Source organism: Mesorhizobium sp. M0659 (assembly GCF_040320605.1).
Classification (GTDB): domain Bacteria; phylum Pseudomonadota; class Alphaproteobacteria; order Rhizobiales; family Rhizobiaceae; genus Mesorhizobium.
Genome location: NZ_JAMYPY010000021.1, coordinates 1 through 94,529, shown reverse-complemented (window position 1 = coordinate 94,529; position 94,529 = coordinate 1). Strand labels below are relative to the sequence as shown.

At 63.5% G+C, this 94,529-nt stretch carries 84 protein-coding genes and 1 pseudogene; 27 read left to right on the top strand and 58 right to left on the bottom strand.

Going from position 1 to position 94,529, the window contains the following annotated elements; genetic code table 11:
- Positions 1-148 precede the first annotated feature (148 nt).
- The 3 genes from NKI31_RS26240 to NKI31_RS26230 all read left to right on the top strand — a co-directional run bounded on the left by NKI31_RS26240 (position 149) and on the right by NKI31_RS26230 (position 3,118).
- On the top strand, positions 149-1,237 hold the full coding sequence (locus NKI31_RS26240) for a methionine ABC transporter ATP-binding protein (RefSeq protein WP_352652915.1): 1,089 nt from the start codon (positions 149-151) through the stop codon (positions 1,235-1,237).
- A complete protein-coding gene (locus NKI31_RS26235; RefSeq protein ID WP_023668578.1) occupies positions 1,218-1,874 on the top strand; it encodes a methionine ABC transporter permease in 657 nt (218 codons plus the stop codon). Before NKI31_RS26240 ends, NKI31_RS26235 begins: the two co-directional genes overlap by 20 nt.
- A gap of 137 nt (positions 1,875-2,011) precedes the next feature.
- The gene (locus tag NKI31_RS26230; RefSeq protein ID WP_352652914.1) at positions 2,012-3,118 is read left to right on the top strand and encodes an isopenicillin N synthase family dioxygenase; all 1,107 of its coding nucleotides are present in this window, start codon (positions 2,012-2,014) and stop codon (positions 3,116-3,118) included.
- A 161-nt stretch (positions 3,119-3,279) separates the two neighbouring features.
- Here the strand turns inward: NKI31_RS26230 and fba are convergent, their stop codons facing one another.
- From fba to mtnK, 3 genes are all read right to left on the bottom strand, one after another.
- Positions 3,280-4,344, bottom strand: coding sequence for a class II fructose-bisphosphate aldolase (gene fba, locus NKI31_RS26225; RefSeq protein WP_352652913.1), 1,065 nt, complete (start codon positions 4,342-4,344; stop codon positions 3,280-3,282).
- Between the two features lie 316 nt (positions 4,345-4,660).
- On the bottom strand, positions 4,661-5,755 hold the full coding sequence (mtnA, locus tag NKI31_RS26220) for an S-methyl-5-thioribose-1-phosphate isomerase (RefSeq protein WP_023668575.1): 1,095 nt from the start codon (positions 5,753-5,755) through the stop codon (positions 4,661-4,663).
- Positions 5,752-7,020 carry an S-methyl-5-thioribose kinase gene (gene mtnK / locus NKI31_RS26215; RefSeq protein ID WP_352652912.1) on the bottom strand — a complete coding sequence of 423 codons (1,269 nt, stop codon included), beginning with the start codon at positions 7,018-7,020 and terminating at the stop codon, positions 5,752-5,754. The genes mtnA and mtnK overlap by 4 nt, the downstream gene beginning before the upstream one ends.
- A 137-nt stretch (positions 7,021-7,157) precedes the next feature.
- Between mtnK and NKI31_RS26210 the strand changes: the two genes are divergently transcribed.
- From NKI31_RS26210 to NKI31_RS26200, 3 genes are all read left to right on the top strand, one after another.
- Positions 7,158-8,669, top strand: coding sequence for a sugar ABC transporter ATP-binding protein (locus NKI31_RS26210; RefSeq protein WP_352652911.1), 1,512 nt, complete (start codon positions 7,158-7,160; stop codon positions 8,667-8,669).
- 74 nt (positions 8,670-8,743) lie between these two features.
- Positions 8,744-9,739 (top strand): ABC transporter permease, encoded by a 996-nt coding sequence (locus NKI31_RS26205; RefSeq protein WP_023684450.1) that lies wholly within the window; start codon positions 8,744-8,746, stop codon positions 9,737-9,739.
- 46 nt (positions 9,740-9,785) lie between these two features.
- A complete protein-coding gene (locus tag NKI31_RS26200) occupies positions 9,786-10,838 on the top strand; it encodes a substrate-binding domain-containing protein (RefSeq protein ID WP_023687049.1) in 1,053 nt (350 codons plus the stop codon).
- Between the two features lie 71 nt (positions 10,839-10,909).
- Here the strand turns inward: NKI31_RS26200 and NKI31_RS26195 are convergent, their stop codons facing one another.
- The 5 genes and pseudogenes from NKI31_RS26195 to NKI31_RS26175 form a co-directional block, all read right to left on the bottom strand.
- The gene (locus NKI31_RS26195; protein ID WP_023704831.1) at positions 10,910-11,197 is read right to left on the bottom strand and encodes a type II toxin-antitoxin system RelE/ParE family toxin; all 288 of its coding nucleotides are present in this window, start codon (positions 11,195-11,197) and stop codon (positions 10,910-10,912) included.
- A complete protein-coding gene (locus tag NKI31_RS26190; protein WP_023704832.1) occupies positions 11,190-11,450 on the bottom strand; it encodes a ribbon-helix-helix domain-containing protein in 261 nt (86 codons plus the stop codon). Before NKI31_RS26190 ends, NKI31_RS26195 begins: the two co-directional genes overlap by 8 nt.
- A gap of 94 nt (positions 11,451-11,544) precedes the next feature.
- Positions 11,545-11,879: pseudogene (locus NKI31_RS26185) on the bottom strand (D-alanine--D-alanine ligase A); the annotation flags it as partial.
- 214 nt (positions 11,880-12,093) lie between these two features.
- On the bottom strand, positions 12,094-14,148 hold the full coding sequence (locus NKI31_RS26180) for a bifunctional aldolase/short-chain dehydrogenase (protein WP_023709180.1): 2,055 nt from the start codon (positions 14,146-14,148) through the stop codon (positions 12,094-12,096).
- A 94-nt stretch (positions 14,149-14,242) separates the two neighbouring features.
- A complete protein-coding gene (locus NKI31_RS26175; protein ID WP_023684445.1) occupies positions 14,243-15,214 on the bottom strand; it encodes a sugar-binding transcriptional regulator in 972 nt (323 codons plus the stop codon).
- A gap of 190 nt (positions 15,215-15,404) precedes the next feature.
- Between NKI31_RS26175 and NKI31_RS26170 the strand changes: the two genes are divergently transcribed.
- The 5 genes from NKI31_RS26170 (at position 15,405) to NKI31_RS26150 (ending at position 24,019) form a co-directional block, all read left to right on the top strand.
- A complete protein-coding gene (locus tag NKI31_RS26170; RefSeq protein WP_023687054.1) occupies positions 15,405-17,045 on the top strand; it encodes an acyl-CoA synthetase in 1,641 nt (546 codons plus the stop codon).
- Between the two features lie 153 nt (positions 17,046-17,198).
- Positions 17,199-17,804, top strand: coding sequence for a TetR/AcrR family transcriptional regulator (locus NKI31_RS26165; protein ID WP_023729263.1), 606 nt, complete (start codon positions 17,199-17,201; stop codon positions 17,802-17,804).
- Between the two features lie 58 nt (positions 17,805-17,862).
- On the top strand, positions 17,863-19,002 hold the full coding sequence (locus NKI31_RS26160) for an efflux RND transporter periplasmic adaptor subunit (protein ID WP_023729264.1): 1,140 nt from the start codon (positions 17,863-17,865) through the stop codon (positions 19,000-19,002).
- Positions 19,003-19,250: 248 nt separating this feature from the next.
- Positions 19,251-22,388, top strand: coding sequence for an efflux RND transporter permease subunit (locus NKI31_RS26155; protein WP_023696637.1), 3,138 nt, complete (start codon positions 19,251-19,253; stop codon positions 22,386-22,388).
- Between the two features lie 275 nt (positions 22,389-22,663).
- Positions 22,664-24,019: an LLM class flavin-dependent oxidoreductase gene (locus NKI31_RS26150; protein WP_352511544.1), complete on the top strand. Its 1,356-nt coding sequence runs from the start codon at positions 22,664-22,666 to the stop codon at positions 24,017-24,019.
- 61 nt (positions 24,020-24,080) lie between these two features.
- On the opposite strand, the gene NKI31_RS26145 is transcribed toward NKI31_RS26150, so the two are convergent.
- From NKI31_RS26145 to NKI31_RS26070, 16 genes are all read right to left on the bottom strand, one after another.
- The gene (locus NKI31_RS26145; RefSeq protein ID WP_023668560.1) at positions 24,081-25,790 is read right to left on the bottom strand and encodes a trimethylamine N-oxide permease; all 1,710 of its coding nucleotides are present in this window, start codon (positions 25,788-25,790) and stop codon (positions 24,081-24,083) included.
- 306 nt (positions 25,791-26,096) lie between these two features.
- The gene (locus NKI31_RS26140; protein ID WP_352652910.1) at positions 26,097-28,466 is read right to left on the bottom strand and encodes a trimethylamine N-oxide demethylase; all 2,370 of its coding nucleotides are present in this window, start codon (positions 28,464-28,466) and stop codon (positions 26,097-26,099) included.
- 352 nt (positions 28,467-28,818) lie between these two features.
- A complete protein-coding gene (locus NKI31_RS26135) occupies positions 28,819-29,436 on the bottom strand; it encodes a sarcosine oxidase subunit gamma (protein ID WP_352652909.1) in 618 nt (205 codons plus the stop codon).
- Entirely contained in the window at positions 29,429-32,410 is a 2,982-nt protein-coding gene (locus NKI31_RS26130) for a sarcosine oxidase subunit alpha (protein WP_352652907.1), read from the bottom strand. The genes NKI31_RS26135 and NKI31_RS26130 overlap by 8 nt, the downstream gene beginning before the upstream one ends.
- Before the next feature lie 270 nt (positions 32,411-32,680).
- Positions 32,681-32,956, bottom strand: a complete 276-nt coding sequence (locus NKI31_RS26125) for a sarcosine oxidase subunit delta (protein ID WP_352652906.1) — start codon at positions 32,954-32,956, stop codon at positions 32,681-32,683.
- A gap of 15 nt (positions 32,957-32,971) precedes the next feature.
- Positions 32,972-34,225: a sarcosine oxidase subunit beta family protein gene (locus NKI31_RS26120; protein WP_023668554.1), complete on the bottom strand. Its 1,254-nt coding sequence runs from the start codon at positions 34,223-34,225 to the stop codon at positions 32,972-32,974.
- 36 nt (positions 34,226-34,261) lie between these two features.
- The gene (gene glnT, locus NKI31_RS26115) at positions 34,262-35,569 is read right to left on the bottom strand and encodes a type III glutamate--ammonia ligase (protein ID WP_023752574.1); all 1,308 of its coding nucleotides are present in this window, start codon (positions 35,567-35,569) and stop codon (positions 34,262-34,264) included.
- Between the two features lie 30 nt (positions 35,570-35,599).
- Positions 35,600-36,928, bottom strand: coding sequence for an FMN-binding glutamate synthase family protein (locus NKI31_RS26110; RefSeq protein ID WP_023729272.1), 1,329 nt, complete (start codon positions 36,926-36,928; stop codon positions 35,600-35,602).
- Between the two features lie 6 nt (positions 36,929-36,934).
- Entirely contained in the window at positions 36,935-37,663 is a 729-nt protein-coding gene (locus NKI31_RS26105) for a GltB/FmdC/FwdC-like GXGXG domain-containing protein (RefSeq protein WP_023668551.1), read from the bottom strand.
- A 4-nt stretch (positions 37,664-37,667) separates the two neighbouring features.
- On the bottom strand, positions 37,668-38,564 hold the full coding sequence (locus tag NKI31_RS26100) for a class II glutamine amidotransferase (RefSeq protein ID WP_352652905.1): 897 nt from the start codon (positions 38,562-38,564) through the stop codon (positions 37,668-37,670).
- Between the two features lie 84 nt (positions 38,565-38,648).
- Entirely contained in the window at positions 38,649-38,972 is a 324-nt protein-coding gene (locus tag NKI31_RS26095) for a hypothetical protein (RefSeq protein ID WP_352652904.1), read from the bottom strand.
- A complete protein-coding gene (locus NKI31_RS26090) occupies positions 38,969-39,658 on the bottom strand; it encodes a hypothetical protein (RefSeq protein ID WP_023709931.1) in 690 nt (229 codons plus the stop codon). Before NKI31_RS26090 ends, NKI31_RS26095 begins: the two co-directional genes overlap by 4 nt.
- A gap of 42 nt (positions 39,659-39,700) precedes the next feature.
- Positions 39,701-41,095, bottom strand: coding sequence for an APC family permease (locus NKI31_RS26085; RefSeq protein WP_023668547.1), 1,395 nt, complete (start codon positions 41,093-41,095; stop codon positions 39,701-39,703).
- 14 nt (positions 41,096-41,109) lie between these two features.
- The gene (locus NKI31_RS26080) at positions 41,110-41,271 is read right to left on the bottom strand and encodes a hypothetical protein (RefSeq protein ID WP_023668546.1); all 162 of its coding nucleotides are present in this window, start codon (positions 41,269-41,271) and stop codon (positions 41,110-41,112) included.
- Positions 41,272-41,298: 27 nt separating this feature from the next.
- A complete protein-coding gene (locus NKI31_RS26075; RefSeq protein ID WP_023668545.1) occupies positions 41,299-41,676 on the bottom strand; it encodes a hypothetical protein in 378 nt (125 codons plus the stop codon).
- Between the two features lie 28 nt (positions 41,677-41,704).
- Complete coding sequence (locus NKI31_RS26070; protein ID WP_023684429.1) at positions 41,705-41,992, bottom strand: hypothetical protein; 288 nt, start codon at positions 41,990-41,992, stop codon at positions 41,705-41,707.
- Positions 41,993-42,273: 281 nt separating this feature from the next.
- On the opposite strand from NKI31_RS26070, the gene NKI31_RS26065 reads away from it, so the two are divergent.
- The 4 genes from NKI31_RS26065 to NKI31_RS26050 are packed head-to-tail and all read left to right on the top strand — an operon-like array spanning position 42,274 to position 46,058.
- The gene (locus NKI31_RS26065) at positions 42,274-43,407 is read left to right on the top strand and encodes an aminomethyl transferase family protein (RefSeq protein ID WP_023692153.1); all 1,134 of its coding nucleotides are present in this window, start codon (positions 42,274-42,276) and stop codon (positions 43,405-43,407) included.
- A 42-nt stretch (positions 43,408-43,449) separates the two neighbouring features.
- On the top strand, positions 43,450-44,046 hold the full coding sequence (locus NKI31_RS26060) for a dimethylamine monooxygenase subunit DmmA family protein (RefSeq protein WP_023668542.1): 597 nt from the start codon (positions 43,450-43,452) through the stop codon (positions 44,044-44,046).
- Entirely contained in the window at positions 44,043-45,008 is a 966-nt protein-coding gene (locus NKI31_RS26055) for a PDR/VanB family oxidoreductase (RefSeq protein WP_023745543.1), read from the top strand. Before NKI31_RS26060 ends, NKI31_RS26055 begins: the two co-directional genes overlap by 4 nt.
- 9 nt (positions 45,009-45,017) lie before the next feature.
- Complete coding sequence (locus NKI31_RS26050) at positions 45,018-46,058, top strand: heme-dependent oxidative N-demethylase family protein (protein ID WP_352652903.1); 1,041 nt, start codon at positions 45,018-45,020, stop codon at positions 46,056-46,058.
- Between the two features lie 154 nt (positions 46,059-46,212).
- Here NKI31_RS26050 and NKI31_RS26045 read toward each other — a convergent pair whose 3' ends face one another.
- Positions 46,213-46,545, bottom strand: a complete 333-nt coding sequence (locus NKI31_RS26045; RefSeq protein WP_352652902.1) for an endonuclease domain-containing protein — start codon at positions 46,543-46,545, stop codon at positions 46,213-46,215.
- A gap of 152 nt (positions 46,546-46,697) precedes the next feature.
- Positions 46,698-47,408, bottom strand: coding sequence for a helix-turn-helix domain-containing protein (locus NKI31_RS26040; RefSeq protein ID WP_352652901.1), 711 nt, complete (start codon positions 47,406-47,408; stop codon positions 46,698-46,700).
- A gap of 268 nt (positions 47,409-47,676) precedes the next feature.
- Between NKI31_RS26040 and NKI31_RS26035 the strand changes: the two genes are divergently transcribed.
- On the top strand, positions 47,677-49,035 hold the full coding sequence (locus NKI31_RS26035) for a trimethylamine monooxygenase (protein ID WP_352652900.1): 1,359 nt from the start codon (positions 47,677-47,679) through the stop codon (positions 49,033-49,035).
- 41 nt (positions 49,036-49,076) lie between these two features.
- Here NKI31_RS26035 and NKI31_RS26030 read toward each other — a convergent pair whose 3' ends face one another.
- The 11 genes from NKI31_RS26030 to NKI31_RS25980 all read right to left on the bottom strand — a co-directional run bounded on the left by NKI31_RS26030 (position 49,077) and on the right by NKI31_RS25980 (position 60,758).
- Positions 49,077-49,871: a hypothetical protein gene (locus tag NKI31_RS26030; protein ID WP_352652899.1), complete on the bottom strand. Its 795-nt coding sequence runs from the start codon at positions 49,869-49,871 to the stop codon at positions 49,077-49,079.
- A gap of 155 nt (positions 49,872-50,026) precedes the next feature.
- On the bottom strand, positions 50,027-50,164 hold the full coding sequence (locus tag NKI31_RS26025) for a hypothetical protein (protein WP_352652898.1): 138 nt from the start codon (positions 50,162-50,164) through the stop codon (positions 50,027-50,029).
- A gap of 4 nt (positions 50,165-50,168) precedes the next feature.
- Entirely contained in the window at positions 50,169-50,969 is an 801-nt protein-coding gene (locus tag NKI31_RS26020) for a hypothetical protein (RefSeq protein ID WP_352652897.1), read from the bottom strand.
- Positions 50,970-50,976: 7 nt separating this feature from the next.
- On the bottom strand, positions 50,977-52,956 hold the full coding sequence (locus tag NKI31_RS26015; protein WP_352652896.1) for an ABC transporter permease: 1,980 nt from the start codon (positions 52,954-52,956) through the stop codon (positions 50,977-50,979).
- Positions 52,953-54,032, bottom strand: coding sequence for a quaternary amine ABC transporter ATP-binding protein (locus tag NKI31_RS26010; protein ID WP_023830327.1), 1,080 nt, complete (start codon positions 54,030-54,032; stop codon positions 52,953-52,955). The genes NKI31_RS26015 and NKI31_RS26010 overlap by 4 nt, the downstream gene beginning before the upstream one ends.
- 69 nt (positions 54,033-54,101) lie before the next feature.
- Entirely contained in the window at positions 54,102-55,076 is a 975-nt protein-coding gene (locus tag NKI31_RS26005; protein ID WP_023738441.1) for an ABC transporter substrate-binding protein, read from the bottom strand.
- A gap of 425 nt (positions 55,077-55,501) precedes the next feature.
- Positions 55,502-56,320: an SDR family oxidoreductase gene (locus NKI31_RS26000; protein ID WP_050593112.1), complete on the bottom strand. Its 819-nt coding sequence runs from the start codon at positions 56,318-56,320 to the stop codon at positions 55,502-55,504.
- Complete coding sequence (locus NKI31_RS25995) at positions 56,298-57,062, bottom strand: SDR family oxidoreductase (RefSeq protein ID WP_023684416.1); 765 nt, start codon at positions 57,060-57,062, stop codon at positions 56,298-56,300. The genes NKI31_RS26000 and NKI31_RS25995 overlap by 23 nt, the downstream gene beginning before the upstream one ends.
- A gap of 106 nt (positions 57,063-57,168) precedes the next feature.
- Entirely contained in the window at positions 57,169-58,677 is a 1,509-nt protein-coding gene (locus NKI31_RS25990; protein ID WP_352652894.1) for a sugar ABC transporter ATP-binding protein, read from the bottom strand.
- Positions 58,678-58,706: 29 nt separating this feature from the next.
- The gene (locus NKI31_RS25985) at positions 58,707-59,645 is read right to left on the bottom strand and encodes a sugar ABC transporter substrate-binding protein (RefSeq protein ID WP_023668529.1); all 939 of its coding nucleotides are present in this window, start codon (positions 59,643-59,645) and stop codon (positions 58,707-58,709) included.
- 129 nt (positions 59,646-59,774) lie between these two features.
- Positions 59,775-60,758, bottom strand: a complete 984-nt coding sequence (locus NKI31_RS25980; RefSeq protein WP_502899200.1) for an ABC transporter permease — start codon at positions 60,756-60,758, stop codon at positions 59,775-59,777.
- A 284-nt stretch (positions 60,759-61,042) separates the two neighbouring features.
- Here NKI31_RS25980 and NKI31_RS25975 point away from each other — a divergent pair, with 284 nt between their 5' ends.
- Positions 61,043-62,005, top strand: a complete 963-nt coding sequence (locus tag NKI31_RS25975; protein ID WP_023668527.1) for a sugar-binding transcriptional regulator — start codon at positions 61,043-61,045, stop codon at positions 62,003-62,005.
- 16 nt (positions 62,006-62,021) lie between these two features.
- On the opposite strand, the gene NKI31_RS25970 is transcribed toward NKI31_RS25975, so the two are convergent.
- The 8 genes from NKI31_RS25970 to NKI31_RS25935 form a co-directional block, all read right to left on the bottom strand.
- Positions 62,022-62,615 carry a hypothetical protein gene (locus NKI31_RS25970; protein WP_156929750.1) on the bottom strand — a complete coding sequence of 198 codons (594 nt, stop codon included), beginning with the start codon at positions 62,613-62,615 and terminating at the stop codon, positions 62,022-62,024.
- 96 nt (positions 62,616-62,711) lie between these two features.
- Positions 62,712-64,199 (bottom strand): xylulokinase, encoded by a 1,488-nt coding sequence (locus NKI31_RS25965; RefSeq protein ID WP_352652893.1) that lies wholly within the window; start codon positions 64,197-64,199, stop codon positions 62,712-62,714.
- Between the two features lie 20 nt (positions 64,200-64,219).
- The gene (locus NKI31_RS25960; RefSeq protein WP_023668524.1) at positions 64,220-65,542 is read right to left on the bottom strand and encodes an NAD(P)H-dependent oxidoreductase; all 1,323 of its coding nucleotides are present in this window, start codon (positions 65,540-65,542) and stop codon (positions 64,220-64,222) included.
- 160 nt (positions 65,543-65,702) lie between these two features.
- Complete coding sequence (locus NKI31_RS25955; RefSeq protein WP_023754063.1) at positions 65,703-66,806, bottom strand: mandelate racemase/muconate lactonizing enzyme family protein; 1,104 nt, start codon at positions 66,804-66,806, stop codon at positions 65,703-65,705.
- 17 nt (positions 66,807-66,823) lie between these two features.
- Entirely contained in the window at positions 66,824-67,531 is a 708-nt protein-coding gene (locus NKI31_RS25950) for a GntR family transcriptional regulator (RefSeq protein ID WP_352652892.1), read from the bottom strand.
- A 181-nt stretch (positions 67,532-67,712) separates the two neighbouring features.
- Entirely contained in the window at positions 67,713-68,867 is a 1,155-nt protein-coding gene (locus NKI31_RS25945; protein WP_023804343.1) for an efflux RND transporter periplasmic adaptor subunit, read from the bottom strand.
- 14 nt (positions 68,868-68,881) lie between these two features.
- Positions 68,882-72,070, bottom strand: coding sequence for an efflux RND transporter permease subunit (locus NKI31_RS25940; protein ID WP_023735605.1), 3,189 nt, complete (start codon positions 72,068-72,070; stop codon positions 68,882-68,884).
- Positions 72,064-72,324 carry a hypothetical protein gene (locus tag NKI31_RS25935; protein WP_023692134.1) on the bottom strand — a complete coding sequence of 87 codons (261 nt, stop codon included), beginning with the start codon at positions 72,322-72,324 and terminating at the stop codon, positions 72,064-72,066. Before NKI31_RS25935 ends, NKI31_RS25940 begins: the two co-directional genes overlap by 7 nt.
- Before the next feature lie 242 nt (positions 72,325-72,566).
- Here NKI31_RS25935 and NKI31_RS25930 point away from each other — a divergent pair, with 242 nt between their 5' ends.
- Positions 72,567-73,148, top strand: a complete 582-nt coding sequence (locus NKI31_RS25930; RefSeq protein WP_023668517.1) for a TetR/AcrR family transcriptional regulator — start codon at positions 72,567-72,569, stop codon at positions 73,146-73,148.
- Positions 73,149-73,483: 335 nt separating this feature from the next.
- Here NKI31_RS25930 and NKI31_RS25925 read toward each other — a convergent pair whose 3' ends face one another.
- From NKI31_RS25925 to NKI31_RS25895, 7 genes are all read right to left on the bottom strand, one after another.
- Positions 73,484-74,506 (bottom strand): LacI family DNA-binding transcriptional regulator, encoded by a 1,023-nt coding sequence (locus NKI31_RS25925; RefSeq protein ID WP_023668516.1) that lies wholly within the window; start codon positions 74,504-74,506, stop codon positions 73,484-73,486.
- 136 nt (positions 74,507-74,642) lie between these two features.
- The gene (locus NKI31_RS25920) at positions 74,643-75,437 is read right to left on the bottom strand and encodes an ATP-binding cassette domain-containing protein (RefSeq protein ID WP_352652890.1); all 795 of its coding nucleotides are present in this window, start codon (positions 75,435-75,437) and stop codon (positions 74,643-74,645) included.
- A 4-nt stretch (positions 75,438-75,441) separates the two neighbouring features.
- Entirely contained in the window at positions 75,442-76,428 is a 987-nt protein-coding gene (locus tag NKI31_RS25915) for an ABC transporter permease (RefSeq protein ID WP_023668514.1), read from the bottom strand.
- A gap of 118 nt (positions 76,429-76,546) precedes the next feature.
- Positions 76,547-77,479: a substrate-binding domain-containing protein gene (locus NKI31_RS25910; RefSeq protein WP_023687083.1), complete on the bottom strand. Its 933-nt coding sequence runs from the start codon at positions 77,477-77,479 to the stop codon at positions 76,547-76,549.
- 296 nt (positions 77,480-77,775) lie between these two features.
- Entirely contained in the window at positions 77,776-78,804 is a 1,029-nt protein-coding gene (locus NKI31_RS25905) for an ABC transporter permease (protein WP_352652889.1), read from the bottom strand.
- Entirely contained in the window at positions 78,801-80,345 is a 1,545-nt protein-coding gene (locus NKI31_RS25900; RefSeq protein WP_050594076.1) for a sugar ABC transporter ATP-binding protein, read from the bottom strand. The genes NKI31_RS25905 and NKI31_RS25900 overlap by 4 nt, the downstream gene beginning before the upstream one ends.
- Positions 80,346-80,483: 138 nt before the next feature.
- Positions 80,484-81,641 carry a fumarylacetoacetate hydrolase family protein gene (locus tag NKI31_RS25895; RefSeq protein WP_023815219.1) on the bottom strand — a complete coding sequence of 386 codons (1,158 nt, stop codon included), beginning with the start codon at positions 81,639-81,641 and terminating at the stop codon, positions 80,484-80,486.
- Positions 81,642-81,817: 176 nt separating this feature from the next.
- Here NKI31_RS25895 and NKI31_RS25890 point away from each other — a divergent pair, with 176 nt between their 5' ends.
- The 6 genes from NKI31_RS25890 to NKI31_RS25865 all read left to right on the top strand — a co-directional run bounded on the left by NKI31_RS25890 (position 81,818) and on the right by NKI31_RS25865 (position 87,985).
- A complete protein-coding gene (locus tag NKI31_RS25890; RefSeq protein WP_023747935.1) occupies positions 81,818-83,095 on the top strand; it encodes an NAD(P)/FAD-dependent oxidoreductase in 1,278 nt (425 codons plus the stop codon).
- A 96-nt stretch (positions 83,096-83,191) separates the two neighbouring features.
- A complete protein-coding gene (locus NKI31_RS25885) occupies positions 83,192-84,073 on the top strand; it encodes an ABC transporter permease (protein ID WP_023747934.1) in 882 nt (293 codons plus the stop codon).
- Complete coding sequence (locus NKI31_RS25880; protein ID WP_023709184.1) at positions 84,070-84,897, top strand: ABC transporter permease; 828 nt, start codon at positions 84,070-84,072, stop codon at positions 84,895-84,897. Before NKI31_RS25885 ends, NKI31_RS25880 begins: the two co-directional genes overlap by 4 nt.
- 25 nt (positions 84,898-84,922) lie before the next feature.
- The gene (locus NKI31_RS25875) at positions 84,923-86,029 is read left to right on the top strand and encodes an ABC transporter substrate-binding protein (protein ID WP_023668506.1); all 1,107 of its coding nucleotides are present in this window, start codon (positions 84,923-84,925) and stop codon (positions 86,027-86,029) included.
- A 281-nt stretch (positions 86,030-86,310) separates the two neighbouring features.
- Positions 86,311-86,910 (top strand): helix-turn-helix domain-containing protein, encoded by a 600-nt coding sequence (locus NKI31_RS25870; protein WP_023684396.1) that lies wholly within the window; start codon positions 86,311-86,313, stop codon positions 86,908-86,910.
- Complete coding sequence (locus tag NKI31_RS25865; protein WP_023684395.1) at positions 86,900-87,985, top strand: ABC transporter ATP-binding protein; 1,086 nt, start codon at positions 86,900-86,902, stop codon at positions 87,983-87,985. The genes NKI31_RS25870 and NKI31_RS25865 overlap by 11 nt, the downstream gene beginning before the upstream one ends.
- 440 nt (positions 87,986-88,425) lie before the next feature.
- On the opposite strand, the gene NKI31_RS25860 is transcribed toward NKI31_RS25865, so the two are convergent.
- Positions 88,426-89,130, bottom strand: coding sequence for an SOS response-associated peptidase (locus NKI31_RS25860; protein WP_023684394.1), 705 nt, complete (start codon positions 89,128-89,130; stop codon positions 88,426-88,428).
- Positions 89,131-89,316: 186 nt separating this feature from the next.
- On the opposite strand from NKI31_RS25860, the gene NKI31_RS25855 reads away from it, so the two are divergent.
- Positions 89,317-89,670 (top strand): nuclear transport factor 2 family protein, encoded by a 354-nt coding sequence (locus tag NKI31_RS25855; RefSeq protein ID WP_023684393.1) that lies wholly within the window; start codon positions 89,317-89,319, stop codon positions 89,668-89,670.
- Positions 89,671-89,759: 89 nt separating this feature from the next.
- On the opposite strand, the gene NKI31_RS25850 is transcribed toward NKI31_RS25855, so the two are convergent.
- Entirely contained in the window at positions 89,760-90,239 is a 480-nt protein-coding gene (locus tag NKI31_RS25850; RefSeq protein ID WP_023668501.1) for an SRPBCC family protein, read from the bottom strand.
- Complete coding sequence (locus NKI31_RS25845) at positions 90,236-90,592, bottom strand: ArsR/SmtB family transcription factor (protein WP_023687094.1); 357 nt, start codon at positions 90,590-90,592, stop codon at positions 90,236-90,238. The genes NKI31_RS25850 and NKI31_RS25845 overlap by 4 nt, the downstream gene beginning before the upstream one ends.
- Positions 90,593-90,757: 165 nt before the next feature.
- Between NKI31_RS25845 and NKI31_RS25840 the strand changes: the two genes are divergently transcribed.
- On the top strand, positions 90,758-91,105 hold the full coding sequence (locus NKI31_RS25840; protein WP_023709906.1) for an ArsC family reductase: 348 nt from the start codon (positions 90,758-90,760) through the stop codon (positions 91,103-91,105).
- A gap of 211 nt (positions 91,106-91,316) precedes the next feature.
- On the opposite strand, the gene NKI31_RS25835 is transcribed toward NKI31_RS25840, so the two are convergent.
- From NKI31_RS25835 to NKI31_RS25825, 3 genes are all read right to left on the bottom strand, one after another.
- On the bottom strand, positions 91,317-91,673 hold the full coding sequence (locus tag NKI31_RS25835; protein WP_023834820.1) for a DUF488 domain-containing protein: 357 nt from the start codon (positions 91,671-91,673) through the stop codon (positions 91,317-91,319).
- Positions 91,674-91,688: 15 nt separating this feature from the next.
- Positions 91,689-92,933 carry an aminopeptidase gene (locus NKI31_RS25830; protein WP_352652888.1) on the bottom strand — a complete coding sequence of 415 codons (1,245 nt, stop codon included), beginning with the start codon at positions 92,931-92,933 and terminating at the stop codon, positions 91,689-91,691.
- Positions 92,934-93,019: 86 nt separating this feature from the next.
- Positions 93,020-93,934 carry a LysR substrate-binding domain-containing protein gene (locus NKI31_RS25825; protein ID WP_023687096.1) on the bottom strand — a complete coding sequence of 305 codons (915 nt, stop codon included), beginning with the start codon at positions 93,932-93,934 and terminating at the stop codon, positions 93,020-93,022.
- 95 nt (positions 93,935-94,029) lie between these two features.
- Here NKI31_RS25825 and NKI31_RS25820 point away from each other — a divergent pair, with 95 nt between their 5' ends.
- The gene (locus tag NKI31_RS25820; RefSeq protein ID WP_023747932.1) at positions 94,030-94,233 is read left to right on the top strand and encodes a hypothetical protein; all 204 of its coding nucleotides are present in this window, start codon (positions 94,030-94,032) and stop codon (positions 94,231-94,233) included.
- The last annotated feature ends 296 nt before the right edge of the window (positions 94,234-94,529 follow it).

Here is a 94,529-nt window from a genome sequence, read left to right as displayed (position 1 = left end):
GCGCGGCCGCGTCTTAGGTGATTACCACCCCGGCCAACCCGGGCCCGGTGTCCCCCGCCTTTGGCGCGGCGCGGGTTGGCCCGGCGCCGGCGCCCGGGTGTTGCGGGGGCCGCCGTCGCATTTGTCGAGCGTCGAAACGGACAGTGAGATGAACCAGCACGTCACGGCCGAAGCATCCGGTCCGGTCAATATATCGGCCGGGCAGGAAGATGTCGTACGCCTGGTCGACCTCAAGCGCCGCTTTGGCGCGACGCCTGCGCTCGACGGCGTCTCGCTGACGGTGAAGAAGGGCGAGATCCTCGGCATCATCGGCCGCAGCGGAGCCGGCAAGTCGACGCTGATCCGCTGCCTCAACGGGCTGGAGCGGCCGGACTCCGGCGACGTCTTCATCGAGGGCCGCGAGATCGGCCGGCTCGGCGAGCGTGAATTGCAGCCGCTGCGGCGTCGCATCGGCATGATCTTCCAGCACTTCAATCTGCTGTCGTCCAAGACCGTGGAGGACAATGTCGCGCTGCCGCTGAAGATCGAGGGCCGCCCAAAGGCCGAACGGCTGGCGCGCGCCGCCGAATTGCTCCACCTCGTCGGCCTGTCGGAGAAGGCGAAGGCCTATCCGTCCTCGCTGTCGGGCGGCCAGAAGCAGCGCGTCGGCATCGCCAGGGCGCTGGCCGCGCGGCCAGCGCTGCTGCTGTCCGACGAGGCGACCTCAGCGCTCGATCCGGAGACGACGCGCTCCATCCTGGCCTTGCTGAAAGACATCAACCGGCAGCTCGGCCTGACCATCCTGCTCATCACCCACGAGATGGAGGTGATCCGCTCGATCGCCGACCGCGTCGCGGTGATCGATGCCGGGCGCATCGTCGAGCAAGGCCCGGTGTGGTCGGTCTTTGCCGAGCCGCGTTCCGAAATCACCAGGAGCCTGCTCGGCGGCATCCGCCCGCAACTGCCGGCCGAGATTGCCGGCCGGCTTGCTCCCGGAGGCGGCGCCGAGCTCATCCTCAGGGTCGACGTCGCAGGTGAGGCCGCGCGCGGTCCGCTGCTGTCCGATCTTGCGGTGGCGGTGCCGGGGCCTTTCCGCCTCGTCCATGGTGGCATCGACCATGTCCAACAGCAGCCGGTCGGCACGCTGTTCCTTGCGGTCGCGGGCAACGATCCGAAACATCTGTCGAAAGTAATCGCATTCCTGAAGGCCCGCGACGCGCGGGTGGAGGTGCTTGGCCATGTCGCCGGTTCTGTTTGAACTTCTGCTGCGTTCGATCTGGGAGACGGTCCTGATGACGGCGGCATCGGGCCTCATCTCGCTCGTCTTCGGGCTGCCGCTCGGCCTGGCATTGATTGCCACCGAGCGCGGCGGCATTGCCGAAAGCCTGTGGGTGAACCGCGCGCTCGGCGCCGTCATCAACGGCTTCCGCTCGGTGCCTTTCATCATCCTTCTGGTGGCGCTGATCCCGGTGACGCGGCTGATCGTCGGCACCTCGATCGGCACCTGGGCGGCGATCGTGCCGTTGTCGATTGCGGCGACGCCCTACTATGCCCGCATCGCCGAAGTGTCGCTGCGCGAGGTCGATCGCGGCCTGATCGAGGCGGCACGCGCCATGGGCGGCAATCGCTGGACGATCATCCGCGAGGTGCTGGTGCCCGAAGCTTTGCCCGGCATCGTTGCTGGTTTCACGGTGACGCTGGTAACGCTGATCGGCGCCTCGGCCATGGCCGGCGCCATCGGTGCCGGCGGGCTTGGCGACCTCGCCATCCGCTACGGCTACCAGCGTTTTGAGACCAGCGTCATGGTCGCCGTGGTCATTGTGCTGATCATCCTCGTTTGCGGCATCCAGTGGGTCGGCGACCGGCTGGTCGCCAGGCTGGACCGGCGCGGATAAGCGGCCACGAACGTTATTTGCCGGCAGGCTGCCAAACGCAGCGCCGGCTTTCTCCATCGGCGCCGAGATTGGATTGCGCGTTGCTTTGATCGGACCGGCCTGCGTGCCACCGTGACAGCGGAACAAGGAGCTTGACCATGCCCAGGATCGTACCCGTGCTTGATCTCGGCCGCCTCGAACAGGGCGCTTCGGAACGGCGAACGTTTCTCTTCGACCTGCGCACGGCCGCGCGCGATGTCGGCTTCTTCTATTTGACCGGCCACGGCATATCGGCTGCGGATACCGCAGAAGTGCTCGACGCCTCGCGCCGGTTCTTTGCCTTGCCGGAAGCCGACAAACTGGCGATCGAAATGGTGAAGTCCTCGCAGTTCCGCGGCTACACGCGCGCCGGCGGCGAGCTGACCAAAGGCAAGGCCGACTGGCGCGAACAGCTCGACATCGGCGTCGAACGCCCGGCCATCGAACAAGGCCCCGGCGTGCCCGCCTGGACGCGGCTGCAAGGGCCGAACCAGTGGCCGGGGGCACTGCCCGAGCTGAAGCCGGCTCTGCTGGCATGGCAGACCAAGGCGACAGCGGTAGCGATCCGGCTGCTCAGGGCCTTCGCTTTGTCGCTCGACCAGACCGAGGATGCCTTCGATCCGATCTACCGGGCCGAGCCCAACCACCGCATGAAGATCGTGCGCTACCCCGGTCGCGACGCCACCGGCGATGACCAGGGCGTCGGCGCGCACAAGGATGGCGGTTTCCTGACGCTTCTGCTGCAGGACGAGAGCAAGGGCCTGCAGGTCGAATATGACGGTGCTTGGGTCGACGTCGATCCGCTGCCCGACACGCTGGTGGTCAACATCGGCGAACTGCTCGAGCTGGCCTCCAACGGGTATCTGAGAGCAACGGTCCACCGCGTGGTAACGCCACCGGCCGGTGTCGAGCGGATTTCGGTGCCCTTCTTCTTCAGCGCCCGGCTCGACGCCACGATCCCGCTGCTCAACCTGCCCGAGGAACTGGCGGCCGAGGCGCGGGGTCCGGCCAGCGATCCCGACAATCCGCTGTTTCGCAATGTCGGTACCAATGTGCTGAAGAGCCGCCTGCGCTCGCATCCCGACGTGGCGCGCCGGCACTATGCCGATCTTCTGGAAACCGACGCCTCACCGGCTGAAATCTTTCAAAACGAGAACGAAATTTCCGAATCTCGCGTTGTTTTAGAAAGCCGTTCGTCGCCATCTGCCGCGAATACGCGCATATAGGAATTATCGTTCGGCGGTTTCCTCCCATTCCACCGAGCGGTGTTCCCCTCTGAAGGTTCTTGACCTTCTTTTGGCCGGGCCGCTTTCGCGCCCGGCCTTTTTTATGTCAATAGCTCTTCTTTCTTCCCCACAAGGGGAGAAGGAAGAGGCGCCAGGGGACTTCACCCAAACTTCGGATCAAGGCTCCCCGACTTGTAGCGCTTGGCCATCTCGGCCACCGGCAGCGGCTTGATCTTCTGGGCATTGCCGGCGGTGCCGAACTGCTCGAAGCGCTCCTTGCACAGCTTGCGCATCGCGGCCATGGCCGGCGTCAGGTATTTGCGCGGATCGAACTCGCTCGGGTTTTCGCTCAGCACCTTGCGGATGGCGCCGGTCAGCGCCATGCGGTTGTCGGTGTCGATGTTGATCTTGCGCACGCCGTGCTTGATGCCGCGCTGGATCTCTTCCACCGGCACGCCCCAGGTCGGCTTCATCTGGCCGCCATATCTATTGATGATTTCCTGCAGGTCCTCGGGCACCGAGGACGAGCCGTGCATGACCAGATGCATGTTGGGCAGGCGGCGGTGGATTTCCTCGATGACGTTCATCGCCAGCACCGCGCCGTCCGGCTTGCGTGAGAATTTGTAGGCGCCGTGGCTGGTGCCCATGGCGACAGCCAGCGCATCGACATGGGTGTCCTTGACGAACTCGACCGCCTGTTCCGGATCGGTCAAGAGCTGGTCGTGGCTGATGGCGCCTTCGACGCCGTGGCCGTCCTCCTGCTCGCCGCCGCCGCTCTCAAGCGAACCGAGCACACCGATCTCGCCTTCCACCGACACGCCGCCCCAATGCGCCATGTCGACGACGCGCCGGGTGATGCCGGAATTGTAGGCATAGTCGGCCGGCGTCTTGCCGTCCTCTTTCAGCGAGCCGTCCATCATGACAGAGGTGAAGCCGTACTGGATGGCGGTGACGCAGGTGGCTTCGTTGTTGCCGTGGTCGAGATGCATGCAGACCGGAATGTCGGGGTGGATTTCGACCAGCGCGTCGATCAGCTTGGCCAGCACCACATCATTGGCGTAGGCGCGGGCGCCGCGGCTGGCCTGCAGGATGACCGGCGACTTGGTCTCCTCGGCCGCCTCCATGATGGCGAGGCCCTGTTCCATATTGTTCATGTTGAAGGCGGGTACGCCGTAGCCGTATTCGGCGGCGTGGTCGAGCAATTGTCTCAGTGTTATGCGAGCCACCCAATAGTCTCCCGTATCTGGTTTCAAGCGCAACGTCGCGGGCCGGCCGATTGCCGGCCTAGATGCTTCTGGCCGGATTTCGCCAGAACCGCAACCGTCAGCGGCCATCGAGGCCGCAATTCTTGTTGCAGGGCTGAAATCCGGTAGCCAGCCGGTGAGGCGCTAATCTCCCCCATTGAGGGGGAGATGGCCGGCAGGCCAGAGGGGGTCGGTTCGACTGGAGCGCTAGCATCATCTGTCGGTGCTGGGAGGTCGCGTCAGGACGCGCCGACCCCCTCTGTCGCCTTTGGCGACATCTCCCCCTCAAGGGGGGAGATTATCCGCGTTCGGGGAACATCGCCTTCAACCCTTCGCGCGAAGCCTTGGCCACACCGCGCTCGGTGATCAGCCCCGTCACCAGCCGTGCCGGCGTCACATCGAACGCCGGATTGGCCGCCGGCGTCGCTTCGGGCGAAACCCGAACCTGCGCGATCTTGCCGTCCGCCGTCTTGCCCCAGACCAGCGACACCTCGTCACCGGAGCGTTCCTCGATCGGGATTTCGGTCAGGCCATCACCCACCGTCCAGTCGATGGTCGGCGAGGGCAGAGCGACGTAGAAGGGCACCTCATTATCGGAGGCGGCGAGCGCCTTGAGATAGGTGCCGATCTTGTTGCAGACGTCGCCATTGGCCGTGGTGCGGTCGGTGCCCACGATCACCATGTCGACCGCGCCACGCTGCATCAGATGGCCGCCGGCATTGTCGACGATCAGCGTGTGCGGCACGCCGTGGCCGGCCATCTCCCAGGCGGTCAGCTGGGCGCCCTGGTTGCGCGGGCGCGTCTCGTCGACATAGACATGGACCGGAATGCCGGCCTCGACGGCGAGATAGATCGGCGACGTGGCGGTGCCGTAATCGACCGTCGCCAGCCAACCGGCGTTGCAGTGGGTGAGGATGTTGACCGGCTCGCCCGGCTTCTTGCGTGCCGCGATCTCCTTGATGATGGCAAGCCCGTTCTCGCCGATGGCGCGATTGAGATCGACATCCTCGTCGGCGATTTCGGCAGCGCGCTTATAGGCCGCCTCCGCGCGCTGTCCCAATACGATCGGCCTGAGGAACCGCCGCATCTCGTCCAGCGCCCATCGTAGATTGATCGCAGTCGGCCGCGTCTTGTGCAGCGTCTCCCAGACCGCGTCGAGCGCTTCGTCAGACGGATCGTCCGCCATCTGGATGGCGACGCCGTAGGCCGCGGTGACGCCGATCAGCGGCGCGCCACGAACCCACATGTCACGGATCGCGGTGGCGATGCCGGCAACGCTCCCGATCGTCTCGACCCGGAACTCGTGCGGCAGCCAGCGCTGGTCGATGATCTCGACCGAACGCTGGTCGTCGCTCAGCCAGATGGTGCGGTAGTGGCGCTCGCCGACGTTCAAATCCTGCTCTCCCGTTCGATCAAAGCGGCCAGATTATTGACCTCGTCCATGCCGTGAATCTGGCGCCGGTTGACGGCGATGTGACGGCCGAATTTCAGCGCCTTGGCCTCGCAGTAGGCTCGCAGATCCTCGTCCTCGATGGTCTCGAAATCGGCATTGTGGGCGAGGCCGAGGATGCGCCGGTGCACCTCGATGCCGGCAAAGCCCAAGAGGTCGGTCCAGATCTGGTGCAGCACATGGTCGAGCGCCTGCTCCGAGGCGAGAATGTCGCCCTGATCCTCGAACAGGCTCTTCTGGTAAAGCATGCCGGTGCGCTCGGTGCGCCATAGATGCGAGAACTCGGCGCGGAACACCGTCCAGGTGTCGTTGGTCACCCCGAGCAGATAGGCACGCATGGCGTCACGCTTGCCCTTCTGTTCATGGCCACGCTGCGAGAAGTAGGACATCCAGAAATTGGCGAGCAGCATGCCTACATCGAAGGCCATCGGACCGTAGAAGGCGAACTCCGGATCGATCATCCGCGTCTCGGTGTCGGTGACCATGATCGAGCCCGAATGCAGGTCGCCATGCAGCAGCGTCTCGGCGTTGGCGGCGAAGATATGCTTCAGCCGCTGCGCTTCGACCTTGAGGTCGCGGTCGGCACGCAGTTCGGCGACCAGACCGTCGAGCTGCGGCGAGGTGTGCCGGTTCAGCTTGGCGTCGAAATAGGGATCGGAAAACACCAGGTCTTCGGTGATGCCGCAGAGTTCGACATTGTCGGCAAACAGCGCCAGGTCGGCCTTGCGGTCCTTGGTCGGCATGGAGAGATCAGAGCCGCGGAACAAAGTGCGGGCCATGAACAGGCCGGTGTCGCGGGCGATATTTGGCAACTCGCGGCCGTCGATCAGGGCACGGCGCAGGATGATGTGCGGCGGCGCCAGATATTCCATGATGATCAGCGCCTGGGCTTCGTCGAAATGGAGGATCGCCGGCACCGAGCCCGGCGCGCGCGCCTCTTGCCGCGTCAGCGCGTGATACTCGAAGAAGGAGCGTTTGAGCGGCAACGGCCAGCTGTCGCCGACGAGGCGAACATAGGGCAGGGCCTGCTTGACCACGGCCGCACTTGAGCCGCCTTCGACGATGAAGACGAGGTTCAGATTGCCGTCGCCGACCTCGCGCACCTTCCAAGGGCCCTTGCCGATTTTGGCGCACAGCGCTTCGTTCGTACCGAGGCGCGTTGCAAGCGTCTCCACCGACAGTGCTTCAAACGGCAATTTCGCAGTCATTCCTCACCCTCCCGCTTGCTCGCTCCAATCATAGTGGAGCGATGGCGGTGAGGCCAAGCTAGGAAGCTGACTGGCAATTGTCAATCGAGTTGACAATTGATGACGTAGCCCATAGCGTCATCTTCAGGGAGGAACGAATGGGCAATGATGCCGTGTTCCGCGTGGACGGGCTGAGGAAATCCTTCGGCCATATCGAGGTGCTTGGCGGCGTCTCGCTCGAATTGCATGCCGGTGAGATCACTGTGCTGATGGGCGCCAACGGCGCCGGCAAGTCCACCCTCGTCAAGATCATCAGCGGCGTCTACGACCATGACGGCGGCATCATGCACCTCGCTGGCGGCAACTTTGCGCCGAACACGCCGGCAGAGGCGATCCGCGCCGGTGTCGTTACCGTGCACCAAAACATCAATGACGGCGTCGTCGCCGATCTCGATGTCGCCACCAATCTGACGCTCGACCGGCTGAGCGGCAAGGGCGCGCCGCTGCTGTTCAACCCCGGCCGGGTGCGCCGCGAAGCCAAAGCGGTGGCCGACCGCATGGGGCTCGCCATCGACCTCAAGGCCCGCATCAGCGACCTGTCGCTGGCCGATCGCCAGATGGTGGCCATCGCGCGCGCCATGGCGCACCAGCCGAAAGTGCTGATCCTCGACGAGCCGACCTCGTCGCTGTCCAGCGCCGAGGCCGACCGGCTGTTTGCGCTGCTCGACCGCTTGCGCGAGCAGGGCGTCGCCATCCTCTACATCTCGCATCGCATGTCGGATATCAGGCGGCTGGCCGACCGCATCGTCTCGATGCGCGATGGCGTCATCTCAGGCGTCTTCGACAGCAAACCTCTCGACTATGAGGGTGCCGTTAACGCCATGCTCGGCCGCAAGATCCATCTTGACCGCATCGATGCCAGGAGTTCTGCCAAGCCGATCCTGACCGTCGATGCCTTGCGCATCGCCCCTGGTGCCCGGCCATTCTCGCTGACGCTCGGCGACGGCGAGGTCGTTGCCATCACCGGCCTCGTTGGCGTCGGCAAGACCGCGCTCGCCGAGACGCTGTTCGGCTTGCGCAAACCGCTGTCCGGCACGATGACTTTATATGGCAAGCCCTATGCGCCCGCGTCGACCGGCGAAGCCATCGCCGCCGGCGTGTTTCTGGTCGCCAAGGACCGTGGCGAAAACGGCATCGTCGGCGGCTTCAACATCCAGGAAAACATCAGCCTGCCCTTCCACAAGCGCATGTCGCGTTTTTCAGTTCTCAAACGCGGCCTTGAACGCACTATTGCCCGCCGGCAGATCGAGGATCTCGGCATCGTCTGCCGCTCGGAGAAGGACGAGATGACCACTCTGTCGGGCGGCAACCAGCAGAAGGTGATGGTGGCCCGCTGGATGGCGCAGGACGCCCGATTGTTCATTCTCGACGAACCGTTCCAGGGCGTCGATATCTCCGCCAGGCGCGACATCGCCGCCAAGCTGAGGGCCAGCGCCAATGGCCGCGCCACGCTGCTGTTCGTCACCGAACTCGACGAGGCACTGGAGACGGCCGATCGCATATTAGTGATGTCCGAGCAGACCATCGTCGGCGAACACCGCAACGCCGATGTCGATCTCGACCGTCTGCTGGCCGAAGTCGCGGGCGGGCCGTTGCACAGTGCGGCCTGAGCCACGATGATTGAAGAACTGAGGGTTGGAATGGAGTGCACGGGTTTGAGTTGGGTATTGACGGCGGGCGCTGAATGACGCTGCGCGACCACGCCATCCGCTATGGGTTCATCGTGCTTCTGTTCGGGCTGATCGCGTATTTCGCCATCGCCGCCGACGGGTTCGTCTCGCCGCAAAGTGCCGTCTTCATTTTCCAGTCGGTCGCCATCACCGGCGTGCTGGCGCTGGGCGTCACCGCCACACTGGTTGTCGGCGGCTTCGATCTCTCGATCGGCTCGGTCGCGACCTCGGCCATGATGGCGGCGGCCTATGTCATGGTGGTGCTGGAGCAGAACGTGGTCGTCGCTGTCCTCATCTGCCTGCTCATCGGCGCCCTTGTCGGCCTCATCAATGGCTGGCTGATCGTCTATATGCGCGTGCCCGATCTGCTGGCGACGCTCGGCATGATGTTCCTGCTCGTCGGCCTCCAGCGCATCCCGACTGAAGGACGCTCCATCGCCACCGGTATGACAATGCCGGACGGCTCGGTCGCCAACGGCAAATTCTCCGACGCCTTCCTGGCGCTCGGCCGCCACCGCTTCGACTTCTTCATCCCGAACCTCATTCCGGTCTCGGTGGTCGTGCTGATCGTGCTCGCCGTGCTGATCTGGTTCTTCCTCGAATACACACGCTTCGGCCGCATGATGTATGCGGTGGGCAGCAATGAACGGGCCGCCGAACTCGCCGGCGCGCCTGTCAAGGCATACAAAATCTGGGCCTACGTCATTTCAGGAGTTTTTGCCTCGATCGGCGGGATTTTGCTGGCCGCACGGCTTGGACGCGGTGACATCGCGTCGGGTAATAATCTGCTGCTCGATGCGGTTGCCGCGGCGCTGATCGGCTACGCGGTGCTCGGCGCCGCCAAGCCGAACGCCTTCGGCACCGCCATCGGCGCGCTGTTCGTCGGCATCCTGCTGCAAGGCCTGACGATGATGAACGCGCCTTACTACACGCAGGATTTCGTCAAGGGCGTGGTTCTCGTCGTCGCCCTTGTCTTTACCTTCGCCCTTTCCGGCCGGGGCAGGAGATAGAATGGCTGCCGGGACAGTTTTGGGTTCAACAAACGGAGGAAAGAACGTGAACATCACAAGACGACTTTTGGGGAAGGTCGCGCTCGGATTGGCCGGCGCAACAATGCTGATGCAGGTCCCGGCCTTTGCCGCCGACAAGCCGGCGCCGTTCGACAAGCCCGGCGTCAAGATCGCGCTGGTGCGCTATCTCTCGACCGGCGATTTCTTCCAGGCCTATCTCTCGGGCGTCGAGTCCCAGTCCAAGGCGCTCGGCATCGATCTGCGCGTGCTCGACAGCCGCCAGGACGCCGCCCTTCAATCCGACATGGTCGACCAGGCCATCGCACTCGGCGTGCAGGGCATCATCATCCAGCACGGCCTGACGGAATCGATGAAGGACGCCGCCCAGCGCGCGGTCGATGCCGGCATCAAGGTCGTCGCCTTCGACGTCAATGTCGAAAACCCCAAGATCCCGCAGATCGAACAGTCCGACAAGGACCTTGCGCGCCTGGCGCTCGAGCAGGCGGTCAAGGACAATGGCGAGAGCTGGAACGCCGGCTATGTCTATGTCGCTGGCATCGCGCCGCTCGACCGCCGCAACGAGACCTGGGTCGACGTGAAGAAGAAACATGCCGGCATCAAGGAAGTCGCGATGTTCGGCACGCTCGACAACCCGATCGCCAACTCGGTCGCCAACCAGGCGCGCTCGGTGCTGCAGGCGCATCCCGACATCAATGTGATGTTCGCGCCCTATGACGAGTTCGCCAAGGGTGTGAAGATCGCCGTCGACGAGGCGGGGCTGAACAAGAAGATCAAGATCTACTCCGCCGACATCTCTACCTCGGACATTGCGGCCATGCGCGAGACCGACAGCGCCTGGGCCGCCACCGCCGCCACCAACCCTGCCGTCGTCGGCCAGGTCTCGGTGCGCGCGCTGGCGCAGCTGCTCGCCGGTGAAGATCCCGGCCACAACGTCGTCGTGCCGCCGACGCTGATCACCCAGAAGGACCTGATCGACAAGGACATCAAGAACATGGAGGACCTGTCGGCCAAGCTGCCGCAATTCGCCCATGCCGATGTCGCCATGCCGGCCTGGATGCCGAACCCGAACGCGAAGTAGGATCGGTCGTCTGATAGATGCGAAGGGCGGCTATGGGCCGCTCTTTTCATATTGATGGTAAGCCTGCCGGCCTACAACCAATGGTCTGGATCGCGCATCCCGGGGACAATCGCCACAGCGATAACACCATCGGGCTGCGGCTCGTAGATGATGATATAGCGGTCTTCGACGAGCACGCGGGCCGTTGCGCTTAACTCGGGCCGTGCGCTGCCCATCTTGGGGTGCTGCGCCGCCAGCTCCAGTCTTTCGAAAATGCGCATCAACAGTCTGTCTGCTGCCTTTTCATTGTCGGCGGCGATGGTGTGCCAGATGTCTCGCAAATCCTGCGAAGCGCGCGGTGTGAGCCGATGGCTAGCCACGGGCGCGGCGTTCTGCCTTCAGGCTGCGAATGAACTCGGTGTGGTCGACAGCCACTGGCTTGCCGCTGCCCATCCCGTCGGCATAGGCCCGCTTCAAGTGCTGGAGTTCGAGCGTGCGCAATTCCTCGCGCTGCTCCCATAAGCGCAGGGCGTCGCGGACAATCTCGCTGTTGGAAGCATAACCGCCACCTTCGATAGCGCTTTGCAGGCGAGCTATCTGCTGCGCGGTAAGGGATATGGTGAGGGTGCGCATAGGTTCGTTTTTCATACCCACATTATAATGCAGCCAACAAGATCTAACAATATCTGTTAGGAATCTGCCCCTGCATCATGACCGCCCGACGCGCACCAGCCACCGCGCCGTCCTCGCCATGCAGGCGTGCAGCACCGGAACACCATATTCGATGGCAGGCAGGTCATGCGGCGCCCTTGGCGGGATCGCCAGCATCCGCCATGCCCGCCCGGCGGCAGGCAAAGCTGCGTCCCATCAGACGGTGTCGCCAGCGCGCCGTCCTTGAAATCGCTCAGCAGCCATTGGCCTTCGCGGGTGACGAAGGTGGGAACGGAGTCGTATTTCGCCGATCCAGAGTACGCATGACATGGTTGCCGAAAGCAGCGAAACCTCATGCTCGGCGGAGCGCCCGCTGACCAGCACGCCGACACGAAGTCTCTTCGCAGCCATCGACAACTCCACCAAGGATCAGGGTCGGAGCTCGCATGCGAAACACAAGGCGCGCCCTAAAGTGGTCGAGCAATAGGCCAAGGATTGGAGTGGATTTTGACCAGTTCGAGCAGTTTTTCAGCACGACCTGCAAAAGCAGTTCTCCGCCTGGAGTCCTTCAGGTGGGAGAGCGGTTCGTCGTTTTGGTGAACGATGAACCGCTCCAGGTCTATGTCTAGCGCAGCGCTGCGGCGATGTTGCCACCGTCGACCGTCGTCACATCGGCGGTGGTGCGTTCGGCCAATGCTTGGTGCAGGAAGGCCTGCGCCACGTCTTCTGCCGTCACCTCCTGTCCGAGCAGATTGCCCGACATGTATTCCTTCTCCGACACGCCGCGCGCGCCGGAACGGCTGGCGATCATGGCGTCGGTCAACAGGCCGGAGCGGATGCGGTCGGCGTTGACCGCATTGGAGCGGATGCCGTGCGCGCCGTAGTCGAGCGCATATTGCCGGGACAGGAATAGCGTCGCCGCCTTCGGCACACCATAGGCGCCGAATTTCGGACCCGGGTTGACCGCCTGCTTGGAGGTGTTGAACAACAACACACCGCCGGTGCCCTGTTCCAGCATGATGCGCACCGCGTTCTGCGCCGCCGACTGGTGGGCGAAGAAGTTGAGCTCGAAACTCTTGCGCAGCAGGGCATCGTCGAGCTCGCCGATGCGGCCTTCCCAGGCGGCACCGGCGTTGGAGACCAGAATGTCGACGCCGCCATAGACAGCGACAGCTTTGTCGAAGGCGGCGCGCAGCTCGGCCGGGTTGGTGATGTCGGCGCCGACGCCGATCGAATTGTTGCCGGCTGCCTTTGCCGCCTCGGCCGCCCTGGCCGCATCGAGATCGACGACGACGGCATGCGCGCCATTGGCGGCGAACAGTTTTGCCGTCGCAGCACCGATCGCGCCGGCGCCGCCAGTGATCAGCACCACCTGGCCGGTCAGCGGCTTCGGCTTGTTGGAGGCGAGCTTGGCCTGCTCAAGCGACCAGTACTCCAGCGGGAAGAGGTCGGCCTTCGATAGAGGATGGAAGCTGCCGACGGCCTCGGCGCCGCGCACCGCCTCGATCCACATCTCGCCGACATCAGATGCGATCTTCGCATCCTTCAGCGTGCGGCCATGGCCGAACATGCCGAGGCCCGGCACCAGCGTCAGCCGCGGCATCGGGTCGAGCATGGTGCGCTGGACGTCGTCCAGCGCATCGTTGGTTTCGAAATAGGCGCGATAGTCGTTGGCGAAGGCGTCGACATGGCTCTTGATGACGGCCTTGTAGTCGCCAATCTTGTCGGCGTCTGGCGCCGGAACCGCCATCGGTCCGGTCTTGATGCGGATCGACAGGTCGGGCGTCGACACGCCGCGTCCGGCATAGTCTGCAATGCCGGCTGAGTTGATGAAATCGACGATGGCGTCCGAAGTGCGGAAATCGCTGATCATGCGGTCGAAGCGGCCTTCGCCACGCGCCACCGCCACCGCGCCACGCAGCATCGGCGCGATCGCTGCCGGCGTTGCGAGCTTGGCCGGCAGTGCGGCTTTCGCTGCCTTCGGCTTGCCGTTCTTCGCCACATAGTCTTCGGCCACGTTCACATAATGGATCATGCGGTCATAGGCCTGCTTCGCAGCGTCGCCGAAGGTGAAGATGCCATGCTTGTCGAGGATCAGGCCTTCGACGCTGGGGTCGGCGTCGTAGACATCGGCGGCCACCTTGGCGAGGTCGAAGCCCGGCTTGATGTAGGGCACGTACCCCATCTTGTCGCCGAACACGGTCTTGATCAGCGGCTTGCTGTCCGCCTGGTCGACGATGGCGAGGATCGCGGTCGAATGCGTGTGGTCGACGAATTTATGCGGCAGGAAGGCGTGCAGCAGCGTCTCGACCGATGGATTGGGGGAGGCGGGGTCGATGAGGTTCGCCCGCTGCAGCGCCACCATGTCCTCGTCGGCGAGGCTGGCCAGCGCACGCGCCTTCAGCAGCGCGCCGAGCTTGACCGCCGGCAGGCCTTGCGGCTCGATCACACCCATGTCCCAGCCGCTGCCCTTGACGCACAGCACATCCCATTCGTCGCCGACGAGATCGGTGGCCTTGGTCTTGCAGGAGGTGTTGCCGCCGCCATGCAGCACCAGCCGCGGCTCGCCGCCGAGCAGCCGGGTCGTGTAGACGCGCAGCGCGAGGTCGCGGGCAACGCCCTTTTTCGCATAGTCGGCAACCAGTCTTTCCGCGTCGCCGTCATTCCAAAGGTTCTTCATGTCGCTATGTCCGCTTTGCTGTCTTTGATGTTGCTGTGAACAGGAGTGCCGCGACGCCTTGATGACAATGCGCCTGCTGCTGGGATTTCGTTGGTCAGGAAGCCTTTTTTGCCCCCGCACTGGCTCCGGCATGGTCGAGCAGCCGCCGCGCCATGCTGGCGCCGACGACGAGATGCGTGCAGAGTCCGCCGGCGAGCGCGGCGAGCAGCGGTTCGAACTTGCTGTCTTCCTGCACCACCATCAGCCGCTTTTCGATCTGGCGCAGTGACGACAGCGAGGCCGAGATGACGCGGCGGTTGTAGCTGCAGTCGAGCGCCTTGCCGGTGGCATCGATGATCTGGCCGGCAACGACGCCGGCGGCGCCCGCTTCGCGCAACAGCCCCATCTCGCCGGGGCTGAGCGCGCCGCATTTGACGACATGGCTGTCGCCATCGACGGTGCCGACCGAATAGAGCGCCAGATCGCAGTTGGCAATATCGGCCAGTTGTTCGCGGATCACCGGTTCGGCGCGCAGCCCATGCGCCAGCAATTCCGTCGTCAGCACCAGCGGCGCGTAGAAATTGAGGCCCTTGGCGTTGAGCCGCCGGGCGATCTCCATCGTGCACTGGTCGGGACGGTAGGAGTAGGGCGCGCCGAGATTGCCGCAGAGCTGCACAACGGTGACGTCCTGCAGGTCGGCATAGGACATGACGTCGGCGATGGTGTAGACGGTGCGGCCCCAGGCGACGCCGATCCGGTCGCCCTTCTTGACCAGTTCGAGAAAGACGCCCGCCGCCAGCACCGCAACGTCCGTCGAAGGGTCGACGACATAGGCATTCTCCGGCGCGATCCACACCGCATCAAGCTTGAGCGCGTCCTCGAGCTGGCGCGCAAGCACGTCGTCGGTGAACAGCTGCGTCGAGGTCGAGATGTTGACGATGCCGGTCTCGCGCGCCTTGCGCAAATACATGGCGACCGAGGCGCGGGAGATGTTAAGCTGGCTGGCGACCTGGTCCTGGCGCAGGCCATGGGCATAATAGAGCCATGCGGCCTTGTGGATAAGCTGTTCTGCCGGTCGGATCGCCATGCCGTCTCCTCGGCTGACATTATTCACGGCTCTCGACAAAAGTCAAACTGGCGTGGGTACACGATACCTCTTTGCCCATCGAATCTGGACGATCATTGCGCCAAACGTGCCCGGTCGGGAATCGCCGATGGTGACGTGGCGGGAACCTGTGGTTAGAAGTTCTCAACAATGAAAATTCGGGGAGCACGGGATGGGCAGTCCCTACGAGCAGGATCTCGGCAAGAACGCCGCCAACCATCAGCCGCTGACGCCGCTCACTTATCTGGAGCGGGCGGCAAGCACCTATCCCGATCATGTCGCCATCATCCATGGCAGCCAGCGCATCACCTATCGCACCTTCTGGCGGCGCTCGCTGAAGCTGGCCTCGGCGCTGTCGAAGCGCGGCATCGGCAAGGGTGATACGGTGACCGTCATGCTGTCCAACACGCCCCCCATGCTGGAGGCGCATTTCGGCGTGCCGATGGCCAAAGCGGTGCTGCATTCGCTCAACACAAGGCTCGATGCCGCCGTCATCGCGTTCCAGCTCGACCATGCCGAGACCAAGGTGCTCATCGTCGACCGCGAATTCGCTGCTGTCGTCAAACAGGCACTGGCACTGGCCAAGGTGAAGCCGCTGGTCATCGACTATGACGATCCCGACTATGCCGCCGATGCACCCTATCCCAAGGGCGAGCGCATCGGCGCGATCGACTATGAGGCGTTCGTCGCCGGCGGTGACCAGGGCTACGCTTGGTCGATGCCCGACGACGAATGGGACGCCATCTCGCTCAACTACACCTCCGGCACGACAGGCAATCCGAAGGGCGTCGTCTACCACCATCGCGGCGCTGCCCTGATGGCTTACACCAACACCATCCATGCCGGCATGGCCAAGCACGCCGTCTATCTGTGGACGCTGCCGATGTTCCACTGCAATGGTTGGTGCTTCCCATGGACAATGGCCGTCCAGGCCGGCACCCATGTCTGCCTGCGCTGGGTGCGGCCGAAGCCGATCTACGATGCCATCGCCGACCACGGCGTCACACATCTTTGCGGTGCGCCGGTCGTCATGTCGGTGCTCATCAACGCCAGCGATGAGGACAAGCGCCACTTCCCGCAGACCGTTACCTTCAACACCGCTGCCGCGCCGCCGCCGGAAGCCGTGCTGTCAGGCATGGCCGATGCCGGCTTTGCCGTCACCCATCTCTACGGCCTGACCGAGACCTATGGCCCGGCGGTCGTCAACGAATGGCACACCGCCTGGGACGGTCTCGACAAGGGCGAACGCAGCGCCAGAAAGGCCAGGCAGGGCGTGCGCTATGCCGCACTCGAAGGCCTGACGGTGATGGACGCGGAGACGATGCAGAAGACGCCGGCCGACGGCGAGACCATCGGCGAGGTCATGTTCCGCGGCAACATTGTCATGAAGGGCTATCTGAAGAACAGGAAGGCGACCGACGAGGCTTTCGCCGGCGGCTGGTTCCACTCCGGCGACCTCGGCGTCATGCATCCCGACGGCTACATCCAGCTCAAGGACCGCTCCAAGGACATCATCATCTCCGGCGGCGAGAACATTTCATCGATCGAGGTCGAGGAAGCCCTCTACAAACACCCGTCCGTGGCGTCCTGCGGCGTCGTCGCCAAGGCAGACGACAAATGGGGCGAGGTGCCGGTCGCCTATGTCGAGCTGAAGCCCGGCAAGGTGGCAAGCGAGGCCGAGATCATCGAACACTGCCGCGCGCTGCTCGCCCGCTTCAAGGTGCCGAAGGCGGTGATTTTTGCCGAGATCCCGAAGACATCGACGGGGAAGATCCAGAAGTTTCAGCTGCGGGAAATGGCGAAGGGATCTTAGTTCCAGAGCGCAACGGCACGCGCAAGGTCGAGTTCGCGCACACCCTCTGTCACCAAATTATACGCGTACGTCGAATTCGCATTGACACTTCCCTCTTTTCGATTTACGACTGACGAAAGTTGAAATTCGTCACTCATAAATCGACAGAGAGCCATGTCCGAAGCCGCCAGCATAATGGCCGACTCCACCCGCCAGGAGAATGTCACCCGCATTCTCGACTGTGCCGAACGCCTGTTCCGGCACTATGGTTACGGCAAGACCAATGTCGCCGACATCGCCCGCGAACTCGGCATGTCGCCGGCCAATATCTACCGTTTCTTCGCCTCCAAGGTCGAAATCCACCAGGCCGTCTGCGGCCGCATGCTCCTCGCCAGCTACAACATGGCCTACGAGATTTCCCGGTTGCCGATCAGCGCCGAGGAGCGGCTGCGCCGCTACGTGCATGCGCAGTACAAGATGACGCTGGAAGTCATGCTCGACGACCAGAAGGTCCACGAAATGGTCATCGTCGCGCTCGAGCGCGACTGGGGCGTCATCGACAAGCATATCGACAGCATTCACGACCTGTTTGCCGAGGTCATCCGCGAGGGCATCGAGGCCGGCGAGTTTGCCGACCAGGATCCGGTCACCGCATCGCGCTGCTTCGGCGCCGCCACCGTCATTCTGTGCCACCCGCAAATGGTGGCGCAGTGCCTTGCCAAGACCAATCGGGCGATGCCCGACGATCTCATCGATTACGCGATCAAGGCTCTGAAGTAATAGCCGCCGCCCGCCGGGCGCCGGTGTCGACCGTTCATCTCCAGTCGGGAGTACGAAAGTGTCTTTGTCCAGTTCCATCATCCGCAAGCTGCCGGTCGCCGGCCTGATCGTCGCCACGCTCGGGCTCGCCGCCTGCAGCCAGGAGAAGACCGAGGTCCAGGACATCATCCGTCCGGTCAAGGTGGTCGAGATCGGCCAGGCCGAAAAGAGTCGCGAACTCACCTATTCCGGCTCGGTGCGAGCCCGTACCGAAATGAACCTCGGCTTTCGCATCTCGGGCAAGGTCACTGAGCGCCTGGTCGACATCGGCCAGCATGTGACGACAGGCGATGTGCTAGCCCGTATCGATCCCACGGACTATGAGTTGTCGGTCAAGAGCGCCAAGGCTAGCCTCGACGCCGCCGAGCGGCAGGTCGAGACGGTCGATCTGTCCCGCAAGCGCGCCGAACAGCTTTTTGCCAAGAACTTCACCTCCAAGTCGCAGCTCGAACAGGCGACGCTGAGCTACAACCAGGCGGTAGCGACGCGCGATGCCGCCCGCTCTACACTTGCCCAGGCGCAGAACCAGGTCGTCTACACCGATCTCAAGGCGAGCGAGAACGGCATCGTCACGGCGGTCTCGGCCGATGTCGGCCAGGTGGTCGGCGCCGGAACGCCTGTGATGACCGTTGCCGTCGACGGCGAAAAGGAAGTGCTGATCGCGGTTCCCGAAATGGACATCGCCGCCTTCAAGCCGGGAAAGGACGTCAAGGCCAGCTTCTGGTCCGATGACGCGCTGGCGCTCTCCGGCAAAGTGCGTGAAGTCGCCGGCAGCGCCGACCAGCAGTCGCGCACCTTTGCCGTCCGCGTCTCGCTGCCCGACGACCCGCGCGTGCTGCTTGGCATGACCGCCAAGATCGAGGCCTCGGTGGCCAAGAAGCAGGAGATGGTGTCGATCCCGCTCAGCGCGCTTGCGGAAAAGGATGGTCGCAAGATTGTCTGGACCGTCGACCGCGCCGGCGAGACGGTGCACGAGCGCCTGGTCAAGGTTGCGGAGTTCACCTCCGACGGCGTCAGCGTCGCCGACGGGCTCAAGCCGGGGGATGTCGTCGTTGCCGCCGGCACCCAGTTCATGACCGAGAATCTCAAGGTCAAGCTGACCGGCGATGCGGTCCAGGCCGCCTCTGCGGAAGGCGATGCCGCAAAGGCCCTGCGCTGACCGCAGGCATGAAGCCGGCTTGATCGTCGCTTCGGCGAAAGGGCTGGGCAAGCGAATTCAGGGTTTCCGGGCGGCGAGCGCCCGATGGTCGAGACGCCAAGATCGAGTTCCCCCGCATCGATCCGCGCGTCCCACCGCGATGAGTGTCTCTCCGCTCGGAAAGCCTCGCCGCCCGGAAGCCAGCATCGGAATATTTTAGCTGCATGCAAAGCGCATGCGCGCACGATCAACGAATTGGACTGACGCCGATGACCACCACCGACAGCACTGAAAAGCAGCCTTTCAATCTTTCGCGCTGGGCCATCGGCCATCCCTCGATCGCGCGCTTCCTGTTCGGTCTGATCATCATTGCCGGCGCGCTCGGCCTGATGCGCATGGGCCAGAAGGAAGACCCCGATTTCACTTTCCGCGTCATGGTCGTCCAGGCGATCTGGCCGGGCTCCTCGATCCAGGAGATGGAAGACCAGGTCGTCAACAAGATCGAGCGCAAGCTGCAGGAAACGCCGCACCTCGACTTCGTCCGTTCCTACACCCGCGCCGGCAGCGCCATCATCACCGTCCAGATCAAGGGCGACACCAATGCAGAGGAGGTGAAGGACGCCTTCTACCAGGTGCGCAAGAAGGTTGGCGACATCTCCGGCGACCTGCCGCAAGGCCTGCTCGGGCCCTATTTCAACGACGAGTTCGGCGACACCTTCATCACCCTGCACTCGATCGGCGGCGATGGCTACAGCTATCCGGAGCTGAAGAAATTCGCCACCCAGGCTCGCGACATGCTGCTGACGACGCCGGGCGTCGAGAAGGCCGTCATCATCGGCGACCAGCCGGAGAAGCTTTATATCGACGTCTCGTCCAAGGCCTTGGCCGAACGCGGCCTGACGCTGACCGACCTGCAGAACGCCATCAAGGGCCAGAACAATGTCGATCCGGCGGGCTCCGTCGACACCGGCCTGCGCTCGGTGCGCATCTCGGTCGAAGGCGATGTCACCAGGGCTGCCGACATCAGGGAATTGCGCCTGCGCGCCGGTGGTCAGGTGACACGTCTTGGCGATATTGCCACCGTGAGTTCCGGTCTCGAAGATCCCTATCAGCGCAAGTACCGCTTCAACGGCCACGAAAGCGTCCAGGTCGGCGTCGTCATGGCCAAGGGTTTCAACGTCAGGGACGTCGGCACGGATGTCGAGGCGACCTACAAGCGCTTCGAGGAAGCGCTGCCCTACGGCGTTGCGGTTGACCAGATCTCCAACCAGCCCGAGGTTGTCAAGGACGCCGTCAACGAGTTCATGGAGGCGCTCGGCGAGGCGCTGCTGATCGTGCTTGCTGTCTCGCTGCTGTCGATCGGCTGGCGTTCCGGCCTGGTCATCGCCATCGCCATTCCGCTGGTGCTGGCCGCCACCTTCGCCATCATGTACGAGCTCGGCATCGATCTGCAGCGCATTTCGCTCGGCGCCCTGATCATCGCGCTCGGGCTGTTGGTCGACGACGCCATGATCGTCGTCGAGATGATGGAGCGCAAGCTGGAGGAGGGGCTGGTCAAGATCGAGGCGGCGAGCTTCGCCTATTCCTCGACCGCCTTCCCGATGCTGAGCGGCACGCTGATCACCATCGCCGGCTTCATCCCGGTCGGCTTCGCCGCCTCGACCGCAGGCGAATATGTGCGCACGCTGTTCTATGTCGTCGGCATCGCGCTCGTCGTGTCGTGGTTCGTCGCCGTCTATTTCACGCCGTGGCTGGGCTACATGATCCTCAAGCAGCGCAAGCATGCCGGCAACCATCATGACGCCTTCGACACCGGCTTCTACCGGCGGCTGCGCGCCACGGTCGGCTGGGCGGTGCGCCACCGCATCATCGTTCTGGTGATGACGCTGGTCACCTTCGCCACCAGCCTGTGGGCGTTCCAGTTCATCCCACAAAACTTCTTCCCGCAATCCTCGCGGCCGGAAATCCTCGTCGATCTCTGGTTGCCTGAGGGAACCTCGATCAAGGAAGTCGAGACGCAGGCCAAGGCGTTGGAAGCACGGATGATGGACGACAAGGACAAGCGCTTCATCGCCACCTATATCGGCGAAGGCGCGCCGCGCTTCTTCCTGCCGCTCGACCAGCAATTGCGCAATCCGAACTATGCGCAGCTTCTGGTGATGGCCAATGACGAGCCGGCACGTGAGCGGCTGATCCTCAAGCTGCGCTCAGTCCTGGCGCAGGATTTCCCTTCGATCCGCTCCAAGGTCGACCGTCTGTTCCTCGGCCCGCCGACCGGCTGGCCGGTGCAGATGCGCATCATGGGTCCGGACCGCCAGGAGGTGCGCCGCATCGCCGACCAGGTGAAGGCGAAATTCGCCGAAAATCCGCTCCTCGGCGCCGTCCATGACGACTGGCTGGAGCCGGTACCGGCGATGAAGCTGGTCATCGACCAGGACCGCGCCCGTGCGCTTGGCGTCACCTCGCAGCGCATCCGCCAGATGCTGCAGGCAGCGATGTCCGGCGCGCCGCTCGATGACTTCCGTGATGGTGAGGAGACGGTTTCCATCGTCGCCCGCGAACCGGACGCCAGCCGCAGCCTGCTGTCCTCGGTCGACTCGGTCTATATCCCGACCGATTTCGGCGGCTTCGTGCCGCTGTCGCAGGTGGCCAAGGTGGTGCCGGTGCTCGAGCAGGGCGTCGAATGGCGGCGCGACCGCCTGCCGACCATCTCGGTGCGCGCCACGCTGCCGGATGGCGTGCAGTCGAACGACGTCGTCACCAAGCTCTACAATGATATGCAGGGCATGCGCGCCGGCCTGGCGCCCGGCTACAAGATCGAGATCCAGGGCGGTGCGGAAGATTCCGCCGAAAGCCAGGCCTCGATTGCCGCCAAGGCGCCGATCATGCTGGCCGTCATCGTCGTGCTCCTGATGATCCAGCTGCAGCATTTCGGCAAGGCGATGCTCGTGCTCGCCACCGGTCCGCTCGGCATCATCGGTGCGGCGGCGGCTCTGTTGATCAGCGGCGCGCCGTTCGGCTTCGTCGCCATCCTCGGTGTCATCGCGCTGCTCGGCATCATCATGCGCAACTCGATTATCCTGGTCGACCAGATCGATCAGGACATCGCCAGGGGGATGGACCGATCGGAGGCCATCATCGGCTCGGCCGTGCGCCGTTTCCGGCCAATCGTGCTGACGGCGATGACGGCTGTGCTGGCGCTGATCCCAATCTCGCGTGCGGTGTTCTGGGGACCGCTCGCCTACGCCATGATGGGCGGCATCCTCGTCGCCACCGTACTCACCATCCTGGTGCTGCCGGCAGGCTACGCGCTGTTCTTCGGCCGCGAGCCGAAGAAAGGCAGGAAGCCGGCTGATGAGGCGGTGCAGGACAATGACAGGCCGCCACTGGCGCTGGCCGCCGAGTAGGCGCTGCTGGGGCACAGGATCTTCCTTGGAAAATGCTGGAACGCCGTACGCTTGACGTGCGGCGTTCTGGCTTTCGCCTTGCCGGTGGCACCGAGCACCCAGGCAAGTATCTCAACACCAGGCGGGTTCATCAAAATAGGTTGAACGGCCACCTGTATGAAAATGCTTCGCGGCGCCGGTTTTGCAAAACAGAATTCCTTTCCAGGACGGCAAAGCCGTCCGATCCTGCTTACATATCGGAGCGGCAACGCTCATTCGCATCAGGTGATCATCCCATGGTAGACAATAAGCAATTGCGGCTCGGCGCCTTCATGCGTCCGGTCAGTCTTCACACCGGGGCCTGGCGCTATCCCGGCTCATATCCCGATGCCAACTTCAACTTCGCCCATCTGAAGCGCTTCGCGCAGACGCTTGAGGCGGCGAAGTTCGACGCCTTCTTCATGGCCGACCATCTGGCCGTTCTCAACATGCCGATCGAGGCGCTACGGCGCAGCCACACGGTGACCTCGTTCGAGCCGTTCACGCTGCTGTCGGCGCTCGCCGCCGTCACTGATCATATCGGCCTTGTCGCCACCGCATCGACGACCTTCGACGCGCCCTATCACATTGCCCGCCGCTTCGCCTCGCTCGACCATATCAGCGGCGGCCGCGCCGGCTGGAACATCGTCACCACATCCAATCCCGACGCCGCGCTGAACTTCGGCCTCGACGAGCATGTCGAGCACGACGAGCGCTATCACAATGCGCGGGAATTCTACGATGTGGTGACCGGCCTCTGGGACAGCTTTGCCGACGACGCCTTCATCCGCGACGCCGAGAGCGGGCTCTATTTCGATCCCGCGAAGCTGCATGTGCTCGACCATAAGGGTGAGCATCTCTCGGTGCGCGGCCCGCTCAACATTGCGCGGCCGGTGCAGGGCTGGCCGGTCATCGTCCAGGCCGGCGCATCTGAGGCCGGGCGGCAGCTGGCAGCCGAAACGGCGGAGGTGATCTTCGCCGCCCATTCCGATCTGGCGTCCGGGCAGCGCTTCTTTGCCGATGTCAAAAGCCGGGCCGAGAAGCTCGGCCGTTCGCGCGACGACATCAAGATCCTGCCCGGCGCCTTCGTCATCGTCGGCGACAGTGTCGAGGAAGCACAGGCCAAACGCGCCAAGCTCGACAGCCTGGTCTATTACGAGAGCGGCATTGCCTCGCTGTCGATCGCGCTCGGCCATGACGCGTCGGCCTTCGACCCCGACGCGCCCTTGCCCGAAATCCCCGAAACCAATGCCTCGAAGAGCGGCCGCGAGCGCGTCATCGAGCTGGCGCGCCGGGAGAATTTGACCGTCCGCCAGCTGGCGCAGCGGCTCGGCGGCTATTCCGGCCTTGCCTTCGTCGGCACGCCTAAAACCATCGCCGACGCGATGGAGGAATGGTTGCTTGCCGAGGGGTCAGACGGCTTCAACGTCATGTTCCCCTATCTGCCAGCCGGGTTGGACGACTTCGCCGAGAAGGTGGTGCCCGAGCTGCAGCGGCGAAAGCTCTTCCGGCGCGAGTATGAGGGCACGACCTTGCGCGAGAATCTCGGCCTGAAGCGTCCGCCGAACCGGTTCTTCGAAGGCTCCGAAGCGGTCATCCGCAAGGCCGGCTGACGTCTGCCACAAAAAGAAACGGGCGCGCCGAAGCGCGCCCATTCTTTTCAAGCCATCACTTTCAGATGACGAAGTACCAGTTGGCGAGCAGCATCACCACCAGGCCGGCGACCAGCGTCAGGTAGGGCAGCATGCCTGCCTTTTTGACCGAGAGGTCTGCGCCCGCCATGCCGAGGTCGGCCAGCATGTGGTCGGGGAACTTGCCCTTGTCTTGGACGTAGTGCCGGTAGCAGAACACCGGGATGATCAAGGCGGCTGTGATCAGGCCGGCCCAGAGCGCCATCGGGTTCCACACCTTGGCGCCGGCGCCCATGAAGATGGCGTTTACATAGGCGAAGATGGCGCCGAGACCGAGCAGCCAGCTCGGCGCCTTCCAAGGCCGGTTGATGTGGCCGTTGTCGATGCGGTGGATCCAGCCGGCATTGAGGTTGAGGAAGTTGAAGATGATGTAGCCGCAGTTCGACACGGCGAGGATGAAGAAGAAGCTCGTCGCGTCGGCCGAGGCGATGGCCAGCACGATCAGGTTGAAGACGAGATCGGTCCACATGGCGCGCGTCGGCGCGCCATGCTCGTTGACGTGGCTGAGATAGCGCGGCAGCCAGCCATCGACCGAGCCCTGGTAGAGCGTGCGCGACGAGCCGGCCATTGCCGTCATGATGCACAGCACCAGCGCCAGGATCATCAGCATCACCAAGAGGCTGTGGATCAATGCGCCACCCCCGACCATGCCGGCCAGTGCATCGGCGACACCCGAGCCGTCGACGATCGGCGTCGCCAGCATGCCGTTGAGGCCCAGCACGCCCTGGAAGGTGAAGGGCACCAGGATGAACAGAAGCATGCAGAGCAGGCCGGAATAGAAAATCGCCTTGAACGTGTCGGTGCCCGGGTTCTTGAACTCCGATGTGTAGCAGACGGCGGTCTCAAAACCATAGGTCGACCATGCGGCGATGAACATGCCGCCCAGCACCAGCGTCCAGCCGGCAATGTTCCACGAGCCGGGCTCCGGCGCGTAAGCCGCCGCCAGCGGCACCAGCGGCGAAAAGTTCGCCCAGTTGATCTGGCCGGTGACGATCGGCACGACACCGACGATCAGCATCGGGATGATGACCAGGAGGCCGATATACTTCTGCACATTGGCGGTGCCGAGAATGCCGCGATGCTGGATCGAGAAGATGATCAGCATCAGCACCGCGCCGATGAAGAAAGTGGCATTGAGGGTGAAGGAGACAGGACCTAGCGTGTGGCTGAACAGCGTCCAGTTGCGGATCGCCGGCGTGGCCGCCGCGGTCACCGCGGCGATGGCGTCGGCAGGCACCGTTCCGGCATGCGCCGCGATATAGGCGACGACGTCCGGCGACGCCTCGGTGAACAGCGGCACCGGCGCCAGCGCGTTGAGAATATAGGCGGCGGCGATCGAGCAGCCCAGCGACAGCACCGGCGACCAGGCGAACCAGTTGCACCACACCGACAGCGGCGCGATGAACTTGGAATAACGCAGCCAGGCGGTGGCGCCGTAGATCGAGGCGCCGCCCGACTTGTTCGGGAACAGGCCGGCGATCTCGGCATAGGTGAAGGATTGCAGGAAGCCCATGATCATGGAAGCGATCCAGATCCCGAAGGCCAGCGTTCCCGTCGTTCCGGCAATGCCGCCGATCGAAAACAGGACAAGGGCAGGAACGCCGCTCGCCACCCAGAAGGCGCCGCGCCAGTCGATGTTGCGGAGCAGCTTGCCTTCAGCGGGCTGCTCCAGGGCAGTGGTAATCGTGCTCATCTGTCTGAATTCCCCATTTTGTGTTCCCGGCCGGTGATGCCTCGGCTTCGCGAAGCTTGTTCCCCGGTACATGACCGCACGACTCCAGTGTTTCCACTCAGTCGTATTTTTTTCTTAACAGTGAAGATTGATCCGGCGCGCTTTCACGTCAAGTGATTTGTGGCGTCGTGCACATCACGGTTGCGAAACGCTCGCTTTGTCCTTCTCCCCTTGTGGGGTGAGAAGCGGTCCGCGGTAGCGGACGGAAAGCCAATTGCTTTCGAGCTTCGAACGCCCTGAGCCTGCGAAGGGCCGGGGGTACAACCCTCAGGATCGCGGCCTGGTCTTTTGCGGATCGTAGTGGGCGAAGGCCACGACGCGCGCCGGCAGCCGTTTGGCGTGGCCGTCGAGTTTGCCGATCTCGACCTCTGTGCCGGTGGCCGCATGGGTGACGTCAAGCCTCGCCAGAGCGATGTTCTTGTTCAGCACCGGCGAGCGCATGCCCGAGGTGACGACGCCGATCTGGGCGCGGCCGATATGGACACAGTCGCCATGGCCGACCGCGACATTGCTGTCGATGTCGAGGCCGACGAGCTTGTGCTGCGGATGTTCCTTGCGCCTTATCAGCGCCTCGCGGCCTATAAAATCGTCGGTCTTGGTCTTCAACGGCACGGTGAGACCAATGCCCGCCTCGAACGGGTCGGTCTGGTCGGAGAATTCGTAACCGGCGAAGATCAGCCCGGCTTCGATGCGCACCATGTCGAGCGCCTGAAGGCCCATCGGCTTCAGCCCGTGCGGCTGGCCGGCCTCCCAGATGGCATCGAACACTTTTTCGGCGTTGCGTGGGTGGCACCAGATTTCGTAGCCGAGCTCGCCGGTATAACCGGTGCGCGACACCACGACCGGAATGCCATTGCCGCCGCCGATGCGCGCGACAGCGAAGCGGAACCATTCGAGTTCGTCGATCGACGGTTGCAGCGGCGAGGTCCAGACCACCTCTCGCAAAATGTCACGGCTCTTCGGCCCTTGGACAGCGACATTGTGCATCTGGTCGGTGGACGAGCGCACCAGCACGTTGAGGCCGAGTTTTCTGGCGGTGTCGCGCAGCCATTCGCCGGACAGGTCATCGCCGCCGACCCAGCGGAAATTGTCCTTGCCGAGCCGCAGCAGCGTGCCGTCGTCGACCATTCCGCCATGCTCGTAGCACATGGCGGAATAGACGACCTGGCCGACGCCGAGCTTCTTGACGTCGCGGGTCAGCGTGTATTGCAGCAGCGCTTCGGAATCGGGACCGGTGACCTCGAACTTGCGCAGCGGCGACAGGTCCATGATCACCGCGTCCTGCCGGCAGGCCCAGTACTCGGCGATCGGCCCCTCTTTGGCGAAAGAATTGGCCAGCCAATAACCCCGGTATTCCACGAAGTTGCGGGTGTGCTTGGCGAAGCTTGAATGGAAGGCGGTCTCGCGGGTCATTTTCGGTTCCGAATCGGGCGTCATGCGTCTGGCGATCGCTCGCGAGAATTTGTGCTGGCCGGAATAGGTTCGCACATGGATGTCGGTCGGGTTCCAGCCATTGGCCGGTGTCGTGTCGTCGGGACAGGCGGAGGAGACGCAGACAACGTCGGTGAGCGCCCTGAGCAGCACATAGTCACCCGCCCGCGACCACGGCTCGTCCGACACCATCACGCCATGGGCGTCGATCGCCGTGTTGAAGAAGAAGTTGATCGCCATCCAGCCGGCACGGGGCGTCACACCCTTGTCGGCCAACGCGCGATTGAAATTCTCCGAGCAGTTGGTGTGGCCGGGATAGCCGATGTCGTCATAATATTTGGCCGCACACGCGAGCGCGAAGGCGTCATGCCGGCCGCACGTGTCCTGGATAACCTCGACCAATGGCTCCATGTCCTGGTCGTAATATTTCGAGTGAAGGCCGGGCATCGGGTAGCTCGACCCCATCAGCGTGCGCGTGGTCGTAACGTCGAGCGGATGGTCCAGCCCCTTGTCCAGCTTGCGCGCCGAGAAGCACTGGAAATCGGTGCACTGGCGGCCGTCGACATCGATGATCTGCAGGTAGTCGCCGGCCTTGACGAAATAGGATTCGGCTGTCGCCGAATGGACGCGCAGATCGAGCACCAGATCGGCAAGCGGATCGGCCAGCTGCGACTTTGTCTTCAGGCGCACGGTGGCGCGGCGCACCATGACGGTGAGCGGCGTTGCCGTATAATGGCCGTCGACGAGCATCGGCCCGCCGGGTGCGGCAATCAGCATCGCGCCGTCGCGCGTGACCGTGAATGCCTGCTCGGTGCCGGCAGGCGTTGCGCCGCCGAACACACGCACCGCCTTGGGCTCGTCGAGCTGCACCTGGCGGCGCTCAAGGCCACGACGGACGGAAGCCAGGCTGTCATCGCCCTCGGCCAGAAGCGCCTTGATCCCGGCGGCATTGCTGTTGGACTTTTCGCCGAGGATGGAAGGATCGGTGGCGCCGGTCCTGTCCCAGGCCAGCAACTCGCAAGCCTGCCCGCCCTCGACATTGCGCACGGTGAACGTATCGCCGGCCTCGACCTCGATCAGCACCGCGCCATTCCCCAGGATTGTATACCGCTCCATGCCCGGCGGCAGCGCGATCTGTCCGGGCCTCACGACGAGGCTCGGCCGCGGCGGCCCAGCTGTCACTGAAGGGTAGGGCGACTGGCTCATCTCAGCCTTGCGGTTACAGAAACATGTTTGCCTGTGTGTAAAATTATTTTAGCAGCAAGAATAGCAGCGCGGTTGGGTTTGGCAAGGTGGAGGTGGCGTTCTCGACGCGGTCGCTGCAGGTTAGACCCTTCCAATCAAACCCATCTTCCGAACGCCAGCGCCGCCCCTCATCTGGCTGCCCATCTTCTCCTCGTAAACGGGGCGAAGGATGCTGTCGTCGCCGGTTTCGCCAATCGCCAGCGTTGCAGGAAGAGCGCCGAGGCTGCGACCAGCTTCTTTCTCCCCGTCACTATACGGGGAGAAATGCCCGGCAGGGCAATGAGGGGCGGCGCCAACATCTGAAACTATCGAGCTAAAGCTCCTCGGAATGCCCGATAGCCACACCATACTCCGCAGCCGATTCCAACATCGTGTGCCACAGACTTTCGGCAAACGTCGCAAACACCAGGAGGTTGAACACCGCCTGCCCATCCGCCTTGTCACCACCACGCCAGAGCGTGACGCTGGTGTGATCCATCGAGGTCGCAGCAGCAGCGCCAACCGGAAACGCATCGGGATGCAAATCAATCGACGACAGTTTCGCCAGCATGGCGCGCGCCTTGAGGCCGCAGATGCTGATCAGCACGCGTGCATGCGATTGGTCGGATAGCGAAGCGGAAGATGCAAAGGTCTGAGCGAGCACCTCAGTCCTGCCACCCTTCGACAGGACAAAAAACTGATCCGGTCCCGACCAGATCAGCGTCGCATCCGCGGTGCCAACCGCCTTCGGCGTTTCCGGAGCCGCGACGCCGAAACGAGCGTTCGCGGCCTCGGTCAAATCACCCGCCTTGCCGCGCCGTGCCATCACCTGGACGAGGTCGAAATTGCGGATCTCGGTCAGCGACACACCGGCATCGCCTTGCACGCCGTAAGCGCCAGGAGCGAGCGCGCGCTCGAGCGGGCTGCGAACATCCCAGGAAAAATCAGCCACGCTGGCGCCCTCCATCGGGATCGTAGAAGACGGGATTGCAGAGTTCGACATCATAGTCTTCACCGCGCAGCGGATCATGCGCGTGGACGATCTCGCCGATGCGTTCGCGGCCGCGCTCGACAAGGCCGAGACCGATCCACTGGTCGAGTGTCGGCGAGAAGCAGACCGAGGTGACGTAGCCCTGGTCGTTATCAGGCCCGGGCGTCTGGCCCTTCGGGATGATGTGCGCGCCGGAGCGCAGGCGGCGCGCCTTGTCGACCGGCTTGATGCCGACCACGACCTGCCGGTCCGGCGCCACCAGCGCCTCGCGGCCGGCCATGACGCGACCGATGAAATCCTTCTTGGTCGACATCATCTTGCCGAGGCCGAGATCGGCGGCGGTCGTCGTGCCGCTCAGTTCCGGTCCGGCGACATGGCCCTTTTCAACGCGCATGACGCCGAGGGCTTCTGTGCCATACGGCGTCACGCCGAACGGTTTTCCCGCCAGCATCAAATTGCGTGCCATCGCTTCACCGTAACGCGCCGGCACCGAAATCTCGAACGCCATCTCGCCGGAGAAGGAGATGCGGAACAGCCGCGCCTTGATGCCGCCGCGCAAAGCGACTTCGCGCACGCCCATGAAGGGAAAACCTTCGTTCGAAAGGTCCTCGGCAGGGTCGACGATTTCCTTCAACAGGTCTCGCGTCCTTGGCCCGGCAATCGAGAATTGCGCCCACTGGTCGGAGACCGAGGTCAGTTGCACGTCGAGTTCGGGGAATAGCACCTGGCGGCAGAATTCGAGATGCTGCATCACCAGCCCGGCCTTCGCCGTGGTCGTGGTGAGGAAATAATGGTCATCGGCCAGCCGCGAGGTCGTGCCGTCATCATAGACGAGGCCGTCCTCGCGCAGCATCAGCCCGTAGCGGGCTTTTCCCACGGCAAGGTTTGAGAAGGTGTTGATGTAGACGCGGTCGAGGAAGGCGCCGGCATCGTGGCCGTGCACATCGATCTTGCCCAGCGTCGAGACATCGCAGAAGCCGACGCCGCCGCGCACCGCCTTGACTTCGCGGGTCACGGATTCCAGCCAGTCCTTCTCGCCCGCGCGCGGATACCATTGCGCGCGCTTCCACAGGCCGGTGTCGACAAAGATCGCGCCCTGTTCGGCCGCCCAGTGATGCGACGGCGTCAGCCGTGTGGCATGGAAAGTCTCGTCGCGATGATGGCCGGCAAAGGCGCCGATGGCGACAGGCACGTAAGGCGGCCGATAGATGGTCGTGCCGGTCTCGGGAATGGATTTGCCCGACACCGCCGCCATGATGGCGAGGCCGGCGACATTGGACGTCTTGCCCTGGTCGGTCGCCATGCCGAGCGTGGTGTAGCGCTTCAGATGCTCGACCGATTCAAAACCTTCGCGCTGCGCCAGCTCGATGTCGGATGCGGTGACATCATGCTGCTGGTCGACGAAAGCCTTGCCTTTGCCGGCGACGTGCCAGAGAGGCGTCAGCGAGAAGGCCTCGTCGCTGGCGGTCGGCGGTGATCCAGCGCTGCCCGACCGCCCCGCTTCGCGTGCGGCCGCCGCACCAGCTTCAAAACCTTCACGCAGGCAGGCGCCGAGGCAAAAGGCACCGTTGGCGGCACCTGCCGCGACCATGCCGGGCGGCGCGCCGTCCGGCACGAAGGCGGCGATGTCCTCGCGCCATTTCGGCCGGCCCCGATGGTATGAGGTCAGCCCGACCGCCGGGTTCCAGCCGCCGGAAACGGCAAGCCCGTCGGCCTCGACCTCGGCGCGCGCGCCGCCGGTCAGCGACACCGCTATTTTTCTTACGCCGTCCTTGCCGCCGCCGACGCCGCTGACCGAACCATGCAGCACGGTGAAGCCGTTCCTGGAAGCGAGAGAACGATGGGCAGGCGAGACGTCAGGCCGCGCGTCGATCACCGCCGCGATCTGCAGCCCGGCGCCGAGTGCCGTCTCGACCGTGCGCCAGCCATCCTCATTGTTGGTGAACAGCGCGATCCGCTTTGCCGGCGTCGCCGCATAACGTGTGACGTAGGTGCGGATGGCGGACGCCATCATCACGCCGGGCGTGTCATTGCCGGCAAAGACGATGGGACGCTCAATCGCGCCGGCGGCGACGACGCAGCGCTTGGCCACGATGCGCCACAGGCGCTGGCGCACCTGATGCTCGGGCGGCACCGGCAGATGATCGTTGACCCGCTCGATCGCGCCATAGGTACCGCCGTCATAGACGCCGAACAGGGTCGTGCGGGTCATGATGCGGACATCCGGCATCGAGCTGAGCTCGGCCAGTGTGCGCGACAGCCACTCCGCGGCCGGCAGACCGTCGATCGTGCCGCCATCCGACAACAGACGGCCGCCGGGCGCAAAATCTTCTTCGCACAGGATGACGCGCGCACCGCTGCGGCCTGCAGCGAGTGCGGCGGCGAGACCGGCCGGACCGGAGCCGGCGATCACCACATCGCAATGCGCCCAGGCCTTGTCGTAGTGATCCGGATCGGGGGTGACCGCCGCGCGACCCAGACCCGCGGCGCGTCGGATCGCCGGCTCGTAGACCATTTCCCAGAATTTTGCCGGCCACATGAAGGTCTTGTAGTAGAAGCCGGCGACGAAGATCGGCGAGAACAGCTGGTTCACCGACATCACATCGTGGCGCAGCGAGGGCCAGCGGTTCTGGCTTGCCGCTTCGAGGCCTTCATACAGTTCGGCCGTCGTGGCCTTGGTGTTGGCCTCGCGCCGTGCGCCGGTGCGCAGTTCGACCAGCGCGTTGGGTTCTTCCGAGCCCGCAGTCAGAATGCCGCGCGGACGATGGTATTTGAACGAGCGGCCGACCAGCTTGACGCCATTGGCGACCAGCGCCGACGCCAGCGTGTCGCCTTGGAAGCCGGAGAGGCTCTTGCCATCGAAGCGGAAGTTGAGCGGCGCCGAGCGGTCGATGAGACCGCCGGATGTGAGACGATGGGATTGACTGGAACTCACGATGGCCGGCCTCTCATCGATCCAATGCCAGGCGGGACCGTCGCGCTCTTCACCCTCCCCCTTGTGGGGAGGGTCGCTGCGCAGCAGCGGGGTGGGGGTGCGGCACCGACCCCCCCCCCGCCCGGCGGGGCGACCACCCCCCAGTGGGGCGGCTGGGGGGGGGGGGGGGCGCGGCACCGACCCCCACCCGGACCTGCGGTCCGACCTCCCCACAAGGGGGAGGTAGGGGGCTGGCGCTTTTCGCGACGGCTGTGGTCTCGACAGAATAGCTCATGTCTCCACCTGCCTCGCACCAGCCCCCGCCGCCGGTTCCACCGCCGAGATCTCGTGCGTCAGTGTGTTGCGGGTGACCTTCAGCCAGGCCCGGCAGCCACCGCCGTGATACCAGTTCTCTGCCATCACGCCGGCGATGTTGTCGCGCAGATAGACATAGTCGTAGACGGCATCTTCGCCGGCATCCGCCGCCGGCCGTACAGGCTTGGCATCGCCGAGATAGCTGAACTCGCCGAGTTCGCGTTCGCCGCAGAAAGGACAGGTGATACGCATCTTGTTCCGGCCGCCTCAATGCAGGTTCGGTTGGGCGCCTTGGCCCTTTTCGTCGATCATGGCGCCGCGCTGGAAGCGGTCGAGCCGAAACAGCGCCGCCTCCTTGTGCGTTTCGTCACGCGCCAGAAGATGGGCAAAGACGAAGCCGGAACCGGGCGTCGCCTTGAAGCCGCCATAACACCAGCCGGCGTTGAGGTAGAGCCCGTCGACCGGTGTCTTGTCGATGATCGGCGAGCCATCCATCGACATGTCCATGATGCCGCCCCACTGGCGCAGAAGCCGCACGCGGCCGATCATCGGGATCAGCGCCATGCCGCCTTCGCAGACATCTTCCATGACAGGCAGATTGCCGCGCTGGGCGTAGGAATTGTAGCCATCGATGTCGCCGCCGAAGACCAGCCCGCCCTTGTCCGACTGGCTGACATAGAAATGCCCGGCGCCGAAGGTCATGACGCCAGGAATGAGCGGCTTGATCGCCTCCGAGACGAAAGCTTGCAGCACATGGCTTTCGATCGGCAGGCGCATGCCCGCCATCGCTGCGACACGCGACGATGACCCGGCGACTGCCATGCCGACCTTGCCGGCGCCGATCTTGCCGCGCGACGTCTCGACGCCAGTCACCTTGCCGTTGCCGTCCCGGACAAAGCCGGTGACCTCGCAGTTCTGGATGATGTCGACGCCGAGTTCGCTCGCCGCATGGGCATAGCCCCAGACCACCGCGTCATGCCGCGCGGTGCCGCCGCGGCGCTGCAGGAGGCCGCCCTGCACGGGAAAGCGCGCATGGTCGAAATTCAGGAACGGCAGCATCTTCTTCAGCGCCGCCTGGTCGAGCAGTTCGGCATCGATGCCATTGATGCGCATGGTGTTGCCGCGCCGCGCATAAGCGTCGCGCTGCGCATCGGAATGATAGAGGTTGAGGACGCCGCGCTGGCTGACCATGGCGTTATAGTTGAGGTCCTGCTCCATCCGCTCCCAAAGCTTCATCGAAAGCTCGTAGAAGCCGGTATTGCCGGGCAGGCCGTAATTGGAACGGATGATGGTGGTGTTGCGGCCGGCATTGCCGGAGCCGATCCAGCCCTTTTCCAGCACGGCGACGTTTCTGATGCCGAACTCGCTGGCGAGGAACCAGGCGGTGGCGAGCCCATGGCCACCGCCGCCGATGATCACCACATCGTAGTGGTCCTTGGGCGCCGCATCGCGCCAGGTGCGCTGCCAATTCTTGTGGCCGGAAAGGGCAGCACGGGCGAGCGAGAAGATCGAATATTTCATCAGGTCATTCCGAGGTCGCTCGCACAGCGGGGACGATTATATGTCCAGCGTGTGGTCGCGCTCCCATTGCGTGAAGTGCGAAGCATAGGAATTCCATTCCTGGTGCTTCAGCTTTAGATAAGCCGACGAGAATTCCTCACCCAGCGCCGCCTTGAGCGATTTGTCCTTGTCGTATTCGCGAAGCGCGTCGAGCAGATTGAGCGGCAGCTTCGGCGCGCCTTTCACCGTGTGGCCGTTCTGGTACATGTCGATGTCGTAGCGCTTGCCGGGATCGGCCTTGGAGCGGATGCCGTCGAGACCGGCGGCAATGATGACGGCCTGCAGCAGATAAGGGTTTGCGGCGCCGTCCGGCAGCCGCAGCTCGAAGCGGCCGGGGCCGGGCACGCGCACCATGTGGGTGCGGTTGTTTCCGGTCCAGGTCACCGTGTTCGGAGCCCAGGTGGCGCCCGAAATGGTGCGCGGCGCGTTGATGCGTTTGTAGGAGTTCACCGTCGGGTTGGTGATGGCGGCCAGCGCCGAGGCATGTTTCATGATGCCGCCGAGGAAATTCTTGCCCTTGGCCGACAGGCCGAGCTCCATCGCATTGTCGGCAAAGACGTTGACCTTGCCGGCCTTGTCCCACACCGAAATATGGGCGTGGCAGCCATTGCCGGTCAGGCCCTGGAAGGGCTTAGGCATGAAGGTCGCGCGCAGGCCGTGCTTTTCCGCCACCGACTTGACCATGAACTTGAAGAACGAGTGCTTGTCGGCGGTCGCCAGCACATCGTCGAAGGCCCAGTTCATCTCGAACTGGCCGTTGGCGTCCTCATGGTCGTTCTGGTAGGGGCTCCAGCCCAGCGCCAGCATGTGATCGCAGATCTCGGCGATGACATCGTAGCGGCGCATCACCGCTTGTTGGTCGTAGCAGGGTTTTGAAGCCGTGTCGTATTTGTCGGAGATTACGCTGCCGTCCGGCGAGATCAGGAAGAACTCAGCCTCGACGCCGGTCTTGACATGCATACCGTCAGTGGCGGCTTCCGCAATCAGCCGGCGCAGCGTGTTGCGTGGCGCCTGCTCGACTTCCTTGTCGTCCATGATGCAGTTGGCGGCGACCCACGCGACATCGCGCTTCCACGGCAGCTGGATCACCGAATCCGAATCCGGCACCGCCAGCATATCAGGATGCGCCGGCGTCAGGTCGAGCCAAGTGGCGAAACCGGCGAAGCCGGCGCCGTCCTTCTGCATGTCGGCGATCGCCTGCGCCGGCACCAGCTTGGCGCGCTGGCCGCCGAACAGGTCGGTGTAGGAAATCATGAAATATTTGACGCCGTTCTCTTTGGCGAATGCGGCGAGATCGTTCCCCATTATAGTTCCTCGCTTATTTTGATGTGTTTTTTAGAAGCCGTTTTTCCCCGGTATCCAGTTGGTGCCGGCCAGCGGCACGCCGGCCATGGCGGCGGCTTCGATGGTGAGGGCTACGAGATCCTCGGGCTCGAGATTGTGCAGGCTGTTCTTGCCGCAGGCACGCGCAATGGTCTGCGCCTCCAGCGTCATCACCTTGAGGTAGTTCGCCAGCCGCCGTCCGGCGGCGATCGGATCGACCCGCTTCATCAGTTCCGGGTCCTGCGTGGTGATGCCCGCGGGGTCGCGACCCTCGTGCCAGTCGTCATAGGCGCCGGCGGTGGTGCCGAGCGCATTGTACTCCGCCTCCCAGCGCGGATCGTTGTCGCCGAGTGCGACCAGCGCTGCCGTGCCGATCGACACCGCGTCGACGCCGAGCGCCAGCGCCTTGGCGACGTCGGCGCCGTTGCGGATGCCTCCGGAGACGATCAGCTGCACCTTGCGGTGCATGCCGAGATCCTGCAGCGCCTGCACTGCCGGCCTGATGCAGGCAAGCGTCGGCTGGCCGACATTTTCGATGAATACTTCCTGGGTGGCCGCCGTGCCGCCCTGCATGCCGTCGACCACGACGACATCGGCGCCGGCCTTCACCGCAAGTGCTGTGTCATAATAGGGGCGGGCGCCGCCGACTTTGACGTAGATCGGCTTTTCCCAGTCGGTGATCTCGCGCAGTTCGAGGATCTTGATCTCGAGATCGTCCGGCCCGGTCCAGTCGGGATGGCGCGAGGCCGAACGCTGGTCGATGCCTTTCGGCAGCGTGCGCATTTCGGCAACGCGGTCGGAGATTTTCTGGCCAAGCAGCATGCCGCCACCGCCCGGCTTGGCGCCCTGGCCAACGACCACTTCGATGGCGTCGGCGCGGCGCAAATCCCTGGGGTTCATGCCGTAGCGCGACGGCAGGTACTGGTAGACCAGTTGCTTGGAATGGCCGCGCTCTTCCTCGGTCATGCCGCCGTCGCCGGTGGTGGTCGACGTGCCTGAGAGTGTGGCGCCACGGCCGAGCGCTTCCTTGGCCGGGCCGGACAGCGACCCGAAGCTCATGCCGGCAACGGTGATCGGGATTTTCAGCTCGATCGGCTTCTTGGCATAGCGCGAGCCCAGCACCACCGACGTGTCGCACCGCTCGCGATAGCCTTCCAGCGGATAGCGCGAGATCGAGGCGCCGAGGAACAGCAGATCGTCGAAATGCGGCAGCTTGCGCTTGGCCCCGGCGCCCCTGATGTCATAGATGCCGGTCGCCGCGGCGCGGCGGATTTCGGAAAGCGTGTAGTCGTCGAAGGTCGCGGATTTGCGCGGCGTCGTCGGCGGGTTCTTGTAGGTCATGCTGCCTCAATACGCGTCGGCGTTGTCGATATTGAAATTGTAGAGCGTGCGCGCCGAGCCGTAGCGCTTGAATTCCGACGGCTTGACGCCGGTGACGCCGGCGCGGTCGAGCAGTCCCTGCAGCAGTTCGATATGCTCGGGCCGCATCTCCTTGGCGATGCAGTCGGCGCCCAGGCTTTCGACCTTGCCGCGCACGAACAGCCGCGCTTCGTAGATGGAATCGCCAAGTGCGTCGCCGGCATCGCCCAGCACCACCAGATTGCCGGACTGCGCCATGAAGGCCGACATGTGGCCGATATTGCCGTGCACGACGATGTCGATGCCCTTCATCGAGATGCCGCAGCGCGACGAGGCATTGCCCTCGATGACGAGCAGCCCGCCCTTGCCGGTGGCGCCGGCATACTGGCTGGCGTCGCCCTTGATGACGATCGAGCCCGACATCATGTTTTCGCCGACACCGGGGCCGGCCGAGCCGTGCACTGTGATCGCAGCGCCGTCATTCATCCCGGCGCAGTAGTAGCCGACGCTGCCGCGCACATCGATGCTGACCGGCTGGTCGACGCCGACGGCAACAGAATGACTGCCCTTGGGGTGCAGCACCTCCCATGCGGTTTCATTGGAGCCGGGCGTCAGATTGTGCAGCGCCTGGTTCAGTTCACGCAGCGACGACACGTCGAGATCGAAGACCCGGGACGCCTGGTCTTGCGCCGCCTTCGAAAGTTTGGTTGCCGGCATGGGCTCAATGCTCCCAGAAATAGACGGTTGCGGGTTCCGGTTCCCAGACCCTCGCATTGTCTATGCCGGGCAGTTTGGTCAGCGCGCGATATTCCGAGCCGAAGGCGACATACTGATCGGTCTCGGCCATGACGGCGGGCTTGCAGGCGATCGGATCGCGCACCACGCCGAAACCGTTCTTGGTGCCGACGACGAAGGTGAAGAAGCCGTCGAGGTCGGACAGCGTGCCTTCCAGCGCCTCGCCGAGGTTCTTGCCATGCGCCATCTGCGACGAGAGATAGGCGGCGGCGACCTCGGTGTCGTTCTCGGTCTCGAATTTCATGCCCTCCCGCACCAGCTCGCGCCGCACATTGTTGTGGTTGGAAAGCGAGCCATTGTGCACCAGGCACTGGTCGGCGCCGGTCGAGAACGGATGCGCGCCCATAGTGGTGACGGCCGATTCCGTCGCCATGCGGGTATGGCCGACGCCATGCGTGCCGGTCATCGAGCGGACGTCGAAACGGTCGACGACCGCTTCCGGCAGACCTACTTCCTTGTAGATTTCCACCGCTTCGCCGGCGCCCATGATGCGCACGTCGGGGCGGATTGACTGCAGCGCTTCGCGCGCGGCATCGACCTTGTCGGGCGCGGTTCTCAACACTGCATGGGTGGACTTCACCGCTATGCTCACCGGCGCGCCGATGGCCTTCGCGAGTTCGGCGTCGATGCCGCGGAAATCGCGCTCGGGCTTCGCGGACTGGATGGTGATCTTGGCTTCATTCCTGGAAGGCGCGCCATAGATGGCAATGCCGGCGCTGTCGGGGCCGCGATCGCTGAGCGATATCAGCATCTGCGACAGCATCGAGCCGAGCTGCGGCTCAAGCGACTTGTCTTTCAGAAAAAGTCCGACGATTCCACACATGTCAGCCTCCCGGCGTTACCACTAGACGATGATGTATCGAATGCGTCGTGCGAATTCAATCATATGAAAAAAATATTCCTGTAGTTACGTATGCGGTTCGATGCCGCTTGGTGTACTATCGCTGCCGTCGCGGGCGCTGTGAACCCATGTAGCGGTGCGGATGCGGGCGATTTTGTAGGCGTCGAGGATCGACAGCGCATAGATCAGGAAGCCGCCGGCGTGGCGGCCGACGAAGCTGGCGTCGGCCGGCGCGATCTTGGCTGTCACCCAGGCGAGGATCACCATGAAGAACAGGAATTGCAGGCCGCGCACAGGCACGCCCAGAATGACGTGGCCGCTGGCCGGCAAGACGATTGCGGCGCCGAGCACGAGATAGGGGTTTGCCGGTGGGGGTAGGGGGGCGTTCATGCCACCTGCCTTTCCTGTCTGTTGATGGCGTCGCGCAGCCCCGAGGCTGAGGTGAGCAACCTCTCGACCAGCGCCGGATCCAGCCTTGTGCCGCCGAATGCAGCCTGCCGGAACACGCCGTAGCGCGCCCGTTCGGCCTCGGCCAGCAGCCAGACGATGCGCACGCCGTTCGGGGTGATCAAGAGTTCCTTGGCGCGGCCTTCGGCAAAGATGTCGAGATGGCTGGCGATCAGGTTCTGCGGAAAGCGCGCCGCCCTGAGGTCGGTTCGCAGCACGGCTTCAGCCGGAAATCCCGGAGCCTTCGGCAGCGTATGCTGAAGATGATCGAAATTGGAGAAGGTCGTCGGCGAGCCCGGCCGCATCATCATGTCGAAGGTCGCCGGCACCGCAACCGGCTCTGTGATCGTGACACTCAACCATCGCGCCGGCAGCTTTCGCGTCGCCAGCGTGTCGACGATGGTGCGCAGCTGCACGCGCTGTCCGTTCCACGAACCCGCCCAGGTGACAACGCCGGCTGTGCCATCGGAGACATCAACGGCATGTGTGATGACGGTCCGGATACTGGCTGCCTCGGCTGCAAGATCAGCCTTGGCCTTTTTGCGGCTGGCGCGCGCATGCCAGGCGAGGTGCAGGACGAGAGCCACGGCGACCGCCCCGGCCAGCAATGCTGTCGTCACGTCAGACACCTCGTCACGCCATGCCCGCCCAAACCGGCAGGCCCTCTCCTGTCAATAGCCCTGCGGCTTCGGCCACGGCATGGTGAACTGGTCGCCGCGACGCACATAGCGGTAACGGTAGAAGTGGAACCACAGCGAGATCAGGAAGTAGAAGGCGACCATGGCGATCAGCTGCGTGCCGTAGCCGAGGAAGATCGCAAAGAAGGTCACCACGCAGAGGCAAAACAACACGATGGCCGGGATCGGGTGGAACGGGTGCGTATAGCCGCGGCGGATCGTGCCCAGCGGCCACTTTTTGCGGAACATCATGATGTTGATGCTCATGAAGGTGTATTGCAGCACGCCCGACAGGATCGAGAAGGTGATCGCCTGGTTGAGGTCGGCAATGAAGGCGAAGGCGAGCGCGATCGGCAGCAGGAACAGGATCGAGCGATAGGGCGTGCGGTATTTCGGGTGCACGGCCGAGAACCATGTCGGCAAATAGCGGTCGCGTCCAAGCGAGAACCACGCGCGGGCCGCATCGTTGATACAGCCATTGGCCGACGCCAGTGCCGCGAGCAGCGTGGCGACGAACAACAGGTTTTCCAGCAGCGGGCTGCCGGTCAGCTTGCCGGCGTCCCACAAGGGATAATAGGTGATACCGAGGTACTCCCAGGGCATCAGCGAGGCGCAGACATACCAGGTCATGGCGGCGGCGATCAAAAGCGTGATCATGCCGGCCATGGTGCCGTAAGGCAGCGAACGCGCCGGCGAGCGCACTTCCTCGGCGGCCTGCGTGGTGCCTTCGATGCCGAGATAGTACCAGATGCCGAACTGGAAGGCCGCGATGACGCCGATCCAGCCATAGGGCAGCGCATTGCCGGGGGTGACCAGCTCGTTGAGCTTCAGCACAGCACCCTGCGTCCAGGGGCTGACCGAGAAGAACAGGATAACGATCGAGACATAGGCTATCGCCGTGATGACGAAGTTGACGTTGAGCGTCATCAGCACGCCGCGATAGTTCAGCCATGCCAGCACGACGATGGTGGCGGCAATGAAGGAGTTGTGGGTGAGCCCTTCGACGCCGGCCTTGGCGACGATGGTGTCGCCGAGCAGGATGGCGTCCGAAACCTCCAGCATGGTGTAGGCAAAGACCAGGAACAGCGCGACGTTGAAGGCCATCAGGGGCCCGACAATGTGCTTAGCCTGCGCGTATTGGCCGCCGGCGGCGGCAACCGTCGATGTCACCTCGGAGTCGATCATGGCGACCGAAGTGTACAAGAGCCCGACCACCCAGCAGACGATCAGCGCCGCCAGTGCGCCGCCCTTGTCCGCCGAGAAATTCCAGCCGGTGAATTCGCCGACCAGCACGATGCCGACGCCAAGCGCCCAGACATGGGCCGGGCCGAGCACGCGTAGCAGTGAAACTCTGTCGCCGTGTATTGCCGGTTCAAGCGTGATCGTCATTGTTCAATCCCCACTCAGATCCGGTGTTTTTCGGAAGCGGCTTCAAGCTCGCCTTCGCGCGAGGAAGTCAGCACCTCCTCGGAATAGGTCGTGTCGATCTTGAACCAGTCGTAGAGCATCCACAGCGCAAGCACGACCGAGATGCCCCACGATGCGTAAGAGAGTGCGACCCACATGAGCGTGCTTCCCCAAAATCTCTGGCGTTACTTGTCGTCGAACTTTTCGTTGATGACGTCGCGATATTCGCGGTCGGAGGCGCGGAACAGGAAGACGAAATAGCCGATCAGCACCGCCGCCATGATGATCAGCGTCGGCCAGTCGATGATGTAGTGGAAGCGGTTCTGGATGATGTCGTGCGCGGTCTCCGGCGTATAGCCGAGCTTTTCCCAGATCGAGGCCATGGTCGGGTTCTGTCCCAACGCTTCCCAGGTCTTGGCATCGAGCGCGTCGATGGATTTCGCCGCACCCGCCAGGCCGAGTTTCAATGGCAGCCACAGCGCCACGAAAATGGCGACCACGACGACCACGATATCGAAAATCTGCCCGGCCTTGCCTTGTTCCGGCGGCGTGTAGCGCGACATGTCTTCTACCCCTCAGGACGTTCTATTTTCAGGACTTGCGGCTGCGGGCCGCGTCGGCGTTCTTGATGTCGAGACCGTAGATGAAGTCCTTGTCTTCCTTGTAGTGATTGACCATCGCCAGGATCGCGGCCGTGTTGAAGATCAGCACGGCGGCCGCCGCGATCGCGACGACGATCTTGATCCCGGTGTCCGGGATGTAGGGCCATGTCATGACGAGCACGAAGAGGATCGTCGCCCAAAGGCAGATGATCAGGAGCGCGGATCCGCGCAGGTCGGAACGGTACAGCGCTTCGATGCGCTGCTGCAGGTCTGACATCGGTTTTCCCCTTTTTCCAGCGCCCGACCCCGAATTGGCCGCCAGCTGCCCTCTTTCAACAGAGTGAAATTTTTTTCATAAATTCGGGCCGAATCCAGCAATTGTCAAGCCGATTTTACGTTGGGTTAACCGTTTGTCCCCAGCCGCGAATTTTGCCTGACAATGAAATTATTTGCTTGCGGGTATTGCGGCATCAGGACGTTTGCGATCAATATTCGACCAAATGCTCTCCGCGCAGGGAGCCGGGAACACAATAGAATTTTCGAACGGAGGATTTGCGGATGACGGCATCCTGGAGATTTTCGACCCTGGCGGATCGCCATCGCGCGTTAGGCTCGAAGCTCGAAGACTGGAGCGGCATGGGCACCGCCTGGACCTACGACAAGGACGCCGACGAGGAATACACCGCCATCCGCACCAGGGCCGGGCTGATGGATGTGTCGGGCCTGAAGAAGGTTCACATCACCGGGCCGCACGCCTCACACCTCATAGACCTGGCAACGACGCGCGACGTGGAGAAGATCTATCCCGGCAAGTCGGCCTATGCCTGCATGCTGAACGAGGCCGGCAAATTCACCGACGACTGCATCCTCTACCGCACCGGGCCGAACGCCTGGATGGTGGTGCACGGCTCCGGCACCGGCCATGAGGAATTGCAGCGCGCTTCCGTCGGCCGCGACGTATCGCTGCGCTTCGACGACAATCTGCACGATCTGTCGCTGCAGGGCCCGACCGCGGTCGACTATCTCTCAAAGCATGTGCCGGGCATTCGCGACCTCAACTATTTCCATCATATGCAGACGCAGCTGTTCGGCCTTCCCGTCATGATCTCGCGCACCGGCTATACCGGCGAGCGCGGCTACGAGATATTCTGCCGCGGTCAGGACGCCGGCACGATCTGGGACAGGATCCTCGACGAGGGCAAGAGCGCCGGCATCATTCCGTGCCGCTTCACCACGCTCGATATGCTGCGCGTCGAAAGTTATTTGCTGTTTTATCCCTATGACAACTCGCAGAAATATCCGTTCGAGAACGAAGGCCCCGGCGACACGCTGTGGGAGCTCGGCCTCGACTTCACTGTCAGCCCCGGCAAGACCGGCTTTCGTGGCGCCGAAGAGCATTACCGCCTCAAGGGCAAGGAGCGCTTCAAGATCTACGGCGTGCTGCTCGACGGCAAGCAACCCGCGGATGAGGGCGCGCCGGTCTATCGCGACGGCAAAAAGGTGGGCGTGGTCACCTGCGCCATGTATTCGCCGCTGGTCGAGAAATCGATGGGCATCGCCCGCCTCGACGTCGACTGCGCGGTCAAGGACACCAGGCTCGAGATCCGCAACAAGAGCGGTTCGATCAGGGCGACGGCGCAGCCTCTGCCCTTCGACGATCCCAAAAAGACCAAGCGCACGGCGAAAGGCTGAGGCACAATCGACAGCGAGGGGTTTCGAGGTACGAAGTAGAGAATGGCAGCCAAAACGATCATCAGCCGGCCCATTTACGGAACCCTGTCCCCGCAGCCCGGCAAGCATCATCTTTTCGTGGCGGATGCGGAAGGCGCGCTGGCGATCGTCGATATGGCAAGGACGGCGCCCCCCGGCTTCTTCGACGGCGCCGAAATCGTCTTCATTCCCGGGGCCGACGGCAAGCACGTTGCCGCTCTTGAGGCACTGAAGTCCGCGCAATTTCATGTCGCGCCAACCTTCGCCAGCCTGCTGCCCCGGCTGAAGCAGACGCTTGCCAACGCGCATATGGGCCTGCGCCTCTATCTCGCCGGCACCGAAGGGCTGATCGGCCAGGCCATGCAGGTGGCGCTCGAAGCCGGCATCGATCATACCTCCATGCAGACCGAGCATCGCGGCTCATTGGCGCGGCGCATGCAGTGCGTGCATTGCAAAGGCATCACCGAAAATGTGACGACGCAGCCGGCCACCTGCGCGCATTGCGGCCTGCTGCTTCTGGTGCGCGATCATTATTCGCGACGGCTGGCAGCATTCCAGGGCGTCTGCATAAATGCCGAGGATCGCTCGGAGATTCCTCCCATCGAGGAGGTCTTCCCATGAGCACCGGCACCACCAAGCTCGATGTCGTCGTCAGCGACGTCGTCCCGGTCAACGAACTGGTGACGCGCTTCCATTTCCGCCGCCGTGACGGTGAGCTTTTGCCGACTTTTTCCGGCGGCGCCCATGTCGTGGTCGAGATGCGCGATGGCGACCGCACAAGGCTCAATCCCTATTCGCTGATGGGATCGCCGCTCGACACCCGCGAATACACCATCTCGGTGCGCCGCGACGATGTCGGCCGCGGCGGCTCGTTGTTCATGCACCGGAGCGTCAACCCCGGCCTGGAGATGGTGGTCAGCTACCCCGTCAATCTGTTCTCGCTCGACCTCAGGGCCAAGAAGCATCTGATGCTTGCCGGCGGCATCGGTATCACGCCGTTCATGGCGCAGACCGCGCAGCTCGCCGGGTCCGGCGGCAATTTCGAGCTGCACTACACCTGCCGCACCGCCTCGCTCGGCACCTATGCCGATGTGCTGCAGGAGCGCTATGGCCGTCGCGTCCGGCTCTATCACGACGACCGCGACGAGCGCATCGAACTCGACCGTCTCTTGTCCTCGCAGCCGCTCGGCACCCACCTCTATGTCTGCGGCCCGACCGGCATGATCAACTGGGTGCGCGAGCGCGCTGCGGCTCTCGGCTGGCCGGCGGAGACCGTGCACTACGAGCATTTCGCGGCACCCCAGCCCGGCCTGCCGTTCGACGTCACACTTGCCGTCAGCGGCAAGACCATCCGGGTCGGCGAGCAGCAGAGCCTGCTCGAAGCGATCGAGGCCGCCGGCGTCGATCCGCCCTATCTCTGCCGCGGCGGTGTCTGCGGCCAGTGCGAGACCAACGTCATCTCGCATGACGGCAAGTTCATCCACAACGACCACTGGCTGAGTGAGGAAGACCACCGTTCCGGCTGCAAGATCATGCCGTGCGTGTCGCGCTTCGAAGGCAAGTCGCTGGTCCTGGAAAGATAGGAGGCGAGCTTGGGCATCACCTTTCGCAAGGAAACGTTTCGCGACGATTTCACCTTCAGGAACAGCCCGGAACACATCAGGCGGTTTCCGTTTCCGTTCCACGAAGACAGCTACATGTATGCGGTCAACATCGAGCCGCATGTCGTCGGTCCCAAGGGCAGCGTGCTGGAAAACCTGATCGACGTCGACGAGCACTATGTCGCCGAGATGCAGGACCGCGCTTTGGTGCTGGCCGAGGATCCGCTGCGCTGCCAGTCGCTGCCGCACATGACGCTGGCCGGCTGGGACCTGCTCGAACTTTTGATGGAGCAACAGGCACTTGGCTATCCCGAGCATTTCACCCTGACCCGCGACGGCGACCGCTGGCGCTGGATCAACCGGCCGCTCGGTATCGACGACACCTTCACCTTCGGCGACACCTCGACACTGCCTTACGGGCCGATGGAGTACATCACCCGCCAGAGCCAGGGCGATTTCTGCATCCTCGATCAGCGCGACGGAAATCTGTGGATGGACGCCGGCATGGTCACCACCCAGGCCGACTGGTCGCTCGATTTCGACATCGGCATGAATTTCTTCGAATGGCACGCGCCGGTGCCGCTGGCGCATCAGAAGGGGATTTTCGTCAGGGCGCTGAAGTTCCTCACCAACATCCAGCAGGGCAAGCCGGCGCGGCGTCTCAACTGGACGATGACCATCAACCCGCGCCTCGACACCAGCCCGGAGAATTACCACAAATGGGGCCCGGACCGCGCGACGGTGACGCCCGAAAATGTCGGCGACAAGGTGCATCTGCGCGTCGAACTGCAAAGCTTCTGGCGGCTGCCGCGCTCGAACGGCATCGTCTTCCCGATCCGCTGCTATCTCATCAAGATGGACGAACTGGTGACACAGCCGAAATGGGCAAGGCGACTGCATCGTGTGATCCGTGATTTGCCCGAAGAGTTGGCCACCTACAAGGGCCTGACGCGGTATCGGCCGACGCTGCTCGAATGGCTGTCGAAGCTGGATGATGGCAGTGCTACGTCACCGGGGTTCGGGCCGGACTAAAGATGCCCACAAAGCTGCTGATCTCCCCCAAGAGGGGAGATGCCCGGCAGGGCAGAGGGGGGCGCCGTAGAGTGCCGGCCCTTGCCCAATGTCCATCCCAGCGCTTCGGCGAAGCTCACGGCGCGCCGCTCAGCCCAGCCACAATCACGACATGCTAGCAGACATTGTCGATATCGCGAATGACATCGTCGTTCCAGAAGCGCAGGACCGTGCAGCCCAGAGCTTCAAACTTGGCGGTTCTTGCGGCGTCCGATTCCGACGTTTCGGCTTGGCCATGCCGGGAGCCATCAAGTTCGATGATCAGCTTTTTGTCCGGGCACGCAAAATCGACGATATGGCCATCGATAGGCATCTGGCGCCGAAACTTCAGTCCCATCAGCCTGTGTGCCCTGATCTCGTTCCAAAGCTTGAGTTCGGCATCGGTCATCACCTTGCGCATCCTGCGCGCATTGCGGCGGTTGTTGGCGGAAACCAGATTATGCGTCATCGCGGTTCGCCCCCTCTGTCCTGCCGGACATTTCCCCCTCAAGTGGGGAGATCGGATGTCACGTCGGCTTTCGCCAATCGCCGATGTTGCAAAGGGGGGCCGTCGCGAAACTACTGATCTCCGCACGAGAGGATCAAGGGAAGATCGAACTCCTACCCCGCGCTCTGCGGATAGCAAATAATCGACAAATACCGCATCGGCAGCTGCGTCAGTTTTTCCGGCCCATGCGGCGCGTCGGCGTCGAAGAACAGGCTGTCGCCCGGCTTCATCGGATAGAGGTTGCTGCCGTGCCGGTACACCACCTCGCCCTCCAGCATGTAGAGGAATTCCATGCCCTCATGCTGGAAGGTCGGGAACACATCCGAATCCTCGGTCAGCGTAATCAGATAGGGCTCGACGACGACGCCGCTGGTGTTGGAGCCGATATGGCCGAGCAGATTGTATTGATGGCCGGCGCGGGTGCCGCGGCGTTCGACATCTAGCCCTTCGCCGGCCTTGACGAAGACGGCGCTGCGCTCTTCCTCGAATCGGCGGAAGAAGGCGGTGACGGGAACGCCGAGCGCCCTCGACAGCGCCTGCAGTGTGGTCAGCGACGGCGAGGTGATGCCGTTCTCGATCTTCGACAGCATGCCCAGCGAAATATCGGTGGCGACGGCGAGATCGGCAACGGTGATGCCGAGCTTCTTGCGGAAGGCGCGCACCTCGCGCCCGATCGCCACCTCCAGCACTTTTTCGCGCGTGTCGCGAATGGCGTGCGGATTCTGCGTCAGCGGCGCGCGAATGGTTTTTCCGTCCACGGAGGCCTTTGCCGGTGGCTTTGCCCTTGTCGAAGCAGTCTTGGAGTCGGAACTTGTCTTCGCCATCTCGCCTCCGAATCCCCATGATTATTTCACTCCAGGTGAACATATTCGGTGCCGATACAGAAACGCAACCGCGCAGCAAGCCCCTTAAGTCGAATGGTGTCCGAACAGGATTTACGCCGTCATCCGTTTTTCCGGAAATCCGCTGGGGCGAAACGCGGTTTCTCCACAAGGCCTGTTGACAGCATCCAAGAGGCAATTACTGTCCTGTGAGTGAAATTTGTTTCGTAAGAGCAATTCCAAAAAATCGAATGACACCGGGAGGCCTGCCATGAAAACGCGCGTTGCCGTCATTGGAGCGGGGCCATCCGGTCTGGCCCAGCTCAGGGCCTTCAAGTCGGCTGCCGACAAGGGCGCCGAGATCCCCGAAATCGTCTGCTTCGAAAAGCAGTCGGACTGGGGCGGCCTGTGGAACTACACCTGGCGCACCGGCCTCGACGAGCATGGCGACCCCGTCCACGGCTCGATGTACCGCTACCTCTGGTCGAACGGACCGAAGGAATGCCTGGAATTCGCCGACTATACGTTCGAGGAGCATTTCGGCCGCCCGATCGGATCCTACCCGCCGCGCGCCGTTTTGTGGGATTACATCAAGGGTCGCGTCGAGAAATCAGGCCTGCGCAAATGGGTGCGCTTCAACAGCCCGGTGCGCATGGTCACCTTCTCGGACGAGAGCAGGAAATTCACTGTCACCGCGCATGACCGCACCAACGACGTCACCTACTCCGAAGAGTTCGACAATGTCGTCGTCGCTTCCGGGCATTTCTCGGTTCCCAACGTTCCCTATTTCGAAGGCTTTTCGACCTTCAACGGCCGTATCCTGCACAGCCATGATTTTCGCGACGCCATGGAGTTCAAGGGCAAGGACATACTGATCATCGGCCGCTCCTATTCTGCCGAGGACATCGGCTCGCAATGCTACAAATACGGCGCCAGATCGATCACCTCCAGCTACCGCTCCAAGCCGATGGGGTTCAAATGGCCGGAGAACTGGAAGGAAGTGCCGCTGCTGCAGAAGGTCGTCGGCAAGACGGCTCACTTCAAGGATGGCACCACCAAGGACGTCGACGCCATCGTCCTGTGCACCGGCTATCTGCATTCCTTCCCGTTCCTCACGGAAGAGCTGAAGCTGAAGACCGCCAACCGCATGTGGCCGGACGGGCTCTATGAGGGCGTCGTGTGGGAGAAGAACCCGAAACTGTCCTACATCGGCATGCAGGACCAGTTCTACACTTTCAACATGTTCGACGCCCAGGCCTGGTTCGCCCGTGACGTCATCATGGGCCGCATCAAGCTGCCGTCGGTACAGGCGATGGCCGAGCACGGCGCCAAGTGGCGGGCACGCGAAGAGACGCTGGAAGACGCCGAGCAGATGATCTGGTTCCAGGGCGACTACACCAAGGAATTGATGGACCAGACCGACTATCCCGGCTTCGACGTCGAGGCGGTCAACCAGACCTTCATGGAGTGGGAGCACCACAAGGCGGAAGACATTATGAGCTTCCGCGACCACGCCTACCGCTCGCTGATGACCGGCACCATGGCGCCATTGCACCATACGCCCTGGCTGCAGGCGCTGGACGACTCGATGGAAAGCTATCTCCAGGTGAAGGGCGTGGCGGCGGAATAGGTCGGCGTGATGCAAAACAATGCGCCGGCACCGGCCCAGTTTCAATTCAGAGGGTAGTCGGGAGCCGCATCGGTCTCCGTCACCTTGACCCACACCAATTCGCTATAATAGGCACCCTCCGGGCCGGTGCCGTACATAGACAGCCTGTCAGCCATCAGCAGATGTGTCATATCGTTGAGTGCCCGGCCGGTCGGCTCCTCGGGCCAGGCGAAGACGCCGTCGGTTTTGGCGCCGAACCTCACATCGGTGCAGCCGAAATCGATCTCGACCTTCCAGGATAGCAACGGCCTGATATCGCTGGGCGGCGGGCGCGGCGGATCGGGCTGCTCGAAGTGATGGTCGACCGAGACTGTCGTCGGCACTGCCGGCGTGATACCTTTGGCTTTGAAGGAGGCGATGGCGTCGTCGCCAAATCGTGCGAGCAGGCCAGCGTGCCATAACCGGTAGGTCGCGCGGAAAAAGCCGCTGACCCGGATAGATTTGCCGTCGTTGTTGAAGACGTTCACAGCGGCGTAGAAACGGCGCAGTCGTGGCGCCAGCGCCCGCCAGTCGCATTCGGCCGGTGTCCCCGGCGTCGCGATGAAATCGTCAAGCAGATCGCTGCCGCGCACATTGGCGTTCAGCACCGTGCAATCCTCACCATGGATATGCCAGTGCCGCCGGAGCTCGGCTGCTGCGATGCCGGGCTTGCGCAGCTCTTCCACCGAGGCGCGAACCCGAGCAATCGCGTAGGACGTAGCCGCGTCCAACGTCTCAAACCCCGAAACCACATGCTCGCCGGTCTTGGTCATGTCGAAGACGACGACAGTAAAAGGCGGTTCGCGCTGATCGGGCATTCGGCAGCAAGCTCAGGCTGGTCGAGGATGAAGCAGCTTCCCGCGCGAAAATGCGTCAAAGTCAAGAGCTGGAGCGCGGCCTGCCATTTCCAGAAGAGGCGAACTCCAGAAGAGGCGAAACCGTTCTATCCGAGCCGTGCTTGAGCTTTCGCGGCTCAGGGGTCGACGACCGACCGCGATGATGTCGATGGCAGGTTGTTGCCAGCCCGCGACAATGCCGCGACTTTGGACAGTGCGATGAACACTTTCTGGCCGAGATCGCGTGTGCCGGCCACGGGGCAGGTGATGATCATCACTTCAATCCAGCGGATAGTCGGGAGGCGCCTCCGTCTCGGTCACCTTGGCGGTTAGTATCTCGCAGTCGTTGGCCCAGTCGGGGCCATCGCCGCGCATGGCCATCATGTCGGCCATCAGCAGGAACTGCATGGTTCTGAGCGCCCAGTCGGTCGGCTCTTGCGGCCAGGCGAAGATTCCGGCGGCGTCGCCACCGAACTTCACGTCGTGGCAGACAAAACCGACCTCGACCTTCCAGGATCGGAGTGCCGCGCCCGGCGGCGGGTAGGGCGGGTCGGGAAGCTCCAAGTAATTGGCGACCATGAGCTTCGTCGGCTCCGCCGGCTCGATCCCCTTGGCTTTGAAGGCGGCAATGGCGTCGTCGCCAAAGCGCTCAAGGAGGCCGTCTCGCGTCAGCCTGTAGGTCGAACGAAAGAAGCCGCCCGCCCAGACGGATTCGTTGTTGCCGTTGGAGATCAGCAGCGAGGCGCGGAAGCGGCGCAGCCTGGGCGCCAGCGCCTGCCAGTTGCACTCGGCTGGCGTCGCCGGCGTCGCAATGAAATCGTCGAGTAGATCGCTGCCGCGCACTCCGGCGTTCAGCACCGAACAGTCTTCGCCATAGAGCTGCCAGAGCTGGCGAAGCTCAGCAGTGGCGATGCCGGGCTTGCGCAACTCCTCCACCGAGGCGCGAACCCGCGCAATGGCGTAGGACGTCGCCGCCTCCAGCGTCTCAAACCCCGAAACTACGTGCTCCCCGTCCGGCTCGCCGGTCTTGGCCATGTCGAAGACGAGTACGGCAAAAGGCGGTTCGCCGGGATTGGGCATTCAACAATTATCCTAGTCTTGCCCGCGCCTTCGCCGTCCAGGCATTGAACAGCCGGTCTGCGACGATGCCGATGAAAGCGATGGCGAGACCCGCGACAATGCCGCGTCCGGAATCGGCCTTGGACAGCGCGATGAAGACTTCCTGGCCGAGGTCGCGTGTGCCGACCATGGCGCAGATGATGATCATCGCCAGCGCCATCAGGATCGTCTGGTTGACGCCCAGCATGATTTCGGGAAACGCCAGTGGCAATTGTACCCGAAAGAAGGTCTGGCGCGGCGTGCAGCCGGAAACCTTCGCCGCCTCGATCAGCGCCGGCGGCACTTGCCGGATGCCGTGATTGGTGTAGCGGATCGCCGGCACCACGGCGAAGGCGACCGTGGCGATCATGGCGGTGACGTCGCCGACCCGGAACAGCATCACCACAGGAATGATGAAGCAGAAGGACGGCAGCACCTGCAGCGTGTCGATGATGGGCGTGACGATCTTTTCGAAGCGGTCGCTGCGCGCGGCCATCAGGCCAATCGGGATGCCGATCAGGCAAGCGATGAAGGCCGAGATGCCGCAGAGATAAACCGTCGCCATGGTCTTTTCCCACAGGCCGGTGACGGCGCAGAAGGCGGTCAGCGCGGCGACGAGGGCGGCGAGACGCAGGCCACCGAACTGGTAGCCGGCGAGGCCGAGCAGGGCCACCGCGCCGAGCCACGGAAAGCCTTCGCAGAAGGCGCGCAGCGGGTTCAGTACATTGAGGATGAGCGCCACGCGAAACGCTTCGATCACGTCGAAGAAGTTGATCGTCACCCAGCTCACCGCCGCCTTCCACAGTGGCGCGGTGGTGAAGGTGATCTCCTTGGGCATCGCTGCGAACGCCGGTACGAACAGGCCGAGCAGCGTCGTCACGACCAGGATGGCGATGGCCAGCGACAGATTGGGATAGCGCCGCCAAACGCTCTGGTTCGCCTGCCGTTGAACGTGGCCTTTTGCCTGCTTATGCGCGATCGCCTGGCTCAGCCGGTCGAGCGCGATTGCGAGCGCCACAATGGCGAGCCCGGCTTCCATCGCTTCGCCGACCTTCAGCGCACGCAGCGCCAGCAGCACATCATAGCCGAGGCCGCCGGCGCCGATCATCGAGGCGATGATCACCATGTTCAGCGCCAGCATGATCACCTGGTTGACGCCGATCATCAGTGTCGGCCGCGCCGACGGCAGCAGCACGCGCCACAATTTCTGCCGCGCCGTGCAGCCGGCCATCTCTGAGAAATCGTCGATCTCGGAGGGCACCCGCGACAGACCCAGCATCGTTGCTCGCACCATGGGCGGCGTGGCGAAGATGGCGGTGGCGATCATCGCCGAGACCGGGCTGTTGCCGAACAGGAGCAGCATCGGGATGAGATAGGCGAAGGTCGGGATGGTCTGCATCAAATCGAGGGCAGGGGAGATGATCAGCCGCTCGGCCCATGGCTTGCGCCACGCCCAGATGCCGGCGAACAGGCCGGTGACGATGCAGAACGGCACCGCGATGGAAATCAGTGCCAGTGTCAGCATGGCGCTGGTCCATTGGCCGAACAGCGCGGTGTAGAGGAAGCAGCCGCCGACCAGCATGCCGAGTTTTCTACCGCCCACCGCGTGCCCGGCGATGAAGGCGGCTACGCAGACGCCGATCCAGGACAGGCGCGGCAGGACATAGGCATCGGCACCGTGACCAATCTTGAAATTCTTGGCCAGCAGGTCGAGCGCGAAATCGAGGGGAACGCCGAGCACCGCGGTGATCGAGCGGGTCAGCCAGGACAAGTTCGACTTGATCCAGCGCATCAGCGCACTGACCCAGTCAGCGACGGGAACGACCGCATCGGCCGGATAGTCGACCGCCCATGGCAGCCTCTCCTGCAGCAGGAATACCACCAGCACGGCGGCCAGCGCCAGCGCCCAGATCAGCAGCCAGCGCTGAACCGGCGGCCTCGTTTCGCTGGCGCTTGCCGTGACCGTCATGCGCCAGCTCTCGTATGCTCGATACCGGCCAGCAACTCGATCACCGATTGCGGCGTCACCTCGCCGATCGGCCTGCCGGTGCCGTTGACCACGGCGAAGGGCTTACCCGACGCGACAATGCTGGCCGAGAAGCTGGCGATCTTGGCGTCGGGCAAAACCGTGCCGCCGTGCTCGGCGCCATCGCAGGCACGCATCAGGCTGCGCGCCGAAATCACCTTGGCGCGGTCGACATCGCGGGTGAATTCGGCGACATAGTCGGTCGCCGGGTTGACAACCAGCTGTTCCGGCGTGCCGGTCTGGATGACCTCTCCATCCTTCATGATGGCGATGCGGTCGGCAAGCCTTATCGCCTCGTCGAAATCATGGGTGATGAAGACGATGGTCTTGTGCAGCATGGTCTGCAGCCGCATCAGTTCGTCCTGCATCTCGCGGCGGATCAGCGGGTCGAGCGCCGAGAACGGCTCGTCGAGGAACCAGATCTCCGGCTTGGTCGCGAGGCTGCGGGCAATGCCGACGCGCTGCTGCTGGCCGCCGGAGAGTTCGCGCGGATAGAAATGCTCGCGGCCGCGTAAGCCCACGAGATCGATCACCTCCCGCGCTCTCGTTTCGCGCGTCGGTCGGTCCTGGCCCTGGATGCTCAGGGGAAAGGCAATGTTGTCGAGCACGTTAAGATGCGGCAGCAGCGCAAAATTCTGGAACACCATACCCATGCGATGACGCCGCAGTTCGATCAGCGCCGCATCGGAAATCTTGAGCAGGTCGTTGCCTTCGAATTCGACCTTGCCGTGGGTCGGCTCGACCAGCCGCGACATGCAGCGCACCAGCGTCGACTTGCCGGAGCCGGATAGCCCCATGATGATGAAGATCTCGCCCTGGCGTATTTCGAGATCGACGGCGCGCACCGCACCCACCAGTCCTGCGGCAGCGACATCGGCCATGCTGGCCTTGCCGTCACGCTCGCGGATGAAGCTGGCCGCGTTCGATCCGAACAGTTTCCAGACGTTGCGGCAGGCAAGCTTTATCGGCCGCGCATCCTTTGGCGTGCCAACTGCCTGCGGTTCAGTCGCTTCCGTCATCCAATGGTCCTTCTGGAAAATGGAGATAAGACCCGGCCGCTAGGCCGGGTCCGGCTTCCAGTCAGGCGATCACTGCGCCCAGGCTTTCCAGTCGGCTTCGTGGGCAGCGATCCAGGCGGCGGCGACGTCTTCCGGCGTCTTGCCGCCAAGATCGATCTCGCCGCTCATCTTGTTGAGCTCATCGGTGTCGATCGTGTAGGCCTTGGTCACCTTGTAGGCGATCGGCCATTTGTCCTTCATGCCGGACCAGGAGTATTTCCAGATCTCGCCATGCGGCTTGCCGCAATCATATTTGGCATCCGGGTTGGTGCCCCATTTCGGATCGGTGTAGCACTCGGGCGTATACTCCGGGAATTCAACCCACTCGCCCTTGTACTTGGCCGGCGCCCAGTGCGGCGAATAGATCCACAGCATGATCGGCGCCTTGCGCTGATAGGCCGAGTCCAGTTCGGCGAACATCGCCGCGTCGGTGCCGGCATGGATGACGGTGAAGGGCAGCTTCAGCGCCTCGACGCGCTCGTCGTCAAAACCCTCCCAGGTTACCGGGCCGCCGAGATAGCGGCCCTTCGGCGCCGTCTCCGCTGTCGAGAACGCCTCGGCGCATTTCGGGTCCTTCAGCGCTTCCCAATTGGGCAGGCCGGGGCATTTCTCCTTCATATATTCGGGAAACCACCATTCCTCCTTGGCCTTCGGCCCGAGCTTGCCGAGCCGCTCGGTCTGGCCGGTGGCGTCTGAAGCCTTCATCGCTTCGCCGGCCGTCGTGTCCCAGAACTCCAGGCCGACATCAAGGTCGCCATTGGTGAGGCCGGTGGTCAGGCTGGAGAGGTAGTCGGCTGTCGGATATTCGACGGTATAGCCGAGCTTTTCGAGGATACCGCCAAGAATCTTGGCGTTGAGGTTGACGCTGGTCCAGTCGAAGAGCGCGATCTTGATCGGGTCGTTGGATTCGGGTGCTGCTGCGTGGACCGGTGATGTAAGCGCACTTGCGGCGGCAAGTGCAAGGGCTCCTATTGATAGGTTCGAAATCACACTGCGAAATGACATGCTTGTTCTCCTGTCAAACCATGTGGAAATTTCTTGACCGTTCCCTTCTTGCGTCTTTTCTTGATTGTGTTGGAAAGGCGGGTCGTTGCGCAAGTTCGTTCGCACCATGCCATTGCCGCGGCCGCAACTTGCGCAGGCGAAATGGTTGCTCGACTTGGTGTTTATGTGATGCCGGGCGGGCCCGCGTCATGGCATCGGATGGATTGCTGCGTGAGCAATCGTCAACAGATCGATCGCCGCTCCAGCGGCGCTCTCAGACGTGCGAGCCATCAAGGTCCCATGGTCTCGGCCGGCGAGCCCCATCCCCGCCAAGGCCGTTTCATGAGATGAAATTATATATACCAACGTTCATGCGGCGCAACGGCTGATGCCCTGTGCACTGCGGAATTTCAGACTGGTCGATTGCCAACCGCCAGAGCTGACGTTCACGACATGATCAGGCCGCCATCGACATTGATGGTTTGGCCGGTGATGTAGGTGGCGTCGTCGCTGGCGAGAAAGCTGACCAGGCCGGACACGTCCTCGCCGCTGCCGGCGCGCCCCATCGGGATGTTCTTCACCCATTCGGCCATCAGCTCGCCGGGCTTGTAGTCACCCATCAGCTTGCCCCAGGCGGCGTCATTATAGGCCCACATGTCCGTGTCGATGATGCCGGGGCAGATGGCGTTGACGGTGATCTTTTCCTTGGCCACTTCCTTGGCCAGGCTCTGGGTAATGCCGACGACGCCGAACTTCGACGCCGCATAGTGCGGCGTGTAGATGAAACCCTGCCGCGCCTGGCCCGATGCCGTGTTGATCAGCCGGCCGCCATCGCCATGCTTGCGAATGCGCGCGATCGCTTCCTGGCAGCACAGGAACACGCCCTTGGTGTTGACGGCCATCACCTTGTCCCACTCGGCCTCGGTCATCGCCTCGATCCGGGCGATGGTGATGACGCCGGCATTCTGCACCGAAATGTCGACACGGCCGAATTCCTTCTCGGCGAGATCGTAAAGCGCTGTAACCTCATCCTTCTTGGTCACGTCCATGCGCATCGACGCGACCTTGGCGCCCCCCGCTTTAAGGCCGGCGGCGACGTCCTCGACGCGGGTATCGATGGCGCTGACCACGATCGCGGCACCTTCCTCGGCGAAGCGCTTCGCCATCGCCGCGCCGATGCCGCCGCTCGCGCCGGTGATGACCGCAGTCTTGCCTTCAAAACGCTTCTGCACTTTTCTTCTCCTACCAGCAGACAAAGCCGCCATCGACGATCAGGTCGATGCCGGTGACGTAACTCGCGGCGCGGCTGGCCAGGAACACGGTCGGGCCGACCATTTCTTCCGGCGTCGCCATGCGCCCCATGGGCGTGTCGCGTTCGAAGATCTTGATCTGTTCGGCGACCTCCGGCCGCTTGTTCATCGGCGTCAGCGTGTAGCCTGGGCTCACCACATTGACGCGCAGGCCGCGATCGGCCCATTCCATTGCGAGGCTTTTCGACATGTGGATGACCGCCGCCTTCGACGAATTGTAATGCGCCTGGGTCAGGCCGCGATTGACGATCGAGCCCGACATCGAGGCGATGTTGATGATCGAGCCCTTGCGCCGCGTCAGCATGGCGCGCGCTTCGGCCTGGCAGGACAGGAACACGCCGCTGACATTGACGTCGTAGATTTTCTGCCACTTCTCCAGCGACAGCGTCTCGGCGGCCTCGGCTCCTGCAATGCCGGCATTGTTGACGGCGATGGTCAGCGCGCCGAGCTCCTTTTCCGTGCGCTCGACTGCGGTCGCCAGGTCGGCCTCCGACGTCACCGTCCCGGTCAGCACCACCGCCTTGCGGCCAAGCGCGGCGATCCTGTGCGCGGTCTCATCCAGCCCGCCTTTCGAGGCATGGCCGAAACAGGCTATGTCGGCGCCGGCTTCGGCGAGTCCGATGGCAATGGCCTGGCCAATGCCGCTGCCGGCGCCTGTTACCAGCGCTACGTCGCCGCTGAGATCGAATAGTTTCATGTTGTTCCCCCTCCTGAAATGAAGGGGCGCCAGTCTTTGCTGGCGCCCCGCGCGGTCCGGTCCTTGGGAGGATACCACCTGCTGCGCTTTGTTCCGACTCCTGTCCTCAGCTCGTGGCGAGTTCCATCACCGCGACATTGCTCGCCTCGCTGCGGTCGAGAATGCCGCGCTGGCGGCCGCGGCTCAGCACCAGCACCCGGTGTGACAGGCCCAGCACCTCCTCGAGGTCGGAGCTGACCACCACCACCGCCATGCCGGAGCGGGCGAGGTCGGCGATCACGTCGTAGATCGCCGCACGCGCACCGACATCGATGCCGCGCGTCGGCTCATCGAGGATGAACACCTTCGGCGGTCGCGACACCCATTTGGCGATGATCACCTTCTGCTGGTTGCCGCCGGAAAGCTTGCTGACCGCCTGGCCAGGTTTGCCCTTGACCCCGAGCCTTGCGATGCCGGCTTCGGCGAATTTCTGCACCGCTTTCGGAAACACCCAGCCTTTCGGCGCGACATGGTCGAAATTGCCGAACGCCAAATTCTCGCCGATGGTCTGGTCGAGAACGACGCCTTGCGCCTTTCGGTCTTCCGGCACCAGCACGACGCCGGCCTTGATGGCTGCCGCTGGCCCGCTGAGATGCACCGGTTTGCCGGCAACGCGCACCGAGCCCGACGAGATCGGATCGGCGCCGGCGATCGCCCGCACCAGTTCGGTGCGGCCGGCGCCGATCAACCCGGCAATGCCGAGGATCTCGCCTGCTTTGACCGAGAAGGAAACGTTGTTGAAGCTCTTCTCCGGCGAGGACAGGTTGTCGACCTCGAGCAGCGTCTCCTCGCGAGGTGGCGACAGATGCGGGAACATCCGCTCGACCGAGCGGCCGACCATCTGCTCCACCACTGTGCGCACGGGAATATCGGCGCGCTCGTGGCGGGCGACGATGCGTCCGTCGCGCATCACCACCACGCGGTCGGCAATCTGCGCGATCTCGTCGAGACGATGGCTGATATAGATGAAGGACATGCCTTCCGCCTTGAGCTTGCGGATCTGCTGGAACAAAAGCTCCGTTTCCTCGCCGCCAAGCGCTGCGGTCGGTTCGTCGAAGATCAGCAATTCGGCATTCAGCGTCAGCGCCTTGGCGATCTCGACCTGCTGCTGGGCGGCGATGCGCAGCGTGCCCACCTTGCGCTCGGGCGAGACGTCGAGGCCAAGCCGCTTCAACTGCGCCGAGGCATTGGCGTTCATTGCTGCGCGGTCGATGCGGGCGCCGCGCATCGGCAGGCGCCCGACATAGACGTTTTCCGCCACCGACAGATCCGGCAGCAGCTTCAGTTCCTGATGGATCATGCCCACACCGGCATCGATTGCCGCGGCAGGCGAGGCGGGGGAATAAGGTTTCCCCCGCCAGATGATGGTGCCCGCGTCGGGCCGGGTCGAGCCGGCGATGATATTGGACACCGTCGACTTGCCGGCGCCGTTTTCGCCGAGCAGCGCCACAACCTCGCCCGGCCGCACCTCAAAGCTTGCATCGGCCAGGACCTGGACCGGTCCGTAGCTCTTGCAAAGGCCGTTGACGAAGAGCCCGTTGTGCGGGCTTTCGCTGTGGCGAGGATCAGGAGACATCGTGGCGCTCTCTTAAGCGGTGCCGGTCGTTACGGATGCTTGGCGATGAACTGCTCGACATTGTCCTTGGTGGTCAGCGTCGCATCCTGCAGCTGTTCGGCCGGAACGCTCTCGCCCGCCACCAGCTTGATCGCCGCATCGACGGCGAGCCGGCCCATGCCTTGCGTCTGCTGCGTCGCGGTGACGTCGAACACGCCGTCCTTCAGCGCCTTGAGCGCGGCCACGTCGCCATCGAAGCCGGCAACCCAGACCTTGTGGCCGGGATTGGCGACCTTGACCGCCTGTGCCGCACCCAGCGCCAGCGCATCGGCCTGGCCGATGACGATGGAGACATCGGGATGCGACTGCAAAAGGTCCTGCGTCAGCTTGAAGCCTTCGTCCTGGTGCCAGCCTTCGCTCCACAATTCGCCGACCACCTTGATATCGGGATAGGCCTTGAGCGCTTCGCCGCAGCCCTTCGAGCGATCCACTTCCGGCGTGGTGCCCTTCTGGCCGTGGATGATGATCAGTTCGCCTTTGCCGCCGGCCTGCTTGGCGATGTAGTCGCACACCGCCTGCGCCGAGGCGACACTGTTGGTGGCGATGAAGGTGTCGCCGGGCGCGCCGTCGGCGTTGCGGTCGACATTGACGACCGGGATGCCGGCAGCCTTGGCGGTCTTGGTCGGCACGGTGGCGGCTGTGGCGCCGGCCGGAATGTAGATCAGCGCGTCGATGTTCTGCGTGATCAGATCCTGCACCTGGCTGACCTGGGTCGCTGAATCGCCCTTGGCGTCGACGGTGACGATCTCGATGCCCTTCTCCTTGCCGTAGGCTTCGACCGACTGCTTGATCTGGTTGAAGAAGTCGGCCTGCAAATTGGCCACGGCGAGGCCGAGTTTCTTGGCCTCCTTGGCCGAGGCCATGTCGGTCAGCCCGAGCATAGGAATGATGGCGGCAGCGGCGAGCAGCAGTGAACGTTTGGTCAGCATGTTTTTCCTCCGTTGATAGTCAAACTGTCCCGCCAGCGCATCGCGCCCCTTGGAACATCCCAGTTTCGGATCGACCGATCCGTCTATCGCCCGGACGCTCCGGGCGAATTCTCAATTGTGCCCCGTTCTCTATCGCGCCCTGCGCCGCCAGGTATCGCTGGCGACCGCCAGCGCGATCACCACGCCGATCACCACCTGCTGGATGAAGGGCGAGACGCCGAGCAGATTGAGCCCGTTGCGCAGCACGCCGATGATGAGTACGCCGACCGCGGTGCCGCCGATCGAGCCGATGCCGCCCGACAGGCTGGCGCCGCCGATCACCACCGCCGCGATGGTGTCGAGCTCATAGCCGAGGCCGGAACTCGGCTGCACCGAATCCAGCCGCGCGGCGAGCACGATGCCGGCAAGACCCGCAAGTACGGCGCAGATGGCGTAGACCCAGTTGGTCAGTGACTTCACCGGAATGCCGGAGAGCCGCGCCACCTCGGCGCTGCCGCCGATGGCGTAAAGGCTGCGGCCGGTGGCGCGGTAGTTGAGGAAGATGGCGAAGACGATCGCCAGCACCATCATCACCCCGACTGTGACCGACAGGAAGCCGAAATGGCGGATGATCGACAGGCTGGTGAACCAGTCGGGAAAGCCGACAATCTGCGAACCGTCGGTGATCATATTGGCAAGACCGCGCGCCACCGACATCATCGCCAGCGTCGCGATGAACGGCGGCAGCCGGGTGACGGTCACCAGCAGGCCGGACACCAGTCCGCAAAGGCCGGCGACGACCAGTGCTGCGACGACGCCGGCCGCAAGGCCGAGATTGAGATAGTCGGGGTGGGAGACAAAGCCCATCACCATGGCGGCCAGCGCCAGCACCGAGCCGACCGAGAGATCGATGCCGCCGATCAGGATCACCAGCGTCATCCCGATTGCCATGATGCCGAGCACCGTGATCTGGTCAAGTACGTTGAGGATGTTGCGCACGGTGAGGAACGTGTCGGTGGTCAGCGTCAGCGCCAGGCAAAGCAGCAGCAGCCCGATCAGCGGCCCCATGGTTCCGGCAAACAGCGCCGAAAGCTTCGCGGCCGTCCCACCTTGAGTGCCGGGCGCGGCTTTCAACTCGCCAGCCTTCGACTCGCTTGCATCATTACTCACGGCCACTTCGTCTCCTCCGTCAGCGAAACGACGATGGCCTGCCGTCCGCTCTTGTTCACCAGGCACCTCCCTGTGAACAATTTATCTTTGATATGCAATTTTGTTCAGCTAAACTGTTCATTAGAAAATTGTCAAGAGCCGTTGCGCCATTCGGCGGTGGTTTGCGCCACAGGGCGGTTTGTCCTAGGGAAGGCCAGGGGGCGGCGCTTGCGGAAAGATTTCCGAAATCTGCCGCGGGAGGGCAAAAGATGGCGACCGTCGAAAACGAGAAGGCCTCGCGCTTCCCCGATGCCGAGCTCAAGGCCCGGGCCGCCTGGCATTACTATGTCGAAGGTCTGACGCAAGAGCGCATTTCCGAGATCCTCGGCGTCGGCCGCATCAAGGTGCACCGCATTCTCTCCGCTGCGCGAGAGGAGGGCATCGTGCAGTTCCGCATTCGCGACAGTGTCGTCGAATGCGTGCAGCTCGAGGAGAGCCTGAAGCAGCGCTTTGGGCTAAGCCAGGCGGTCGTGGTGCCGTCGGCCGCCGACCGCAGCAACGCGCCGCTGATGATCGGCCACGCGGCTGCCGCCTATCTCGCCGACAACGTCAATGCCGGCGACGTCATTGCGCTGGGCTGGGGCCGGACGCTGAAATTCGCCATCAACGAATTGCCGAGGCGGCCGATTGCCAGGACGACGGTCGTCTCGATGCTCGGCGGCCTTACCCACGCGCAGCCGCTCAACCCGACCGAAAGCGCCTGGGAGTTCGCCGAAAAGATCGGCGCTGAATGTTTCCTGCTGCCGGTGCCGGTCTATGCCGACAAGCCGGAACAGCGCGATGCCTTCATGAGCCAGCGCAGCGTTCAGGATGTCGTCTTCCGCGCGCGCCGCGCCAACATCGCCGTGCTCAGCGTCGGCTCGTTTTCCAAGGACAGCCCGATCGCCAATTACGGCTTCATCAAACCGAGCGAACTCGAGGAATTGCAGGCGGCCGGCGCGGTCGGCGACCTCTTGTGCCATTTCATCGACGCCGAGGGCCACCCTGTCGACCATGAGGTCAACCGCCGCGTCTGCGCCTATCCGCTGCAGGATCTGTCCGATATTCCGAGCATCATCCTGGTGTCAGGCGGTCAGGAGAAGGTCGCCGTCATGCGCGCGGCGCTCGCCAACACCAGGATTTCGGTGCTCATTACCGATGAGGATGCGGCCAAAGGCCTACTCAACCGTTGAGCGCTGTCGGCCTCGGTCAGAATTCGCAGGGCTCCGGACGACTGTCGTCCGACCAGTCGGCCAGTGCGATCGGCACGAATTTTCCCGCGACCGGTTTGCCGTCGTCCAGGTCCTTTGAAGCGGTGCCTTTGCCGGTGAGAAAATTGATGTCGCAGCCGCCCAGCGTCGTCTCGACCGAGCCGTCGGCTTTCTGCACATTCCAGTCCCAGTCGCGACTGTAGCCGGCGACAAGGAATTTACCGCCGCGCCAGACGATGGTCAGCGTCGCATCCCATGATTTGTTGGCGCCGCAGCCGAAGCACGAGGTGACGACAAGCGATCCCTTGCCCTTGCTTTCGAACCCGAGAATACGGTCCTGCGTCAGCGCCTTTTTGACAAAATCAGGCTTGCGCGAAGGATCGAGCTTTCCTTCGCCGGCAGCCAGATAGATCGAGAGATCCGCCAGCCCGGTGTCGGAATCCGCCGCGATCGCGGCCCGATCCATCCGGCCGTCATTGTCCATGTCGAGCGTGACCTCAAAGGGCGGCTCGTCCTGCGCACGCGCCGTCATTGGAGCTGCCGCAAGCGCGACAATCCAGGGCAGGGCGGCAAGATGAAATACTGCTTTCATGAGCCCGATGAGTCTAGCATTGGCCGGGCAGGACGCAAAATCCCAAGCTGGGCAGGTTGGGCATGGGAGCCTCACGCAGGCAAGCTGCGCTTGAACTCAGATCGCACCGAGCCGCGCGTGGATGTCGCGTGTCGCGTGATAGAGGTCGCGGTAGATCGACTTGCGCGCCCGGTAAGCCGGCACCAGCGTCATATCCGGATCGACACGCCTGGCCGGCGCCGCCGCCATTGCCTTGGCGGCGTCTTCCGCCGAGGCGAACCAGCCGATCGCCGAAGCCGCCAGCATCGCCGCGCCAAGGGCCGCCGCCTCGTTGACCGGCGACACGAACAGCGGCCGCTCCAGCACGCTGGCCATGATCTTCATCAGCAGCGCCGAATTGGTGCCGCCGCCGGCGGCAATCATCTCTCCCGGCTTGCCGCCGCTTTCGGCCTCCATCGCCTCGCTGGCGATGGCCTGCTCCAAAGCGATGCCTTCCAGCGTGGCGCGGAAGAGATGCCTGGGCTCATGGTCGAGCGACAGGCCAACAACGGCGCCGCGCGCCGCGCCATCCCAATAGGGGCTCATGACGCCGGCCCAATAGGGCATGACCAAAAGACCGTCGCTGCCGGCCGCAACATCGACCGCACCCTTCTCCAGTTCTGCCGCGGAAGACGCGCCGGTGGTGCGCACGATCCAGTCGACCAGTTGCATGCCCGAGCGCAGCACGGTTTCCAGCATGAAGCCCGAACCGGTGGGCGAGACCAGCGTGCGAAACGCGTCCGATGTGGTGACCGTGCCGGAATAGCAGCCGCTGACGACGCCGGAGCCGAGCGAGAGATAGCTCTTGCGGGCACCATAGACGCCCATGCCGAGACCCATGGCCTGGCCATCGCCGGCGCCGGCGACAATTGGCGTGCCCGCTTTGAGGCCAGTCAGCTGGGCAATGCTTTCGGCAAGGCCGCCGCAGATTTCGCCTGGGCCGATCAGCGCCGGCAACTGCCGTGGCTGCAGCCCTGCAGCCGCGACAAGCTCAGGGTGCCATTCGCCTGTCGCGACATCGAGCAAGCCGAGCGGGTCGGCACTTGCCGTGCTGGTTACCAGCCGTGCGGTCAGCCGGTGAACGAAGAAGCCATGAACATCGACCAGGGCGGCGGCGTTGGCCAGCACCTGCGGCTGGTGTTCCGCCAGCCAGGCGATGGCATAGAGCGCCGGCGTCGGATCCGGCGGCTTGCCGCTCCAGTCGCGGATCGTCTCGCGGCCAAGCTCGGCCGACAGCTTGGCGACTTGAGGCCGGGCGCGCTCGTCAAGCCACAGGATCGCCGGGATGAGCGGCGTGCCGGCCTGATCGATCAGGGTGAAGGTCTCGCGCTGATGGGCTATGGCAATTGCCGCCACGCGCGCGGCGCCGACCTTGTCGGCAACCTGCTTCAGCGCACTGATGAGGGCTGCCCACCAATGTTCGGCATCCTGCTCGAAATGGCCGGGCTTCGGATTGGCCAGCGGATAGGCCTCGCGCGCCTGGAACAGCTCCGCGCCGTCGCGGGTGAAGGCGATCGCCTTCACCGCCGTCGTCGAGGCATCGATCCCGATAACGACATCGTCCATCACAGGGAGATCCCGAAGGTTCAGGCGGCGTTGGTCACAAACTGTCCGTCCGACTGGTCGAGACGGCGGCGGATCTGCGTTATCACCATCGAATCGTCGGGTACACAATTTTCATAGGTGAGGAAGTCGCCGGTCTTGACCGGCTTGACCACCTTGGCGCGTTCGGCAATCCCGAGCGGCAGCGCGCCCTTGGCGCGGGCGTCCTCCCAGGTCATGGCGAAGCCGCGATAGTCGTTCTCGCCGATCATGCCGAGCGATTGGCCCGCGCCGAGATCGCTCTTGGCCACCGCCACCGCTTCGGCGACCGGATGGTCGAGCGGCTCCATGTCGGCGCGTTTGTAGACCACGGCGCGCGCCGCCGACAGTGGCACTTCAAGGCTTGTCAGGTGATAGGGACGGTAGATCGTGAAATAGGGGCCCTTGCCGACCTTGAGGTCGACCATGCGCTCCAGCACGCGCGGATGCCTCGTTTCGATGATGCAGAACACGCCAGGCGCCACGCCCTTGCCGATGGAATAGTCGACCACGCCCTTGCGATGCAGCACGCCGCCATCCTCGCGCGGGCAAAGCACGCTGGCCAGTTCCTCCAGCGTCGCCGTCGGGCCGTGCATGCCCGGCACGTCGGGCACCAGCCCGGTGGCGTTGGCGATAGCCACCATCTCGATCGCCGTCTTGGAACCGTCGACGAACTCGACCAGCATGCGCGCATTCATGTTGCGCTCGGCCGCTTCCTTCTCGTAGTCGGCGGGCATGGCGTCGATCTTGAGCGGGTTGTTTTTGCCCTTGCCGGCGGCGATGATGTTGAAGCCGAGGCTCTTGGCGAAGCCGATGATCTCCAGCGTGCAGGCGGGTTCGTCGCCGGCCGCACCGGTGTAGACCACGCCGGCCTTGCGCGCTTCCTCCTTGAGGAAGCGGCCGATCGTAATGTCCGCCTCGACATTGAGCATAACGATGTGCTTGCCGTTCTTCATCACTTCGAGCGCAAACAGCGTGCCGATGTTGGGATTGCCTGTCGCGTCGATGATGACATCAATGCGGCCGGCCGCGGCCAGCGCATGCAGATCTTCGGTGACAGCGATCTTGCCGGCCTCGATGGCGCGGTCGATGGCAGAGGCGTTCGCAGCCTGGACGATGTCGGAGCGGTCATGGCCGGCGAGCAGTGCGGCATCGATCGCCGCTTGCGGCCGCACCTCGGAAATGGCACCGATCCGCATGCCCGGCATCAGCGCCACCTGGACGACGATGTCGGTGCCCATCTGCCCGGCGCCGGCGAGTCCGATGGTGATAGGCCCTTGGGCTTCAGCGCGCTGCAGAAGTTCCGCTGCAAATTGCGGATGGGCCATATCGCTTCCTCCAGTCATGACGCGCCGCAGCGTCAAATCATCATTTTGAACATTCCTATTTCCATTTGAAAAATATTTCAACCGCAAATCGGAGAATGGCTGCAGGGCCAAATCTCCCACGGAGGATTCGTGGGGTGACAGCTTCATGCTGCGCTTGATCTCAGCCGATCTCTAGGAAAGGCTTGCCGAGCAGGTCGGGCACGACATCGACGCCGAGGCCGGGCCCGTCGGGAATGCCCATGTGGCTGCCGGTGACCGGTGGCGCGTTGGAGGCCGTGCGCACCGTCACCCACTCATGGAAGGCGATGGCGTGCAGCCGGCGTTCTTCCGGCGTCGACAGCGACAGATGTGCCATCGCCGCCGTGTCGATCTCGGCGCCGCCCGTATCCTCGACGGTGATCATGAAACCGAGATCGACGGCGACGTCGCGGATTTGCCTTGTCCTGGTTACGCCGCCAAGCCGCGAGATCTTCAGCGTCAGCCCGTCGGCGGCGCCCAGGCGGTGGATTTCCAGCATCGCCTCGAGCGAGATGACGCTCTCGTCCAGCACCATCGGCTTGTCGAGCATGCGGCGCACCGACATGTTCTCCTCAATCGACGTGCAGGGCTGCTCGAACGTGTAGTCGATGCCGCGCGTGGCGTCGGCGAACTGCCGCGCCTGGTAGGGTGTCCAGCCGGCATTGGCGTCGCAGAAAATCACCGTGCCTTTCGGCACGGCCGAAGCGACTGCGCTCACCCGCTCGATGTCTTCATGCACATTGCCGCCGACCTTGACCTGCAGCCGGCGGCAGCCTTCCGCGATGATCCTTTTGGCCAGTGCCGCCATCTGGTCGAGCGTGCCGTGGGTGACGACGCGGTAGGTCTCCGCCATGTCGCTCTCGCGGCCGCCAAGCATGGTCACAAGCGGCACGTCGGCGGCGCGGGCGGCCAGATCCCAGCAGGCCATGTCGAGCGCCGACTTGATGTAGGGATGGCCCTTGAACACCGTATCCATCAGCCGGCCGATGCCGGCGAGAGCACGCGGGTCCTGGCCGATCAGGTGCGGCGCGATCTCGACCACGCCCGCGCGCGTTCCCGCCGGAAACGCGGCCGAATAGAAATTGCCGAGCGGCGCCATCTCGCCCCAGCCGGTCACGCCGCTGTCGGAGGTGATGGCGACGATCACCGCGTCGAAACAGTCGGCCACACGCCCCTTGGACATGCGGTAAGGCCCGTCCACGAAGGGCTGCACGACGCGATAGGCCTTGATGGATTTGATCTGCACTTGTCTGTCCGTTGTCTCTAGGTGTTGAGGAGGGTCAGCCCTTCGATGTTCCGCTGCTCGAGGCCACGCGCATAGGCAAGCAGCTCTTCGAAATCGAGGTCGATATGCTCGCGCGCATGGCGCTGGGCAGCGCGCATGTCGGCGCCCTTCAAGAACCGCACATAGGTCTCGTGGAGATCTTCGGCCGGCACCGGCTCGTTGCGGGCCCGCTGGTGCAGGGCAAAATACATCTGCAGCCGGCTGGTCAGCCGCTGCCAGGTTTCCAGCAGCACCGAATTGTCGGCCCATTCATAGATCAGCCCGTGCAATTGCAGCGCGGCTTCGATCTGGCGGGTGGTGTCGCGCGCGCGCGTCGCCTGCTTCCCTGCCTCGTGCCGGCGGTCGAGTTCGTCGAAGAAGCGCTGGTCGCGCAGCTTCCATGTCCGCTCGATGGCGAATTCATCGAGCACCTTGTTCAGCGAATAGGCGTCGTCGATATCTTTGGCGGTGACATCGATGACGAAGGTGCCGGCATAGGGAATGCTGGTCAGGATGCCTTCCTGCACCAGCTCGCGCATCGCCTCGCGCAACGGCGCACGGCTGACCCTCATCTGCTCGGCGATCCTCAGCTCGTTGAGCTTTTGGCCGGGTTCCAGCTGGCCGGTCAGGATCGCGCGCCGCAACAGCGCGACGATCTCGGCCCGGCGTGTCGTATCCGCGATCGGACTGAAGTCCAGCTTGGCCATTCCGTCACTCCAGTGAGAGCCGGAAACCAGACAAGCAGATTGTCGACAATCCTACAAGATGATTGTTCCGGATTCTTGTGCCTTGCGGTTACTCCAAAAACGGCGTGCGGCGCTCCATAAAAAAACGGCGCCCTCGGCGTGGAAGCCGAAGGCGCCGCAGGACCGGGGCTGATGGGGGTTATCAGCTGGCCGGTTTCTCCTGGGGCAACGGCGAGATCGGCATTCCTGGTCCGATCTTCTGCAGATTGCCCGTTATCACCTGGTCGCCTTCGGCAACGCCGCTGAGGACCGCCACAAGGTCGCCGCTGGTCGCGCCAAGCGAGACGATGCGCTGGTCGACCGTGTTGCCCTTGCCGACGACATAGACATATTTGCCGAGCTGGCTCGAACCCAGCGCCACCTGCGGCACCATCAGCGCGTCGGGCAGCTGCTTGATGTGCAGCCGCACGCGGACATACTGGCCCGGCAGCAGCGAGAACTTCGCATTGCCGATGGTGGCGCGCGCCGTAATCGTGCCGGTCGAGTGGTCGACCGTGTTGTCGATGAAGGTGAGTTCGCCCTTCTGGCTGGCTTCGGTCTCGCCGGGCAGCAGCACCTCGACCTCGATCGGGCCGGCGGCCCGGGCCCGTTCGATTTCGGCCAGGTCCGTCTCGCTCGGATTGAAGGTGACGTAGATCGGGTCGAGCTGCACCAGCGTGTTCAGCACCGTGCCGGCGACGCTGACCAGCGTGCCGACCGAAGCCTGGTTGCGGCCGACGCGGCCGGCAAACGGAGCGTGGATTTCGGCGTAGCTCAAATTGAGCTCGGCCGTGCGCACCGCCGCCTGGTTGACGGCAAGCGACGCTTCGGCCTGGCGCAAGGTGCTCGTACGCTGGTCGAACCCATCCTTGGCCAGATAGCCGCTCTTGGCGAGTTCGGAGCCGCGGCCGAGATTGGAGCGCGCATAGTCGAGGCTCGCCTGGTCGCGCTGCACTTCGGCCTTGGCCTGGTCGAGAGCCGCCTTGAAGTCGTCGGGCGAGATCTTGTAGAGCAGATCACCCTGGCGCACATCCGCGCCGTCCTCAGCCGTCTGCTCCTGCAGATAGCCGGGCACGCGGGCCTGCAAGGTGACGCTGCGGATCGCCTCGATGCGGGCGGCGTAGTCAAGGTAGATCGGGATCGTCTTCTTGACCACGCTCGTCACCGGCACCGGCATGACGAATGCCGCAGGTGCTGCCGTCGCTGCCGCCGTGCCGGCATTGAGGCTGAGATTGCCCATGTCGAGGAAGTGGACGCTTGCCACCGAGATCGCTCCCAGGGCGACGGCCGTTCCCAAAGCTATTTTCCATTTACGCATTTTGGTCTCCAATTCTATTCGGCTGCTTCGGCCAGGCGCATCGGCGCTGGTTCGGCAGTCGGTTCATTATTGTCCTGGTCATGAGCGGCGTTCGGTTCGCTGCGCACACGGCCTTCGCGCAGCTGCTCGATGACCGCGTAGAAGACCGGCACGAACACCAGCGACAGGATGGTCGCCGCGACCATGCCGCCAAACACGGTGGTGCCGATCGACTGCCGGCTTGCCGCACCCGCACCCGTCGCAAACATCAGCGGCAGCACGCCGAGGATGAAGGCGAAGGCCGTCATCAGGATCGGCCGCAGCCTCAGCCGCGCGGCTTCCATCGCCGCGTCGACAATGCTCAAGCCTTCCTCGCGCCGCCGCCTTGCAAACTCGACGATCAGGATCGCGTTCTTGGCGGCGAGGCCGATCAGCATGACGAAGCCGATCTGCGAGTAGACGTCGATCTGCATGCCGCGCAGGAACAGGGCTGCGAAGGCGCCGAACAGGGCCAGTGGCACCGCCAGCAGCACCATGAACGGCATCGCCCAGCTCTCATACTGCATCGCCAGGATCAGGAAGACGAAGACGATGGCGAGGCCGAAGACGACCGACGCTATCGATCCTGCCTTGAGCTCCTGGAAGGTGATGCCGGTCCATTCGAAACCGAAATCCCTGGGCAAAGCGGTGGCGGCGGCCCGTTCCATCGCGGCAACCGCCTGGCCCGACGAGAAGCCGGGGGCTGCGCCGCCATTGATCGTGGCCGAGGCGTTGTTGTTGTAGTGCGGCACGGTTTCCGGGCCGACGAACGGCACCAGTTTGCCCAGTGTGCTCAGCGGCACCATGCCGCCGGAGGCGTTGCGCACATAGAGCCGCGAAAGGTCGCCTGCGTCGGCACGTGCATCCTTGTCGGCCTGGATGGTCACCCGGAAGGTGCGGCCGAACAGGTTGAAGTCGTTGACGTAGAGCGAGCCGAGATAGATCTGCAGCGTGTTGAAGACGTCGGGCAGGTTGAGGCCGAGCAGTTTGGCCTTGCTGCGGTCGAGGTCGTAGTTGAACTGCGGCGTCGAGGTCGAGAACGGCGAGAACAGCTGCTGCGGATTGATTTCCGGCTGCTTGCGCGCCTCGGCGATCACGGCTTGCGTCGCGTCGTTGAGGGCTGAACTGCCGCGCCCGGTGAGGTCCTCGACGACGAATTCGAAGCCGCCCGTGGTGCCGATACCCGGGATCGAAGGCGGATCGAAGGACAGCGCGAAGGCTTCCGGAATCTGCATCAGCTTGCCGCGCACATCGGAGACGAGCTTGGACGCGCTCTGGTCGGGGCCGCGCTCCTCCCACGGCTTCAGGATGGCGAACTCGACAGCCGAGTTCGACTGCGCCGCACTGGTCAGGAAGTTCAGGCCGCTGATCGAGCCGACAATCTCGACGCCGGGTGTTGCCTGCAATATGTCGCGCGCTTTCTGCGCCACCGCATCGGTGCGTTCCAGCGAGGCGCCGTCAGGCAGCTGGATGACGACGAAGAAGTAACCCTGGTCCTCGACCGGAAGGAAGGTCGAGGGCAACTTCTGCCAGACGAAGTAGGTGGCCACCAGGCCGGCCGCGAACAGACCGAGCATGATCCAGCGCAACCGGATGAGGATACGCACGCCGTGCGCATAGGCATGCGACAGTCTGTCGAAGCCCGTGTTGAACCAGCGGAATGGGGCGAACTGCGTCTCGCCGCGATGGCGCAGGAAGGCGGCGCTCAGCGCCGGGCTGAGCGTCAGCGAGTTGAAGGCGGATATGCCGACCGAAATCGCCACCGTCAGCGCGAACTGATTGTAGAGCTTGCCGGAGACGCCGGGAATGAAGGCAACGGGCACGAAGACGGCCATCAGCACTGCGGTGGTGGCGATGATCGGTCCGGTGACCTCGGCCATCGCGGCCTTGGTCGCCGCCAGCGGTTTGAGGCCCGCCTCCAATTGTCGCTCGACATTTTCGACCACCACGATGGCGTCGTCGACGACGAGGCCGATGGCCAGCACCATGCCGAGCAGGGAGAGCATGTTGAGTGAGAAGCCCATCATTTCCATGACGACCATCGTCGCCACCAGCGACACCGGAATGGCGATGGTCGGGATGATCGTCGTGCGCCAGCTCTGCAGGAAGATGAACACCACGGCCACGACCAGCACCAGCGCTTCGCCAAGCGTGATCAGCACGTCATGCATCGATGCCGACACGAAGCGCGTGGTGTCGTAGTGCATGGCGTAGCTGACGCCCTTGGGAAAACGGGCCGACAGTTCCTGCATCTTGTCCTTGACGTGCTGCTGCAGATCGAGCGCGTTGGAACCGGGCATCTGGTAAACGGCGAGCACCACCGTCGGGTCCTTGCCGAAGAAGGCCGACGACGAATATTGCAACGCGCCGAGCTCGATGCGGGCGACGTCGCGGAGCCGCACCAGCGAGCCGGTGCCGGTGTTGGCGCGCACGACGATGTCGCCGAACTCCTTGGGGTCGCTCAGGCGGCCGACGGCGTTGACCTGCATCTCGAAGGCGGTGCCGGCGGGCGCCGGTGACTGGCCGATCTTGCCGGCCGCCACCTGGACGTTCTGCTCCGAGATGGCGTTCTGGACGTCGACAGCGGTGATGCCGAGATTGGCCAGCTTGTCCGGATCGAGCCAGACGCGCATCGAATAGCGGCGTTCGCCGAAGATCTGCACGTCGCCGACGCCGGGCAGCCGCTTCAGCGGATCGACGACCTGCAGATAGGCGAGGTTGCTCAGCGCCACCGGATCGACCGAACTGTCGGGCGAGGTCAGATTGACGATGAGGACGAAATTCGGGTTCTGCTTCTTGATCGTCACGCCACCCTGGTTGACGATCGCCGGCAGCGACGAGGCGGCTTGCGAGACGCGGTTCTGGACGTCGACGGCCGCGGTGCTCAGGGAATAGCCGACATCGAAGGTGATGGTGATGGTCGAGGAGCCGTCATTGGAGCTCGACGACGACATGTAGGTCATGCCTTCGACGCCGTTGATCTGCTGCTCCAGCGGCGTCGTCACCGTATCGGCGACCACTTGCGCGCTGGCGCCCGGATAATGGGCGCTGACCACGACCTGCGGCGGCGTGATGTCGGGAAACTGCGAAACCGGCAAAAGGAAATAACAAATCGTCCCGGCGAGCACCATGATGATGGCGATGGCCGAGGCGAAGATCGGACGATGGATGAAAAAGTTTACCACGACACGCAAACCTCTTTAGAAGAACCGGCCTCTTTAAAAGAATTGGCAGACCGGGACAGCCGCCGGCCGCGCACCGAACCCGGGTCTTGCAAAAAATACGAAGACGGCGCCGCACCGCTGAGGCCCTGCTCATCGGCAACGGTCCTCAGCATCGCTTCGAAGGCGCGCGGATTGACGCGGTCCGCTTTCATCACCAGCCGGATCATCGGATCCCGGATGGCTTCATCGATGGTCAAATCCTTGCGCTGCGACATTGGAGCGTCTCCATTCCAGCGATTCGCATCGGACGATCGCGAACCGGTTTTCATCTCTTCACCGGCCGGAGCCGCATGACCTGCAATTTTCACCCTTTGTGATCTGGCAGGACCAGTTCACGGCCTTGTTATTGACGGAAGGCCACATAGGTGTTACCAGTAAGTAACATTCGGATAGTTACAGACCGGTAACACCCTAGTCAAGAGGTGAACCGAATTTTTAGGGAGACAAGGAGACTGCGATGGCAGACGGCATTACCGATCGCGTGCGCCCCCGGGACCGAATCCTGGAGACGGCGCAGGACATGTTTCACAAGCATGGCATCAAGGGCGTCGGTGTCGACGCAATCACGGAAGCCGCCGGCACCAACAAGATGACGCTCTACCGTCATTTTGAGTCGAAGGACGAACTGATCGTCCAATGCCTGCGCGCGTCGGCGGCTAAAGGCGCCGCGATGTGGGACCAATTCGAGGCTGAGCATCCCGGCGACAAGCTCGCCCAGTTGCATGCCTGGATTCGCATGGCCGCTGCTTGCCTGGCGGCTGACGGTCGCGGCTGCGACATGGCCAATGCCGCCGCCGAATTGACCGAGCCGGACCATCCCGCCAGGAGCGTGATCAAGGAGCTCAAGAGCGCTCAGCGCGATCGCCTCGTTGCGCTGTGCCGGGATGCGGGCATCGGTCAGGCCGAGCTTCTGGCCGATACGCTGTCGCTGCTGTTCGAAGGGGCGCGCGTCAGCGTGCAGACCATGGGCTGCCAGGGCCCCAGCACGCAGTTCGTGCGCATGGCTGAAGGCCTGATCAGCTCTTTCAGGGCGCGCTGAATTCCAGCTTTCGGAGTTGAGGAGTCCCCATCATCCGGCGGGGCTTTTGGCTATTCTCCGAACTTGCCCGTCAACTCTAATTTAGATTCGTTTGAGAATGAAAAAAGCCCGCTGCCGGGAGGAGGTGGCAGCGGGCTCGATTTCGAACGAGATGCGGGAGGAGGTGCACCGCGCTCAGCGTCGGCATCGCATCTGGGAGGAGTAGATGGCCGACACCAGATGAGTACGGGTTGCCCAATGATTCGGCAACAATGAAAGTTGCATGGCTGCTGTGCAGATTTGCGGCATCTACCCCGACTTGTCGTACAAATCGGAGAAACCGCCACGGCGCGACTTCACTGCACCGGCACGTTTTCCTTGAAGATCAGCCGTGGCTCGATGAACTTCTTCGTCAGGTAGGGCGCGGCGGACGCGATCGAGCCGAGCAGGCGGATCACAGATTGCTCCGCGATCAGCCGCGCATTCTGGTCGATGACGACATCGGCGAGGTCGTCGACGAGATAGCCGCGCGTTTCCTTGGTCAGGTCGTGGCAGATGAAGACCGGCTTCTTCTTTGGCTTGGCCTCGAGCAGCGCTCTCGCCACACCTGAGCGCCCGGCCCCGACGCAATAGATGCCGAGCAGTTCCGGCTCGTTGTGCAGCGCCTGCATCGTTGCTGTGTAGCTGCCTTCGGGTTCGTCATTGATCTCGACCGCACTCGAGACGGTGAGATTGGGGAATTCCTCTGTCAGTACCGACCGAAAACCCATTTCGCGCTCCTCGTGCCCGCGATAGGAACGCGAGCCGACGACCATCGCCAGATGACCCTGGCGGCCGTTGAGGAAGCGCCCCATCAACAGCGCCGCCGTGCGTCCGGCAACCCGGTTGTCGATGCCGACATAGGCCGAACGCGGGGCGGCTGGAACGTCGGAGACCAGCGTGACAAGGCGGATGCCTGCCTCGACCACATCGCGCAATATGTTGCGCGTTCGCGGATGATCGACGGCAATGACGCCGACGCCATTGGCCTTCAGCGACAGATTTTCAACCGCCGCCTGCAGCGCTGCCGGCGAGATGCCGCCGAGATTGTGGATCCGGCACGAGGCGACCAGCGGCAGGCGTCCCGCATAGTCCTCGATGTGCCCGGCGAGGTCGATCATGAAACCGTTGGCGCCGATCGGCAGGAAGAATTCAAGATGCGCCGGCCGCGACGGCAGCGTCACCTGATCGACCACCGGCAAATAGCCGAGCTGCTTGGCCGCCTCCATCACCCGTTGGCGGTTGGCGGCGCTCGCGCCGGCCCGGTTGTTCAGAACCCGGTCGACGGTCGCGGTCGACAGGCCGCAGCTCCTGGCAATGTCGGCAACGGTGGCTTTCATGGCTGCAGTCATAGAGCATGATCCCGAAAAGTGGGAACCGGTTTTCTCGGACAAACGGGAACCGTTTTGTTAAAAGGTCATGCTCTACAACGAGTTAGAGCGGATGCGTTTCCGTGCCAGACGGCGCGAAGACGGTTCAGTCGTGCGATGGCCCGCCTTCGATGATGGCGTCGCGGATCTCCTTGTCCGACATCCCGGTGATGATGCGTTCGACCTCGGCCACGCTGGTCTTCTTCGGGTCGATGTCGTCGGCCACCACCTTGCCCCGGCGCATGACGACGATGCGGTCAACCACCTGGAAGACATGGTGGATGTTGTGGGCGATGAAGATGCAGGAATGCCCGGAATCGCGCGCGTTGCGCACGAAGCTCAGCACGCCTTGCGTCTCGGCGACGCCGAGATTGTTGGTCGGCTCGTCGAGGATGATCAGGTCGCTGTCGAAGTGCATGGCGCGCGCGATGGCGACGGCCTGCCGCTCGCCGCCGGACAGGGAGCCGATCGGCGTCGTCGGCGGGATGTTCTTGGAGATGCCGACCTGTTTAAACAGGTCGCGGGCGACATTGTTCATCGCCTCCTGGTCCATGCGGTTCAAAAAGCGCGGCGGTTTGATCGGCTCGCGGCCGAGGAACAGGTTGCGCGCGATCGACAGCTGCGTCACCAGTGCCGAATCCTGGTAGATCGTCTCGATGCCGTGCGCGATGGCGTCGCTGGTGCTGCGCAGATTGACCTTCTTGCCGCGGATGAAAATGTCGCCGCTGGTCAGCGGCACCGCCCCCGACAACACCTTGATCAGCGTCGATTTGCCGGCGCCATTGTCGCCGAGCAGGCCGACGATCTCCCTTTCGTTGACATGAAAATTGGCGTCTTCGAGCGCCTGCACGCGCCCGTAGGACTTTTTGATGTTGGACATGCGGATGAGCGGTTCAGCCATGGTTCTAGGTCCCTGCCTGATGCCGGCGTTCCAGCCATGAGTGCAGCGCCATCATGCCGAGGATGATGGCGCCGATGAAGATGTTGTAGGCCAGCCCGGGCACGCCGATCAGCACGATGCCGTTGCGCATGACGCGCAGGATGAGGATGCCGAGCACGGTGCCGATGATAGTGCCGCGCCCACCGGTCAGCGCCGTGCCGCCGATCACCACCATGGCGATGACTTCGAGCTCGTAGCCGGTGCCGCTGTTGGGGTTGGCGGCCGACGTGCGCAGCGACGAGATGACGCCGGCAAGCGAAGCCATCACCGACGACAGCACGAACAGGCCGATCTTGACGCCGCTGACGTTGACGCCGCGCGCCCTTGCGGCGCCTGGATTGCCGCCGGCTGCCTGGATCCAGTTGCCGGTCCGGCTTTGCGTCAGCACGTAGCCCAGTGCGATGGCCGCCGCGATGAACCAGAAGAGCGACATGTAGATGCGGAACGGGCCGATGAAGAAATCACCGACCAGCGCTTCGGCCAGCCAGCTGCCCTCGGCGCTCCACGTCCGCTGCGGAAAGCCGTCGGTGACGAACAGCGCGGTGCCGCGCACCACCAGCAGCATGCCGAGCGTCACCAGGAAGGATGGGATTTTCAACTGCGTGACGAACCAGCCATTGACCAGGCCGATGAAGGCGGCGATCAGCAGCGCGGCGAGGAAGCCGACCTCCAGCGAGGTCAGACCGCTGTTGAACAGCGTCCACATCAGCACCGGCGAAAAGCCGAACAGCGAGCCGACCGACAGGTCGAATTCACCCGACGTCATCAACAGCGTCATCGCCAGCGCGATCAGCCCGAGCTCGACGGTGAAGGCCAGCGTGTTGGAGATGTTCTGCGGCGACAGGAAATCGTGGTTGATACTCCAGAACACCGCGATTTCGACGATGAGCAGAACGAAGGGCCCGAATTCCGGCCTCGCGATCAGGCGTTGGATGAGCGAACGGTTTTCCACTGATAACCCGCGACAGGAAGGGAAAGGCTGAAACCTCGCACGTCGTGCGAAGGGTTCGGCGAAAAAGGAAAAAGACAGTCGCGACCGCGGCTGCGGCCGCGACTGTTGAAGGTCTGGGTTATTTACCGGACAGGATGTCGTCGTAGACCTGCGCGGTGTCCTTTTCATAGAGCGCGCCGGTGATGACGTTGAAGCCCGGGGGAATGCCTGACGCCGCCATGTTGGCCAGCGACAGAGCGACATAGCTGGTCGCCTGCGGGTCCTGCCACTGGCCGGCATTGACGTAGCCGGTCAGCACTTCCTGGGTGGTGTCGAGCGAGTTGCCCCAGCCGACGACCGGGATTTCGCCCGGCTTGATGCCGGCCTGGTCGAACACCCGCTTGATCGAGCCGGTGACCAGATCGCCGAGGCCGATGATTGCCTTGACCTTGGCCTTGTTGGCGGTGAGATAGTCGACCATGCGGTTGATGGCCTCGGCCTGGTCGAGGGTCGCTTCGGTGATCTCATAGGTGATCCCCAGCGGTTCGAAGACGCTCTTGATGCCTTCCTCTTCCTGGACGCCGTAGGTGGCGCCGGGGATTTCGACCGGCATCCAGACGAAGTCGCCCTTCTTCACCAGGCCCTTGTCGACCAGATATTGCGCCCAGTGCTTGCCGAAGGTGACGTTGTCGCCGCCGACATAGGCGTCGAAGCTTGCCTTGGGATCGGGCGTGTTGAAGTTGATGATCGGGATCTTGGCGGTGTTGGCTTCCTTGGCGATTTCGATCAGGCTGCCCGGATCGGGGCTGGTGGTAACGATGCCGTCGGCCTTTGCCGAGATCGCGGCGCGCACGGCCTCCTGCTGCGAGGCAACGTCGCCATTGTGGAACGAGGTGTTGACGGTGTTGCCGGTGTCCTTCGCCCATTGCTTGGCGCCGGCCAGGAAGTAGGTCCAGACCGGGTCGGCCGGGCCGCCATGCGAAATCCAGTAGAACGTCTTGGCCTGTGCCGCCGCCGGAACGGCCAGCGCCACAATCAAGCCAAGCACGAGTAATCGTAGCCTCGTCAGCATTTGCTTTCCTCCCATGTTGAAAAACGACCTCCACGTCCGGCGATGATCCGGGCCATGCCCTTGTTCCTCTCCTCCTGCCAGCGCCGACCCGGATGCGCAGAGCATCTTCTTTTGCGGCCGATGGCAAGCCTCCATCCGCCCAATGGATGGTGGCGCGATGCAACGCGCCATCATCGATCCCATCAGATCGCATCAGTTAGAGGGCAATTCCAGGAAAAGTGTGAAACGGTTTTCCGTCCGGAATTGCGTCAACCAAGAGATAGAGATATTTCCCGGCAAGCAGGCGGGGCTTAAACTCAGGCGCGCGGATTTTCCTGGAAGCGCTCGGCCTGGCGGATGCGCAGCACCTTGTCCAGCCGGTCGAGCGCGAGCGCCAGCACCATCACCGCGCCGATCACGAAGGGGCTCCATGCGGCGTCGATGCCGAACAGGGTCACGCCGCTCAAGATGACCTGGACGATCAGCATGCCGATCACCGCACCGAAGACGGTGCCGCGCCCGCCGGAAAGCGAGGTGCCGCCGATGATCGCCGCGGCAATGGCCATCAGCACGAAACCGCCGCCTTGGTCGACGTCGGTAACGGGAGAGCCAAGCCACAGCGCGCCCGCCAGCCCCGAGACGATGCCCATCAGCACCAGCGTCTGCAGCCGCACAGCACCTGTCGGGATGCCGGCATAGAGCGCCGCCTGCGGATTGCTGCCGACGGCCTGGATCCGGTAGCCGAAGCGGCTGCGGTGAAGCACGAGGTGCATCACCACCGCCATTGTGACGAAGACAAAGACAGCCGTCGGCACTAGGCCGAACAGCTTGCCGTGAACGATCTCAAAGAAGTCGCCGCCTGGGCTGGCCGGAGCTGTCGCTTGCATCTTGACGGCCACCTCCGCCAGGCCCCGGAACATTGCAAAGGTGCCCAGCGTAACGACGATGGCCGGCAGTCGCAGCGCCACCACCAGCAGGCCGTTGACGAGGCCGAGCCCGGCGCCGAGCAGCACGCCGGCAAGGGCGGCAAGCCACGGGTCAATGCCGGCGGCCAGAAGGAATGCGGTGAGAAGGGCCGCGAGATGGAACATCCAGCCGACGGAAAGGTCGATCTCGCGGAGTGCGAGCACGAACACCATGCCGATCGCCAGCATGCCGGGATACGCAGCGGTTTCCAGCAACGACAGCACATTGGCCTCGTCGAGGAAATCCGGCCGGGCAAAGCCTGTAATCGCCACCAGGACAACGAGCCCGATGAGCGGCCTGAGTTCGACGGGCAGGCGAAGGCTGCGCTTCGGGTGGGCAGCCGAACCGGCAAGCTGTAGCATGGGATCCAATCGTGTCATGCCATGGCTCCCACGAGTTTCTTTTTCGGCCGCTCCGCCTCCGGCATCTCGCCGGTGGTGGTCAGTTGCAGCACTGTCCTTCGCTTCATCTCGGCGCCGGACAACTCGCCGGCGACCCGGCCGCGGTGGAAGACAAGGACGCGGTTGCTGAGGTTGGTCAGTTCGGACGGCTCGACCGAACGCAGCAAAACGATACAGCCATTGGCTGCCATCTGCCGGATCAGCGCATAGATCTTGCGCTTGGCAGCCGCCTCGATACCGCCAGCCGGATTGTCTAGGAGCAGCACTTGCGGCGCCGTCTCCAGCCATTTGGCGATTACGATCTTCTGCTGATCGCCGGCCAGCAGCGAATTCACCGGCGCGTCCGGCAGGCCCTTGATGCGCAGCGCATCGATCTGCCTTGCGGCGGCGGCGATCGCGGCCTTGGGCGAGTAGCGGCGCGACCCCCAGTTGCGGGCGCCGGTAGCGATGTTGCCTATGTTGAAGGCCAGCGACCGGTCGGGCATCAGGCCGTTGCACAGGCGGTTGGCCGGCACCAGGCCGATGCCGCGCCGCGCCGCTTCGGTCGGATTTCCAGGCAAGCCGTAGCCGTCGGGGAGCCGCACCCTGCCGCTTTGCGCCTTGCGCAGGCCAAACAGCATCTCGAACAGGTGTTCAACGCCTGACCCCTCAAGCCCGGCCAAGCCGAGGATCTCGCCGGAGCGGGCGGTGAAGCTGACGCCGGAAATCCGGCCGCCGCTCAGACCCTCCACCGTGATCCGCGGCCTTATCGTGCTGGCATTGGCCGGCAGTGCAGGCGGGAACAGGCTGTCGCGCTGCTGGCCGATCATGGCGTCGATCACATCGGCTTCGCTCAACGCCGAGCGCTCACTTGTCAGCACGTCACGGCCGTTGCGCATCACCGTGACCTGGTCTGCGATCGCAAACACGTCCTCCAGCCGGTGCGAGACATAGAGCACGCTCGTGCCCTTGGCCTTGAGGTCTCTTAGTACGGTGAACAGGTGCTCGGTCTGGCGCCGGTCGAGCGCAGAATTCGGTTCATCGAGGATCAGCAGCCTCGGGCCTTCCAGAATTGCGCGGCCGAGTTCGACATATTGCCGTTCGCCCATGCCGAGTTGTCCCACAGGAGCGTGGACATCGACGTCGAGCTTGAGTTGCCGAAGCACGGTGCGGCTGCGTGCCTCCATCTCGCGCCTGGAGACGAAGCCATTGCGCAACGGCTCGCGATTGACGAACAGATTGGCCAGCACCGAGCGGTCGGCAAACAGGCCGAGTTCCTGGTGGACGACGCCGAAGCTGTGCTTGCGTGCAGCGATCGGGCTGTCGACGGTGACCATCTGGTCGCCGACGCGGATGGTGCCGCTGTTGGGCCGGAGCACGCCGGCAAGCAGCTTCACCAGCGTCGACTTTCCGGCGCCGCTTTCACCGACGACAGCATGGATCGTCCCCTGTCCGACAGACAGGTTCATATCCCTGAGCGCGACAACGCCGCCATAACGCATGGCGAGATTGCGCACCGATATCATCGGCAAACCGAGCATGCGATTCGGCCCCCACAGACCGCGCCCCGATCCTGGAGCGAATTTCCGATACAGTCACCCGGATTCCGCTAACAAACGGCTTACAGGGACCGGATAGGAACGTTTATCGGCTATCCGTTCGTCCTGGCTGCTCCGAAATCAGATCAGGTCGGCCTTGGCGAGGTCCCGCATGAGATGGCTGGCGCCGTAGGTCCAGTGCGGGCAATCGGGCGACAGAAGCACGCGGTTCACCAGCGCGCCGAATTTCTCCGACGAGATGGTGACGATGTCGCCGATCTTGTGGGTGAATCCCTTGCCCTTCTCGCCGCGATCCTTCGACGGCACGAACATGGTGCCGAGATAAAGCGCCAAGCCGTCGGGATACTGGTGGTGCGGCCCCATGGCGGCCGCGACCAGCTCTTCGGGCGAACGGCTGATCTCGGCCATCGAGCTCGCGCCCTCCAGCGAAAACCCGTCCTCGCCCTCGACCTGCAGCCGCACCGTGGCGCGCTTCACGTCGTCAATCGAAAATGTTGCGTCGAACAACCGGATGAAGGGCCCAAGCGAGGCCGAGGCATTGTTGTCCTTGGCCTTGCCGAGCAGCAGCGCCGAGCGTCCCTCGACGTCGCGCAGATTGACGTCGTTGCCGATGGTGGCGCCGACGATCCTGCCGGTGCTGGCGGCGATCATGGCGATCTCCGGCTCGGGGTTGTTCCAGGTCGACACCGGATGCAGCCCGACATCGGCGCCGAAGCCGACGGACGCCATCGGCTGGCATTTGGTGAAGATCTCGGCGTCGGGGCCGATGCCGACTTCCAGATATTGCGACCAGGCGCCGCGCTGGATGAGCTTGGCCTTGATCTCCATCGCCTCAGGCGAGCCGGGCTTCAGCTTCGACAGATCGTGGCCGATCAGCCCGGCAATGTCGGCGCGGATGGCGTCGGCCTTTTCCGCCGAACCGCGCGCCTGCTCCTCGATGACGCGTTCGAGCAGGCTGACCACGAAGGTCACGCCCGACGCCTTCACCGCCTGCAGGTCGACAGGCGAGACCAGATAGGGTTTTGCCGGATCGCGGGTGGCCTGAAAACTGTTGGCGGCGATCGCGTCGAGCGAGCCGACCGGTTCGCCCTTGGCTGAGCGCACGTGTCCGGCCGGATCGGCCATCTCGCAGATGTCGCGCACTGTGGGTGCGGTGGTCGAGGTGACGTCGAAAACGATCCCGTCGCGCACGGTGACCACCAGCGGATGCGAGGCATCGCTTGCCCTGGCTCGGCCGATGAAGAGCCCGTCGGCGGGAAGCTGCGTTGGGTTCGTCATGGCTTACGGTCCTTTGATGATCGAGATGGCAGCTGGGCCGCTGCACTTTCACCGGATTCACGCCAAAGGTCTATCCCGTGGCGCAGGCAATTGTCGGTTCTGACATGAGGCCCGCTCTTTCAAAAAAATGAAACTGGCACTAGAATTTTCATTTTCCGCATACTCCAGGTGAAGCCTTGCCCGCACCGTTTTCCGTTCCGATCTGGCAGAAGCCGCAGACCGCATCCGCCTTCCAGTTGCTCGTCACTGCGCCGGTCGACGTTGCCATCGTCGGCGGCGGCTTCATGGGCCTGTCGACCGCCTTGCACGCAGCCCGGCTCGGTCTCGGTGTACAGGTGCTGGAGGCTGGCGAGATCGGCCAGGGCGCCTCGGGCCTCAATGGCGGCCAGGTCATTCCCGGCCTGAAATATGATCCCGAATGGCTGCTCGAGCATTTCGGCCCCGAGCGTGGCCAAGCGCTGGTCGATTTCGCCGCCTCGGCGGCGGATACGGTGTTCGATCTCATCCGCGACGAAAAGCTGGCGGTGCCGCTCACCCGCAAGGGCTGGATCCAGGCCGCGCATACCGAAACCGCATTGAAAGCGGCGGCGAACAGGGATGGTCAATGGCGGGCGCGTGGCGCCGATGTCCGGCTTCTGAATGAAAGCGAGATCGCCGATATGACCGGCGCGCAAGGCTATCTCGGCGGCTGGCTCGACCGCCGCGCCGGCATCATCGATCCGCTCGCCTATACAGTGGAACTGGCGCGCATCGCCGCCGCCGCCGGCGCCAGCATTGCCGAGCGGCAGAAGGTGGTGAAACTCCGCAAGGAGGCCGGCCTTTGGCGTGTCTCAACCGAAAGCGGCGCCGAGGTGCGGGCGAAAGCGGTTGTCCTGGCGACGAACGCCTATACCGATGGACTGCTTCCGGGCCTCGCGGAAACGATCGTGCCGCTGCATTCCTTCCAGGTCGCGACCGCGCCGCTGTCATCCAACCTTGCGGCGACGATCCTGCCGGAAGGGCAGGCGGTGTCCGACTCCAGGCGCATTCTCGTCTACTACCGCAAAACAGCCGACGGCCATCTGGTGCTTGGCGGCCGCGGCCGCATGGCGCGGCCGAGGAGCGAGGCCGACTGGGCGCATCTGCAGCACGCGCTGGTGCGGCTCTATCCGGCGCTCTCCGATGTCGTCATCGAGAAGCGCTGGTTCGGCCGCGTGGCGATGACACCGGATCACCTGCCGCACATCCATGAGCCGGAAAAGGGCCTGCTCGCCGTGGTTGGTTGCCAGGGCAGGGGCGTCGGCCTGATGACCGCGCTGGGAAAACGCATGGCGGGCTACCTCGCGGGCGGCGATGTCAATCAATTGCCGTTCCCGCTGTCGCCGGTCCGGCCGATCCCGTTCCACGCCTTCCGCCAGGTCGGCGTCGCCGCGACCATCGCCTGGTACCGGATGCTCGACGCCTTCGAGCGCTGATTGGGTGCCGGTCGCCTAGGCCTCGTGGATTCAGCTTGACAGTTTCACAAATATGAAAAAAGCTAAGCCGATTTCATATTTCCGTTGAGCAGTCCGATGTCGAGCATCGTTGCAACAGAAGCGCCGGCAGGGTCGTCCCGAGGCTTCCGCTTCGCCATGTTGCTGCCGGGCGGGCTGGTCACCTTGTTCCTGATCCTGTTTGCCCTTGGCCTTGTGCTCTTCCTCTCACTTCGCGGCAATGACGGTTCGCTGCTCGGCGCCGGCTTCACGGCAGGCAACTTCATCACCGTGGTCTCCGATCCGCTCTACTGGACGGTGACGCTGCGCTCGCTGGTGATCGCCGGCCTGGTGACGCTGGCGACCGTCGTCACCGCCTATCCCGTCGCCTACTATCTCGCTTTCTATGCCGGCCGCCGCCGCAGCCTGCTTTTGTTTCTGGTGACCCTGCCGTTCTGGACCAGCTATCTCCTGCGCGTCTTCGCCTGGAAGATCGTGCTCGCCTACAACGGCGTCTTGAACTCGGCGCTGATCGAAAGCGGCATCTGGTCGGAGCCGACGCTGGCCTTCCTCAACACGCCGGCGGCGGTGGTCGTCACGCTGGCGCATGCCTATGCGCCCTTCGCCATCCTGCCGATCTATGTGGCGCTGGACACCATCCCGAAATCACTGCTCGAAGCCGCCTCCGATCTCGGCGCCAGACCGTTCACGGCGTTTCGCCGCGTCGTCTTGCCCAATTCGATGCCGGGCGTTCTGGCGGCCGCCCTCGTCGTCTTTGTGCCGACGGTCGGCGACTATGTCACCCCGGCCATGGTCGGCGGTCCCGCCAGCACCATGATCGGCACATTGATCCAGTCGCAGTTCGGCAAGGCCAATGACTGGCCGTTCGGGGCGGCACTTTCAGTCTGCGTGATGCTGGTCATCCTCTGCGTGGTGCTGGTCGCACGCGGCGCCGACCGCAAATTCGGCAGCCGCACATGAGCGCGGCGCGGAGAGATGATGGCCGCGGCTGGCTCGGCGTCTATGTGCTTGCCTATCTCGTCTTCCTCTATCTGCCGGTGCTGTTGATCCCGCTGTTTTCCTTCAACAACTCCATCCAGGCCGCGTTTCCGCTGCAGGGCTTCACGCTCGAATGGTATGCCACGCTCTATGGCAATCCGGCGCTGTCCGGCGCGCTTTTGAACAGTCTCGTCATTGGCGTCGTGGCCGCCGCCGGCGCCACGCTCTGCGGCATCACCGTCTCCTATATGGACCTCTACGGTCGTTCGCCGCTCGCCGCCACCATCAGCGCCATCTCCAGGCTGCCGATCCTGATCCCCGGCGTCATCGTCGGCATATCGTTGCTGATCCTCGTCAATCTCATCGGCCTCGGCCCGTCGCGCATCGCCATCGTTCTCGGCCACATACTGGTGGCGCTGCCGACCACCGTGGTGATCATGCGCAGCCGGTTTGCCGCAATTCCGAAAACCATTCGCGAGGCCGCACTCGATCTCGGCGCTTCCGACTGGACGACCTTCCGGCGGGTGATGTTGCCGCTCTCGCTGCCGGCCATCGTCTCGGCCTTCATGCTGGCCTTTCTGATTTCCTTCGACGAGTTCATCGTCGTCTTCTTCCTCGCCGGCACCGAGCCGACGCTGCCGCTCTACATCTGGAGCCAACTGCGTTTTCCTCGCTCGCTGCCGACCGTGATGGCGCTGGGGACAGCTATCCTTGCTGTGTCCGTCATCATCGCCGGCATCGCCGAAATCCTGCGCCATCGCGGGCTGAGCACAGCCCGTCGGACGGCGCCCACCAGTCCAGCCTGAACCATAACAAAAGAGGAGAACCGAAATGGCATTCGACCCGAAATCAATTACTGGGCTGAAATCGATCACTGGCCCGAAATCGATCACTGCAAAGACAGCCCGCACCGGGCTTGCCGCGCTTGCAATCGTCCTGTCGTCGACTGTCGCCTTCGCCGCCGACAAGCTGCAATATTTCACCTGGTCGGGGTACGAGCTGCCCGACTTCAACAAGAGCTTCCTGACGGCCCATCCCGATGGCGTCGAGGCCTCGATCTTCGGCGACGACGACGATGCCTTCACCAAGGTCAAGGCCGGCTTCCGCCCCGATATCGCCCATCCCTGCTACGACAAGGTGGCGCGCTGGAACAAGGAAGGCCTGCTGCAGCCGATCGATACCAAGCGCATCAAGAACTGGGATTCGATCTTCCCGGTGTTCAAGAACCTGCCCGACATCCAGGCCGGCGACGGCAAGGTCTGGATGGTGCCGTGGGATTGGGGCAACACCTCGATCCTCTACCGCACCGATCTGGTGAAGAACCCGGAAGCGAGCTGGAACCTTCTGTGGGACAAGCAATATGCCGGCCGCATGGCGACCATCGATGCCGTGCATGACACCCCGATCGTTGCCGCACTTCTGGCCGGCGTAAACCCCTTCGACATGACGCCCGAGCAGATGGACAAGGTGGCGGAAAAGTTGCGCGAGCAGCGTCCCCTCCTCTCCAACTACACCACCGACATGACCTCGGTCGAACAGGCGCTGGCCAGCGGCCAGCTGGTCGCCGCCATGACCTGGAACGCGTCGGCAACCTCGCTGAAGAAGCAGGGCGTGCCGGTCGAGTTCATGAAGCCGAAGGAGGGCATGCTGACCTGGGCCTGCGGCTTCGTCATGCTCAAGGACGCCAAAAACGTCGACCTCGCCTATGACTTCATCAACAGCCGGCTCGACGCCGACTCGGGTAAGTACCTGATCCAGGCCTACGGCTATGGCAGCTCGCTCAGCACCGCCTTCGCCGGCGTGGCGAAGGACGAACTGGACAAGCTGCAATTGCCGGCGGACCCGGAGGTGATGCTGAAGACCACCATCTTCACCGGCCCGATGAAGCAGAACGACGATGTGGCGAAGATGTTCGAGAAAGTGAAGGCGGGCGGCTGAGGGATCCATCGCCGACGGTTGCGCTGCCCCTCACCTGCCTGCCGGCATCCTCTCCCCGTATAGTGACGGGGAGAGGGGCGCTGTCACCAGCGATTTCGCAAATCGCAAACGTTGCAGAAATGGCGCCGAGTTTGCGACCAGCCGCTTTCTCCCCGTCACTATACGGGGAGAAATGTCCGGCAGGACAATGAGGGGCAGCGCCGACGGCAGGTAATTGTGACTAATCTCCTGAAGCCCGCGGGTCTTGCCGCCGCGCCAAAGACTGCAACAAGGACCAACTGATGGACATGCTTGAAGCGAAACCAAAGGCCGACGCCGACATTCGCGTCGGCCGGCGCGTGCGGGCGCTGCGGCTGGAGCGCAATTTGTCGTTGGCCGAGCTGGCAGCAAAAGCCGGCGTCTCCATCGGTGCGCTGAGCCAGATCGAGCGCGGCCTGTCTTCGCTGCGCGTCAAGGTGATCTGGCCGCTTGCGGCCGCGCTCGACATCGAGCCTTCGGCGCTGATCACCGACGGCAACGAAGCCGCCAACGATCTCTATTGCGTGCGCGCCGACAAAAGGCGGCAGCTCCCGGTCAAGTCGGAAGGCATCGCCAAGGCGCTGCTGTCGCCGCCGGGCGCGGCGCTGACCGGCCTCTTGGTGACCGTGGAAGCCGATGGCGGCACGGCGGAAGCCTATGCGCATATCGGTCACGAGTTCGGCTATGTCCTGTCGGGCGAGGTCGAACTGGTGGTGGACTCGACAAAATACGTGCTGAAGAGCGGCGACTCCTTTGCCTTCAAGAGCACGCTTCTGCACGCCTTCCGCAATCCCGGCACCGAGCCTTGCCAGATCCTCTGGGTCAACACCACCAAGCCGTCCGAGGTTCGCGATGGCGCCTGATGCGCTGGTACGCCTGGACACGGTCTCGAAGGTTTTCCCCGGCGGCATTGTCGGGCTCGACGCCGTCGATCTCGACATTATCAGCGGCGAGTTCATCACCCTGCTCGGGCCCTCGGGCTGCGGCAAGACCACCAGCCTGCGCGTCATTGCCGGTTTCGAGAGCCCGTCGAGCGGCAAGGTGCTGCTCGATGGTCGCGACATCACCGCGCTCAGGCCGTTCGACCGTCCCGTCAACACCGTGTTCCAGGATTATGCGCTGTTCCCGCATATGAACGTCGCCGAGAATGTCGGCTTCGGCCTGTCGCTGCGCAAACTGTCCGGCGCCGAGCAGGCAAAGCGCGTCCGCGAAGCCCTCGACATGGTCGGCCTCGCCGACAAGCTCGGCGCCCGCGTTTCCGAACTGTCGGGTGGCCAGCGCCAGCGCGTCGCGCTCGCCCGAGCCATAGTCTGCGAGCCGCGCGTTCTGTTGCTCGATGAACCGCTGTCGGCGCTCGATGCGCATCTGCGCGAACAGATGCAGGTCGAACTGAAGCGGCTGCAGTCGCGGCTCGGCACCACCTTCGTCATGGTCACCCACGACCAGACCGAAGCGCTGTCGATCTCCGACCGCATCGTCGTCATGAACAAGGGCCGCATCGAGCAGATCGCGCCGCCGGCTACGCTTTACGACCGGCCGGCGACGAAATTCGTCGCAAGCTTCATCGGCACCATGAACCTCTTGCAATCGCGCTTCATCGGCCGCGACGGCGACCGCCTGCGCTTCGCCGCTGGCGGGCTTTCGCTGGAAGCAACATCTGAAACCGGCGACACACCCGGCGAAGGCACTGAGCGCACCATCGGCGTTCGCCCCGAGGACTTGCTGGCCACCACCGATGCCGCCGCCGGCACCGCGCCGGCGCGCGTCAACTCCATCGTCTTCCACGGCCGCACGCTGCGGCTGCATGCTGAGCTGGGGCAGGGATTGCCGGTGGTGATCGATGCGCCGCGCCAGGCCGAGGGCTTTCAATTCAGCGTCGGCGACGTGGCGCATATCAGCCTGCGCCGTGGTGCCAACTGCCCTATGCTGCGAAGCTGATCCAACCCAATCCCTTCATCGACGGTTGGATTTAACCTGCTGTGAAGATCGCCAAGGTGGAATTAAGTGTGAATTGACTCGCAAAGGAACATATTCCTACTTTGCGGGATGCCCGAACTAAGCACCCGACCGCGCCGAAATGTGCAAACCCTCTGCTTGGCGCATGAAGTCGGGCAGCTAATTCGTGTTCGATGTCGGAACTGCAACATCACTCGACACTATCTGCCTGGCGATCTCGCAAAGCTGGTTGGTGATATCCCCTTTTGGGATGTGGAGCGGCACATGCGGTGCGAGCGCTGCAAAGGTCGTGAGCTCGATGCAGGCATCATTCTGCCAAGCGCTGCTGAACGCCTTAAAATTCGCGTCAGACGTCTTGTCGAAATCCGCATGGTTCGCCGGGTAATCTGGCGAGACGACGATTGAGGAGAGCCGATTTCGGGCTAAAACAGAGACCCTTGGGCCGGGGCCTGTGGTGGGAACTTGATCTGTGTGGCTGGCTTCTCAACGATCACCAACGCGTCGTTGGGCGCCGTCCGCTGCAAACGCCGTGCTTCCGACCATGGCGCCGTCAGCCAAGCCTCGGTTTCCTCCGGCGTGGTGAGGATCACGGGCATAGCCTTCTCATGTATCGGCGCAATGAGAGCATTAGGCTTGGTGGTCATGAAGGCGTATAGCTCGAAGTCGCCGGGACCGTCCTTGACCTTTCGCACGCCCTGCCAAGACGTCCAGAAACCAGCGAAGAAGAACAGCGGCCGGCTCTCGCCACGGGCAAACCAGTAATTTCGCTGGATTCCTGTTTCCGGGTCTTTATCGTTCGCCGCAGGGCTGGGCTCGGCAAAGCTGGTCACCGGCACGACACATCTGTGCTCGACGCCCACATATTGCTGCCAGTGCGAATATTGCGGATTGCGAACGTTGGTGGTGCCGTAGTCGGCCTTACCTTTCATGCGCTCGGGCGGCGTTGGCAACCCCCAAAGCAGTTTCGCCAGTTCACGCTCCCCATCCGTCCTGTTGCGAACGACAAGCCCAGGTTGATTGGGATAGACATCAAGCGAAGGTTCGAGGTTGCCGCTGATATCGCGCAATGTGCGGGTCCATTGGCGGACCGCCTCTTGCGTCGTCGTGATGTTGTAGAGGTTGCACATGCACCCAGCATTGCGGAATTGGCTTTTGTCTGCAACCGAAGTCGCTGTCCGACGCCGCCGCAATCGTCGTCACACAGCCGCGCTATATCATCGTCCTGACACACCTTGTCAGCTGTCGTGCGGGTAAAGGTGGCGGGCCGGCAAGCGCTTCCCTACTTCAAACCAGTCTGAACAGGAGGAACACACATGACCATCGCGGATGTTGCCAAGGATTTCACTGAAATGCTCCAGCAGGGGGATCACCTGGGTGCTGGTGAAAAGTACAATGCCGATGATATCGTCAGCCTCGAAGCCATGGAGGGGCCGATGGCCATCGCCCGTGGCAAGGAGGCTCTCAGGCAAAAGGGCGAATGGTGGCAAGAGAACCACGAAGTCCATGGCGGCTCTGTCGAAGGCCCCTATGTCAACGGCGACCAGTTCGCGGTGCGCTTCAAGTTCGACATAACGCCCAAGGCGACCGGCGAACGGGTCACCATGGACGAGGTTGGCCTGTACACGGTCAAGAACGGCAAGATCACCGAAGAGCGCTTCTACTACTGAGCCCGGGTGCCGTAGGGTTCCGGCGCACTTCGCTGCACGACCCAAAAACCAGGCGGCCGGGACAAAGTCCTGGCCGCAGTGGGAAAAGCTCAAATGGTCTTCACATACTGCGCCAACTGATCGGCCACCGTGCCCCAGCCGTCGAAGAACCCCATCTCTTCATGATTGTTGCGGGTAGCCTCGTCGCGATGGATGGCCGTTGCCGTGTAGCGCGTGCCCTTGTCATCCGACTGAAGCGAAATGACTGCGGTGATGAAGGGCTCGCCGGAGGGCCGATAGCCCGGCAGCAGCGCATCGGTCCACACCAGCCGCTCGTTCGGCACGATCTCGAGATAGCAGCAATGGCGGTCGTTGACCTCCTTGCCGTCGGGCGATTGCATGCGCGTCCGGAACAGTCCGCCCGGACGAAGGTCGATCTCGCAATCGGTGATCAGCCAGGGCTTGGGCGTGAACCATTGCTTGACATGCTCCGGCACCGTCATCGCGCTCCACAAGAGTTCGCGCGGCGCGTCGAGCTTGCGCTCCAGCACAAGGTCCAGTCTGGGGTCGGGCTTGAAGGGATAGCTCACTTTTCTTGCTCCTTGAGGCTCATCACATAGGCGTCGAATTGATCGAGTCGGCGCTCCCACAGCGTGCGCTGTTCGGCCAGCCAGTTTTCGGCGAGCTGCAGCGGTTCGGGCGCCAGCTGATAGGTCCTGGTGCGGCCGATTTTTTCCGATCGCACCAGACCGCAGCCTTCCAGCACTTTCAGATGCTCGATGAAGGAAGGCAGCGCCATCTCGAAAGGCTGCGCCAACTCGCTGACCGAGGCCGGACTGCGGTTCAACCGCTCGACCACGCGCCGCCGCGTCGGGTCAGCCAGCGCGCGGAAGATGCCGTCGATCGGCGGGAGACTTGTAGTTGGGGCGTGGAGGCTTGGCATGGGCGATCCTGAGGTCCGTCGACGGGTATAGAAAGATACTTAGGAAAATTCCTTAGTATTGGCAAGCCCTAAAAATGGGCTGATGTGACCGGGGTGCTGGCAAAGCGGGAAGGACGGTTTTAGGCTGTCCGGCGGATTCGACCACCAGCCCAAGGGAAGTGCGTTTTGACGATCACCATGTACGGCATCACCACCTGCGACACGATCCGCAAGGCGCGCACCTGGCTGGAGGGCCATGCTGTGCCCTACCGCTTTCACGACTACCGGGCCGAGGGGATAGAGGCGGGCAGACTGGACGGGTGGGTCGGCAAGGTTGGCTGGGAAAAGCTGCTCAACAAGGGCAGCACCACATTTCGCGAACTGCCGGACAAGGACAAGCAAGGGCTCGACGAGAAGAAGGCCAGGAAGCTGATGCTGGCCAACCCGACGATGATCAAGCGCCCGGTGCTCGAGGTCGGGGATGAGATTTTGGTTGGCTTCAAGCCGGAGGCTTATGAAGGGGTGGTGAAGTAGCGTCGCCTCGCTTCGTCATCCTGTGGCGAAGCTAGGTTCGAAGCGACGCAGCGCAGACCATTGGGATCCTGTCGGTCTCCTTCCCACCCCAAACATAGCATGGGAACAACACACAGGATCCTCGGGTCAGCCCGAGGATGACGAACGCGTGGAGGGCGATCGCTAATTGTGAAGGCTTTCGCTTGCGGCGTATGCAGCGGTTCGCTGTCTCTCAACCCGTCCCGCGCAAATACCCCGCCAACGCCACCGCATTGTTATGCGCCTCGTCATGCGCGCCATAAAGCAGCGTCACCTTGGCCTTGCCGAGCAAGCCACGCAGTTTCGCCACCGCTTCTCTATTCCCATCCAGCTCGACCGAATACCGCACCTGAAACTCCGCCCATCGCGCCGGCTCATGTCCGAACCACCTCCGCAATTCATCGCTCGGCGCGATCTCCTTCAGCCACAGCGTCAGCGCGGCATCCTCCTTGCTGATGCCGCGCGGCCAGATGCGATCGACCAGCACCCGCTGCCCGTCATCGGGCGCGGGTGCTTCGTAAATTCGCTTGACCGTCAGGTCGAAACCCATCCGCCCTCCGCGAGCTTACGCCCACTCGCCCTTGCGCATCACCGGCACCTTGCGGCCATCCTTGTGCACGCCGTCTATGTCGATCTTGTCCGAGCCGATCATCCAGTCGATGTGGATAAAACTCTTGTTGCCGCCGCGCTGGGCGATTTCGTCCTGGCTGAGCGAGGCGCCGTCGACGAAGCATTTTGAATAGCACTGCCCGAGCGCGATGTGGCAGGCGGCGTTCTCGTCGAACAGCGTGTTGAAGAACAGCAGGCCGCTGGCCGAGATCGGCGAGGAATGCGGCACCAGCGCCACCTCGCCGAGCCGGCGCGAACCCTCGTCGGTGTCGAGCACTTTCTTCAGCACGTCCTCGCCCTTCGAAGCCTTGGCCTCGACGATCCTGCCCTCTTCGAAACGCACCGAGATATCGTCGATCAGCGTGCCCTGGTAGGACAGCGGCTTGGTCGAGGATACACGGCCGGAGACGCGCCGTGCATGCGGCGTGGTGAAGACCTCCTCGGTCGGGATGTTCGGATTGCAGGTGACGCCGTTCTTGGCAGTCGAGGCGCCGCCCATCCATTCATGGCCATCGGCCAGCCCGACGGTGAGGTCGGTGCCCGGGCCGCTGAAATGCAGATCATGGAAATTGTGCTCGTTCAGCCACTTTGTGCGGCCGCGCAGCGCTGCATTGTGCGCCGTCCAGTTTGCGATCGGGTCTTCCACATCGACCCGTGATGCCGAAAAGATCGCATCGGCGAGCTTCACCACGGCGACATCGTCGGCATCGCCGGGGAAGACCTGTTTTGCCCAGGCGAGATCCGGGTAGGCGACGATGTTCCAGTTGATGTCGAAGCCGGTGATCTTTTCCAGCGCCGGCTGGTAGGCCATCGAGTTCGCCTTGTTGGCGCGCGCCACTTTCGCCGGGTCCTGCGCCGACAACAGCGACGGGTCCTCGCCGCGCACGGCAAGCCGCGCCGCATTGTTGGAAAAGGCCTTCGCCATGCCTTCATACATCCAGCCGGCGGCGCGGTCGAAGCCGGCATCCGCCCCGTAGCGGAAGCGCGCCAGCGTGATCTCGTCATCGTTGAAGATCGGCGTTACCAGCCCGGCGCCCGCCTTGTAAGCGTGCTCGACGATGCGCCTGGTCAGCGGCAGGGCTGCGGTCGACGAGGTCAGCACCAGATCCTGCCCCGGCTGCAATTGCAGCCCGACCTTGATGGCGACTTCCGCCAGCCTGTCGAGCTTCGTTGCGGAAACGCCGCGCGAATGTGTGGTCATGATCCTGCCTGTCTTGGTCTTGGGGGTGAAGCTTCCAACATAGATCGGCGCGGCTGTGCTTTCCAGCACTGTCGCGACGGACAGCCCTAGGCAGCGCTTTCCAGCGCGCTGAACTGCGCCACGGTCGCCGCGATTTCCTCGCGGATCCAGATCTTGAAATCGCGCACCTTGCGGCTTTCGGTCTTGGTCGCCGAGGTCACCAGCCAGTAGCCGAGGCCGCTCTGCGCCCGCACGCCGAAAGGCGCGACGAGGCGGCCGTCGGCCAGCGCATCGGCGGCCAGCAATTGCCAGCCGAGCATGACGCCATGGCCGGCGATCGCCGATTCCAGGCACAGCATCGGGTCGGTGAAGCGCGCGCCCTTGCGGAAGCTGACCGGCTCGGCCCCGGCAGCCTTGAACCAGCTCTCCCAGTTGATCATCGCCCGTTCGTCGGTGATGGCGCAGGTCTGCGCCAGGTCTTCGATCGACTTCAGCTTTTTGGCGATCACCGGCGCGCAGACCGGAAAGACTTCCTGCGCCAACAAAAGTTCCGCCCGGCCGCCCGGCCATTTGCCGTCGCCAAGCCGGATGGCGATGTCGATGTCGGAACGTTCGAGATCGGCGAGGCGCACCGAGGCGTCGATGCGCAGCAGCACGTTGGGATGGCGGTCGAAATGCCGCGACAATCGCGGCAGCAGCCATTTCGAGGCGAAGGCCGGCGCCACCGAAACCACCAGCGTGCATTGGCTTGCCTCATCGGCCAGCGCCACCGCCTGCGCCAGCTCGCGAAAACCGGCGCCCAGCCGGGCGGAAAAAACCGTGCCGAACTCGGTCAGCACCAGCCCGCTCGCCGTACGCTCGAACAGCGCTTGTCCGAGCTGCTTTTCGGTGCGGTTGATCTGCTGGCTGACGGCGCTGACGGAGACGTTGAGCTCGCCGGCAGCCGCCGCCAGCGAGCCGAGGCGGGCGACGGTTTCGACGGCGCGCAAGCCGTTGAGATGGACGCGGTTCAGCATGGCCATTCCAGTTTTTCTAAACCGGCGCGGCCGAAATCTCAATTGAAAGACGGCGACACAGGGCAGATTCTAGCAAAGACAACCAGACCGAGGAGGCGAGGATGGTGACGATCGTATCATTGCTCAAAGTCTTTGCCGCCGGCTACACGCGGCGGCGCCCTGACGGGGATGTCCTCAATTGGGTGACCGATCCGCTGTCGCATCCCGTGCTCGACACCATGTCGGAGCGCGAACTCGGCGACATGCCGTTTCGCCTGACGGCGCGCCGCACTGCATACGAGACGGCGCAAGCAGGCTGCCGCTGAAATCGCGGACGCGGTAACTGGGAAGGCGATACTGTCGGCCCAGCGCTGCCGCTCATTGCCATGCCGGGCATTTCTCCCCGTAAGTGACGGGGAGAAAGGTCGCCGGCGCCCAAGGTTTCGCCAATCACCAGCCCTGCGGGCAAGGGCGCCGAGGCACACGGTCCCCCTTCTCCCCGTCACTATACGGGGAGAAGGTGCCGGTGTCCGAACCGGATAGATAGGTAACAGAATGGACCGATAGCATGGGTGACAGTTTTCTTGTCCGCCGGAGGACCGGCGATGGTTTGGCGAGAGAC

Excerpts from the sequence above, each read along its gene's own strand:
- NKI31_RS26010 (WP_023830327.1), bottom strand. The coding sequence starts at position 54,032 with ATGACGGAAGCGACTGAACCGCAGGCAGTTGGCACGCCAAAGGATGCG.
- NKI31_RS26170 (WP_023687054.1), top strand. The coding sequence starts at position 15,405 with ATGGGCAGTCCCTACGAGCAGGATCTCGGCAAGAACGCCGCCAACCAT.
- NKI31_RS26040 (WP_352652901.1), bottom strand. The coding sequence starts at position 47,408 with ATGGCGAAGACAAGTTCCGACTCCAAGACTGCTTCGACAAGGGCAAAG.
- NKI31_RS26235 (WP_023668578.1), top strand. The coding sequence starts at position 1,218 with ATGTCGCCGGTTCTGTTTGAACTTCTGCTGCGTTCGATCTGGGAGACG.
- NKI31_RS26230 (WP_352652914.1), top strand. The coding sequence starts at position 2,012 with ATGCCCAGGATCGTACCCGTGCTTGATCTCGGCCGCCTCGAACAGGGC.
- NKI31_RS25930 (WP_023668517.1), top strand. The coding sequence starts at position 72,567 with ATGGCAGACGGCATTACCGATCGCGTGCGCCCCCGGGACCGAATCCTG.
- NKI31_RS25905 (WP_352652889.1), bottom strand. The coding sequence starts at position 78,804 with ATGACACGATTGGATCCCATGCTACAGCTTGCCGGTTCGGCTGCCCAC.
- NKI31_RS26065 (WP_023692153.1), top strand. The coding sequence starts at position 42,274 with ATGACGGCATCCTGGAGATTTTCGACCCTGGCGGATCGCCATCGCGCG.
- NKI31_RS25985 (WP_023668529.1), bottom strand. The coding sequence starts at position 59,645 with ATGCTGACCAAACGTTCACTGCTGCTCGCCGCTGCCGCCATCATTCCT.
- NKI31_RS25845 (WP_023687094.1), bottom strand. The coding sequence starts at position 90,592 with ATGCCAAGCCTCCACGCCCCAACTACAAGTCTCCCGCCGATCGACGGC.
- NKI31_RS26240 (WP_352652915.1), top strand. The coding sequence starts at position 149 with ATGAACCAGCACGTCACGGCCGAAGCATCCGGTCCGGTCAATATATCG.
- NKI31_RS25870 (WP_023684396.1), top strand. The coding sequence starts at position 86,311 with ATGGACATGCTTGAAGCGAAACCAAAGGCCGACGCCGACATTCGCGTC.
- NKI31_RS26035 (WP_352652900.1), top strand. The coding sequence starts at position 47,677 with ATGAAAACGCGCGTTGCCGTCATTGGAGCGGGGCCATCCGGTCTGGCC.
- NKI31_RS25950 (WP_352652892.1), bottom strand. The coding sequence starts at position 67,531 with ATGGCCAAGCTGGACTTCAGTCCGATCGCGGATACGACACGCCGGGCC.
- NKI31_RS26145 (WP_023668560.1), bottom strand. The coding sequence starts at position 25,790 with ATGAGCACGATTACCACTGCCCTGGAGCAGCCCGCTGAAGGCAAGCTG.
- NKI31_RS25830 (WP_352652888.1), bottom strand. The coding sequence starts at position 92,933 with ATGACCACACATTCGCGCGGCGTTTCCGCAACGAAGCTCGACAGGCTG.
- NKI31_RS25920 (WP_352652890.1), bottom strand. The coding sequence starts at position 75,437 with ATGGCTGAACCGCTCATCCGCATGTCCAACATCAAAAAGTCCTACGGG.
- NKI31_RS26110 (WP_023729272.1), bottom strand. The coding sequence starts at position 36,928 with ATGACCTACAAGAACCCGCCGACGACGCCGCGCAAATCCGCGACCTTC.
- NKI31_RS25900 (WP_050594076.1), bottom strand. The coding sequence starts at position 80,345 with ATGCTCGGTTTGCCGATGATATCGGTGCGCAATCTCGCCATGCGTTAT.
- NKI31_RS25835 (WP_023834820.1), bottom strand. The coding sequence starts at position 91,673 with ATGGGTTTCGACCTGACGGTCAAGCGAATTTACGAAGCACCCGCGCCC.
- NKI31_RS26125 (WP_352652906.1), bottom strand. The coding sequence starts at position 32,956 with ATGCGTATCACCTGTCCTTTCTGCGGCGAACGCGAACTCGGCGAGTTC.
- NKI31_RS26150 (WP_352511544.1), top strand. The coding sequence starts at position 22,664 with ATGGTAGACAATAAGCAATTGCGGCTCGGCGCCTTCATGCGTCCGGTC.
- NKI31_RS26045 (WP_352652902.1), bottom strand. The coding sequence starts at position 46,545 with ATGACGCATAATCTGGTTTCCGCCAACAACCGCCGCAATGCGCGCAGG.
- NKI31_RS25865 (WP_023684395.1), top strand. The coding sequence starts at position 86,900 with ATGGCGCCTGATGCGCTGGTACGCCTGGACACGGTCTCGAAGGTTTTC.
- NKI31_RS26165 (WP_023729263.1), top strand. The coding sequence starts at position 17,199 with ATGTCCGAAGCCGCCAGCATAATGGCCGACTCCACCCGCCAGGAGAAT.
- NKI31_RS25860 (WP_023684394.1), bottom strand. The coding sequence starts at position 89,130 with ATGTGCAACCTCTACAACATCACGACGACGCAAGAGGCGGTCCGCCAA.
- NKI31_RS26005 (WP_023738441.1), bottom strand. The coding sequence starts at position 55,076 with ATGTCATTTCGCAGTGTGATTTCGAACCTATCAATAGGAGCCCTTGCA.
- mtnK (WP_352652912.1), bottom strand. The coding sequence starts at position 7,020 with ATGACTGCGAAATTGCCGTTTGAAGCACTGTCGGTGGAGACGCTTGCA.
- NKI31_RS26020 (WP_352652897.1), bottom strand. The coding sequence starts at position 50,969 with ATGCCCAATCCCGGCGAACCGCCTTTTGCCGTACTCGTCTTCGACATG.
- NKI31_RS26060 (WP_023668542.1), top strand. The coding sequence starts at position 43,450 with ATGGCAGCCAAAACGATCATCAGCCGGCCCATTTACGGAACCCTGTCC.
- NKI31_RS25885 (WP_023747934.1), top strand. The coding sequence starts at position 83,192 with ATGTCGAGCATCGTTGCAACAGAAGCGCCGGCAGGGTCGTCCCGAGGC.
- NKI31_RS25960 (WP_023668524.1), bottom strand. The coding sequence starts at position 65,542 with ATGGCCCATCCGCAATTTGCAGCGGAACTTCTGCAGCGCGCTGAAGCC.
- NKI31_RS26140 (WP_352652910.1), bottom strand. The coding sequence starts at position 28,466 with ATGAGCCAGTCGCCCTACCCTTCAGTGACAGCTGGGCCGCCGCGGCCG.
- NKI31_RS25970 (WP_156929750.1), bottom strand. The coding sequence starts at position 62,615 with ATGAAAGCAGTATTTCATCTTGCCGCCCTGCCCTGGATTGTCGCGCTT.
- NKI31_RS26100 (WP_352652905.1), bottom strand. The coding sequence starts at position 38,564 with ATGTGTGGAATCGTCGGACTTTTTCTGAAAGACAAGTCGCTTGAGCCG.
- NKI31_RS25925 (WP_023668516.1), bottom strand. The coding sequence starts at position 74,506 with ATGAAAGCCACCGTTGCCGACATTGCCAGGAGCTGCGGCCTGTCGACC.
- NKI31_RS25855 (WP_023684393.1), top strand. The coding sequence starts at position 89,317 with ATGACCATCGCGGATGTTGCCAAGGATTTCACTGAAATGCTCCAGCAG.
- NKI31_RS26105 (WP_023668551.1), bottom strand. The coding sequence starts at position 37,663 with ATGCCGGCAACCAAACTTTCGAAGGCGGCGCAAGACCAGGCGTCCCGG.
- NKI31_RS26000 (WP_050593112.1), bottom strand. The coding sequence starts at position 56,320 with ATGGCGGCTTTGTCTGCTGGTAGGAGAAGAAAAGTGCAGAAGCGTTTT.
- NKI31_RS25945 (WP_023804343.1), bottom strand. The coding sequence starts at position 68,867 with ATGCGTAAATGGAAAATAGCTTTGGGAACGGCCGTCGCCCTGGGAGCG.
- NKI31_RS26025 (WP_352652898.1), bottom strand. The coding sequence starts at position 50,164 with ATGATCATCACCTGCCCCGTGGCCGGCACACGCGATCTCGGCCAGAAA.
- NKI31_RS25995 (WP_023684416.1), bottom strand. The coding sequence starts at position 57,062 with ATGAAACTATTCGATCTCAGCGGCGACGTAGCGCTGGTAACAGGCGCC.
- NKI31_RS26055 (WP_023745543.1), top strand. The coding sequence starts at position 44,043 with ATGAGCACCGGCACCACCAAGCTCGATGTCGTCGTCAGCGACGTCGTC.
- NKI31_RS26015 (WP_352652896.1), bottom strand. The coding sequence starts at position 52,956 with ATGACGGTCACGGCAAGCGCCAGCGAAACGAGGCCGCCGGTTCAGCGC.
- NKI31_RS26075 (WP_023668545.1), bottom strand. The coding sequence starts at position 41,676 with ATGTCGCGCTACACGCCGCCGGAACAAGGCAAGGCCGGGCAGATTTTC.
- NKI31_RS25975 (WP_023668527.1), top strand. The coding sequence starts at position 61,043 with ATGGCGACCGTCGAAAACGAGAAGGCCTCGCGCTTCCCCGATGCCGAG.
- NKI31_RS26180 (WP_023709180.1), bottom strand. The coding sequence starts at position 14,148 with ATGAAGAACCTTTGGAATGACGGCGACGCGGAAAGACTGGTTGCCGAC.
- glnT (WP_023752574.1), bottom strand. The coding sequence starts at position 35,569 with ATGGGGAACGATCTCGCCGCATTCGCCAAAGAGAACGGCGTCAAATAT.
- NKI31_RS26070 (WP_023684429.1), bottom strand. The coding sequence starts at position 41,992 with ATGTCAGACCTGCAGCAGCGCATCGAAGCGCTGTACCGTTCCGACCTG.
- NKI31_RS26080 (WP_023668546.1), bottom strand. The coding sequence starts at position 41,271 with ATGTGGGTCGCACTCTCTTACGCATCGTGGGGCATCTCGGTCGTGCTT.
- NKI31_RS25895 (WP_023815219.1), bottom strand. The coding sequence starts at position 81,641 with ATGACGAACCCAACGCAGCTTCCCGCCGACGGGCTCTTCATCGGCCGA.
- NKI31_RS25820 (WP_023747932.1), top strand. The coding sequence starts at position 94,030 with ATGGTGACGATCGTATCATTGCTCAAAGTCTTTGCCGCCGGCTACACG.
- NKI31_RS26175 (WP_023684445.1), bottom strand. The coding sequence starts at position 15,214 with ATGGCGATCCGACCGGCAGAACAGCTTATCCACAAGGCCGCATGGCTC.
- NKI31_RS25875 (WP_023668506.1), top strand. The coding sequence starts at position 84,923 with ATGGCATTCGACCCGAAATCAATTACTGGGCTGAAATCGATCACTGGC.
- NKI31_RS25910 (WP_023687083.1), bottom strand. The coding sequence starts at position 77,479 with ATGCTGACGAGGCTACGATTACTCGTGCTTGGCTTGATTGTGGCGCTG.
- NKI31_RS25880 (WP_023709184.1), top strand. The coding sequence starts at position 84,070 with ATGAGCGCGGCGCGGAGAGATGATGGCCGCGGCTGGCTCGGCGTCTAT.
- NKI31_RS26190 (WP_023704832.1), bottom strand. The coding sequence starts at position 11,450 with ATGCGCACCCTCACCATATCCCTTACCGCGCAGCAGATAGCTCGCCTG.
- NKI31_RS26085 (WP_023668547.1), bottom strand. The coding sequence starts at position 41,095 with ATGACGATCACGCTTGAACCGGCAATACACGGCGACAGAGTTTCACTG.
- NKI31_RS26095 (WP_352652904.1), bottom strand. The coding sequence starts at position 38,972 with ATGAACGCCCCCCTACCCCCACCGGCAAACCCCTATCTCGTGCTCGGC.
- NKI31_RS25935 (WP_023692134.1), bottom strand. The coding sequence starts at position 72,324 with ATGTCGCAGCGCAAGGATTTGACCATCGATGAAGCCATCCGGGATCCG.
- NKI31_RS26030 (WP_352652899.1), bottom strand. The coding sequence starts at position 49,871 with ATGCCCGATCAGCGCGAACCGCCTTTTACTGTCGTCGTCTTCGACATG.
- NKI31_RS25965 (WP_352652893.1), bottom strand. The coding sequence starts at position 64,199 with ATGGACGATGTCGTTATCGGGATCGATGCCTCGACGACGGCGGTGAAG.
- NKI31_RS26155 (WP_023696637.1), top strand. The coding sequence starts at position 19,251 with ATGACCACCACCGACAGCACTGAAAAGCAGCCTTTCAATCTTTCGCGC.
- NKI31_RS25990 (WP_352652894.1), bottom strand. The coding sequence starts at position 58,677 with ATGTCTCCTGATCCTCGCCACAGCGAAAGCCCGCACAACGGGCTCTTC.
- NKI31_RS26210 (WP_352652911.1), top strand. The coding sequence starts at position 7,158 with ATGGGCAATGATGCCGTGTTCCGCGTGGACGGGCTGAGGAAATCCTTC.
- NKI31_RS25825 (WP_023687096.1), bottom strand. The coding sequence starts at position 93,934 with ATGGCCATGCTGAACCGCGTCCATCTCAACGGCTTGCGCGCCGTCGAA.
- NKI31_RS26205 (WP_023684450.1), top strand. The coding sequence starts at position 8,744 with ATGACGCTGCGCGACCACGCCATCCGCTATGGGTTCATCGTGCTTCTG.
- NKI31_RS26120 (WP_023668554.1), bottom strand. The coding sequence starts at position 34,225 with ATGAAATATTCGATCTTCTCGCTCGCCCGTGCTGCCCTTTCCGGCCAC.